The sequence below is a fragment of the Cupriavidus oxalaticus genome (genome assembly GCF_004768545.1).
Taxonomy (GTDB): Bacteria; Pseudomonadota; Gammaproteobacteria; order Burkholderiales; family Burkholderiaceae; genus Cupriavidus; species Cupriavidus oxalaticus_A.
In genome coordinates this window covers 57,672-171,519 of sequence record NZ_CP038636.1, presented here as the reverse complement: position 1 = coordinate 171,519, position 113,848 = coordinate 57,672, and the positions used below count along the sequence as shown (strand labels likewise).

106 protein-coding genes and 4 pseudogenes (1 of these 110 running past the window's edge) are annotated in these 113,848 nt (G+C 63.9%); 42 read left to right on the top strand and 68 right to left on the bottom strand.

All coding sequences use genetic code 11. From position 1 onward, the window contains the following. From E0W60_RS28810 to E0W60_RS28800, 3 genes are all read left to right on the top strand, one after another. Positions 1-867, top strand: the 3' portion of a protein-coding gene (locus E0W60_RS28810) for a patatin-like phospholipase family protein (RefSeq protein ID WP_135706437.1). It extends 195 nt beyond the left edge of the window; only the last 867 of its 1,062 coding nucleotides appear in the window; the start codon falls outside the window, past its left edge; its stop codon occupies positions 865-867. Positions 868-1,090: 223 nt separating this feature from the next. Next, a complete protein-coding gene (locus E0W60_RS28805) occupies positions 1,091-1,375 on the top strand; it encodes a type II toxin-antitoxin system Phd/YefM family antitoxin (RefSeq protein WP_133098090.1) in 285 nt (94 codons plus the stop codon). Continuing rightward, positions 1,375-1,710, top strand: a complete 336-nt coding sequence (locus tag E0W60_RS28800) for a type II toxin-antitoxin system RelE/ParE family toxin (RefSeq protein ID WP_133098089.1) — start codon at positions 1,375-1,377, stop codon at positions 1,708-1,710. The genes E0W60_RS28805 and E0W60_RS28800 overlap by 1 nt, the downstream gene beginning before the upstream one ends. A 29-nt stretch (positions 1,711-1,739) precedes the next feature. Here the strand turns inward: E0W60_RS28800 and E0W60_RS28795 are convergent, their stop codons facing one another. The 8 genes from E0W60_RS28795 to E0W60_RS28760 form a co-directional block, all read right to left on the bottom strand. Next, entirely contained in the window at positions 1,740-2,243 is a 504-nt protein-coding gene (locus E0W60_RS28795) for a hypothetical protein (RefSeq protein WP_240746066.1), read from the bottom strand. 99 nt (positions 2,244-2,342) lie between these two features. Continuing rightward, the gene (locus E0W60_RS28790; RefSeq protein ID WP_135706436.1) at positions 2,343-2,912 is read right to left on the bottom strand and encodes an RBBP9/YdeN family alpha/beta hydrolase; all 570 of its coding nucleotides are present in this window, start codon (positions 2,910-2,912) and stop codon (positions 2,343-2,345) included. A 68-nt stretch (positions 2,913-2,980) separates the two neighbouring features. Further along, positions 2,981-4,138: a porin gene (locus E0W60_RS28785; RefSeq protein ID WP_135706435.1), complete on the bottom strand. Its 1,158-nt coding sequence runs from the start codon at positions 4,136-4,138 to the stop codon at positions 2,981-2,983. 172 nt (positions 4,139-4,310) lie between these two features. Then, complete coding sequence (locus tag E0W60_RS28780; protein ID WP_135706434.1) at positions 4,311-5,159, bottom strand: TauD/TfdA dioxygenase family protein; 849 nt, start codon at positions 5,157-5,159, stop codon at positions 4,311-4,313. A 12-nt stretch (positions 5,160-5,171) separates the two neighbouring features. Continuing rightward, entirely contained in the window at positions 5,172-6,152 is a 981-nt protein-coding gene (locus E0W60_RS28775) for a tripartite tricarboxylate transporter substrate binding protein (protein ID WP_135706433.1), read from the bottom strand. A 124-nt stretch (positions 6,153-6,276) separates the two neighbouring features. Further along, the gene (locus tag E0W60_RS28770) at positions 6,277-7,248 is read right to left on the bottom strand and encodes a quinone oxidoreductase family protein (protein WP_133098084.1); all 972 of its coding nucleotides are present in this window, start codon (positions 7,246-7,248) and stop codon (positions 6,277-6,279) included. Between the two features lie 76 nt (positions 7,249-7,324). After that, positions 7,325-8,071: an SDR family NAD(P)-dependent oxidoreductase gene (locus E0W60_RS28765; protein ID WP_133098083.1), complete on the bottom strand. Its 747-nt coding sequence runs from the start codon at positions 8,069-8,071 to the stop codon at positions 7,325-7,327. 110 nt (positions 8,072-8,181) lie between these two features. After that, positions 8,182-9,240 carry a 3-keto-5-aminohexanoate cleavage protein gene (locus E0W60_RS28760; RefSeq protein ID WP_133098082.1) on the bottom strand — a complete coding sequence of 353 codons (1,059 nt, stop codon included), beginning with the start codon at positions 9,238-9,240 and terminating at the stop codon, positions 8,182-8,184. 167 nt (positions 9,241-9,407) lie between these two features. Here E0W60_RS28760 and E0W60_RS28755 point away from each other — a divergent pair, with 167 nt between their 5' ends. The 5 genes from E0W60_RS28755 (at position 9,408) to E0W60_RS28735 (ending at position 15,169) form a co-directional block, all read left to right on the top strand. Continuing rightward, the gene (locus E0W60_RS28755; protein WP_135706432.1) at positions 9,408-10,418 is read left to right on the top strand and encodes an AraC family transcriptional regulator; all 1,011 of its coding nucleotides are present in this window, start codon (positions 9,408-9,410) and stop codon (positions 10,416-10,418) included. Positions 10,419-10,677: 259 nt separating this feature from the next. Next, entirely contained in the window at positions 10,678-11,655 is a 978-nt protein-coding gene (locus E0W60_RS28750; protein ID WP_135706431.1) for a tripartite tricarboxylate transporter substrate binding protein, read from the top strand. 273 nt (positions 11,656-11,928) lie between these two features. Beyond that, positions 11,929-13,176, top strand: coding sequence for a serine hydrolase domain-containing protein (locus tag E0W60_RS28745; protein ID WP_135706430.1), 1,248 nt, complete (start codon positions 11,929-11,931; stop codon positions 13,174-13,176). A gap of 77 nt (positions 13,177-13,253) precedes the next feature. Further along, entirely contained in the window at positions 13,254-14,273 is a 1,020-nt protein-coding gene (locus E0W60_RS28740; protein WP_135706429.1) for an NADP-dependent oxidoreductase, read from the top strand. Between the two features lie 35 nt (positions 14,274-14,308). Further along, positions 14,309-15,169 carry an SDR family NAD(P)-dependent oxidoreductase gene (locus E0W60_RS28735; protein WP_133098078.1) on the top strand — a complete coding sequence of 287 codons (861 nt, stop codon included), beginning with the start codon at positions 14,309-14,311 and terminating at the stop codon, positions 15,167-15,169. Between the two features lie 128 nt (positions 15,170-15,297). Here E0W60_RS28735 and E0W60_RS28730 read toward each other — a convergent pair whose 3' ends face one another. Next, entirely contained in the window at positions 15,298-16,311 is a 1,014-nt protein-coding gene (locus tag E0W60_RS28730) for an AraC family transcriptional regulator (protein WP_240746065.1), read from the bottom strand. Positions 16,312-16,450: 139 nt separating this feature from the next. After that, the gene (locus E0W60_RS28725) at positions 16,451-17,179 is read right to left on the bottom strand and encodes an SDR family NAD(P)-dependent oxidoreductase (RefSeq protein ID WP_135706428.1); all 729 of its coding nucleotides are present in this window, start codon (positions 17,177-17,179) and stop codon (positions 16,451-16,453) included. A gap of 126 nt (positions 17,180-17,305) precedes the next feature. On the opposite strand from E0W60_RS28725, the gene E0W60_RS28720 reads away from it, so the two are divergent. Further along, entirely contained in the window at positions 17,306-18,415 is a 1,110-nt protein-coding gene (locus E0W60_RS28720) for an AraC family transcriptional regulator (RefSeq protein ID WP_135706427.1), read from the top strand. A 199-nt stretch (positions 18,416-18,614) separates the two neighbouring features. Continuing rightward, entirely contained in the window at positions 18,615-19,373 is a 759-nt protein-coding gene (locus E0W60_RS28715) for an SDR family NAD(P)-dependent oxidoreductase (protein WP_135706426.1), read from the top strand. 69 nt (positions 19,374-19,442) lie between these two features. Here the strand turns inward: E0W60_RS28715 and E0W60_RS28710 are convergent, their stop codons facing one another. The 5 genes and pseudogenes from E0W60_RS28710 to E0W60_RS37660 form a co-directional block, all read right to left on the bottom strand. After that, the gene (locus E0W60_RS28710; protein ID WP_240746064.1) at positions 19,443-20,288 is read right to left on the bottom strand and encodes an SDR family NAD(P)-dependent oxidoreductase; all 846 of its coding nucleotides are present in this window, start codon (positions 20,286-20,288) and stop codon (positions 19,443-19,445) included. Positions 20,289-20,928: 640 nt separating this feature from the next. Continuing rightward, entirely contained in the window at positions 20,929-21,282 is a 354-nt protein-coding gene (locus E0W60_RS28705; RefSeq protein WP_135706425.1) for a hypothetical protein, read from the bottom strand. A gap of 226 nt (positions 21,283-21,508) precedes the next feature. Continuing rightward, positions 21,509-22,894 (bottom strand): FAD-binding oxidoreductase, encoded by a 1,386-nt coding sequence (locus E0W60_RS28700; RefSeq protein ID WP_135706424.1) that lies wholly within the window; start codon positions 22,892-22,894, stop codon positions 21,509-21,511. A 121-nt stretch (positions 22,895-23,015) separates the two neighbouring features. Beyond that, the gene (locus tag E0W60_RS28695) at positions 23,016-26,276 is read right to left on the bottom strand and encodes a BTAD domain-containing putative transcriptional regulator (RefSeq protein WP_135706423.1); all 3,261 of its coding nucleotides are present in this window, start codon (positions 26,274-26,276) and stop codon (positions 23,016-23,018) included. A gap of 188 nt (positions 26,277-26,464) precedes the next feature. Then, positions 26,465-26,581, bottom strand: a pseudogene (locus E0W60_RS37660) (transcriptional regulator); the annotation flags it as partial. A 404-nt stretch (positions 26,582-26,985) separates the two neighbouring features. Between E0W60_RS37660 and E0W60_RS28680 the strand changes: the two are divergent. Continuing rightward, the gene (locus E0W60_RS28680) at positions 26,986-27,435 is read left to right on the top strand and encodes an HU family DNA-binding protein (RefSeq protein ID WP_133098069.1); all 450 of its coding nucleotides are present in this window, start codon (positions 26,986-26,988) and stop codon (positions 27,433-27,435) included. A gap of 390 nt (positions 27,436-27,825) precedes the next feature. Here E0W60_RS28680 and E0W60_RS28675 read toward each other — a convergent pair whose 3' ends face one another. From E0W60_RS28675 to E0W60_RS28655, 5 genes are read right to left on the bottom strand one after another with little or no spacing between them, the layout of a single operon-like run. Further along, entirely contained in the window at positions 27,826-28,644 is an 819-nt protein-coding gene (locus E0W60_RS28675) for an enoyl-CoA hydratase (protein WP_135706421.1), read from the bottom strand. A gap of 31 nt (positions 28,645-28,675) precedes the next feature. Further along, positions 28,676-30,091: an aldehyde dehydrogenase family protein gene (locus tag E0W60_RS28670; RefSeq protein ID WP_135706420.1), complete on the bottom strand. Its 1,416-nt coding sequence runs from the start codon at positions 30,089-30,091 to the stop codon at positions 28,676-28,678. Next, positions 30,091-30,858 (bottom strand): enoyl-CoA hydratase/isomerase family protein, encoded by a 768-nt coding sequence (locus E0W60_RS28665; RefSeq protein ID WP_135706419.1) that lies wholly within the window; start codon positions 30,856-30,858, stop codon positions 30,091-30,093. Before E0W60_RS28665 ends, E0W60_RS28670 begins: the two co-directional genes overlap by 1 nt. Before the next feature lie 4 nt (positions 30,859-30,862). Further along, positions 30,863-32,992 (bottom strand): acetate--CoA ligase family protein, encoded by a 2,130-nt coding sequence (locus E0W60_RS28660; protein ID WP_135706418.1) that lies wholly within the window; start codon positions 32,990-32,992, stop codon positions 30,863-30,865. Further along, positions 32,937-33,941 carry a Bug family tripartite tricarboxylate transporter substrate binding protein gene (locus E0W60_RS28655; protein ID WP_135706417.1) on the bottom strand — a complete coding sequence of 335 codons (1,005 nt, stop codon included), beginning with the start codon at positions 33,939-33,941 and terminating at the stop codon, positions 32,937-32,939. Before E0W60_RS28655 ends, E0W60_RS28660 begins: the two co-directional genes overlap by 56 nt. A 128-nt stretch (positions 33,942-34,069) precedes the next feature. On the opposite strand from E0W60_RS28655, the gene E0W60_RS28650 reads away from it, so the two are divergent. Next, positions 34,070-34,978: a LysR family transcriptional regulator gene (locus E0W60_RS28650; protein WP_135706416.1), complete on the top strand. Its 909-nt coding sequence runs from the start codon at positions 34,070-34,072 to the stop codon at positions 34,976-34,978. Positions 34,979-35,007: 29 nt separating this feature from the next. Here the strand turns inward: E0W60_RS28650 and E0W60_RS28645 are convergent, their stop codons facing one another. From E0W60_RS28645 to E0W60_RS28600, 10 genes are all read right to left on the bottom strand, one after another. Then, complete coding sequence (locus E0W60_RS28645; RefSeq protein ID WP_133098062.1) at positions 35,008-35,316, bottom strand: EthD family reductase; 309 nt, start codon at positions 35,314-35,316, stop codon at positions 35,008-35,010. A 148-nt stretch (positions 35,317-35,464) separates the two neighbouring features. Next, positions 35,465-35,755: a hypothetical protein gene (locus E0W60_RS28640; RefSeq protein WP_135706415.1), complete on the bottom strand. Its 291-nt coding sequence runs from the start codon at positions 35,753-35,755 to the stop codon at positions 35,465-35,467. Positions 35,756-35,979: 224 nt separating this feature from the next. Then, positions 35,980-36,294, bottom strand: coding sequence for a Rieske (2Fe-2S) protein (locus E0W60_RS28635; RefSeq protein ID WP_133098060.1), 315 nt, complete (start codon positions 36,292-36,294; stop codon positions 35,980-35,982). A 1-nt stretch (position 36,295) separates the two neighbouring features. Then, positions 36,296-36,664, bottom strand: a complete 369-nt coding sequence (locus tag E0W60_RS28630) for an SUF system Fe-S cluster assembly protein (RefSeq protein ID WP_135706414.1) — start codon at positions 36,662-36,664, stop codon at positions 36,296-36,298. Positions 36,665-36,668: 4 nt separating this feature from the next. Beyond that, positions 36,669-37,115 carry a Fe-S cluster assembly sulfur transfer protein SufU gene (gene sufU, locus E0W60_RS28625; RefSeq protein WP_135706413.1) on the bottom strand — a complete coding sequence of 149 codons (447 nt, stop codon included), beginning with the start codon at positions 37,113-37,115 and terminating at the stop codon, positions 36,669-36,671. Continuing rightward, positions 37,115-38,383, bottom strand: a complete 1,269-nt coding sequence (locus E0W60_RS28620; protein WP_135706412.1) for a cysteine desulfurase — start codon at positions 38,381-38,383, stop codon at positions 37,115-37,117. The genes sufU and E0W60_RS28620 overlap by 1 nt, the downstream gene beginning before the upstream one ends. Next, complete coding sequence (sufD, locus tag E0W60_RS28615) at positions 38,380-39,711, bottom strand: Fe-S cluster assembly protein SufD (protein ID WP_135706411.1); 1,332 nt, start codon at positions 39,709-39,711, stop codon at positions 38,380-38,382. Before sufD ends, E0W60_RS28620 begins: the two co-directional genes overlap by 4 nt. After that, positions 39,708-40,478, bottom strand: a complete 771-nt coding sequence (gene sufC / locus E0W60_RS28610; protein ID WP_133098055.1) for a Fe-S cluster assembly ATPase SufC — start codon at positions 40,476-40,478, stop codon at positions 39,708-39,710. The genes sufD and sufC overlap by 4 nt, the downstream gene beginning before the upstream one ends. Positions 40,479-40,529: 51 nt before the next feature. After that, on the bottom strand, positions 40,530-41,978 hold the full coding sequence (gene sufB, locus E0W60_RS28605; protein WP_133098054.1) for a Fe-S cluster assembly protein SufB: 1,449 nt from the start codon (positions 41,976-41,978) through the stop codon (positions 40,530-40,532). A 30-nt stretch (positions 41,979-42,008) separates the two neighbouring features. Continuing rightward, entirely contained in the window at positions 42,009-42,479 is a 471-nt protein-coding gene (locus E0W60_RS28600; RefSeq protein ID WP_133098108.1) for an SUF system Fe-S cluster assembly regulator, read from the bottom strand. Between the two features lie 179 nt (positions 42,480-42,658). Between E0W60_RS28600 and E0W60_RS28595 the strand changes: the two genes are divergently transcribed. From E0W60_RS28595 to E0W60_RS28560, 8 genes are all read left to right on the top strand, one after another. Beyond that, a complete protein-coding gene (locus tag E0W60_RS28595) occupies positions 42,659-43,369 on the top strand; it encodes an SDR family oxidoreductase (protein ID WP_135706410.1) in 711 nt (236 codons plus the stop codon). Positions 43,370-43,690: 321 nt separating this feature from the next. Continuing rightward, on the top strand, positions 43,691-45,682 hold the full coding sequence (locus tag E0W60_RS28590) for a thioredoxin domain-containing protein (protein WP_135706409.1): 1,992 nt from the start codon (positions 43,691-43,693) through the stop codon (positions 45,680-45,682). 316 nt (positions 45,683-45,998) lie between these two features. Further along, complete coding sequence (locus E0W60_RS28585) at positions 45,999-46,778, top strand: ABC transporter ATP-binding protein (RefSeq protein ID WP_135706408.1); 780 nt, start codon at positions 45,999-46,001, stop codon at positions 46,776-46,778. Positions 46,779-46,780: 2 nt separating this feature from the next. Then, the gene (locus tag E0W60_RS28580; protein ID WP_133098049.1) at positions 46,781-47,485 is read left to right on the top strand and encodes an ABC transporter ATP-binding protein; all 705 of its coding nucleotides are present in this window, start codon (positions 46,781-46,783) and stop codon (positions 47,483-47,485) included. Between the two features lie 21 nt (positions 47,486-47,506). Next, complete coding sequence (locus E0W60_RS28575) at positions 47,507-48,394, top strand: branched-chain amino acid ABC transporter permease (RefSeq protein WP_135706407.1); 888 nt, start codon at positions 47,507-47,509, stop codon at positions 48,392-48,394. A gap of 14 nt (positions 48,395-48,408) precedes the next feature. Then, positions 48,409-49,437: a branched-chain amino acid ABC transporter permease gene (locus E0W60_RS28570; protein WP_135707068.1), complete on the top strand. Its 1,029-nt coding sequence runs from the start codon at positions 48,409-48,411 to the stop codon at positions 49,435-49,437. Between the two features lie 56 nt (positions 49,438-49,493). After that, positions 49,494-50,714: an ABC transporter substrate-binding protein gene (locus tag E0W60_RS28565; protein WP_135706406.1), complete on the top strand. Its 1,221-nt coding sequence runs from the start codon at positions 49,494-49,496 to the stop codon at positions 50,712-50,714. Further along, positions 50,711-50,944, top strand: coding sequence for a hypothetical protein (locus E0W60_RS28560; RefSeq protein WP_133098046.1), 234 nt, complete (start codon positions 50,711-50,713; stop codon positions 50,942-50,944). The genes E0W60_RS28565 and E0W60_RS28560 overlap by 4 nt, the downstream gene beginning before the upstream one ends. Before the next feature lie 32 nt (positions 50,945-50,976). On the opposite strand, the gene E0W60_RS28555 is transcribed toward E0W60_RS28560, so the two are convergent. Continuing rightward, a complete protein-coding gene (locus E0W60_RS28555; protein WP_133098045.1) occupies positions 50,977-51,873 on the bottom strand; it encodes a LysR family transcriptional regulator in 897 nt (298 codons plus the stop codon). 161 nt (positions 51,874-52,034) lie between these two features. Between E0W60_RS28555 and E0W60_RS28550 the strand changes: the two genes are divergently transcribed. Genes E0W60_RS28550 through E0W60_RS28525 form a run of 6 tightly spaced genes read left to right on the top strand, consistent with a single transcriptional unit; the run spans position 52,035 to position 59,225 of the window. After that, the gene (locus E0W60_RS28550) at positions 52,035-53,156 is read left to right on the top strand and encodes a glycoside hydrolase family 88 protein (protein ID WP_135706405.1); all 1,122 of its coding nucleotides are present in this window, start codon (positions 52,035-52,037) and stop codon (positions 53,154-53,156) included. A gap of 27 nt (positions 53,157-53,183) precedes the next feature. Beyond that, positions 53,184-53,624 carry a MaoC family dehydratase gene (locus tag E0W60_RS28545; RefSeq protein WP_022538176.1) on the top strand — a complete coding sequence of 147 codons (441 nt, stop codon included), beginning with the start codon at positions 53,184-53,186 and terminating at the stop codon, positions 53,622-53,624. Positions 53,625-53,661: 37 nt separating this feature from the next. Then, positions 53,662-55,230, top strand: a complete 1,569-nt coding sequence (locus E0W60_RS28540; RefSeq protein WP_135706404.1) for an acyl CoA:acetate/3-ketoacid CoA transferase — start codon at positions 53,662-53,664, stop codon at positions 55,228-55,230. A gap of 26 nt (positions 55,231-55,256) precedes the next feature. Then, the gene (locus E0W60_RS28535; RefSeq protein ID WP_135706403.1) at positions 55,257-56,387 is read left to right on the top strand and encodes an iron-containing alcohol dehydrogenase; all 1,131 of its coding nucleotides are present in this window, start codon (positions 55,257-55,259) and stop codon (positions 56,385-56,387) included. 11 nt (positions 56,388-56,398) lie between these two features. Further along, entirely contained in the window at positions 56,399-57,541 is a 1,143-nt protein-coding gene (locus tag E0W60_RS28530; RefSeq protein WP_135706402.1) for an acyl-CoA dehydrogenase family protein, read from the top strand. Positions 57,542-57,569: 28 nt separating this feature from the next. Further along, positions 57,570-59,225 carry an acyl-CoA synthetase gene (locus E0W60_RS28525; RefSeq protein WP_135706401.1) on the top strand — a complete coding sequence of 552 codons (1,656 nt, stop codon included), beginning with the start codon at positions 57,570-57,572 and terminating at the stop codon, positions 59,223-59,225. A gap of 288 nt (positions 59,226-59,513) precedes the next feature. Here the strand turns inward: E0W60_RS28525 and E0W60_RS28520 are convergent, their stop codons facing one another. After that, positions 59,514-61,061: a winged helix-turn-helix domain-containing protein gene (locus tag E0W60_RS28520; RefSeq protein WP_135706400.1), complete on the bottom strand. Its 1,548-nt coding sequence runs from the start codon at positions 61,059-61,061 to the stop codon at positions 59,514-59,516. A gap of 236 nt (positions 61,062-61,297) precedes the next feature. Here E0W60_RS28520 and E0W60_RS28515 point away from each other — a divergent pair. The 3 genes and pseudogenes from E0W60_RS28515 to E0W60_RS38390 form a co-directional block, all read left to right on the top strand. Continuing rightward, positions 61,298-62,056 (top strand): annotated as a pseudogene (locus tag E0W60_RS28515) (SDR family oxidoreductase); the annotation flags it as partial. A 15-nt stretch (positions 62,057-62,071) separates the two neighbouring features. Next, on the top strand, positions 62,072-63,070 hold the full coding sequence (locus E0W60_RS28510) for a LysR family transcriptional regulator (RefSeq protein ID WP_135707067.1): 999 nt from the start codon (positions 62,072-62,074) through the stop codon (positions 63,068-63,070). Between the two features lie 100 nt (positions 63,071-63,170). Then, on the top strand, positions 63,171-63,368 hold the full coding sequence (locus E0W60_RS38390) for an integrase core domain-containing protein (RefSeq protein ID WP_135706399.1): 198 nt from the start codon (positions 63,171-63,173) through the stop codon (positions 63,366-63,368). On the opposite strand, the gene E0W60_RS28500 is transcribed toward E0W60_RS38390, so the two are convergent. Continuing rightward, positions 63,299-64,162 (bottom strand): isochorismatase family cysteine hydrolase, encoded by an 864-nt coding sequence (locus E0W60_RS28500; protein WP_135706398.1) that lies wholly within the window; start codon positions 64,160-64,162, stop codon positions 63,299-63,301. The two genes, E0W60_RS38390 and E0W60_RS28500, sit on opposite strands and share 70 nt — an antisense overlap. Before the next feature lie 530 nt (positions 64,163-64,692). On the opposite strand from E0W60_RS28500, the gene E0W60_RS28495 reads away from it, so the two are divergent. Both E0W60_RS28495 and E0W60_RS28490 read left to right on the top strand, forming a co-directional pair. Then, positions 64,693-65,523: an alpha/beta fold hydrolase gene (locus E0W60_RS28495; RefSeq protein ID WP_135706397.1), complete on the top strand. Its 831-nt coding sequence runs from the start codon at positions 64,693-64,695 to the stop codon at positions 65,521-65,523. 135 nt (positions 65,524-65,658) lie between these two features. Next, a complete protein-coding gene (locus tag E0W60_RS28490) occupies positions 65,659-67,089 on the top strand; it encodes a catalase (RefSeq protein ID WP_135706396.1) in 1,431 nt (476 codons plus the stop codon). A 163-nt stretch (positions 67,090-67,252) separates the two neighbouring features. Here the strand turns inward: E0W60_RS28490 and E0W60_RS28485 are convergent, their stop codons facing one another. The 6 genes from E0W60_RS28485 to E0W60_RS28460 all read right to left on the bottom strand — a co-directional run bounded on the left by E0W60_RS28485 (position 67,253) and on the right by E0W60_RS28460 (position 71,467). After that, a complete protein-coding gene (locus E0W60_RS28485) occupies positions 67,253-68,188 on the bottom strand; it encodes an alpha/beta fold hydrolase (RefSeq protein WP_135706395.1) in 936 nt (311 codons plus the stop codon). Positions 68,189-68,219: 31 nt separating this feature from the next. After that, positions 68,220-68,522 carry a hypothetical protein gene (locus tag E0W60_RS28480; RefSeq protein WP_135706394.1) on the bottom strand — a complete coding sequence of 101 codons (303 nt, stop codon included), beginning with the start codon at positions 68,520-68,522 and terminating at the stop codon, positions 68,220-68,222. An 18-nt stretch (positions 68,523-68,540) separates the two neighbouring features. Beyond that, positions 68,541-69,038: a hypothetical protein gene (locus tag E0W60_RS28475; RefSeq protein ID WP_135706393.1), complete on the bottom strand. Its 498-nt coding sequence runs from the start codon at positions 69,036-69,038 to the stop codon at positions 68,541-68,543. Positions 69,039-69,118: 80 nt separating this feature from the next. Then, positions 69,119-69,943 carry an alpha/beta fold hydrolase gene (locus E0W60_RS28470; RefSeq protein WP_133098105.1) on the bottom strand — a complete coding sequence of 275 codons (825 nt, stop codon included), beginning with the start codon at positions 69,941-69,943 and terminating at the stop codon, positions 69,119-69,121. Between the two features lie 195 nt (positions 69,944-70,138). Continuing rightward, on the bottom strand, positions 70,139-70,699 hold the full coding sequence (locus tag E0W60_RS28465; protein WP_135706392.1) for a cysteine hydrolase family protein: 561 nt from the start codon (positions 70,697-70,699) through the stop codon (positions 70,139-70,141). A gap of 114 nt (positions 70,700-70,813) precedes the next feature. Continuing rightward, the gene (locus tag E0W60_RS28460; protein ID WP_135706391.1) at positions 70,814-71,467 is read right to left on the bottom strand and encodes a cysteine hydrolase; all 654 of its coding nucleotides are present in this window, start codon (positions 71,465-71,467) and stop codon (positions 70,814-70,816) included. 130 nt (positions 71,468-71,597) lie between these two features. Between E0W60_RS28460 and E0W60_RS28455 the strand changes: the two genes are divergently transcribed. After that, on the top strand, positions 71,598-72,539 hold the full coding sequence (locus E0W60_RS28455) for an AraC family transcriptional regulator (protein ID WP_133098030.1): 942 nt from the start codon (positions 71,598-71,600) through the stop codon (positions 72,537-72,539). A gap of 730 nt (positions 72,540-73,269) precedes the next feature. Here E0W60_RS28455 and E0W60_RS28445 read toward each other — a convergent pair. After that, complete coding sequence (locus E0W60_RS28445; protein WP_133098028.1) at positions 73,270-74,184, bottom strand: LysR substrate-binding domain-containing protein; 915 nt, start codon at positions 74,182-74,184, stop codon at positions 73,270-73,272. A gap of 173 nt (positions 74,185-74,357) precedes the next feature. On the opposite strand from E0W60_RS28445, the gene E0W60_RS28440 reads away from it, so the two are divergent. The 3 genes and pseudogenes from E0W60_RS28440 to E0W60_RS28430 form a co-directional block, all read left to right on the top strand. Continuing rightward, on the top strand, positions 74,358-75,371 hold the full coding sequence (locus tag E0W60_RS28440) for a Bug family tripartite tricarboxylate transporter substrate binding protein (protein WP_240746063.1): 1,014 nt from the start codon (positions 74,358-74,360) through the stop codon (positions 75,369-75,371). Positions 75,372-75,447: 76 nt separating this feature from the next. Then, positions 75,448-76,878 (top strand): amidase family protein, encoded by a 1,431-nt coding sequence (locus tag E0W60_RS28435; protein WP_135706389.1) that lies wholly within the window; start codon positions 75,448-75,450, stop codon positions 76,876-76,878. 74 nt (positions 76,879-76,952) lie between these two features. Beyond that, positions 76,953-77,316 (top strand): annotated as a pseudogene (locus E0W60_RS28430) (DUF308 domain-containing protein); the annotation flags it as partial. Positions 77,317-77,521: 205 nt separating this feature from the next. Here the strand turns inward: E0W60_RS28430 and E0W60_RS28425 are convergent. The 14 genes from E0W60_RS28425 to E0W60_RS28360 form a co-directional block, all read right to left on the bottom strand. Further along, positions 77,522-79,045, bottom strand: a complete 1,524-nt coding sequence (locus E0W60_RS28425) for a 3-hydroxyacyl-CoA dehydrogenase (RefSeq protein WP_135706388.1) — start codon at positions 79,043-79,045, stop codon at positions 77,522-77,524. Between the two features lie 366 nt (positions 79,046-79,411). Next, complete coding sequence (locus E0W60_RS28420; protein ID WP_133096980.1) at positions 79,412-80,215, bottom strand: IclR family transcriptional regulator; 804 nt, start codon at positions 80,213-80,215, stop codon at positions 79,412-79,414. Between the two features lie 78 nt (positions 80,216-80,293). Then, positions 80,294-81,238, bottom strand: a complete 945-nt coding sequence (locus E0W60_RS28415) for a tripartite tricarboxylate transporter substrate binding protein (RefSeq protein ID WP_167884628.1) — start codon at positions 81,236-81,238, stop codon at positions 80,294-80,296. 73 nt (positions 81,239-81,311) lie between these two features. Then, on the bottom strand, positions 81,312-82,646 hold the full coding sequence (locus tag E0W60_RS28410) for an MmgE/PrpD family protein (protein ID WP_135706386.1): 1,335 nt from the start codon (positions 82,644-82,646) through the stop codon (positions 81,312-81,314). A 12-nt stretch (positions 82,647-82,658) separates the two neighbouring features. Next, complete coding sequence (locus E0W60_RS28405; protein WP_240746062.1) at positions 82,659-83,462, bottom strand: alpha/beta fold hydrolase; 804 nt, start codon at positions 83,460-83,462, stop codon at positions 82,659-82,661. A gap of 68 nt (positions 83,463-83,530) precedes the next feature. Next, positions 83,531-85,633 (bottom strand): acetate--CoA ligase family protein, encoded by a 2,103-nt coding sequence (locus E0W60_RS28400; protein ID WP_135706385.1) that lies wholly within the window; start codon positions 85,631-85,633, stop codon positions 83,531-83,533. A 4-nt stretch (positions 85,634-85,637) separates the two neighbouring features. Continuing rightward, the gene (locus E0W60_RS28395) at positions 85,638-86,432 is read right to left on the bottom strand and encodes an enoyl-CoA hydratase/isomerase family protein (RefSeq protein ID WP_135706384.1); all 795 of its coding nucleotides are present in this window, start codon (positions 86,430-86,432) and stop codon (positions 85,638-85,640) included. Positions 86,433-86,489: 57 nt separating this feature from the next. After that, the gene (locus E0W60_RS28390) at positions 86,490-87,485 is read right to left on the bottom strand and encodes a tripartite tricarboxylate transporter substrate binding protein (protein WP_116348601.1); all 996 of its coding nucleotides are present in this window, start codon (positions 87,483-87,485) and stop codon (positions 86,490-86,492) included. 282 nt (positions 87,486-87,767) lie between these two features. Beyond that, positions 87,768-88,661, bottom strand: coding sequence for a Bug family tripartite tricarboxylate transporter substrate binding protein (locus tag E0W60_RS28385; protein ID WP_240746061.1), 894 nt, complete (start codon positions 88,659-88,661; stop codon positions 87,768-87,770). A gap of 98 nt (positions 88,662-88,759) precedes the next feature. Further along, positions 88,760-89,719: an SMP-30/gluconolactonase/LRE family protein gene (locus E0W60_RS28380; RefSeq protein ID WP_135706383.1), complete on the bottom strand. Its 960-nt coding sequence runs from the start codon at positions 89,717-89,719 to the stop codon at positions 88,760-88,762. Between the two features lie 29 nt (positions 89,720-89,748). Further along, positions 89,749-90,588: an amidohydrolase family protein gene (locus E0W60_RS28375; protein ID WP_135706382.1), complete on the bottom strand. Its 840-nt coding sequence runs from the start codon at positions 90,586-90,588 to the stop codon at positions 89,749-89,751. Next, entirely contained in the window at positions 90,588-91,580 is a 993-nt protein-coding gene (locus E0W60_RS28370; protein WP_135706381.1) for a Bug family tripartite tricarboxylate transporter substrate binding protein, read from the bottom strand. Before E0W60_RS28370 ends, E0W60_RS28375 begins: the two co-directional genes overlap by 1 nt. Positions 91,581-91,625: 45 nt before the next feature. Next, the gene (locus E0W60_RS28365; protein ID WP_135706380.1) at positions 91,626-92,426 is read right to left on the bottom strand and encodes an SDR family NAD(P)-dependent oxidoreductase; all 801 of its coding nucleotides are present in this window, start codon (positions 92,424-92,426) and stop codon (positions 91,626-91,628) included. Positions 92,427-92,468: 42 nt separating this feature from the next. Further along, positions 92,469-93,023, bottom strand: coding sequence for a carboxymuconolactone decarboxylase family protein (locus tag E0W60_RS28360; protein WP_116348611.1), 555 nt, complete (start codon positions 93,021-93,023; stop codon positions 92,469-92,471). A 222-nt stretch (positions 93,024-93,245) separates the two neighbouring features. Between E0W60_RS28360 and E0W60_RS28355 the strand changes: the two genes are divergently transcribed. Further along, complete coding sequence (locus E0W60_RS28355; protein ID WP_135706379.1) at positions 93,246-94,130, top strand: LysR substrate-binding domain-containing protein; 885 nt, start codon at positions 93,246-93,248, stop codon at positions 94,128-94,130. Between the two features lie 8 nt (positions 94,131-94,138). Here E0W60_RS28355 and E0W60_RS28350 read toward each other — a convergent pair whose 3' ends face one another. Next, positions 94,139-95,524 (bottom strand): MmgE/PrpD family protein, encoded by a 1,386-nt coding sequence (locus E0W60_RS28350; protein ID WP_135706378.1) that lies wholly within the window; start codon positions 95,522-95,524, stop codon positions 94,139-94,141. A 29-nt stretch (positions 95,525-95,553) separates the two neighbouring features. Continuing rightward, positions 95,554-96,549 (bottom strand): Bug family tripartite tricarboxylate transporter substrate binding protein, encoded by a 996-nt coding sequence (locus E0W60_RS28345; protein ID WP_135706377.1) that lies wholly within the window; start codon positions 96,547-96,549, stop codon positions 95,554-95,556. Between the two features lie 214 nt (positions 96,550-96,763). Here E0W60_RS28345 and E0W60_RS28340 point away from each other — a divergent pair, with 214 nt between their 5' ends. Further along, a complete protein-coding gene (locus E0W60_RS28340; protein ID WP_135706376.1) occupies positions 96,764-97,651 on the top strand; it encodes a LysR family transcriptional regulator in 888 nt (295 codons plus the stop codon). Positions 97,652-97,667: 16 nt separating this feature from the next. Here the strand turns inward: E0W60_RS28340 and E0W60_RS28335 are convergent, their stop codons facing one another. The 9 genes from E0W60_RS28335 to E0W60_RS28295 form a co-directional block, all read right to left on the bottom strand. Further along, positions 97,668-98,378 (bottom strand): alpha/beta fold hydrolase, encoded by a 711-nt coding sequence (locus tag E0W60_RS28335; RefSeq protein ID WP_240746060.1) that lies wholly within the window; start codon positions 98,376-98,378, stop codon positions 97,668-97,670. Between the two features lie 337 nt (positions 98,379-98,715). Further along, complete coding sequence (locus E0W60_RS28330) at positions 98,716-99,690, bottom strand: tripartite tricarboxylate transporter substrate binding protein (RefSeq protein WP_135706374.1); 975 nt, start codon at positions 99,688-99,690, stop codon at positions 98,716-98,718. A 686-nt stretch (positions 99,691-100,376) separates the two neighbouring features. Continuing rightward, the gene (locus E0W60_RS28325; protein WP_135706373.1) at positions 100,377-100,760 is read right to left on the bottom strand and encodes a c-type cytochrome; all 384 of its coding nucleotides are present in this window, start codon (positions 100,758-100,760) and stop codon (positions 100,377-100,379) included. A 260-nt stretch (positions 100,761-101,020) separates the two neighbouring features. Continuing rightward, positions 101,021-101,575, bottom strand: a complete 555-nt coding sequence (locus E0W60_RS28320; RefSeq protein WP_135706372.1) for a RidA family protein — start codon at positions 101,573-101,575, stop codon at positions 101,021-101,023. Positions 101,576-101,810: 235 nt separating this feature from the next. Further along, positions 101,811-103,274 carry an amidohydrolase family protein gene (locus tag E0W60_RS28315; RefSeq protein WP_167884626.1) on the bottom strand — a complete coding sequence of 488 codons (1,464 nt, stop codon included), beginning with the start codon at positions 103,272-103,274 and terminating at the stop codon, positions 101,811-101,813. 43 nt (positions 103,275-103,317) lie between these two features. Beyond that, positions 103,318-104,073: a sulfite exporter TauE/SafE family protein gene (locus E0W60_RS28310; RefSeq protein WP_135706371.1), complete on the bottom strand. Its 756-nt coding sequence runs from the start codon at positions 104,071-104,073 to the stop codon at positions 103,318-103,320. Then, a complete protein-coding gene (locus E0W60_RS28305; RefSeq protein WP_135706370.1) occupies positions 104,070-105,320 on the bottom strand; it encodes an MFS transporter in 1,251 nt (416 codons plus the stop codon). The genes E0W60_RS28310 and E0W60_RS28305 overlap by 4 nt, the downstream gene beginning before the upstream one ends. Positions 105,321-105,337: 17 nt before the next feature. Beyond that, complete coding sequence (locus tag E0W60_RS28300; protein ID WP_135706369.1) at positions 105,338-106,261, bottom strand: polysaccharide deacetylase family protein; 924 nt, start codon at positions 106,259-106,261, stop codon at positions 105,338-105,340. A 24-nt stretch (positions 106,262-106,285) separates the two neighbouring features. Continuing rightward, complete coding sequence (locus E0W60_RS28295) at positions 106,286-106,999, bottom strand: fumarylacetoacetate hydrolase family protein (RefSeq protein ID WP_205751683.1); 714 nt, start codon at positions 106,997-106,999, stop codon at positions 106,286-106,288. 89 nt (positions 107,000-107,088) lie between these two features. On the opposite strand from E0W60_RS28295, the gene E0W60_RS28290 reads away from it, so the two are divergent. Next, positions 107,089-108,111, top strand: a complete 1,023-nt coding sequence (locus E0W60_RS28290) for a helix-turn-helix transcriptional regulator (protein ID WP_240746059.1) — start codon at positions 107,089-107,091, stop codon at positions 108,109-108,111. Between the two features lie 124 nt (positions 108,112-108,235). Here the strand turns inward: E0W60_RS28290 and E0W60_RS28285 are convergent, their stop codons facing one another. Next, positions 108,236-108,631 carry a GFA family protein gene (locus E0W60_RS28285; protein WP_135706368.1) on the bottom strand — a complete coding sequence of 132 codons (396 nt, stop codon included), beginning with the start codon at positions 108,629-108,631 and terminating at the stop codon, positions 108,236-108,238. Positions 108,632-108,750: 119 nt separating this feature from the next. Here E0W60_RS28285 and E0W60_RS28280 point away from each other — a divergent pair, with 119 nt between their 5' ends. Beyond that, positions 108,751-109,659, top strand: coding sequence for a LysR family transcriptional regulator (locus E0W60_RS28280; RefSeq protein ID WP_240746058.1), 909 nt, complete (start codon positions 108,751-108,753; stop codon positions 109,657-109,659). On the opposite strand, the gene E0W60_RS28275 is transcribed toward E0W60_RS28280, so the two are convergent. Together E0W60_RS28275 and E0W60_RS28270 are read right to left on the bottom strand one after the other, a co-directional pair. Next, on the bottom strand, positions 109,642-109,869 hold the full coding sequence (locus tag E0W60_RS28275) for a hypothetical protein (RefSeq protein WP_135706367.1): 228 nt from the start codon (positions 109,867-109,869) through the stop codon (positions 109,642-109,644). The two genes, E0W60_RS28280 and E0W60_RS28275, sit on opposite strands and share 18 nt — an antisense overlap. Positions 109,870-109,926: 57 nt before the next feature. Then, positions 109,927-110,325 (bottom strand): VOC family protein, encoded by a 399-nt coding sequence (locus E0W60_RS28270; RefSeq protein WP_082818939.1) that lies wholly within the window; start codon positions 110,323-110,325, stop codon positions 109,927-109,929. A gap of 1,148 nt (positions 110,326-111,473) precedes the next feature. Here E0W60_RS28270 and E0W60_RS28260 point away from each other — a divergent pair. The 3 genes and pseudogenes from E0W60_RS28260 to E0W60_RS38385 all read left to right on the top strand — a co-directional run. Then, positions 111,474-111,806, top strand: coding sequence for a hydroxyquinol 1,2-dioxygenase (locus E0W60_RS28260; RefSeq protein ID WP_135706366.1), 333 nt, complete (start codon positions 111,474-111,476; stop codon positions 111,804-111,806). Positions 111,807-112,069: 263 nt separating this feature from the next. Continuing rightward, on the top strand, positions 112,070-113,404 hold the full coding sequence (locus E0W60_RS28255) for an acetamidase/formamidase family protein (RefSeq protein ID WP_135706365.1): 1,335 nt from the start codon (positions 112,070-112,072) through the stop codon (positions 113,402-113,404). Between the two features lie 39 nt (positions 113,405-113,443). Next, a pseudogene (locus E0W60_RS38385) lies at positions 113,444-113,541 on the top strand (LLM class flavin-dependent oxidoreductase); the annotation flags it as partial. Positions 113,542-113,848: the final 307 nt, after the last annotated feature.

Below are 113,848 nucleotides of genomic sequence, written 5' to 3'. Positions count from 1 at the left end.
GCGTACGGCCTGCTCCAGGGCGGGCCGCCCCGCGCCCGCACCGCCCTGCACGACTTCTGGCGCGATATTGCCAGCACCGCGCGCGTCCACAGCCCGTTCCGCAAGCTGCCATGGGAATACTGGCTGTCCAGTGGCTATGGGCTCGATTACTCGCCGATGTACTTGTTGACGGACATCACGCTGCGGGTGCTGTCGCCCTACCAGTTCAACCCGCTCAATTTCAACCCGCTGCGCGATGTACTAGCCCGCCATGTTGACTTTGACGCGCTGAACCAGCGCTGCCCGATCCAGCTCTACCTGTGCGCGACCAACATCGAGAACGGGAAGATACGCGTGTTCTCACGCGACGACATCTCACTGAAGGCGGTGCTGGCGTCGGCCTGCCTGCCGTTCCTGTTCCAGGCCGTCGAAATCGACGGCGAACACTACTGGGACGGTGGCTATGTCGGCAACCCGGCCATTTTCCCGCTGATATACAACTGCGGCGCACGTGACGTGGTGATCGTCCATATCAATCCCATCGTGCGCAAGGGTGTGCCGAAGACCGCCGCGGAGATCCTCAACCGCATCAACGAGGTCAGCTTCAATTCCTCGTTGATCCGCGAACTGCGCGCGATCAGCTTTGTCACCCGACTGATCCAGGATGGCAAGGTCCGCGGCGGGGACATGAAGGAAATGCTGATCCACTCGATCCGATCCGACCAGACCATGATGGCGCTCGGCGTCTCCAGCAAGCTCAACGCGGACTGGGACTTTCTTTGCTACCTGCGCGACCAGGGCCGGGACCAGGCGGGGCGCTGGTTGCAGCAGAACTATGACGCCATCGGTGAACGGTGCACCGTCGACCTGCAACAGGAATTTCTTTGATCCAACCACGCAGCGCTGCCGCAACGGACGGCGCCGATCTCTTCAATTACGCACCTAAAAGTGGCGGTTTCGCAATAATCCGAGGTGACCTCAACGCGGATAGTGATTTTCATTTTTGGGGAACCGCGCGGCCGCCCGAGTACGGCGTCGAGTCGGGCAAAGTTGACGAAAGACTGTTAACGGACTATATTCGGTCCAGTCATGTCATCCACAGGAGGGTGCGATGCGAATCGCCGATCACGTCAAGCCGATCAGCTATCTCAAGAGTGAAGCCGCGCAGATCGTCAAGGACCTCGCTGAATCCGGTGAACCATTAATCATCACCCAGAACGGCGAAGCCAAGCTCGTTGTCCAAGACGTGCGCAGCTACGAATCCGACCGGCAGACATTAGCCCTGCTAAAGATTCTGGCCCTGGGGCAGAAGCAGATCGAGCAGGAGAAGTTTTCCGACATCGATGAGGTGTTCGCAGAGCTGGACGAACTGGACCGGAAAGAGAAGCAGCGCTGATGGCCTCCAAATTGCTGAAGGCAAAGCTTCTCGACAGCGGTAAAACCGAACTGAAGCGGGTGCGCCGCTATGTGGTGGACGCATTTGGCATGGCCGCCTGGGAAGACTCATATGCTCAGATCCAGGCGTCCATGACTCGCATCCGGGAGTTTCCCGAATGCGGGCACATTGTCGATGAACTCAGTGGGCTAACCGCGAACAGGTTCCGCGAAGTGCATTGCGGAAAAAATCGCATTATTTATGAAGTCAGGGATGACACCATTTTTGTGCACTTGATCATAGATCAGCGTCGAGATCTGACTGCCCTGCTACAAAAAATCATCCTGCAGGTGTAAGAAGAGACGACCAGCGTCGCGAACCCTGGTCAATCCGGTTGTTCGTTGTCCGTCGACTGAAGCAGGTGGCCGTAGGCGTCAATTTCCTTTTGCGTTCGCACCTGGCTTTCCGCGATCTTCTCTGGTGTGACTTCGCCGTCGACAAATTCCACTGATACCCGGCTTACGCGTGGATCTCTGTCAACGATCCCCTGCAAGATCTTGTCCAATAGTTTTTCACCGGCTTGCAGACCGAGCGATCGTGGCACCAGTACCTTGACCAGCAGGATCTCATCGTCGGCGGCGCTTTGCGCCACACCCGCGAGTGCGGATTTCAGATAGCCCTTCAGTTTCAGGACGCTTAGGTCACCGGGTACGCCAACATGCGATACCCGAATGGATTTGTGAGCCATGCCGTCTGTCTTGCGCGTGTTCTCGAAGCTCTGAATATACCGCACCGTTAAGGTTCGCCACCGCGTTCGCCCCGGATCCTGCCGGGGGCAGTCCACCGCTTCGATCGCGACAGCCTGTTGAAAACAAAGAAGAGGTTCCACAGGCGTTGCCTGTGGAACCTCCGAAGCCCGGCTGCCGTGGAAAGTGTCATCAGGACCGGAGGTCGGCACCCGGAGTGGAGACGCAATGAATGATGAATGTCACAGCTCGCGGAGCAACTCCGCGGCTTTCGGCCAGTTGCCATATCCGTCGAGCGGCGAGAGGTGGCCGATGTCGCCGCCATCGACGAAGCGGCTACCCCAGGCTTGCCCAAGGGCGTGGACCTGCTCGAATCCTCCGATCGGGTCGTTGCGGCTGCCGACCACGATGCTCGGGAACGGCAGGCGCGCCCTGGGCAGCGGCGTCCAGCCGTTGGCAGCCAGCGTCTGCGGATCGGAGTAGCCGGCGGGCAGGGGCGTGTCGAGGTCGGCGGGGGCCGCGAGCAAAGCGCCCTGGACCTCGCGCGTCGTCTGCTGCGCCCAGTGCACGGCGATGCAGCATCCCATGCTATGGGCCACCAGGACGATCGGCCCTTCGATGCCGCTGACGACGCGCTCGAGGTTCGCCACCCTGGCGCTGCGCAGGGCCTTGTCTTGGTCGATCTGCGGCACGATCTGCACAGCCCTTCCCTGCGCTTGCAGTTGTTCGGCGAGCAGCGTTTGCCAGTGCTCCGGCATGTGGTCGCGAAGACCGGGAACAATCACGACCGTCGGCAGGTTGGTAGAAGTCATGGAAATCGATTTCCTCGGTTGAGATCCGGAGCGTGATCGCTCCCTGCCCTGCGGGATGTACGCAACGGTCAGAAGATATGGCGGATGCCCACGGCCGCAACGAACATGGACTTCTGCCCATTGGACAGCGAGTAGCTATTGCCCAGCGCCAGGCTGGTAGCGAAGCCGCTCGCTGCCGAGTCCATGGTCAGGCCTGCGTTGCGGGTATACGCAGTGGTCAGATACACGTCAGTCCGCTTCGAGAGCGCGTAGTCGGCGATCAGAGCGATCTGCCACGGATTTGCCGCGTGCGTGTTGCCGCCGACATTCTTCAGGTTCTGGTAGTCATACTCCAGCGTGAAGTCCAGCGCAGCCGACACGCGGTACTGGCCACCGATCCAGTAGAAGTCGTCGCGCAGGAACTCCCTGCCGGTCTGGTCCTTGTTCTGCCCCCAGCGGTAGCCGCCCATCAACTTACCCGCGCCAATCGCATAGCTGGCCATGACGGCCGCCTTCTTCAACGTGCCGTTGCTCGTGCCGATCGTCGGGTTCCACTGGTCGTAGGCAACGCCCAGCCCGAGCGGGCCGTTCATGTAGGTCACGCCCGCACCGTAGGCCGAATCCCGGCGGAACTGGCCCGGCACTTCGCCGTTGCCGCCCAACGTGGGAATACCGGGATTGATCTGCGGCAGCGTCGTACCGACGCCGAACGACCAGTGCGCCATGGCGGTCACGGGACCGAACGTGCCGGTGTACTGCGCCACGTTGTCCTCGCGGAAGTTCGCGCCGGCGATGACGCCCGCCGGTTCATACTGCGTGGCGAAGCGGGCCGGCATGAAGTTGGCCAACGACACGAACAGCGAAGTGTACTGGCGGCCGAAGGTGACCTGCCCGTAGTCCGACTTGAGGCCGGCAAAAGCCTGGCGGCCGAACATGCGCCCGCCCTGCTGCTGGGTGCCGGTATCGGCGTTGAAGCCGCTTTCCAGCACGTAGATGGACTTCAGCCCGCCACCGAGGTCTTCCGTGCCGCGCAGGCCCCAACGCGAGCCGGAGTAGCCGCCGGAGTTCTCGCGGAACACCGAATTGCCCGTACCGGGATTGAAGCCGTTGGCCGCCGACGGCACGACGCCGACCTTATTGACGTATTCGAGGTTGACGTCGATCACGCCGTACAACGTTACGCTGGACTGCGCCTGGACCGTACCACATGCCATCGCGGCGGCCAGGGCAAGAAATGCTCTTTTCATCTACTCCCATCCTCCATGGTTCATCGTTTTCATTTGATTGTTCTCAGGCTCAGTCACTACGACTTCCGGCGTCTGGTGCGCCGCTACTACAGGGGGGATGGGTCTTGCAATCCGCCCCCCAGTTCAACGATCGGCAGCCAGCACCCTCCCGGTATGCGGCGGCCTGCTGTGATCAGAAAGGACGGTCTCCGACGATGGTGGCGCGGTCCATCCTCCGGTGGCACGGCGGATAGTCCATGACGGCGTAATGCTGGGTCGAACGGTTGTCCCAGATGGCCACGCTGTTCTTCGTCCAGCGCCAGCGGACCTGGTGTTCGGGGATATAGGCCTGCGTGACCAGGTAGCGCAGCAGGTCGGCGCCGCCGGGGCTGTGGTCCTGCCCGAAGCGCACGCGCGCCGGCGTGTGGAAGTTGGTGAAGTGAGTGGTAAATCCGTTGACGAACAGCACCTTCTCGCCAGTCTCCGGGTGGGTCCGCACCACCGGGTGCTCGGCGTCAGGGAACTGGCTCTTCAGCGCCAGGCGCCGCTCGATTGGCATGGCGGCGCCAAAGCTCGCCTCGATGCTGTGACGCGCCCGCAGGTCGGCGATCTGCTCCTTGACGTGGCCGGGCAGGTTCTCGTACGCAAGCACCATGTTGGCCCACATGGTGTCGCCCCCGATTGGCGGGCACTCCCGGCACCGCAACACGGCGCCAAGCGGCGGCACTTCGCGCCAGGTCGCATCCGTATGCCAGGCGTTCTCGTAGCGATCCGGCGGGTTGGCCGGCGTCTTGTAGATCTGCACCAACCCCGGATTCTCCGGGTCGCTGCCCGTCACGGGGTGATCCTCCAACTCCCCGAAGCGGCGCGCAAAGGCCACGTGCTGGGCAGCCGTGATGTCCTGGTCGCGCAGGAACAGCACGCGGTGTTTGAGCAGCGCTTCGCGGATGCCGGCGAACAGGCCATCATCATGGATCGCATCGGCCAGGCTGACCCCAATGAGTTCCGCGCCGATCGCACAGGTAAGTTGTTCAACTCGCATGGTCGATGGATGTCATTGCGGCTGGAGGTTGAAGGTCTTCACGATGCGGGCGTTGCGATCGAAATCGGCGCGCAGATCGTGGCTGAGCTGGCCAAGGCTCTGCGGCTGCAGCGGCTCGAACCCGAGCGCGGCAATCCGTTCCTGCACGCCGGCCCTGGAGGCTGCCTTGTGGACCGCGGCCTGGATCTTCTCGGTCAGCTCTGCCGGCACCTTGGATGACACGAACACGCCGGTCCAGTTGCTGAAGTCAACCTCCGGATAGCCCAGTTCGGCGAAGGTCGGCACCTGCGGGAGCATCGGCAAGCGCTGCCTGGCGGCCACGGCATAGGCCTTGAGCTTGCCCGCCTTTAGGTATGGCAGCGATGTCACCATGCCGTCATACATCACGGCGATCTGCCCGCCCATCACCTGCGTCAGGGCCTGCGGCGATCCCGCGAACGGGATGTTCTGGAGATCCATCCCCGCCTTCTGGTTCATGATCATGCCGGCGTACTGCGAGGCCGTGCCCGGGCCGTAGGTGGCAAAGCTCAGGTTACCCGGATGCGCTTTCACGTAGCTGATCAGCCCCGGCAGGTCCTTGGCGGGCAGGCCGGGCGCGCTGACGAGCAGCAGGGTCGACCTGGCCGCGGCCGCAACCGGCTTCACGTCCTTCATCGGATCGTAGGGCACCTTCATCGCGTGCGGGATTTCCGCGAACACGTTGGTCGCCGACACCAGGATGGTCTGGCCATCGGGCGGCGCCGCCAGCAATGCGCCGACCGCGATGGCGCCGCCGGCACCCGGCTTGTTGTCGACAACCACGGGCTGGCCCAGGTCTGCCGTGAGTTGTTCGGACAGTATGCGGGCCATCACGTCCATCGTGCCGCCGGCAGGCGCTGGCACCAGTACGCGCACCGGCTTGTTGGTCCACGCCATGGCGGCGGGCATGGCAAGTGCAAGGATCGATGCGGCGACGACGCGGCGCACGCGCAGAACGGCAGGTCGGACTGACATCTTTGTCTCCATCTCGGTGTTTCCAGCAATGTGAACTTGCTTTCGAGGGCGCAGCCGTCCCCCAACCCTCGCCCCGGCGAGGGGGAAAATGCGACCGCTGCATGGGAGGGACTACGGGACGGCTTTACGGCACCAGTACGGTGGCACCGCTCGTCTGCCTGTTTTCCAGCGCGCGATGGGCCTGCGCGGCCTCTTCCAGCGCAAACTGCTGCTTCGGCTCGCTGGTGATCTTTCCGGCTATCACCATGTCGAACACCTCGCTGGCCATGGCGAGCATGTGCGAGCGCGGGGTGGCATAGTGGACCATGGCCGGACGCGTGACCCAGAGCGAGCCCTTCGCCGCGAGCGTGCGGCTGTCGATCTCGACGGGGCCAGAAGTCGTGCCGTTGCTGACCAGCGTGCCGCGCACCTGCAGGCAGGACAGCGAGGCGTCCAGCGTCGACTTGCCGACCGAATCGAACACCACCGGAACCTTCTTGCCGTCGGTAATTTCCATCACGCGATCGACGATGTTCTCGCGCGAGGTGACGATGACGTGCGAACAGCCGTTGGCCCTGGCAAGCTCCGCCTTCTCGTCGGTGCTGACCGTCCCGATCATGTTCACGCCAAGCGCGCGTGCCCACTGGCAGGCGATCAGGCCCACGCCGCCGGCTGCGGCGTGATAGAGGATGGTTTCGCCGCCCTTGAGCGGGTAGACCTGGCGGAACAGGTATTGCGCCGTCATGCCCTTCATGATGAGCGTCGAGGCGACGCGGTCGGAGACGCCGTCCGGCAGCGGGATCAGCCACTCGGCAGGCATGACCCGCACGTCCGAGTAGGCGCCCTGCGGGCCGAGCAGGTAGCCCACGCGGTCGCCCACGCGGATGTCGGTGACGCCGGGGCCCACTGCCTCGACCACACCCACGGCATCAGAGCCGAGGCCATTGGGCAGGTCCAGTGGGTAGTGGCCGGTGCGGAAATAGATATCGATGAAATTGACGGCGATGTAGCTGTGCCGCACGCGCGCCTGGCCGGGGCCGGGGTTGCCGACTTCCACGGTCTCGAGCTTGAGCACGTCTGCGCTGCCCGTCTCGTAGAACCGGATTGCTTTTGCCATGACTTGTCTCCTGAAATTCTTTGCTTATTGCCTCTGAGCGCGCCGGGGGCAATCCCACTGCCCAGCGCGTCAGCGACTACATCGCTGTCTTGCCGCCATTGACTGCGACAATCTGGCCCGTTATGTACCTGGACCGTGGGGAGGCCAGGAACACGATGGCGTCGGCGACCTCCTCCGGGGTCCCGATGCGACCCGCCGGGATACTCGCGGCAACTGCCGCAACTTTCTCGGCGCCTCCCGCGATGCGATCCAGCATCCCGGTCTCGATCGGTCCAGGGGCAACCGCATTCACTCGTACATTCGATCTGGCCGCATCGAGTGCTGCGGCCTTGGTCAAGCCTTCGATTGCGTGCTTGCTGGCCACATACATCGGATTCTGTGCGTTGCCGCGGCTTCCCATGGTGGAGGAGAGGTTGATCACAACGCCCTCCTTCTGCTCCAGCATGACGCGCAACTCGTACTTCATGCTCAGGAACGTCCCAAGGACATTGGCGTCGAAGGTCGCTGCATAGGATTCCACCGTCTGGTCAACGATCGACCCTGGCGTGCCTTCCGTCCCGGCACTGTTCACTGCGACATCGAGCCGTCCAAAGCGGGTGACGGTGTGCTCGACAAGTTGGCGGACCTGCTCCTCATTAGCTACGTCAGCGGGCACGAACTCGGCTTCGGCACCGAGCTCCCGGAGTTGTGACACAAGTGCGGCGCCTGCGGTGGCATTGCGGCCGGAGCAAACCACTTGTGCCCCATCACGGCCAAATGCAAGCGCGGTTGCGCGGCCGATTCCAGACGTGGCTCCCGTAACGAGAACGACGGTACGAGTCATGACATTCCCTATTTGAATCAAGTCAAAACAGATCGATCCAGTTGCACCAATTCAGGCTGGAGTGCACACATCAACCGGATCGATTCATTGTCTGCGCCGTAGCCGGCGGCTCAGGCTGCGTTGCGCAGCGGCACGTTCTTGACACCAGGCTTGCGGTTCGGGGTCATGCCGTTGGCGGCCAGGGTTTCATCGACATCGTCGTACCAGGTGCCGATGCGGTAGATTTCCCGCGCTTCCTTGCCATCGGCGATCTCGCGGCCCAACTCCTTGGCGATACGCACGGTCTGCTGGATCTGCTGCACCGAGGTGAAGCGATTGCCGTGCTGATCGATGAGGGTGTCCTCGATGCCGCAGCGCACGTGCATACCCATTGCCAGCGCCATCGTGTTCCACGGCAGTACGTTCTTGAACAATGACTCCGAGGTGATGGTGCAGCCGTCCGGCGCCCGCTGGATGAAGTCGAACAGGTTGTACGGATGCGGTCCGTGGTGGCCGCCACCGATGCCGATGCAGGTAAGGTTCAGCGGGCCCTTGTAGAGGCCCCTGCGCACCATGCGGTCCAGCGTTTCGAGCGCATGCATGCCCACCAGCTGAAAGTGCGGCTGGATGCCGGCTTCCTGCAGGCGGCGCAGGTGCTCTTCCGCCCAGGCCGGGCCGGCCGGAACGATCATTTCACGGTAGGCGTCGTAGACGGCCGGGTTGGCCATGTGCGTGTTCTCGTAGAACTCCGGGTAGATCAGCTCCATGATGTTCATCTGGATGGTGTTGAGTGCTACCGTCACCTGGTCCGGCTTGGGGTCGAGATCCGCCAGCGCGTGACGCGTGTCATCATCCAGCCACTTCGCGGCCTGGCCTTCATCTTCCGGTGCGAACGAGATCGAGCCGCCGACCTGGATGATCATGTCCGGCACCGCCTTACGCACGCCGGCGATCAGTTCGTTGAACATGGACAGGCGCTTGGATCCCTTGCCATCCGGCTCACGTACGTGCAGGTGCAGCACGCTGGCGCCGGCCTCATAGCAATCCACCGCTTTCTGGATCTGCTCTTCCATGGTCACGGGGATGTCTTCGGGGAAATCTTCCGGCATCCACTCCGGGCCGTACGGAGCCACGGTGATGACCACCTTGTCCATGTTCTCGGGGTGCAGCGAGTCATCCAGAAATTGCATTTCTATCTCCTTGTTCATCGTCGATTCACGGGATTAGTCTAGTAATCCCGGGTTGGGCGTTGTCTCTCATTTCACGACATTCATGTCTCATTTCGTGACAGAATGCCGAGGCATTCGGGTTTCCCCGGAACGAATGGATCCGGGCTACACCGGGTGAAGGAGAGGCAATGAGCACATTGATTCGCACTGGCGTGCTGACCCACTATTTCAAGGTTGCGAAGCAACTGGACCTTGAACCGCGGCCGTTGCTGCGCAAGCTGGGGTTGAGCAGCGAGATGCTTGCAGACCCGGAACACTGGATTTCCGGGAGTGCCGCCGTAACCTTGCTGGAAGAGTCAGCGCGACTCACGCAATGCCCGACGTTCGGGCTGCGTATGGCCGACCTGTGGCAGCTGTCCGACCTCGGCGTCGTCAGCGTATTGCTCACGCATCAAAGAACGCTGCGCGACGCGCTTGGAACCATGGTTCAGTATCGCCACCTGATGAATGAATTCCTGGTCATCCGTATTGAGGAGACCGGCAGGAAGGTCATCGTGCGCGAGGACGTCGTCGCGGATGAGGCCGGGCCGACCATGCAGTCCGTCGAGCTGGCACTGGGCACACTGTCACGCATGTGCAGCACACTGATCGGCACGTCCTGGCATCCCCTCAGCGTCCATTTCACTCATGACGCTCCCGATGATCTGCGGCTGCACCGCCGCATCTTCGGGGGGAAGCTGGAGTTTGCAAGCGCTTTCAATGGCTTGATCTGCCGCGCTGCCGACCTGGACTTGCCCAACCCGATTGCCGACCCGGTCATGGCACGCCATGCGCAACGCCTGCTTGCAGGCCTGCCGGGCGCCAACGAGCCGTCGATTGTGCTCGAGGTGCGCAAGGCCATCTATCTGATGCTTCCGGCAGGACGCGCGACGATCGAGCAGGTTGCTCAGGGCCTGGGGATGAACGTGCGTACACTGCAGCGCCAACTCGAAGGCGCTGGAAAGGTCTTCTCAGACATGGTCAATGGCGTAAGGCGCGATCTCGTTACCCACTATATGGACAACAGAACTTACTCGCTTGGACGCATTGCCGAATCGCTTGGCTACTCTGCTTATGGCTCGTTCGTCCGCTGGTTCACGGCGCAGTTCGGCATGACGCCGACGCAGTGGCGCAGCATGAAGCTGCGAAGCTTGAGATGAGCCGCGTGCCTATGCGGCTTTATTCGCCACTCCGACGCCGGTCTCTCAACTAACGGTGGCGATCATGTTCGCCGGCATCTTCTCGTGTTCCTGCACGCGGCCCGAAAGGCCCCCATTGGGCTTTCCCTAACTGTCCCGAAATGTCAAGTATTTGCCCCCGAATGTTAAGAGGCTTTGCATCGACCGCTCATACTTCTCGCACGACTTCCGTCGTCAATGGCACCCATTTCGAGCCCACACCCATAACGGGGAGACATCTATGCAAATCCGCCCTGCCCTGAACTGCGTGCGCCGCGCCGCCGTTTGCGCTGTCCTGGCCCTGTCCATGCCCGTCGCCATGGCATGGACCAACAAGCCGGTCCGGGTACTGATCCCTGCGCCTGCCGGCGGCACCATGGATGTGCTGGCACGCGTGCTGTCCGAAGCGCTCACGGCGGAACTGGGCCAGCCCGTGGTGGTCGATAACAAGCCGGGCGCCGGCGGCAGCATTGCGATCAACACCATGCTGGCGGCGCCGGCTGACGGGCAGACCATCCTGGTGTCGACCACCAACGTGCTCACGGAAATCCCGCATGTGATGAAGACGTCCTTCGATCCAATAAAGGACGTGAAGCCCGTGGCCGCAGTGGCCAGGTCGACCCTCGTGCTGGTCGGGTCGACGAGCCTGCCGCCCAAGGACCTGCCAGGCCTGGTCAGCTATGCGAAGGCCCATTCGGGCCAGCTCAGTTTTGCTTCCTACAGCGCAGGCACGGTCGCCCACTATGCCGGTCTGATCATGAACCAGAGAGCTGGCATGGATCTGCAGCACGTGCCTTTTGCCGGCTCTCCCCCGGCGCTGACACAGGTCATGGGCGGACAGATCGCCGTGATGTACGACGGGATGGTGACCTCGCTGCCGATGATCAAGGCCGGCAAGCTGCAGGCCTATGCCCTGGCCGCGAAACAGCGTTCGCCGCTACTGCCACAGGTCCCGACCTTTGCCGAGCTGGGCTATCCGGACATTGACTTCAACAACTGGGCGGGCGTGTTCGTATCGTCCAGGGTGCCGTCAGACGTGGTCCAGAAGATCCAGGCTGCCGTCTACAAGGCAGCCTCGACGTCCAAGGTGCAGGACCGGATTCTCGGGCTCGGCTTCGAGACCGTGCCAGCGCAAACCCTGGCTCAGCTTGGTCAGGCCTTGCGCGCCGAATACGATCGCAATGCCGCCATCGTGAAGGCCAATAACATCCAGCCCTGACTGTCAGCGGCTCCGGCGGCGTTGGCTGTTTCCTTCCTGCCGGAGCTTTAGGCCATCGCGACGATCGGCGCGATTCTTCAACCTTCGCCGATCGCTCCCTCCTCCCCGATCTCCATCGACACCCGCTTGCGCAATGTCCCCGGCGGTCACGGCAAAGACCCCTATCATCAATCGCCAGGCCGACCGTCTGCCTAGAATCGGCACACATACCTCACGGTACAGCGCACCGCGCACCGCCGCCCCTCAGTCCGCCGAACCTTGCAGGAGCTTGCTTTGCCTCTCACCCATGCCCTGGACTATGCCGACACCCCCGAAGAGGTGGGGCTGTCCGCGCGGCGGCTGCAGTCGATCTCGTTGGTGATCAATGCGGATGTCGACCGGCGCAAGATCCCGGGCGCTGTCGTGCTTGTTGCGCGCAAAGGCCGCATCGCCTGGTTCGATGCGTTTGGCTTCGAGCATGCGGATACCCCGTCGCGTCCGATGCAGCGCAATTCGGTCTTCCGCATTGCAGCGATGACGCGGCCCGTCGTCGGCGTGGCGGCGCTGATATTGATGGAAGAGGGCCGGCTGGCCCTGAACGACCCGGTCGAGCGCTACATCCCCGAGTTCGCCCGCCTACAGGTCGGCGTCGAGTCGGCCGATGCGAATACCGGGGAGCGCCGCCTTGCGCTCGAGCCCATGCGCCGCGCCATGAACGTTCACGACCTGTTCCGGCACACCTCCGGTCTGACATACGGGCAATTCGGCGATTCGCTGGTGCAGCGCCAGTATCGCGATAGCGGCCTGATGGATCCCGGACAGACCAATGCCGAGATGGTCGCGAAGCTGGCGGCCATCCCGCTGCAATGCCAGCCGGGCGAGGTGTTCGAATATGGCATGTCCACCGACGTGCTTGGCCGCATTGTCGAGATCGTCTCGGGCATGGACCTCGCTCGCTTCGTCGCGGAGCGCGTGGCGCGGCCACTGCGCATGCATGCAACAGGCTTCCGGTTGATCAGGCAGGACGGCGCGGGCCTGGCGCTGCCCTCCGGCGCATCCGGCAAATCCACCGCCCTGTTCGACTACGACGAGCAGGACCCGCCTCGCTGGCATTCCGGGGGCGCCGGCCTGCTGTCCACGGCCGGCGACTACGCGCGGTTCTGCCAGATGCTGCTCAACGGCGGTGTGCTCGATGGCGTGCGCCTGCTCTCCAGGAAAACCGTCGAATTGATGCTTGGCAACCACCTGCCCTGGTCCACGCGCTTTGGCAATTCGACAACAGGGCTCGGCATCAACGCACCATTGCCCGAACTCGGCCAGGGCCATGGCCTGACAGTGGGTGTGCGCACCGCGCGGGGGTTGAGCCCGGTGCCGGGTTCGGTCGGCGATTTCTACTGGGGCGGCGCGCTCGGGACCTATTTCTGGGCGGATCCGCAAGAGCAGCTGCTCGCCATCCTGATGCTTCAGGAAAACGACCTGGCGACGCGCGTCGGATACCGGTCCCTGTTACGCAACATCGTATACGGCGCGCTGGAAGACTGAGCAGCGAGCGCATTGCGGCGACCGGCAGTGCGGCCCGCGCACACACGGCGCCAGGCACGAATTACGGAGGAGCAAGCATGAAGACAATGAACCGGCGCTGGATCCTCAGGCAGCGCCCCGTCGGCGATATCGGCGACAACGATCTGCAGCTCGTGGAAGCGCCGCTGCCACAACCGCGGGACGGCGAGATCCTGGTGCGCAACATCTATCTCATGGTGGCGCCGACCAACCGTGTCTGGATGAGCGATATCGACCAGTACATGGCCCCGGTGGCGCTTGGCGAGGTGATGCGCGGCGTCACCATGGGCGTGGTCGTGGAGTCCCATCACCCGGACTTCAAGCCTGGCGACATTGTCGAAGGCGGCATGGCGTGGGAAGAGTATTCGGTAACAAGAACTGCCCGGCGCGTCCCGGTGGAGTACGGCCTGCCCCTGCATGCCTATGCGAGCGTGCTGGGCAGCTCCGGCATGACGGCCTATTTCGGCATGCTCGACATTGCCAGGCCCAAGGCTGGCGAAACCATTGTGGTGTCGGCCGCCGCAGGCGGCGTCGGCTCGATCGCCGGCCAGATCGGCAAGATACTCGGCTGCCGGGTGGTGGGCGTTGCGGGCGGCCAGGGCAAATGCCGGTTCGTCATGGATGAGTTTGGCCTGGATGCCTGTATCGACTACAAGGCGGGCAACGTGCTTGCCGACCTTCGCGCCGCCTGCCCGGACGGCATCGACATCGATTTCGAGAACGTGGGCGGGGACACCATGGACGCCGTGCTGGCACTGATCAACCCGGGTGCCCGTATCGCGCTATGCGGAATGATCTCGACTTACAACGCGAGCGGTGACTGGTGGAGCCCGAAGATGTTCCGCAACGTCATCATGAAACGCGCCCGCATCGAAGGGTTCCTCATTTCGGACTACCGGCCGAGGTTCCACGAAGCCGTGGAGGCCATGGCGAAATGGGTCAGGGACGGCCAGCTCAAGTACCGGGTCGACGTCATTGAGGGCATCGAGCAGGCGCCCGCCGCCCTGAACCGCCTGTTTACCGGCAAGAACATCGGCAAGCAGCTTGTCCGCCTTGCCCCCGAATCCGTCATCGGCTGAATGCCGCGGCCCCTCAGTCCTTACTTGCGACATCCATGATTCATCCTGACATCGACAGCTACGAATCCCTGCCGGACGCGCGACCCCGCCTTCAGGACTTTCAGGGCAAGACGGCAATCATCACGGGCGCCGCGTCCGGCATCGGCCTCGCGCTGGCCGATACACTGGCGGCGCGCGGTGCCGACCTTGCGCTGGCCGACATCGACGCGCACGGACTTGACGCTGCACGCGAGCGGCTCGCATCGACCGGCAGGCGCATCTGCACGCGCGTACTGGATGTTTCCTCCGACGCGGACGTGCGCGATGCGGCGGCGGAGTTCGCGGCAAAACTGGGGCGCATCCACCTGGTCTTCAACAATGCCGGCATCGATATGAGCGGCGAACTGGCATCGCTGTCCGAGCAGGACTGGACACGCGCGTTCGGCATCAACGTGTTTGGCGTGATTCACGGCATCCGTCACTTCCTGCCGCTGCTGCGGCGGCACGGCGAGCCAGCCCATTTCGTCGCAACGGCGTCAGGCGCTGGCTTCTGGGTGAACGGCAACTTTCCGATGGGAGCGTACGCAGCCACCAAATACAGCGTCGTGGCCCTCTGCGAGGCACTAGAGCAGGAGCTCGACGGCACCGGCATTGGCGTCTCGGTGCTTTGTCCGGGTCCGGTGAAGACCCTCATCGCCGCACGCTCAAGCCATGCCAGCGAATCGTTCAAGGCCAGTATTGCCGCTGGCACGGCGCCGGAACTGGTGGCCAGCCAGGCACTGGAGGCCATTCGCGCGGGCGAGTTCTATATCTTCACGCCGACACGCATGCGGCCGCGGCTGGAAGCGCGATTCGCGCGGATTCTCGGCGCACTGGAGCGCGCACCTGCCATCGCCACCGGAGCGCCCCCGGCATGATCCATCCAGCCGCGCTTCGACGGTGAGGCGCAGGTCTGGTCCGCGGAAGATGCGGCGCTGCAGGCAGCGGCGTGCTCGCCGCTCTTGCGCGAATCAGTCAAGGCACAGGTGGCCTGGGCAATTCGGTTCTAGACGCGCTGCTCCGTGCTTGCCGCCACCAGCACTTGCCGTGCAACGGGCCCGGCCGACTGCGCGCCATCGCTGCGCCATGCACTGGGGCTGCAGCCAAAATGATCGCGGAACCAGCGCGAGAACGCGCTCTGCATCGAAAACCCGAGCAACACGGCCACGTAGCTGACCGGGCGTTCCGCATGCCGGAGATACTGCACCGCCAGCGAGGCCCGGACCTCATCGAGAATGCTGCTGAAGGTCGAGCCTTCCTGCAGCAGCTTGCGGTGGACCGTGCGCCGGTCGACGCCAAGCTGGCTGGCGACGCGCTCCACACTGCAGTTTCCCGAAGGGAGCAAGGACAGCACCATGCGCCGGACTTTTTCGGTCATGGACAGGGCCGCACGCGCAGTCAGCGAGTCCAGATAGGCATGGGCGTACTGCGCCAGCTCCGGGCGCGCGGAGCACGGCACTGCCTCCATGTCCTTCAGATCGCAGACAATGCCGTTAAAGTCGCAACCGAAATCCACCGGCCGGCCGAACACGCGCGCGTGCGATGCCGGATTGCTTGGGGCGCCATGCGAAAGGCAGATACGGCGCGCGCGCCACCGTGGACCGATCAGTTCCTGGAGCATCCGGTAAAGCGAAAGCACTACCATTTCGTCGGCCTGGCGTGTCGGCCCGGAATGCTCGACCATCAGCGACACGCGGATGACAAGAGCGCCCTCCCGTTCCTCCACGCCGAGGAACAGAGCCTCGCTGTGCAGCGTGATGTAGCGCACCATCGCACCAAGCGCATCGCGCAGCGTCCGCGAATCACGCACGGCCATGCCGAGGGGCCCGAGAACCGATAGTTGACGGCCCTCCCCCATGCGCAGGCCGAAGTCTTCGGCATCGGAGGCTGCGGCGGTCATTTCGAGAAGCCGGCAGACTGCGCTGGCGCAGACCAGGTTGTCGCCGGCGTCCAGGCAGCCTGGCGGCAGCCCCACTTTTGCCAGGATTTGCAGTGGATCCACCCCAACCGAGCGGGCCACCTCGGTATAGCGCGTCAGCGTGGCACTGCGGACCAAACGGCTCATGGGCCTCCTTGCACGGGCAGCGGCTGCAAGGCCATTGCAGCCGGCGGTTGTCGCGGGAACTGTGTCTGCGCCGGGTCTGTCGCCCACCTTGGCGTCAGGCGCGGCGCATCAGGCTGTAGCTCTGCGCGCTGGGGCCGAAATCAGGCATGCCGGCCAGGAACAGGGCAAGCGGGACGACGTCCGCGGGATCCTTGAACCATTCGCCGGGCGGCGCGGCAACGTCGCGCGTCATGTCCGTCCTGACCGGCCCCGGTATCAGCTCATTGACGCTGATGTTGTCCTCCTGGAGCTCCAACGCCAGCGACTGGGTAAGCATCCACAGGCCGCTCTTGGAGCACGAGTAGGCCGAAAAGCCCGCGTTGGGCCGCTTGCGCTGGCCGGAACCGATCATGATGATCTTGCCGGTGCCGCGGCGCCGCAGGTGGGGAATGGCGGCATGGGCAGTGTGGTAGGCACCGGTCAGGTTGATATCGATGGTCTTGCGCCAGAGCGCGGGATCGCCGTCAGCGATCCTGCGCTGCTCGAGCGCGACACCGGCATTGGCCACGACGATATCGACACCGCCAAAGGTATCGCTGGCGCGCCGGAACAGGCTCGCGACGGTCTCGTAGTCCGCCACGTCTACGGTCTGGGCAATGGCCCGGCCACCCGCTTCGCGGATCAGCGCGGCTGTCTGCCCGATGTCGGCTTCGCTGCGGGCGCTGCATACCACCGCAGCACCGGCGCTGGCATAGGCCAGTGCAATGGTGCGTCCGATGCCGCGGCCCGCGCCGGTGATCACGGCAACTTTGTCCTTGAGCAGGTTGGGGTCGATCTGGCTCATTGTCAGTCTCTCGGTCTCGCTTTGCGGAAGCAGAAGGGTCGATGCAAGTATTGAAGAACCGGCGCGCGATGCATTGACATTCCGGGGCAGCGACTTTACATTTTGGGGCACCTTGGGGGAACTCCTATGTCGACGCTGCTGCAACACGTGAACCTGACGGAGTTTGTCGACGTGGCCCGCCAACTCGGCCTGGATCCCTACCGCCAACTCCGGCAGGCGGGTATCAGCCCGACGGCCCTGGTGGACCCGGAAATGCGGGTGCCGGCGAAGTCGGTCACGCAGTTGCTGGAAGATTCGGCGCAGCTTGCCGGCCTGGAAGATCTTGGGCTACGCGTGGCGGAAGCCCGTCAACTGACAACACAGGGCCCCCTGTGGACGGTGATGCGCGAGGGCGCCACGCTGCGCAATGCGCTGGATGCGATGGCGCGCTATCTGCATTTGCTCAACGAAGGTATCGATTTGCGCATCGAGACGGTCGGGGACGCCGCGCTTGTCAGGCTTGAACTCCTCGTGTACGTGGAAGGTTCTATGCGGCAATCGACGGAATTCGTCATTTGCCTCTGGTTCCGGTTGTTCAAGCTGCTTGCCGGGTCGGCATGGAAGCCACGCAGCGTCTGCTTCAGCCACGCCGCGCCAGCCAGCCTTGCCACGCATCGGCGCGTGTTCGGTGTACCGGTGCGATTCCGCCAGGATTTCGATGGCATCGTGCTGGCTGCCTCCGATCTCGACGTGGCTGGCGCAGCCTCGGATCCGGCGCTGGGCCGGCATGCGCGCGAATTCCTGGATATCAAGCTGGCGCAATCCGGCTCCACCATGCCCGACAAGGTACGGAAGCTGGTATTCGCGCTGTTGCCAGCCGGCGAGTGCGGGGCCGAACAGGTGGCCCGGCAGCTTGGCATCGACCGCAAGACGATGCATCGCCATCTGGCTGCCTATGGACAGAATTACCTGGCCGTCGTCGATGCAGTCAGGGTCGATCTCGTCACGAGGTACGTGAAAAACAGCGAACGACCGCTGTCGGAGGTTGCGATCCTGATGGGCTTTTCCTCGCTCAGTGCCTTCTCCCGGTGGTTCTCCATGCGCTTCGGCTGCAGCGTGTCGGCGTGGCGCCGTCAACCACCGGCACCGGAAAATACGCGCCAGCGCTGCGCAGTGGCATCAGGTGCGCCGCGGCTAGCATGCGTCCGGGTCGAAACGGAACACGAGGTGTATTCGATGCAAATCACGGACGCGTGAGCGCTGGAGCAAGGGCGTGTGCTGGTCGGGGTGCCGACATGAGCCACCTTTGTCCCGATGCCGACGTCGTCACGTGCCGCCACCTGCTGGTCCCGCTCGACGAAACGGATGGCCGTGTACGCGTTGACGCAAAGCGACCAGGGGGCGACGTGTTCATGGCACGATCGCCCCAAAGCCATTGAAGGAAATCGGAGAGATCATGGACCTGAAGTTAGAAGGCAAGCGTGCAATCGTGACCGGCGGCAGCCGCGGCATTGGCAAGACGATTGCCCTTCAGCTCGCGCAGGAAGGGGTGGACGTCGTGCTCGCCGCTCGCGCGAAAGAAGCGCTGGAAGCGACCGCCGCGGAACTTGCGGCGCTGACCGGCCGCCGCATTGTGCCGCTCACGGTCGACACCGCCGACAAGGCTTCTGTCGACGCCATGGTGGCGCGGGCCATTGAAGCCCTGGGCGGCATCGATATCCTGATCAATGCTGCGGCCATGCCGGGCGGCATTTCACCAGCCACGCAGCTCGACGAGATCGTCGATGCGCAAGCGCTCGAAGACATCGACATCAAGGTCATCGGCTACCTTCGCACCGCGCGGGCGCTGGCCCCGCATCTCGCCGCGAATGGCTGGGGCCGCATCATCAATATCGGTGGCCTGGCGATTTACCACACGGGCCGGCCCGTCGCCACGCTGCGCAACGTCGGCGTGGCGGCCATCACCAAGAACCTTGCTGACGAACTTGGCCCGAAGGGCATCAATGTCACGGCGGTCCATCCCGGGCCAACGCGCACCGAGAAGACCGACGCGGCAACCGAGGCATGGGCGGCGACCAGGAGTTCCCTTGGCCGCATGGTCGATGCCAGCGAGGTCGCTTGCGTGGTGACCTTCCTCGCCTCGCCATTGAGCGTGGCAATCAACGGTGAGGCCATCGCAGTCGGCGGCGGGACGCCGGGCATCATCCACTACTGACTTCGCCGCCATCGGCGGGTTGACCTGCGGGCCCCTGGACGAAGCGGGGCCCGCGGCTTGCTGCCGGCCTCAGTGGCTGTTGCCTTCCTGGAGCCGCTGGCGCAACACCGCACGCAGATCCTCGCCGTAGCCGGTAAGGGTGCCGCCGTCCACCGCCAGCATCTGGCCCGTGATCATGTCCGCGCGCTCGCTGGCGAGAAAGGACACCGCTTCACCGATCTCCGAGGGCTCGCAGAACCGGCCCAGCGGTACCGTGCGCCGGATCAGGGCCTCGCGCTTTTCGGGGCTTGCGTATGCTTCGATCGCAGGCGTCCGGATGCCGCCGGGACATACCGCATTGACGTTGATGCGCTGGTCGGCCAACTCCCATGCAAGATGCTGGGTCAGTCCCGTTACCGCATGCTTGGAGGCGGTGTAATCGACGCTGCTGAAGTACGCCATGCGAATGCCGGCGATCGAATCGATATTGACGATCTTGCCCTTTCCCTGCGCCCTCATTGCCGGGATGACCGCCTGGCAGCAGAACAGGATGCCCTTGGCATTCACCCCCATCACGCGGTCCCAGTTCTCCTCGGTCACGTCGCAGACCAGGGCGGAGGCCCCGCCCACGCCGGCATTGTTGACCAGGATGTCGATGGCACCGAACGCCTCGAGGGTCTGGGTGGCCATGGCTTGCGCTTCGGCCTTCTTGCTGACGTCGGCGCGGATGGCAATGGCACGCTTTCCCTCCGGATCGAGGCTGGAAGCGACACGCCGGGCCGCCTCAAGGTTCAGGTCAACCACGGCGATCCTGGCCCCTTCCCGCGCCAGCACGTGCGCGATGCCTTCGCCGCCACCCTGGCCAGCCCCGGTGATGATGGCTACTTTGTCCTTCAGTTCCAATGTCGTCTCCTTGCGAAGCTGCGCCGGATCCATGCCGTGCGCGTGCCGCGCGTGTTGTGGGTCGGGCCGCCGCTAGTGGCGGCCGGATACAGTTCGTGATGCCGCGGCATCACGTCCCGAAAGCCGCGAGATCCCAGTCCCGCCAGCGCAGCGACACGTTCGAAACTGGCAAGTACGTCGGCTCGCTGCTTGTCTTGCTCATGGGTCTCCTTCTGCGGATTCGGATGGGAAATTCCATGCCGGCCGGAAGATGGCTAGTCAGGCGGAGGGCGCAACGAGACGCGCCATCGCATGCAAGCCCAGCAAGTATCCGGGGATGACGACCACTTGAGTTGACAATCCGGGGCACAGGATTGACAGTTTGGGGCAGGGCAAGTGATGGGATGTGTCCCATGACCAGGACGTCGGCCCCCTGCTCCCCATATGCGGAAAAAGAAGCGCCGGTCGCCGCAACGGCGGACCGGCGATTCCAAGCAGGGTAGTTGTCACGGCGATAGAAGTCCAGACGACAAGATCTGATCCCTATGTGGTCAATAATGGCAAGACGCGCACGGTGTTTTCCGCCCTGGTCAGTGATGCATGCCGCCCCCTAAGGTGCTCCCTTAGGTAGGCAGATTGCCTCGCCAAAGCCCGACGGACATCGGGCTGAACGTTGCTCCATTGCCTTGCCCGCTCAGGTCAGGCACTCGCCGCTGTCGCGCGCCTCGCCGCGCGCGCCGTCGGTGAAGCCGTCGCGCGAGCTGATGCGGGCGCCATCGGTGTAAGGATCAGGCTTGCGCATGCCGTCCCGGTACGGATCAAAGCCACGGACCGCGCACACGAACCTGCCCTGATATGCGACGACGGGCAGCATGGTGGCCTCGCTGGCCAGACCGCGCGCGCCCTCGGTAAAGACGTCCCGCTGGCCGCTGTGTTCCGGCATGGCAACGATCAGTGCATCAGCGTATGAACCGGCGTGGGCGGTCTGGCTGAGCCCGGCGGCAAGTGCGGCAGTGGCAAGCAGGGTCTTGGCGAGTTTCTTATGCATTGCTATCTCCAACAGGGGTGCCGGCGGCGTTGCCGCGACGGCACTCTTCTACAGGCGATCACAGGGAACGTCGCGGGCCGCACGGGATCGCCTCTGCCGTGCAAGCCGTTGCCTGGCGCGGGCCGGCTGCCATCTCGTGGCAGCGGCGTTGCGCCGGAATCATGGATCAGTTAGTACGCATGCGCGGGGAAAGGCGGGCCCTTCCTCGGGGCGCTAGCTTGTTGTGTCAGGCAGGCCTGATGTTCTGGTTCACGCGGAACAGGTTGGCCGGGTCGTATTTGCGCTTGATCTGCGCCAGCCGCGCATAGTTGTCGCGATAGGACGCCCTCACGTTGTCATCGCCCTCATCCATCATCATGTTGATATAGCCGCCGCCAGCAGAGTACGGATGCAGCGCCAGCCAGTAGTCCTTCGCCCACTGCACGATGCGATCGTTGTTGGCCGGGTCGGGATCCACGCCGACAATCACGCTGGCAAAGTTGGCATCGCGGTAGCTGAAGGCCGTGTCGCCGCAACCGGCACGATGCGCGGCACCATTGATCGGATACAGGTGCATGGTCGAGTGCATCGACGGCAACTGCTGCGCGTACTTGATGTGCAGATCGATGGCTTTGTCGCTCAGGTCGCTGACGAAGTCGGCTTTCCAGTACCACTGCAAGCCAGCCGGATACAGTCCATCGAACAGGCTCTGCAGGACAGGCCAGGGGATTGGGCCGGCGAAGTCCACCGCTGGCGGCATGACCTCGCGAATCGCACGGAAATGCGTATCGGCCTGGTCGAGCGGCCCGGTGTAGCACCACACCACGGCACACATCTTCTGCAGGTGGACTTCCTCCGGGAAAGGCGCCGCCGGCGGCACGGTGACGAAACCGAACCAGCCGTTGATGTGCTGCGGCGCGCTCAGGATGAAGTCGCGCCACCATGTCATCAGCTCGCGTGCCTGCTCCATCGGCCACAGCATCGGGCCGCCATAGACCGTCGCAACGGGATGCGCCTTGAACTCGAACGATGTCACCGCGCCAAAGTTGCCACCGCCACCGCGCAACGCCCAGAACAGGTCGGCATTTTCCTCTTCGCTTGCGGTGACGACGCGCCCGTCGGCCAGCACAACCTCGGCGCTGAGCAGATTGTCGATCGTCAGGCCGTAGGCGCGGCTGAGGTAGCCGATGCCGCCACCGAGCGTCAGTCCACCTACACCGGTGGTCGAGATAAAACCACTCGGCGTTGCCAGCCCATAGGCACTGGCGGCGTGATCCACGTCGCCCCAGGTGCAGCCACCGCCAACCCGCAACGTCTTGCGTGCGGCGTCGACAAGCACGCCCTTCATTGGCGACAGGTCGATCACCAGTCCACCATCGCAGGTGCCCAGCCCGGCGCCATTGTGCGCGCCGCCACGCACGGCCAGCAGCATCCGGCCGTCGCGCGCGGCGTTGACCGCTGCGATGACGTCCGCCACATCGACGCAGCGCGCGATGATCGCGGGATGCTTGTCGATCATGCCGTTGTACACGGCGCGCGCCTGGTCGTAAGCCGCCTCACCCGGCTGAATCAGCTGTCCCCGGAAATGCGCCTTGAGTGCGGTTGCGACGGGTTCGCTCAATGAAGCTGCCATGGTTGCCTCCTGTCCGGCTGGTATGCAGGAGTTTTAGCAACCCGGGCGTTTCGAAAGCGTTAGGTGAGCCGTTACATGGGGGATCCTGCCGCTCCACCGGCGCGCGGTGGCCGAGCCGGAACTAACGCGCGAGTAACGCCCGCGCGCTGACGATGTCGGGCTGATCGAAGCCCTCGGTGCATCGCGCAAGCGGCGCCTCGACCACCTTATGCGGATCGACGCGCCCCTGCGAGGTTCGCAGCGTTGCCCACGACAGGGCTGCACGCAGTTCCAGCGGCAGCGCGCGTTGGGCTGTGGCGATCTCGATCGCCTGCATCAGCGAAGACTCGGCTGCGGCAAGATCGGCACTGCTGCGCAGCAACAATTCACCGCGCAGACGGTGCAGTTCGGCATCCATCCAGTGCTCGCCCGTGCGCCCGGCGCATTCGAGCGCCTGGTCAAGGGCCGCCAACGCAGCCTCGGTCTCGCCTGCGTCGCCCAGGCATTCAGCCAGCATGGCCAGGTAGAGCGGCAGGCGCAGGCGTGCACCCGTCGCGTGAAAATCCTCGATCGCCGCCTGCATCGACGCCACCGCGTCGGCGCCAGGAGACTGTTTCGCATTGGCCCAGGCGAGCAGCATGCCTGACCACGCGAGGTAGTAGCCAACGTGGTACTGGTCGGCAATCTCGTGCGCCTGGCGGGCATAGCGCAGCGTGAGACCGTGCTCACGTCGCAGCGCATGCTGCGTCGCGAGGTATGACAGCGCGAGCGCCTGGGAGAACGGGTGCGCTACCCGGTTCGCCGCCCCCAGCGCTTCGTGTCCACGCTGAAGGGCCTGATCGGCAAGCCCGCCGAACCACAATGCGTGCGCCGACCACGCTGCGGCCAGCACGCCGAAGTTACCGCCCATCAGGGACGTATGCTCCGCGTGCTGGGTTTCGTCATAAGCGCGGTGCGCACGTTGATATGCGGGCTCGGCGGCCATCCAGTCGCCTTGCTGGACCAGGCTACCCATGACGCTGGTCCATGCCATCACCGAGTAAGTATCGGAGCCCAGCGGCCCCAACCTCGCAATCAGTTCCTCGCTCAGGCTGCGTGCCTGGGCAAGTTCCGCCCTCACCGCCAGAAAAAATGAAAGACTGACCTGGGCGCGTGCCTGCTGGCTGGTGTCACCCGCCAGCCGGCTCAGTTCCACCGCGCGCCGCAGCGGCGCCTCCAGTTCGGGGGCGGCCCAGCCCCGGGCGATGCGAATCGGTGGCGCAAGGTCGAGTTGCAGGGCCAGCGACTGACTGGCGCGCTCCTGCGGATCGGCAATCCGGTCCGCTTGCACCAGGCCGCGCGTCAGCAATGCGATGGCATCGTCATAGGCATAAACACTTTGCGCAACGGCCGCCGCGCGCCGATAGAATGCCGCCGCCTCGGCTGGCAGGCCCGCCTGCGCATAGTGCCACGCGATCTGCGCGCTTGCCACGTCGGGCCCATCGCCCGGCGCCTGCTCGAGCGCTCGCGCCACGCGCAAATGCAGGCGGCGGCGCTGCAACGGGCTTACTTCGGCGTATGCCACGTCGCGGATCTTGTCATGGCTGAAGTCAAACGCCAGGCCGCTACCGTCGGTCTGGCGCACGATGCGCCGCTGCCACAGTTCGTCCAGGGCCCCTGCCAGGGCATCATCGCCGAGGTCGCTGGCCTGGGCGAGGATGTCGGTCGTAAATGCCCGTCCAATGATTGCGGCAACCCCGACGATATCGCGAGCGCCGGGGGGAAGCTGCGCCAGCCGGTTCGAGATAATGGTGTAAACCTTGGGCGGCAACTTCGACGCCATGCCGCCCTGTGCGTTCCCGACCGGCATCGTGTCGGAGCGAGCCCGCATCATTTCGATCGCAAACAGCGGGTTACCCTCGCTCTCCTTGAACAGCCGGGTTGCCTCCGCGTCGGCCAGCGGTCGGTTCAGGATCTGGGCTGCTACCTTTGCCGTTTCGGCGGCATCGAGTGTTGCCAATGAGATCTCGATGAGCTGATCGTCGCGGCGTAGTGCGTCCAGCAGCCGGTTCGAAGCGTGTCGCGGCATGATTTCCTCGGGGCGCGCCGTTGCGACCACCATCAGCTTTGCGGCCGCGTCGAAACGCATCAGGAAGCGCAGCCATTCGAGCGTCTCGCCGTCGCACCATTGCAGGTCGTCCAGCAGCAGCAACAACGGCCCGCAGGGTGCAAGCACCGCCCGTGCAAGCGCCTCGAAGAACCGCTGGCGCTGCCAGTATTCGGTAAGAGGCGACGGCGGCGACAGTCCGGATTGCTGCGTGAACAGTTCGGGCAACAGGCGCGTGACTTCGGTCAGCCACACCCTGTCGAGCTTGCCGATTGCGCCACTCAGGCCAGGACTGCGCAGCCAGCCGGTCACCGGCGCAAACGCGAGCTGGCCCTCGGCCGCATAGGCGCGCGCATGCGCCACAGTGATGCCTTGCTCGGCCAGGTGGACGAGCAATTCCTCCGCCAGGCGCGATTTGCCGATGCCGGCTTCGCCCAGGATCAGGACAAACTGCTTGTCCCCCAGCTGGGTGCGCTGCCAGACTTCAAGCAGCCGGCGCCATTCGTCATGCCGGCCGATCATTGGCAGCATCGCGTCCCGCGGGCGCTGGCGCTGCATTGAGGCGTCCTGCGCAGCCAGCCGTGCATAGGCCTCGCGCAGGGGCTCGCCCGGCAGGACGCTCAGTTCGCGAGCGAGCGTCTCCACACAGCTACGATAGGCGCGCATGGCCGATGCGTGATCGTGGTTCAGCGCATGCAGGCGCATCAGCGCCAGGCAGGTGGGTTCCCGGCACGGATCGAGCCGCTGCAACTGCTGTGTGTACTTCAACGCCTTGGCATAGTCTCGCCGCTCCTCACTCAGTTGACCGAGGCGCGCGAGCGCCGCGATGCACTGTTCGCGCAACCTTTCGCGCTCGGGATGGATCCACTCGTCATAGCAGTTGGCCAGCAGGTCACCGCGATAGAGATCCGCGGCATGCGTCAGCAGCGCTTCTTCAGCGCCTGCGTCGCCGTGCCTCAAGGCCCTTGCCGCAGCCGCAAGCGCGGACTGGAACTGCGCCACGTCGACGTCGAGCGCCGAATCGGGCAGCCATCGCACCGATTGCGCATCGGCATGGATAAACTGATCAGCCTCCGGCCAGGCCTTGCGCAGCTGAAACAGCAGTTGACGCAGGGCGTTGCGCGCCTGCGTCTGCGAGGAATCAGGCCAGAACAGTAAGGCGAGCTGCTGCCGCGTCAGCGGTGCGTCACGATGCAGGACAAGGCAGGCGAGCAGCGACTGCAAGCGGGGCGCGTTTGCGTTAAACCGGGGCGCGTCAGCGCCGTCGAGCTGGAACTCGCCAAACAAATGGACGGAGAAGCGGGCCTGGGCAGTCATGCTGGAGCGCAATGCGGCACATAGCGATGGGGAACTCCTGCAGGCGGCTTGCGGTGCGCACTGCGGTAGCGCTCGTGCGGAACTCTCCAACGCCCCCAGCCTGCGCGAGCGTCATTCGTGACTATACTCGCGTTGGTGCGTCCCATCCGGGCAACAGCGGGACAAGCAGTTCACTCCCTCCCCCCGCCGTTCAGCCCCTCTTCCCTGAAGAAATCGCGTATGGGGCCATCAGGCAGCCAGTCAAAATCGCGCATGACGCGCAGACGGATCCGATCACCTGGCAGGACAGTAATCAGGCACTGCCGGAGCATGCTGCCTTCAGCCGGGTCGTCGGAGCATAAGCAACCGGTTTCTACTGCTTAATTTTCTGGTGATCGGTAGTTCTGAACGAAGCGCCTAAACAAGCCTTGGGCGAATGGGGTCTCGCCCAGCTTTCTTGGTTCATCGTAGATGATTCATTACGCGGAACCGGTATTGGCCGGCAGCTCATGGCAAGCGCAATGCGATTCACCGCTCCACCGACAGTGGTGCCGGTCTCGTGCCAGGCGTTTCGCTTGCTTCGGAGCGCAACATGCGCCCACAGTTCCCAAGCGATTTCAACAAATTTCCGTCATCCCTCTTGCATACGCGGCCGCTTTTGCTATTCTTCGCCGGTGCGCCACATCCAAAAATTGCTGTCAGGCGCGCATAAATCTACCAAGACACGACTATGGCCACGAAAGCGAAACCCGTAGCAAAGACTGCAACGAAGACCGCAGCGAAAAAAGCTGCCCCGGCTAAGAAGGCTGCGACAGCAAAGCCGGCCGCTCCTGCCAAGAAGCCTGCTGCCGCGGCCCCGGTCGCAAAGCCGCTGAAGGACACCTTCAACAAGTCGAGCCTCCTTGCCCACCTGGTCGCCCAGACCGAACTGGACAAAAAGACCGTTCAAACCGTTCTGGCCCACCTGGAAAACACCATGGTGAGCGCGATCCACAAGAAGGGCGCCGGCGAATTCACCTTCCCCGGCCTGTTCAAGGTCTCGGCTATCCAGGTCCCGGCCACGAAGAAGCGCTTCGGCAAGAATCCGTTCACGGGCCAGGAGCAGTGGTTCGCCGCCAAGCCGGCCAGCGTGAAGGTGAAGGTTCGCGCAATGAAAAAGCTGAAGGACGCTGCAGCGTAATCGTGACGGCTCCACAAGCAGAAAAAAAGCCCCGATGGGGCTTTTTTTACTGAGAATGGCGTAAGAACGCCGCAGCGCGGGCACTGCTGCCCACAGCTACGGCCCTAAGCCGCGCGACCGCTTGTAGATGTCATAAGCAGTGATCGAACCTTCCCCGATATCAGTCTCGGCAATCCAGTTCGCCGGGAAGTCCAATCGTCACCGCTCGTCCGTCGGACATGGCGTCTATTCCTTGGCGATTGGCTACCACGTCAGTCTGTTCGCCTGCCTTCACGCGAAGTACGCCGGTAGCCCCAACGACGACACTACTTTGACTGATGCGGGAGAGGTATCGGCCACCTGACTAGCCGCCGGATCGCTTCGCGGACAGCACAGTTAGAAAGATCGCGTTCACCTTCCCGTGAATTTCGCTGGGCGACGCTCAATAAAATGTGCGACGCCCTCGGTGAAATCTTCGCTCTGGATGCTGTCGAACATTTCTGCGTTGGCCATGCGCGTGGCGTCGGCCAGCGACTGGAAGGGTTGCTCCCACAACTGCTGCTTCATCACCCGGATGGAACGTGGCGAGACGTTCTGGGCAAGATCGTCGGCATAGTGGAGCGTCTGCGCCATCAGCGCATCCGGATCAAACACACGGTCCACCAGCCCGATCCGCAAGGCTTCTTCCGCCAGCACCTTGCGCGCGGAATACAGCAGGTCGGCTGCATGGCCGGGGCCCACCACGCGCGGCAGCAGCCACGAGATACCGTGTTCGGCAATCAGGCCCCGGCGAGAGAAAGCGGTGCTGAACGCGGCGCTGCTGCTGGCAAAGCGCATGTCACTGTATAGGGCAAATACCAGGCCCAACCCGGCAGCTGCGCCATTAATGGCAGAAATCACCGGCTTTCGCATCGCAGGGAAATAACCATATCGGGTCTGGTAATCGGCTCGCCGGTTCATGTCAAACGGCCGCATCCATTGCTCGGCGCGGATGTCGCCCGGCGGGAGCACTTCAAGTTCATTGATGTCCATCCCTGCGCAGAAGCCCTTACCTGCGCCGGTCAGCACCACCACACGGACGTTATCGTCGCGGTCAGCAGCTTCCATCGTGTCGCGTAGTTCCGCCTCCATGACCTTGGTCAGCGCGTTGAGCTTGTCGGGGCGGTTCATCGTGACGACGGCAATGTGCTCGCTCTTGCCGGCGCGAGTAACGGTAATCTGGCTTTCCATGTCGTGTTCCTGTCAATACATTGCTTGTGGATTACGGAAGCTGAATCGATTTCGGCTCCAGGAACTCTTCGAGCCCATAGACGCCCCCTTCTCGCCCGACACCGGACATGCCAAAGCCCCCGAACGGCGCCGCTGGGTTAAACCGTGCACCATTGACGTCGACCTGCCCTGCCCGCAGGTCATTGGCCACAGTCATACCCGTGGCGTCGTCCGCGGCCCAGACCGCCGCCGCCAGTCCATAGGGTGTGGCGTTGGCTAAGGTGACGCCCTCGTCAACCGTCTCATAGGTCAATACCGCAAGCACCGGACCGAAGATCTCCTCGTTTGCCAGGCGGCTGTCGGGAGCAACGTTGCCGAAGATTGTCGGGGCAACGAAATAGCCTGCGTCCGGCACCGGTGCGTCAACTCCGCCAGCGATGAGATCGAACCCTGCTTGCTGTGCCTCCGCAATATGCGCCCGCACGCGGTCACGTTGCTGCGCCGACAACAAGGGGCCGATGCGCGTATCCGGATCGGCTGGATCACCAAGCCGCATCGCTGCCGCCGCATCGGCAAGCAACTGCCTGCAAAGCGCGTAGTCCTCACGCGCAACAATCAGCCGGGTCGTCGCACTGCAGGTCTGTCCCGAGTTGAGAAAGCAAGAACTGACAGTCGCCTTGACCGCCTTCGCCAGGTCAGCGCCAGGAAGCACCACGGCTGCGGACTTGCCGCCAAGTTCCATCGACAGGCGCTTCATATCACGGGCAGCCAGCGCGGCCACCTTGCGTCCCACCGCCGTGGAGCCTGTGAACGACACCATCTGGACATCGGGGTGCGACACCAGCGCCTCACCAGCAACCGCACCACCCGAAACAATGTTGAGGACGCCAGCCGGCAGCTTTGCCGCTTCGCAGGCGGCGATCAGTCGCCCGGTCACCGATGGTGCCAACTCCGACGGCTTGAGCACGACCGTGCAGCCAGCCAGTAATGCTGGTGCCAGCTTGGCAGTAATCTGGTGCAGGGGGTAGTTCCATGGCGTAATCGCCGCCACCACGCCGACAGGGGTCATCGTGACACGCGAATTGCCGACCGTGCTGACAAACGAAAACGTCTCCGCTAGCGCCGCCGTGGCGCGCCACGCGGCGATCGGCGCGTCGACCTGGATCCGCCGAGACAGCTTGAGCGGCATGCCGACTTCACGGGAGATGTCGTGCGCGAGCTCTGCGGCGGACGTTTCCAGTACGTCGGCCAGTGCTCGCAGATACGATGCCCGCAGTGTTGCACCGATGCCATGCCAAGCCGGCAGTGCCCTCCTGGCCGCCGCGACCGCCTCAGCAACGTCATCGGTATCGCCAAGACGAACCTCGACCAAGGGAGCTTCGGTCGCGGCATCGCAGACCAGAATCGTTTCGTTGCTGCGGATCGGGCTGCGCTCACCGCCAATATAGTGTTCGGACAACTGTTTCACTATGATTCCCTTGAGTTACGTTTGTCCAGGAATCCGGCCATCACGCGCTGCGGCTCACCATCGGCGTAGCACTCCAGCTGCGCCCGAATCCCGGCGATGCAAGCTTCGTCAAAACCCGGTTGCGTCATCGCCCGGAAACGTTGCTTGGACAGGCGCATGGCCGTCGGCGGCAATGCACCGAGCGACCGGGCGCGGGCAACGGCCGTCGCCATGAGGTCCGATTCACTGCTAAGTCCGGTCACCAGCCCGACATCGAAGGCTCGCTGGCCGCTGATCAATTCGCCGGACAGCGACATCTGTACGTTGTGGGTGTGCCCGACGTGCAGCGTCATCAGGTACGAACCGACGATGCTTGCCAGTCCTGCCTTCACTTCAGGCTGGCCCCAGCGGCTATCCGGCGTGGCCAAGCGCCAATCAGCGCACAGGGCGAGTTGAAAACCCGCTCCCGCGGCCACGCCGCGTACGGCGGCCACGCAGGGCTTATCGAGGTCGCGCACGGCCTGGTACATGGCCCGTTGCCGGTTCAGCCAGGGCACGATTTGCTGCCATGTCACGCCTGCCGCTTCTTCAAGATCCTGCCCGGCGCAGAATGCGCGCTCCCCGGCACCGTTCAGCACGATGGCGCGCACCGCGGGGTCCGCATTGAGGCGGCTTAGCGCGTCAATCAACTGGCCTCGCAGGACATCGTTGACCGCATTCATTCGCGCGGGGCGGTCAAGTGTGACGATGCTGATGTCGCGATCCTGTTCAATCCGTATGGCTTCCACGTCCTCAGGCTCCCTGCAGTTCCACGACGGCGTCGACGGCGCTGACCCCTTCGCCAGCAGCCATCACCATCAGCGGGTTGATGTCGACCGATTTCAGCGCCGTGCGATGACGCAACGCCCAGTTGCCGAGTGCGACGGCGGCAGACGCCAGTGCTTCGAGATCGAGCGCCGGGATATCGCGGTAGCCCTCGAACAACGGCGCCAGCCGCAACCGCGCACAGGCTGCCTTTACGTCATCGGCGCTAAAGGGCGCCAACAGCGTGACGATGTCCTTGCGCAGTTCGAGCAGCGTCCCCCCCTCGCCGATCATCACCAGCGGGCCGAACACGGGGTCGATCGATACGCCTAGCGCGAACTCATGGCGCCCCTTGACCATCGTCGCGACCACCACGCGCGGCGATGCCACGCCAAGCCGCTGCAGCTTGTCGAAACAGTCCTGCGCGGCGTGGGCGACGCCGGCGGCATCGGTCAGGCGAAGATGCACGAGGCCGTGCTCGCTCTTGTGCGGCACGGCTGCTGCGCAGCCCTTGACCACCACAGGCACGCCACCCAATGCGCTGAACGCCGTCACAGCCTCGTCGACGCTCGCGCAGAAGCGGTATGGCACCACCGGCACGCCTGCTTCGGCAAGCAGCGACAGGCTCCTTGCTTCATCCTGCATGCCGCGACCGTCGAGCGGACATGGCTCCAGGCGCGGCGATGTGAGGGCGACAGCGTTCAACTGATGGTGGGCGGCATACTGCGCCAGCGCCGCGATGGCGTCCGCTTCGGTGACAAACGCCGGTACGCCATGGCGTGCAAACACCTCGCGCACGGTCTGCTGCGGAGCGCTGGCGACAAGCGGCTTGCCGTAATGCCCGCTGAACGCGGCGGCATCGCGGGCCAACGCCTCAACGTCGTAACCTGGGCCCGCCACCGGAATGCCAACCATCACCATGTCTGCCTGCGGGTCGGCTGCCAGCGCATGCAGCACGCGCGGGAACATATCGCCCTTGCCCAGCAAGGCCGCCGTCATGTCGAGCGGATTGCTGGCGGTGCCGAATTCAGGGAGGATCGTGCCCAGTTCGCGCAGCGTTGCAGGCTGCAGGTCGGTGAGCGGCAGCGCTTGCTGTTCGGCCAAATCGGCCGCCATCACGCCAACGGCGCCGCTGTGGCTCATCACCACCGTGCGGCCCTGCCCTGGCGCCCGGCCCTGCAGATAAAGGGGGACGGCACGGACCAGTTCGCCGATATCGCCCGCGCGCCAGATACCGTGGCGGGCAAGGAATGCGTCGATGGCTGCGTCGTTACCAACCAGTGCGCCGGTATGGGAGGCCGCCGCCTGGGCACCACGCCGGCTGTTGCCGGCCTTGATCGCCACAATGCTGGCCCCGCGTGCTCGCGCTACGTCCGCAGCCCGAGCAAGCTGTGCGGGGTCCGAGATCGATTCCAGGTAGACGAGGATCAGCCGCACTTCGGGATCCTCCGCCACGGCTGCAGCCATTGCGCAGGCATCAAGGTCCGCGTCGTTGCCGGTGGCCACCAGATAGCGCACGCCGTAGCCGGCCTGCCGCAAAAGCGCATAGGGCATGACGCTCGCCGCGCCACTCTGGCTAATGATCGCTATCGGTCCATCCTTTGGCGCAACCTCCATGAACATCGTGGAGAAGTTCAGGACCGCCCCACTGGCGAAGTTCGCCGTGCCCTGTGCATTCGGGCCTACGAGCCGCATCCCGCTGGCGTTGGCTACGCTCACCAGTTCCTGCTGGCGCTCCCGGCCGGCCGTGCCGGTCTCGGCAAACCCCGACGCCATGATCACCGCCGCCTTGACACCGGCCGCGCCGCATTGCCGCACCTGCTCCAGCGTGGCATCGCCTGACACGGCAATGACGACTGCGTCCGGCGTCTTGCCAATGGCTCCGAGATCCGGATACGCGCGATAGCCCTGTATGGTGTCTCGCGCCGGATTCACAGGGAAGACTTCACCGGTGTAGCCAAACGTGCGCATGTAGTGCACCGGCCGGCCACCTACCTTGTTGGGATTGTCCGAGGCGCCGACGACGGCCACCGATGCGGGCGCGAACAATGCGTTGAAAGTTTCAGTCAAGGGTCGCTCCCGAGGCCTTAACCACCGGCGACCACTTGCCGGCGTCATGCTGGATCAGCGTGGAGAAATCAGCCGGCGTGCCAGGCAAGGGGCGCGCGCCAAGCGCGGCCAGCTGGCTCTGTACCTCGGCCTGTGCGAGCACAGTCTGCAGTTCGCTGTTGAGGCGGCGGATCACTTCTGGCGTGGTGCCTTTTGGCGCGGACAGCCCGAACCAAATCGTTACGTCGAAGCTGGGCAGGCCAGCTTCCGCAATCGTTGGCACCTTGGGCAGCGCATCCGAGCGCTTGGTGCCCGTGACGCCCAGCGCCTTGACCTTGCCGCTGCCGATGTACTGCACCTGGCTCGATACCGTATCGAACATCATCGAGATGCGACCGCCGAGCAGGTCGGTGAACGCCGCTGCCGACCCCTTGTATGGCACATGGACGATATCGATGCCGGCCATCGATTTGAAGAGCTCGCCCGACAGGTGATTGGAGCTGCCGTTGCCAGCCGAACCGAATGTCAGCGTGCCCGGCTTCTGCCTGGCTAACGCCATCAGGTCCTTGATGTTGCTGACCGGCAAGCTGTTCGGGACCACCAGCACGTTTACCGTCGAGGCTACCGAGCCCACGGCCTCGAACGACTTGAGCGGATCCACCTTCAGCGAGCGATAGAGCACCGGGTTGATCGCCATGGTGCCCGTGGTGGAAAAGAACAACGTGTAGCCGTCGGGCGCCGCCTGCGCGACCGCTTCGGTGGCGATGGTGCCGCCCGCCCCGCCGCGGTTGTCGATCACTACTGGCTGCCCAAGCTGCTGCGACAGGTGCTGGCCGATCAGCCGCGCCATGGCATCGGTGGGGCCGCCCGCCGGGAAGGGCACGACCAGGCGGATCGGCTTGGTGGGATACCCGGTGGCAGCACCGGCCAAGGCACCAAATGCGAGTGGGCCCGCGGCAAGCATCAGCGCGCACAGCGGTCGCCGGAATGCGCTGAGTAATGCGGAAAAATGGGGCATGTTGTCTCCATATCTGTCTGGCGCCCTCCTCCTGCGGGAAGGGCTGATTGCAGTGTATGGAGTCCAGAGCCAACGCAAAAGAGTAGAATCTGCGATACCTGATATCGACTTTATAGATGGGAAGCGCTGTGAACCTGAAGCAACTGGAGACCGTGGCGCTGGTGGCCGAAGTCGGGTCGCTGTCGCGTGCCGCGCGTGCGCTCGGAATCGCCCAGTCCCTGGTGAGCCGCACCATTGCTCAGATTGAGACGGAGTGGGGCGACAGGTTGTTCGATCGGACCGGTCGCGGGGTGGTGCTGTCAGAGTTCGGCAAGCGGATTTTCCCGCACATTGAGCTTCTGCTTGCTCAGTCGGCGCGACTCAATGATGAAGTCCGGAACGCGGCCGGTATTCCGTTCGGGGTGGTACGTATCGGCGTCCTCCCCTCTATGACGCGCCGGCTCGTTCCCGCCTTATTTGCCGACCTGCGCGCGAGCGCACCGGGCGTTCGCTTGCGCGTGACGGAAGGCTTCAGCGGCCAACTCGATGAGCAGCTGGAATCCGGCCACCTCGATATCGCAGTCATTAACCGCTATGGTCCTGGACCGCGGCAGGCCGAGGATATCCTGGCGACTGTTTCAACTTACCTGGTATGTCCGCCCCAGCATGCCTTGGCTGGCGAGCCGACTGTCGCCTTCCATCGACTGGATGGCGTACCACTGGTCCTGCCGCCTACGCCAAATGGCCTTCGCTCCATCCTTGACCAACATGCGCGCCAGCAAGGCATTGTCCTTGACGTCGCGCTTGAGGTGGAGTCGCTCAACACCATGAAGGAAGTCGCCTTGTGCGGGCATGCCATGACGATCCTGCCTTTGCTTGCCGTCGATGACGAAGTGGCTGAGGGCCGGCTGGCAGCGGTCGAGATCGTCGACCCCGACCTGCTCAGGTCAATCGCGCTCGGCGTCACGCAGCACCACCCGCTGTCCCGTGCGGCCCGGCTGGTTCTTTCCCGGCTTCGCGCATTGGTGCCACGTGTCGCAAGCGCGAAACCTGCATGACGCTGTAAACAGCGTCGCGTCTAGGCCGGCTAGACCGCTTTGGTGTCGAAGATCAAAAGGTCCACGCCTGCCCCGGCAAAATTGGCGAGATCGGCCGCTGTTGCGGCGCCTTCCGGCGACGCCAGCCCCTGTTGGATTGCCTCCAGAGAATCGAAGCTGAGCAACGCTACCAGATGGAACGGGGACTCTCCTAAAGGGGTTGCCACCGACCCGTCGCTCACCTCGTAAGCTCGCAAGCCGGGAATTTTCTTAGCCAGCGGAACGTGCTTCGAAAAGTAATACGAATCGAACGCTGCCTTGTCGTCCGGCTTTTTGTACAGTGCCACAAGCTTTGCCATCTTGTTCGTCCTGTCGCGCGCCTCTGAGTGCGGACCGCAGGGGTACGCCTCACGGCAGCGGTGCTTTCAGTAGATTGATAAGACGATCGGTTGCCTTGCAAGCAACCGATCGCTTAATTTTCGGTCTGGCGTGCTCGTTATCCCGCGACTATTTCACGTGCAGGATGACAGTTCCCTCGGATATCGACGGCGCATTGGCGGCCGTGCCAGCAGCGTTCGTGGCGATCCAGTCCTTCGCCACCTTGACGCTCTCATCCGCGCCGGCCTTGTCATTGCAGGTCGTGACGGAAAAGCCGCCATCGGCGGTTCGCGCCAGGGTGTAACTCACGAAACCCTGAACCGAGCGCATCAACGATTCGATCTCTGCTGTCCGTGTTTCAAGCAGCGCAAATAGCTCCTTAGCGCCGCTTCCGGAATAGGTTCTGATAACAGTGTGCATGATCCGCCCCTCCAGCGTATGGCCCCGGTTTTTGCGCAGCCAATCACGGAATGCTTTGACTGCATCAGTCTAGTTGGGATACGAGCCTTGCCAAAGCCCGTTTTGCGGCGCTGAACGCCAGGAAGGTCTGTGCAGCGTAGTAGGCTGCGTCAAGGCTCTGAACCACACTCATCTCGCGGACGTCCAGCCCCAATTCTTGCATCAGGGTTTCGAAGAGTCTCGTCTCAGCGCTCGTCCCTGACCTGCACCTTGCCGTCCTCCACCCGGACCGGAAAGGTCGCCACGGGCTCATAGGCAGGCGGGCACAGCGCCTCGCCCGTCAGCAGGGAAAAGTGCGAGCCGTGGCGCGGGCAGACGACCTCCTGGCCTTCCAGGTCGCCGCCGCAAAGCGGCTCGGCCTCGTGCGAGCAGAGGGCCTCGATGGCGTAGTAATTGCCATCCACATTGAATACCGCGACCTCTACGCCACCGACATCGACGTTGCGGCAGGTGCCCGGCGCGAAGTCCTCGGCGCGGGCGACATCGATCCACTCGCTCATCTCAGATCAGCCCCAGTTCCAGGCGGGCCGCCTCGCTCATTCGTTCTCTCGACCAGGGCGGCTCCCATACCAGTTCAACCTCGACTTCGTTCACCCCGCTGGCTTCCATCACGGCGTCCTGCACCACACTCGGGAAGGCCTGCGCCACCGGGCAGCCCGGTGCGGTCAGCGTCATCCGGATGCCCACCTTGCCGCTGGCTTCGTCCGCCGATAACTGGTAGACCAGGCCAAGGTCGTAGATGTTGACCGGGATCTCGGGGTCGTACACCGTACGCAAGGCCGCTATCACCCGCCCCTCGAGGCTGTCCGATTCGGGCTCGAGCCTGTCTTCGTGTTCCTCAGCCTTGCGCAGCCAATCGATCATGCTCATTGTTTCACTCCGTTGAGACCGGCCTGGTGGTGTTATCCAAAGCGGCTTGCATGGTATGCCAGGCCAGGGTCGCGCACTTCACGCGTGCCGGGAACTCACGCACGCCGGCCAGGACCTCCAGCTTGCCCATCGGCACACCGGCCTGCTCCGGCACGCCGGTCACCAGCGCGTGAAAGCCCGAGAACAGCGCCCGTGCCTCTGCCTCGGTCTTGCCCTTGAGCGCTTCTGTCATCAGCGAGGCCGAGGCGGTGGAGATGGCACAGCCCGAGCCCTCGAAGCTGGCGTCCTCGATCACCCCGTCGCGGATGCTCAGGTACAGCGTCAGCCGGTCGCCGCACAGCGGGTTAAAGCCCTCGGCGCTGCGGTTCGCTACCGCCAGCCGCCCGAAATTGCGCGGCGAGCGGCTGTGGTCGACCACCACTTCCTGGTAAAGGTTGCGCAGGTCGGACATCAGGCGAATACCTCCTGCGCCGCGCGCACCGCAGCAAACAGCGCATCCACTTCTTCACGCGTGTTATACAGCGCGAAGGAAGCGCGCACCGTGGCAGGCACGCCGAAACGCTCCATCACGGGCATGGCGCAATGGTGGCCGGCACGGACCGCCACGCCGTGCTGATCGAGGATGCTGCCGACATCGTGGGCATGGATGCCGTCCAGGGTGAACGAGAGGATGCTCGCCTTGTTGGCAGCCGTGCCGATCATGCGCAGCCCGGAGACCTTCCCCGCCCGCGCGCTGGCGTACGCGAGCAGCGCATGCTCGTGAGCGGCGATGGCCTCCAGGCCGACCGCGCGCACATACCCGATGGCCGCGCCAAGGCCGATGACGCCGGCGATATTGGGGGTGCCGGCCTCGAACTTGTAGGGAATATCGTTGTAAGTGGTTTTATGGAACGTGACCTCGCGGATCATGTCCCCGCCGCCCTGGTAAGGCGGCATGGCATCGAGCAGCGCAGCCTTGCCATAGAGCACGCCGACGCCGGTGGGGCCGTAGAGCTTGTGCCCGGAGAAGGCGTAGAAATCGCAATCGAGGTCCTGTACGTCGACCTTGAGGTGCGGCACCGCCTGGGCGCCATCGATCAGCACCGGGATGTCCCGGGCATGCGCCAGCTCGATGATGTCTCGCACCGGGTTGACCGTGCCGAGCGCATTTGAGAGGTGCGCCAACGCGACCAGCCTGGTGCGGGGGCCGAGCAATTGCGCGAACTGTTCCAGCATCAACTCGCCGGCATCGTTGATCGGCGCGACCTGCAGCAAGGCGCCGGTGCGCTGGCACGCCAGTTGCCACGGCACGATATTGGAGTGGTGCTCCATCGCGCTGATCAGGATCTCGTCGCCCGGGCGCAGGCGCTGGCCAAAGCTTGCCGCCACCAGGTTGATCGCCTCGGTGGTGCCGCGCACGAACACGATTTCCTCGCGCCGGGCCGCGTTGATCAGGTCTCGCACGGCGTCGCGCGCGGCTTCGTAGGCATCGGTGGCGCGCTGGCTCAGGGTGTGCAGGCCGCGGTGGATGTTGGCGTTGAGCGCGCTGTAGTAACGCGCTTCGCAATGGATCACGCTTTGCGGCTTCTGGGTGGTGGCGGCGTTGTCCAGATAGACCAGCGGCTTGCCGTTGACGGTCTGGCGCAGGATGGGGAAATCCTGGCGCAGCCGCTCTACCTCCAGGCCGGCGGGCGGCACCGCGCGCCCCACGGCCATCAATTCATGCGCTGCCGTGTTCATGGCAACTCCTTCACAGGCTCCGGCAGCTTGCCGCGCAGGAGCGCTTCCAGCCGCGTGCGCAATGGGGCAGAGCCGAGCCGCTTGACGACCTCTTCGGCAAAGGCAAAGGTCAGCAGGGCACGCGCCGCGGCATCGTCCATCCCACGCGAGCGCAGGTAGTAGATCTGCTCGGCATCGAGCTGGCCGACGGTGGCGCCGTGGCCGCATTTGACGTCGTCGGCATAGATCTCCAGCTGCGGCTTGGTGTCGACCTCGGCCTGCTCGGACAGCAGCAGGTTGCGGTTGGACTGGTGGGCATCGCTGTGCTGGGCATCGGCATGCACCACCACCTTGCCGTTGAAGACGGCGCGCGAGGCGCCCGCCAGCACGCCCTTATACAACTCGCGACTCTTGCTGTGCGGGCTGGCGTGGTCGATGCGGGTGTGGTGGTCGATATGCTGCCGCCCGGCGGTCATATACAGCCCGTCCAGCGAACACTCGGTATGCTCGGCATTCAGCCCGATTTCGATGTCAACACGCGCGAGGGCGCTGCCGAGAGCAAACGAACTGGAGTCGAAGCGGCTTCCCTGCTGCTGGTCGAGGTGCACCCCGGCAATATGGAAGGCTTTGAGGCTCTCCTGCTGCAGCTTGTGATGTCCGACCTGCGCATCGCGCTCGGCAACGATGTCAGTGATGGCATTGGTGCAATAGCCCAGGCCATCCAGGCCCGCGTGGTGCTCCACAATGCAGACCCGGCTGCCGGCTTGCGCCACCACCACATTGCGCGCATGGGTTGCCAGTTCGCCGGCGGTGGCGAGGAACAGCAAGTGGATCGGCTGTTCGAGGACGGTGCCGGCCGCCACGCGGATATAGGCACCGTCGGTCATGAACGCCATGTTCAGGGCGGCGAAACCGGACGGGTAGTCGCCTGCGCCGCGCAGCAGTAGCGCTTCCAGGCAGTCCGGTGCGCGCTCCAGCATGGCGGCGAGGCTGGCGAGCTCCATCCCCTCAGGCAGGGCAGCGATGCGCGACCATTGCGGCTGGTGCACACCATTGACGAACACCATCAGGTGCGCGCCGGCCAGGGCCAACGCCTCGATCTGCGCCGCCACTGCAGTGTCCAGGCCGTCTGCGGCCTGTGGCAGAGCCACGGCAAAACGGCTTCTCTCGAGTGCCGCCACGTTGGTGTATTTCCAGTCCTCCTGCCGCAGCGTGGGGAACCCCGTATGGGCGAAATGATCCAGCGCCTGCCGGCGCGCGTGCTCGAGCCAGCTCAGGCGACGGCCCGGCAGCGCGGCCTCGACGCGGTCGAACTCGGCGAGATAGTGCTCCAGTCCGCTTGCGCTCATGCTGAAGACTCCATCCCGGTGACGGCTTGCGCCTCCATCGCGGCATAGCCGGTGCGCTCCAGTTCGCGCGCCAGCTCGGGGCCGCCGGACCTGGCGATGCGGCCGTGCGCAAGCACGTGGACCTGGTCCGGCACGATGTAATCGAGCAGGCGCTGGTAGTGCGTGACCAGCACAATGGCGCGTTGCGGGCTGCGCATGGCCTCGATGCCCCTGGCGACGATCTTGAGCGCATCGATGTCGAGGCCGGAGTCGGTCTCGTCGAGAATGGCGAGCCGGGGCTCCAGCACCGCCATCTGCAGGATCTCGTTGCGCTTCTTCTCGCCGCCGGAGAAGCCCTCGTTCACCGAGCGGTAAAGCAGGTCCTGGTCCATCTCCATGAGCTGGAGCTTGTCCTTGACCAGGGCGAGAAAATCCATGGCGTCCAGCTCCTGCTCGCCGCGGTGCTTGCGGATCGCGTTGAGCCCCGCCTTGAGGAGGTAGATATTCGAGACGCCGGGGATTTCCACCGGATACTGGAAGGCGAGGAAGATGCCCGCGCGGGCGCGCTCTTCCGGTGGCATCCCAAGCAGGTTCGTGCCGTCGTAAAGGACTTCGCCCGCAGTCACGGTAAAGCGGTCGCGCCCGGCCAGTACATGGGCCAGGGTGCTCTTGCCCGAACCGTTGGGGCCCATGATGGCGTGCACCTCGCCGGCCTGCACGCTGAGGTCGATGCCGTGCAGGATGGGCTTGTCGTCTACGCTGACGTGCAGCTTGCGAATCTCAAGCATGGCTGGCTTCTTCCTCCGATGCGCCTGCAGCGCGCCTCGTGCGCGCCACCCTTACCCGATACTGCCTTCCAGGCTCACGCCCAGCAGCTTCTGGGCTTCCACCGCGAATTCCATCGGCAGCTCCTTGAATACTTCCTTGCAGAATCCATTCACGATCATCGACACCGCATCCTCGGCGCTGACACCGCGGCTCTGGCAATAGAACAGCTGGTCCTCGCCGATGCGCGAAGTCGATGCCTCGTGCTCAACCTGGCCGGTGGCGTTCTTCACCTCGATATAAGGGAAGGTGTGGGCAGCGCATTTGTCGCCAAGCAGCAGCGAATCGCACTGCGAGTAGTTGCGCGCGCCGACTGCGCTCCTGGCCATCCTCACCAGCCCGCGGTAGGCATTCTGGCCATGACCGGCCGAAATGCCCTTGGAAAGGATGGTGCTCCTCGTATTCCTGCCAAGGTGGGTCATCTTGGTGCCGGTGTCCGCCTGCTGGTAGTGATTGGTCAGCGCGACCGAATAGAACTCGCCGACCGAATCGTCGCCCTGCAGGATCACGCTTGGATACTTCCACGTAATGGCGGAGCCGGTCTCCACCTGGGTCCAGGAAATCTTCGAGCGCGCGCCGCGGCAATCGCCGCGCTTGGTGACGAAGTTGTAGATGCCGCCCTTGCCTTCCTTGTCGCCCGGATACCAGTTCTGCACGGTCGAGTATTTGATCTGTGCATCTTCCAGCGCGATCAGCTCCACCACCGCGGCATGCAGCTGGTTCTCGTCGCGCATCGGCGCGGTGCAACCCTCCAGATAGCTGACGTAAGCGCCCTGGTCGGCGATGATCAGGGTGCGCTCGAACTGGCCGGTGTTGCTGGCATTGATGCGGAAGTAGGTCGACAGCTCCATCGGGCAGCGTACCCCGGGCGGGATATAGCAGAACGAGCCGTCGCTGAACACGGCGGAGTTGAGCGAGGCGAAGAAGTTGTCGGTATAGGGCACGACCGAGCCGAGATACTGCTGCACCAGCGCCGGATGCTCCCGCACCGCCTCGGAAAACGAGCAGAAGATGATGCCGAGCTCGCCCAGTTTCTGCTTGAAGGTGGTGGCCACCGAGACGCTGTCGAATACCGCGTCCACCGCCACGCCTGCCAGCAGTTCACGTTCGTGCAGGGGCACGCCCAGCTTTTCGTAGGTACGCAACAACTCCGGATCGACTTCGTCCAGCGTCTTCGGTCCCGCTTTCTGGGAGCGCGGCGCGGCATAGTATGCGATCGCCTGGTAGTCGATGGGCGGGTGCTTGACCGTCGCCCAGTGCGGCTCGGACATCGTCAGCCAGTGGCGGAAGGCCTTGAGACGCCACTCCCGCATGAATTCCGGCTCGCCCTTGATGGCCGAGATCATGCGGATCACGTCCTCATTCAGCCCGCACGGCACCGTGTCCGTCTCCACGGGCGTGTAGAAGCCATGCTTATAGCCTTGGCTGATCAGTTCATCGAGCTTGCGTGCCGGGGTTGCCATGTTCTGCTTCGCTTGCCACTGTTATCGACGTCACGAAATGCCAGCTTGCGGCCCGTGTGCGCGTCGGGCGTGCAAGGCGCCAATATCTACCGCGTGCAATACCGGTTGTGCCATATCTGCCAGTGTCACGCCGTCAAGCACCATAAAGATCACTCTATTGATCGATTGCCAGTTGGCGCGGATGGCGCACAGCCCTTCCTGCGCACACAGGCCGGCAGCGACGCTGCACTCGGTCACGCCGGCCGGGCCTTCCATGGCGTCGATCACCTGTGCGATCGAAATCTGTTCCGGCGGTCGTGCCAGCAGATAGCCGCCATTGGCGCCGCGCAATGACTGCAGCAAGTGGTGCCTTGCCAGCGTCTTCAGGATCTTGCTTGCCGTCGGTACAGACACGCCGATTGCGGCGGCGAGTTCGGCGGCACTGTAAATCCGGCCCGGGTTTCGCGCCAGGTGCGTCATGATCACCGTGCCGTAGTCGGTCAGCTTGCTGAGTCTGAGCATCGTCGCCACCAGTATTTGTCAATTAGAACCAAATCAGTCCTCAATTGTTCCAGCATCCCTGTTTCGCGCCAGGCCAGGATCTTGGATCCGCTATCACCAGGTCACCGTCGACGGTGTATAGATGAGTAGCCGCAGCTATGGGGGCATGCGAGCCCCGAGAGCGGCGAGGAGACTCAGACATGGTCAACCAACCTGTTACCGTCATCACTGGCGCAAGCCGCGGCTTGGGCCGCGCGGCCGCGTGCCGGCTGGCCACCGTGGAAGGCCATCTGGTCGTCGCCACGGCGCGCAGGCCGACGGACCTCGAGTTGCTGGAGACAGAGCTCCGGCTTGAGGGTCATCCGATCGCTTGCCATCCCCTTGACGTTACGGAAGACAGTTCGGCGGCTGCGCTGGCCAGCTGGCTGACCGAACGCTTCGGTCGCGTGGACGCGCTGATCAACAACGCTGGTGTATCGCTCGACCACTACGACACCAGCCTGCTCGAAATGCCGCTCGAGACGCTGCGCCGTACCTTGGATATCAATCTTTTCGGCGTGCTCCGGATCACACAGGCGTTAGCGCCGCTGCTGCGCGCCAGCCGCGCCGGCCGGGTGGTCAACCTGGCTTCGGGCATGGGACAGCTGGCGGAAATGGGGAGCGGCGTGCCAGCCTACCGAATCTCGAAAACGGCGCTGAACGCCGTCACACGCATCCTGGCCGCCGAAATGACCGACAGCGGCGTCAAGGTCAACTCAGTGTGCCCCGGCTGGTGTCGCACCGACCTGGGCGGCCCCGATGCGCCGCGCTCGCCCGAGCAGGGCATCGACTCCGTGGTGTGGCTGGCAACGCTGCCCGACGATGGCCCCACCGGTGGCTTCTTCCGCGATCGCCAGTCGATTCCATGGTAGCCAGATTCGGATTGACCTGATTGTCTCCCGTCCTATAATTCAAGTGCTGACTGAGACACGCTTTGACAAAGCGAAGGTAGGTCAGCGAAACGATCGTGTTTCCTATATGAAGCGTGATCGTGCAGGCCTCACAAGCCTGCAGGTCCGAACCGGATCATGAGTTGCTGACCCGGTTCGGACGCAGACGCCCACGGTTGGAAGCACCGAGCACCTGTAGCAGGTGCTTTTTTGTATGGTTCATCGAGGTATGCCGGGGAGCCTCGCGCTTGCCGCGCGCCTTGTTCTGCGTCACAGCTGTCCCCACTGGCCTGCCTGAAGATCATGACGAGAAACCGGCTCGCCACAGAAACCTCGCCTTACCTCCGGCAACACGCGGAGAATCCGGTCGACTGGTATCCCTGGTGCGAAGAGGCGTTTCGCCGCGCGCGCGACGAGGACAAGCCGGTACTGCTTTCCGTCGGCTACGCCACATGCCATTGGTGCCATGTCATGGCGCACGAATCGTTCGAGAATCCCCGGATCGCCGGCCTGATGAACGAGCGTTTCATCAGCATCAAGGTTGACCGGCAGGAACGCCCCGACCTCGACGACGTTTACCAGAAAGTTCCCCAGATGATGGGACAGGGGGGCGGCTGGCCGCTCACGGTGTTCCTGACGCCGCAAGGAGAGCCGTTCTTTGGTGGCACCTACTTTCCGCCGGATGACCGCTACGGGCGCCCCGGCTTGGAACGTGTGCTGCTGAGCCTGAGCGAAGCCTGGACGCATCGGCGCGAGGAACTGCACGACACCATCGCGCGGTTTCAGCAGGGGTTCCGGCAGCTAGAAGACGCGGACCTCAGCCGTGAAGCCGCGGAAGTCGAGGATCTGCCCGCGCAGACAGCCCTCGCCCTCGCGCGAAATACGGATCCGATCCACGGCGGGTTAGGCGGAGCGCCCAAGTTTCCCAACGCAAGCGCCTACGACCTCGTGCTGCGCATCTATCAACGAACTCGTGAACCCGCGCTGCTTGAAGCGCTGGAGCGCACGCTCGACGGCATGGCGGCCGGCGGCATCCATGACCAGCTCGGTGGTGGGTTCGCCCGCTACAGTGTCGATGAACGCTGGGTCGTGCCCCACTTCGAAAAGATGCTTTACGACAACGGCCAGCTCGTCAAACTGTACGCGGACGCCTATCGCCTGACCGGCAAGCAAGCCTGGCGCCGCGTATTCGAGGGAACTATCGCATACATTCTGCGGGACATGACGCACCCCGATGGCGGCTTTTACGCTGGCGAAGATGCCGACAGCGAAGGCGAGGAAGGCCGCTTTTATGCCTGGACGCCGGCCGAGGTGAAAGCTGTCCTGGGCGAATCCGAGGGGGCCCAGGCATGTCGCGCCTATGGCGTGACCGACGGCGGGAACTTTGCACCCGGCAGATCGGTGCTCCACCGTGCGGTCACGCTGCCCGCCCTGGAGGAGGCGCGACTCGAAGGCTGGCGCAATCGGCTGTTGGCAGCACGCGCCCAGCGTGTGCGCCCCGGCCGTGACGAGAACATTCTCGCCGGCTGGAACGGTCTCATGATCCAGGGGCTCTGCGCGGCTTACCAGGCGACGGGCAACCCCGCACACCTCTGCGCCGCAAGGCGTGCCGCCAGCTTTATCGAGGATAAGCTCGCCATGCCGGACGGCGGCGTGTACCGGTACTGGAAGGACGGCACAGTCAAGGTACCAGGGTTCCTGGAGGACTATGCCTTCCTGGCCAGCGCTCTGATCGACCTCTACGAATCCTGCTTCGACAGGCGATACCTTGATCGCGCAGCCGAACTGGTGGCACTGATACTCGATAAGTTCTGGGAAGACGGGCTTTATTTCACGTCCCACGATGCCGAGCCATTGGTGCACAGGCCTCGCGCGCCGTACGACAGCGCCTGGCCGTCGGGCATTTCAGCCAGCGTGTTCTCCTTCCTGCGCTTGCATGAACTCACCGGCGAGGATCGCTATCGCGACTTCGCCGAGCAAGAGTTCCAGGGATATGGGGCTGCCGCCACCGCGGCCCCGGCCGGCTTCGTGCACCTCCTGGCCGCCAGGGACTTCGCGCAGCGCGGCGCGCTCGGGATCATATTTGCCGGCGATAAGGCGGCTGCCGCCCCATTGGTAAAAAGCGTTCACCGTGCCTACCTTCCGGCACGCGTCCTGGCATTCGCCGAAGACGTTCCGGTCGGCCAGGGGCGGCACCCGGTCGACGGCCGGCCGGCAGCCTACGTGTGCCGACATCGCACCTGTACCGCACCGGTAACCAGTGGCCAGGCGCTCCTTGAACGCTGCATGGCGTGACTGTCACGATGCGACTCGGCCTTTGCCGCGATTCCTGGGGGTCCGCAAACCAAATTGGGATTGCTCATGACGCCGCTTCGAGCGCGAGCGCCGGTTTCCTGCAGGCGGCCCTCCAGCAACCAGCCCTTCGATGCGCTCGGTCTCGAGCGCATAGCGCAGCGTGCAGCGGCGGATAGTGCGCAGGCACGCGACCCAGGTTGCGCGCCTCCGACATATATACACAAAAAGTGTCAATAACTAACCAATAATATATTGGACGTGATCTAGCTGCAGCCATATTCTCCAGCAGACCCCAACAACGGGCGCGGAAATGACCATGGCAAGCAATCTCATTCTTGAAACCGTCGGACTGAGGAAGGAGTTCAAGGGATTCGTCGCCGTAAACGACGTCAGCCTCAAGGTCAGGCGTGGACACATCCACGCACTGATCGGTCCGAACGGTGCAGGCAAGACCACCTGCTTCAACCTCCTTACCAAGTTCCTGGATCCCACGCGCGGCACCATCCGGTTCAACGGTGCCGAGATCACCGGCGATAAGCCGGCGCAGGTCGCGCGCCGGGGCGTGGTGCGCTCCTTCCAGATCTCGGCGGTGTTTCCGCACCTGACCGTGCTTGACAACGTGCGTATCCCGCTGCAGCGCAGGCTCGGGATTTCCTTCCAGTTCTGGCGCTCGCCGAAAGTCCTCGCATCGCTCGATGACAGGGCCATGGCATTGCTCGCCGACGTCGGACTGGAGGACTTCGCCGACATGACGACCGCCGAGATGCCGTACGGCCGCAAGCGGGCGCTGGAAATCGCCACCACGCTGGCCCTCGACCCCGAGCTGATGCTGCTCGACGAGCCTACGCAGGGCATGGGCCACGAAGACGTTGACCGCGTCATGCAGCTCATCAAGAAGGTCTCGGCCAATCGCAGCATCCTGATGGTGGAGCACAACATGAAAGTGGTGTCCGGCATCTGCGACGCCATCACGGTGCTGGCGCGCGGCAGCGTGCTGGCCGAGGGCACATACGCGGAAGTCTCCGCCAACCCGCAGGTCATCGAGGCCTATATGGGCAGCGCTGATGCCGCGCTTGTGGAGCCGGGAGGGCATTGATCATGGCGACGGAATACCTGCGGGTCACCGACCTCCATGCCTTCTACGGCGAATCGCACATCCTGCACGGCATCGACTTGCTGGTGAACGAGGGAGAGTGCGTGACCCTGCTCGGCCGCAACGGGGCAGGCCGTACCACCACCCTGCGCGCCATCATGGGCCTGACGGGGCGTCGCGCCGGCTCGGTCATGATCGACGGCCGCGAGGCAATCGGCATGCCGGCCCATCGCATCGCGCGTCTCGGCGTCGGCTTCTGCCCGGAGGAGCGGGCGATTTACTCCAGCCTCTCGTGCGAGGAGAACCTCCTGCTGCCGCCGCAGGTGGGCGGCGGCGGGATGAGCCTCGACGAGATCTACGCGATGTTCCCCAATCTCCACGAGCGGCGGCATAGCCAGGGCACGCGGCTCTCGGGCGGCGAGCAACAGATGCTGGCGATGGCGCGCATCCTGCGCACCGGAGCGCGGTTGCTGCTGCTGGACGAGATCTCCGAGGGACTGGCGCCGGTGATCGTGCAGAAGCTCGCGGAGGTCATCCGCGACCTCAAGGCAAAGGGCTACACGATCGTGCTGGTGGAGCAGAACTTCCGGTTCGCCGCGCCGCTGGCCGACCGCATGTACGTGGTGGAGCACGGCCAAATCGCCGCGGAGATCCACCAGCACGAGATTCACGAGAAGCAGCACCTGCTCCAGGAACTCCTGGGTGTCTGAGACCGCTGCGGAGGAGACAATATGACAACGATTCTGGGAGTCCCGCTACAGGGGCTGTTGGGGCAACTCGTGCTCGGGCTGGTAAACGGCTCGTTTTACGCGATTCTCAGCCTCGGGCTTGCCGTGATCTTCGGCATGCTCAACATCATCAACTTTGCCCACGGCGCGATGTTCATGGTGGGCGCATTTGTCGCCTGGGCGGGCCTGGAGTATCTCGGCGTCAGCTACTGGTGGTCGCTGCTGGCGGCGCCGGTGCTGGTAGGGCTGATGGGTATCGCCATCGAGCGCGGCCTGCTGCGGTGGCTGTACAAGCTCGACCACCTGTACGGGCTGCTGCTGACCTTCGGGCTGGCGCTCATTATCGAAGGTCTGTTCCGCTTCCAGTTCGGCGTCTCGGGGCAGCCGTATTCGATTCCCGACGAGGTGGCCGGCGCCTTCAACCTCGGCTTCATGATTCTGCCGAAATACCGCGCGTGGGTCATCGGCGGCTCGCTCACAGTGTGCCTGCTGACCTGGTTCACGATCGAGAAGACCCGCCTCGGCGCCTACCTGCGCGCCGCCACCGAGAACCCAAGCATTACCCAAGCCTTCGGCATCAATGTGCCGGTGATGGTGATGATGACCTATGCCTTCGGCGTGGGCCTGGCCGGGCTGGCCGGCGTGCTGGCAGCACCGACGGGGCAACTAAGTCCGCTGATGGGGTCGAACCTGATCATCGTCGTGTTCGCGGTGGTGGTGATCGGCGGCATGGGTTCCATCCTTGGCGCGATCGTCGCCGGGCTGGGGCTGGGCGTGGTCGAAGGACTGACCAAGGTGTTTTATCCAGAGGCGTCGGCCACGGTGGTTTTCGTGATCATGGTCATCGTGCTGATGGTTCGTCCGGCAGGCCTGTTTGGCAAGGAAAAGTGAGGTCGAGTATGAAAATGAGAAATCTTGGCTATGGTGTCCTGCTGCTGGGCGCGCTGGCGGCCCCGGCCGTGCTCTATCCGGTGATGCTGATGAAGGTGCTGTGCTTCGCCTTATTCGCCTGCGCCTTCAACTTGCTGCTCGGCTATGCCGGCCTGCTCTCGTTCGGCCATGCGGCGTTCCTCGGCACGGCGGCCTATATATCGGGCTACGGCATGAAGACCTGGGGGCTCACCCCGGAACTCGGCCTGCTGCTCGGCACGTTCGTCTCGGCTGCCGCGGGCTTTGTCGTCGGGGCGCTCGCTATTCGCCGGCAGGGCATCTACTTCGCGATGATCACGCTTGCCTTGGCACAGATGTTCTACTTCTTGTTCCTGCAGGCGCCGTTCACCGGCGGTGAGGATGGCATGCAGGCCATTCCGCGAGGCAGGCTGTTCGGCCTGATCGACCTGGCGTCGGACCAGCGCATGTACTACTTCGTGCTGGCGATCTTCCTGTTCACCTTCTGGCTGATCCATCGCATCATCCATTCGCCTTTCGGCCAGATTCTGAAGGCGATCCGCGAGAACGAGGCGCGCACCACTTCGCTGGGCTACGACGTCGCGCGCTACAAGCTGCTGGCCTTCGTCCTCTCGGCGGGCCTGGCCGGCCTTGCCGGGGCCACCAAGACCCTTGTCTTTCAGTTCGCCACACTGACCGACGCGCACTGGCACACCTCCGGCGAAGTCGTACTGATGACGCTGTTGGGCGGCCTTGGCACTGCCTTCGGCCCGGTGGTGGGCGCGGGCATCGTGGTCGCCATCCAGAACGCCTTGGCGGACAAGGTCGGTTCCATGATCACCGTGATCATGGGGAGCATCTTCGTCGTGTGCGTGCTTGCGTTCCGCCGCGGCATCGTCGGCGAGTTGAACGCGTTGTGCCAGAACATCGTGGGCAACCGCCGCGTCCGGCCCGCACCGCGCCGCGCTGCCGTGCCGGCACCAAGTCATGACGAAACGCCCGCCGGAGCGGGCGTGCATGCCCGGCGCGTGGAAGGAAAGGCATGAAATCAAGCGCTGAACGGAACACCCCATATATATCCCCACAGTAGAGGAGACACAGGATGAACAATCGCATCAAGCTGCTTTCGCTCGCCGCGCTGCTGGCGGCCTCGACGGCGCAGGCCGAGATCACGGGCGGCGTGGTCCGGATCGGCGTGCTCAACGATCAGACCGGAGTTTATGCCGGGCTGGCCGGTCCCGGTTCGGTCTGGGCCGCGAAGAAGGCGGTCCAGGACTTTGCGCCCGAGAAGCATGGTCTGAAGGTTGAGATCGTGGCCGCCGACCACCAGAATAAGCCGGACGTCGGGGCGAGCATCGCCCGCCGCTGGTTCGACGTGGACAAGGTGGACGCTATCGTCGACGTGCCGACCTCGTCGGTCGTCCTGGCGGTCAACCAGGTGGCCAAGGAGAAGAACAAGGTGATGATTGTCACCGGCGGCGGCACCTCCGACCTCACCGGCAAGGCCTGCACGCCCAACGCGATCCACTGGGCCTACGACACGTGGGCACTGGCGAATGGGACTGGTAAGGCGGTTGTCAAGTCGGGGGGCAAGAGTTGGTTCTTCGTGACTGCCGACTACGCCTTCGGCCACTCGCTCGAACGCGACACCGAGGCCGTTGTCGTCAAGAACGGTGGCAAGGTCCTCGGCAAGCTCCGGCATCCTTTCCCGGGCAACGATTTCTCCTCCTACCTGCTTCAGGCTCAGGCCTCGAAGGCGCAGGTAGTGGGCCTGGCCAACGCCGGGGGCGACACCATCGGCGCGGTCAAGCAGGCCGCCGAGTTCGGCGTGACCGCCGGCGGTCAGAAGCTGGCAGGCCTGCTCGTCTTCAGCAGCGACGTCCAGGCGCTCGGCCTCAAGGCTGCACAGGGCCTGTTGCTGAGCGAGACCTGGTATTGGGATATGACCGACGAGAACCGCAGGTTTGGCAAGGAATTCGCCGCCGCCAACAACGGCAAGTTCCCGACCATGGCGCAGGCGGGTACGTACTCGGCTGTGATCCACTACCTGAAGGCAGTAACGGCGATGAAGGCGGATGGCGACGGCGGCGCCGTGGTAGCGAAGATGAAGGCGATGCCCACCGACGACAAGCTGTTCGGCAAGGGCAGCATTCGCGAAGACGGCCGGAAGATCCACCCGCTCTATCTGTTCGAGGTGAAGAAGCCGTCGGAATCGAAGTATGCGGGCGACTTCTACAGGCTCATCGCCTCCATTCCCGCCAACGAGGCGTTCCGGCCGATGGAAGAAGGTAGCTGCCCGCTGGTTGGGAAGAAGACGTCATGAAGATCACCTGTCGCGAGACGACGCCCGAGGCGAGCGCCAGCTTCCGGGAGGCCATCGACCTCGGCATCGAAGGGCTGGGCTACGCCCTCACCGAGCGCAATGGCCGAGACCGCCCTGTTATCAGAACTTCCTCTCACGCCTGTTGCGGGCCGCCCTGGCCGACGGCAACTCGCTGGCGTTCGACCGCCACCTACGGCTGCCGCCTATTGCCGGCAGCCCGGCGCGACTGAACGGCCGCGCCATTCTCCGGGCCTCGCCAACGTTACAGCGGGCGAGGCCCGGGGAGCATGCTTTTCGCCGTCTCGATGAAAGCCGTCATCAGCGGCGTTGGGGTGCGCTGGCTATAGCCGAGCATGATCTCGACTGTTGGTTGCCGGCCTTTGATCGGCTTGTAGACGACGTGGTCGAACTTCATCTGCCGGACCGATGCCGGCACGAAGCCAATGCCCGCACCGGAGCTGACCAACCCGACCAGCGTGTAGACCTGCCCCACTTCAGACACGACCTTCGGCACGAAACCCGCCGACGCGCACATGCGCATGTTCATGGCGTGGAAGTCCGGCGCCGCCTCGGGCATGTACATGATGAAGGGCTCCTGCGCGCAATCCTTCAGCGAGATTGACTCCGCGTTCGCGAATGGGTGCCTTGCCGGCACAGCCAGCACGAACGGCTCTTCGAGGATGGTTTCCCACGTCACGTCCTCGAGGTCGGGCACGGGCCGCATGAAGGAGATATCCGCGTCACCCCGCCGCAGCGCTTCTGCCTGTTCAACGACCGGAAACCAGCGCAGCAGGATTTCCACGGAGGGAAAACGCTCCCGGTAGGCGCGCAGGATGGGCGGCAGCAGCGTATAGGACGTGTGCTCGAAGAAGCCGACCGTCAGCCGGCCAGTCTCACCGCGATGCGCGCGCTGCGTCTGGATGACCGCACTCTCGGTAGCGCGCAGGATCTGCCGCGCCTGCTCCAGGAAAATGCGACCCGCCTCGGTCAGCTCCACGTGCCGACGCGAGCGGTTCAGCAGTGTCACATCCATCTCCTCCTCGAGTTGGCGGATCTGCAGGCTCAGCGGCGGCTGGGCGATGTGCAGGCGCTCGGCCGCCCGCGTGAAGTTGAGTTCCTCGGCGACGGCGATGAAGTACCGGAGGTGGCGAAGATCCATCGCTATATCCTGTAAGTATAAAAGAGCGATTAATTATATATTGGACGCTAGTTTGCGCAATCCCTACGATTCCATGCATACCCCGCTCCGCGCTCCACGCCGAGGTCCGCAAGGCTGGCAGCGAAGACCGGACAAGCCAATGTATGCATGGAGACAAAACTATGGATTCCAGACTGATCGATGATGCGCTCGATCGCATCCTGCAACGCATCGATGCGACGATCGCGCAGGACGAGGCGGGCTTCCCGCACTATGGCAATCCGGCCGACGGCACCTGGACACGCTCCCCGGCCGGCGACTGGACCGGCGGCTTCTGGGTCGGGATGCTGTGGCTGGCTGCCTTGCGCACTGGCGAGCAGAAGTACCGCGACAGCGCCCGCATGTGGTCCGCACGGCTGGCGCCGCGGGTGGCGTCGAAGTCGGTGTTCAAAGGATTCCTCTTCTGGTACGGCGCGCAACTCGGCGGCTCGCTGCTGGCCGATCCGCAGGCCGCGGGGCTCGCCCTCGACGGCACCCGTGGCCTGGCGGAAATGTACAGCGAAGCGGCCCGCCTGATCCCGCTCGGCACCGAGGCCGAGGAGGCCTCCAGCGTGGGGACGAGCGAGGTCAACATCGATGCGATTCCGGGCACCGTGGCGCTGCTGCTGCGGCACGACGCCGCTCTAGGTACGGGCGAGATCGGCCGCCAGCACCTGCGCCAGCACATTGCCCTGTGCGTGCGGGAGGATGGCTCGGTTTGCCAGTCCGCCACATTCAACGCTGCCGATGGCTCGCTCGTGAAGCGCTACACGCACAAGGGCATCCATGACAGCAGCACGTGGGCCCGCGCCCAGGCGTGGGGCATGCTTGGCCTCGCACAGGCGCTGTCGTGCGGCGAGCAGGCGTTCAAATCCGACGCGATCCGCGTGGCAGATTGGTGGGTCGCGCACCTGCCCGCCGACCGCGTGGCCTTCTGGGATTTCGACGATCCCGCCATCCCGCACACTAACCGCGACACCTCGGCCACCGCCATCGCCGCCGCCAGCCTGCTCAAACTGGCCGCGCTTGTCCCGGAGCGCGCGGCGGTCTACCGCCAGGCTGCCGTCAACAGCATCGAGCAAGTCGTGACCCGCTTCCTGACCCCAATCGGTCCAGGCGATGAACGGCAGCCTGGCATCCTCACCGGCGGCTGCTTCAACAAGCGCAATAACGTCGCCGTAGACAACGAACTGGTTTGGGGCGACTACTTTCTCCTCGAATCCCTGCTCATCCTCGCGAGCAGGATCGACGCCACCCAGGTCTGAACCCCAATCCACTTCCGGAGAACCCACATGTCCGACATCAAGATCCCGCACGAAGGCAACGTATCCACCCTTATTGGCACGCACACCAGCTACACCCGCACCCTCGGCGAGTACGACATCTATGCCTTCGCCGGCATCAGCGGTGACAACCACCCCAACCACATGGACGACGAATACTGCAAGCGCATGGGCTTCGGCGGCCGCATCGCGCAGGGCGCCATGATGGTCGGTTTCATCGCCGGCGCCGTGACCAAGTATCTCGACATGATCCAGCGCCCGGCGGTCTCCTACGGCTACGACAACGTGCGCTTCACCAAGCCCGTTCGCATCGGAGACACCCTCACCGTGAACTACCGCATTGCCCGCGCCGACGACGAGAAGAAGCGCCTGTGGGCCGAGGCGACGCTACTCAACCAGCGGGGCGAGACGGTCTGCGTCGGTACCCACATCATCCATTTCCAGGCCTGAGCCCGGGTTGCGAGCGGCGAGAAAGGTGAGAGATCGCATGAGCAAGATCTGTACTGCGGCGCAGGCCGTTTCGGATATCCGGCCCGGTCAGAGCGTGGGCAGCGTCGGCGTGATCGGCTGGCTGACGCCGGACGCGTTGTTCCAGGCGCTGGCGCAACGCTTCCACGAGACTGGGTCGCCTCGTGACCTGACGTTCTTCTTCCCGGTCAGTGTCGGCGACGGCATTGGCATCCGCGGCATGGATCACGTAGCAGTCGAAGGGCTGATGAAGCGGATTGTGTCGGGCAACTTTACCAACGCGGTGAATCCGGCCACCGGCAAGCGCCCGGAGTTCATGCGCCTGATCCGCGAGAATCGGGTGGAAGCCTATTGCTGGCCGATCGGCGCCACCATGCACTGGCTGCGCGAAGTCGCCCGGCGCAGCCCAGGCTACCTGACCCGCATCGGCCTCGGCTCCTACATCGACCCGCGCCAGCAGGGCGGCAAGTATACGGCGCGCGCCACCGACGACCTGGTGCGGGTGCAGGAGCTGGACGGGAAGGAATACCTGTTCTATCCGAGCTGGCCGCTCGACGTGGGGTTCCTGCGTGCCACCAGTGCCGACGAGGACGGCAACCTGAGCTTCGAGGACGAGCCGATCACGTCGTGCGCGCTGGCCATGGCGCTGGCGGTGAAGGCGTCAGGCGGCACCGTGATCGCACAGGTGCGCAAGCTGGTGCCGCGCCACGCCCGGCCGGCGCACGCGGTGCGGATTCCCGGCGTGCTGGTGGATCGCGTCGTGGTGGAACCCGACGCCATGATGACCACCGACATCCGGTACGACGATGCCTATCTCGGCGGCCAGCTTTTCGACGGCCGCGCCTCGGACCGCCTGCCGCCCGGCGCCGACAAGGTGATCGCCCGGCGGGCGGCCCGGGAGGTCAGGCCCGGCGAGGTCAGCATCTTTGGCTTCGGTGCTTCGTCCGACGTGCCCACGGTGATGATGGAAGATGGCCTGTTCGCCGACGGCGGCCTGCGTCGCTACAGCTTTACCACCGAGCACGGCCCCTTCGGCGGCGTCGTGATGAGCGGCTGGCAATTCTCCGCCAACAAGTATCCGGAGGCCTTGATCGACGGCCCGTCGCAGTTCGACTTCATCGACGGCGGCAACTGCCCGATGGCGGCACTGGCATTTGCCCAGTTCGACCGGGCCGGGAACATCAACGTGAGCCGCTTCGGCGCGGCCAATCCGGGGCCGGGCGGCTTCATCGACATCGCCTACAACGCGCGCAAGCTGCTGTTCACCGGCACTTTCTCCACCGGTGGCCTCGTCGCCGACACTACCGCCGGCTTCCTGTCGGTCGGGCGTGAGGGGAGCGTGCGCAAGTTCGTCGAGCGCGTGGACGAGATCACCTATCCACTGGGGCGCAACGTGACCGAGCGCGGCCAGGAGGCCAAAGTCATCACCGAGCGCGCAGTTTTCTCAGTGGCGGCAGACGGACTGGTGCTGGAGGAGGTTGCGCCCGGTGTAGACGTCAGGTCCCAGGTACTAGACCTGATGGCCTTCCCTCCGGTGCGCGTGGCGGAGCCGCTTCCGCGCATGGACCCGACGCTATTCCGCGCCTGACGCATCGACCTATCTACGAGGAAAACATGGCTGTCATCAACTACCTGACTACCGTCCACATCGACTTCGGCGCCATCCGGATGCTGGGGGCCGAGCTGCAGCGCCTGGGCATCCAGCGACCGCTGATCGTCACCGATCGCGGCATCCGCGCCGCCGGTATCGCCGACAAGGTGCTCGACGCCCTGGGCCCGGATTGCACTCCCACCTTCTTCGAGGACACCCCTCCCAACCCGACGGAAGCCGCCGTGTCCGCCGCGACCGGCCTTTACCTGGGCAACGGCTGCGACGGCATCGTGGCCGTGGGCGGCGGATCGCCCATGGACCTGGGCAAGGCCACCGCGCTGCTGGCGACCCACCCGGCACCGCTGCAGACCTACGCGGCGGTGGAGGGCGGCGCGAGCCGGATCACTAGCCGGGTCGCCCCGCTGGTGGCCATCCCGACAACTGCGGGTACCGGCAGCGAAGTGGGCCGGGGCGCGGTCATCGTCATGGAGTCCGGCCGCAAGCTCGGCCTCCTTAGTCCGTTCCTGCTGCCGAAGCTCGCCATCTGCGACCCGGAACTGACGCTGGGCCTGCCACCGGCCCTGACCGCCGCGACCGGCATGGACGCCATCGCCCACTGCATCGAGACCTTCCTGTCGCCGGCCATCAACCCGCCAGCCGAAGCGATCGCCCTGGACGGCCTGCGCCGCGGCATAGCCAATATCGGCAAGGCCACCGCCGACGGCTGCGACCGCGACGCGCGCTGGAACATGATGATGGCCGCCATGGAAGGCGCGCTGGCCTTCCAGAAGGGGCTGGGCGCGGTGCATGCACTGTCGCACCCGCTGGGCGCGGTGCCCGGCGTCTCGTTGCACCACGGCACGCTGAATGCCGTGCTGCTGCCGGCCGTGCTGCGCTTCAACAAGCCGGCGACCGAAGCCAAGCAGGCCGCACTTGTCCAGGCCATGGGCCTGCCCGCCGGCGGGGACCCGGCTCAGGCCATCAGCGAACTCAACGCCCGTCTCGGCTTGCCGGCTGGTCTCGGCGCCATGGGCGTGCCGCGTGACGTGTTGGAGGACATCGCGGTCGCCGCCACGAAGGACCACTGCCACGCCACCAATCCCCGCACTGCCACGGTCGACGACTACCTGGCGATGCTGCAGGAATCGTATTGAGGAGAAAGACGATGTCATACATCGCAGAACACCACGAGATTATCCGGCAGGCGGTGCGCCGTTTCGCCGAGGAAGAGATCGCACCGGTCGCCCACCGGTTGTGGGAGGAGGAGAGTTTTCCCTACGAGATCTGGCGCCGGGCCGGCGAACTGGGCTATATCGGGCTGCCGTACCCCGAAGCCTGGGGAGGCAGCGGCGGCGACTGGCTTGGCTTCGCCATTGCGCTGGAAGAGATCGCCCGCGTCGATTGCGCCGTGGCGGTAGCCATCATGGCCAACTCCACGGCGGCCAGCCTGCTTAACAACTACGGCACCGACGGCCAGAAGGCGCGCTTCCTGCGGCCGATCCTGGCGGGCACGCAGGTCGGCTGCATCGGCCTGACAGAGCCGAACGCCGGCTCCGATGCCGCCAATATCCAGACCCGCGCCGTGCTGAAGGATGGCTGCTGGGTTATCAATGGCGCCAAGACCTTCATCAGCAACTCGGGTTCCGAGATCACCGGCCCGATCGTCATTGCGGCGGTGACGGGAACCCGGCCCGACGGCCGCAAGGAGATTTCGAACTTCATCGTGCCGAACGGTACGCCCGGCTTCAGCCATGGCAAGAAGCTGCACAAGATCGGCTGGCGCGGATCGACCACATTCGAGCTGTTCTTCGAGGACTGCGCCATTCCTGCCGGGCACCTGCTCGGCGAGGTCGGGGCCGGCCTCCGGCAGACCCTGTCACAGGTGAGCACCGGCCGCATCCTGATCGGAACGCTGGGCCTGGGCATCCTGCAGGGCTCGCTGGAACGTTCTGTCCGCTACATGAGCGAGCGCACAGCGTTCGGCAAGACGCTCGACCAGTTCCAGTCGCTGCAGTTCAAGCTGGCCGACATGGCGACCCACGCGCACGCTGCCCGCCTGATGCTCTACGACGCCGCGGTGGCCAAGGACGAGGGCCGGCCCTACGATCGGCAGGCCTCGATGGCAAAGCTCTTCGCAACCGAGAAGGCCATGGAGGCGGCCCACCAGGCCGTGCAGATCCACGGCGGCAACGGGATCATGACGGAGTACGCGGTATCGCGCGCGTTCGGGGATGCCAAGGTGCTCGAGATCGTTGAGGGGACCTCCGAGATCCAGCGGATGATCATCTCCCGCGACGTAATGCGCTGACGCACGGCTGCAGCCAGTGAGGCAATCCATGGAACACGTCGAACACAGCGCGGATGGGCTGGAGCGCAGCCCGGTCAACTTCGTGCCCCTGACGCCGATCTCCTTCCTGCGCAGGACGGCCGAGGTCTACCCTGAGCGTACAGCCATCGTCTACGGCGAGCGCCGCACGAGCTGGCGGGCAATGCTGGAGCGCAGCCGCCGCCTCGCGTCGGCGCTGGTGGCCGCCGGCGTCAGGACTGGCGATACGGTAGCCGTGATGGCCGCCAACACGCCAGAGATGCTGGAGATGCATTTCGGCGTGCCCATGAGTGGCGCCATGCTGAACACGTTAAACGTGCGCCTGGACGCGGCCGCCATCGCCTTCATGCTCAGGCACGCGGATGCAAAGGTGCTGGTCACCGACACGGAGTACGCTGACGTAGTCGAAGCCGCACTGACGCTGCTCGACGACAAGCCGCTGGTGATTGACATCATCGATCCCGCCGTCGAAGGGGGCCGCAGGCTGGCGGAGATCGAATACGAGGGCTTCCTGGCCGGGGGCGATCCGCACTGGGAGGGCGGCGAGCCTGCCGATGAATGGCAGGCCATCGCCCTCAACTATACCTCCGGCACCACAGGCAACCCAAAGGGCGTGGTCTACCACCATCGCGGCGCCTATCTGGCTGCGCTGTCGAACATGCTCGACTGGGGCATGCCCCGGCACGCCGTTTTCCTGTGGACGCTGCCGCTGTTCCACTGCAATGGCTGGTGCTTCGCCTGGACGCTGGCTGCCAACGCCGGTACCAGCGTCTGCCTGCGGCGGGTGGAGGCTGCCGCCGTGCTCGATGCGATTCGCGCGTGCCAGGTCACGCATTACTGCGGGGCGCCGATCGTGCATGCGATGCTTGCCCACGCACCCGAAGCGTGGAAGGCGGGCATCGACCATCCGGTCCACGGACTCATCGGCGGCGCCCCCCCGCCGATCCCGGTGATCGAAGGCCTGATGCGCATGGGGATCAGGATCACCCAGATCTACGGGCTGACCGAGGTCTACGGCCCCGCGGCGGTTTGCGTGGAGCAGCCCGAATGGGAGGAACTCGGCATCGGTGCGCTGGCGGAACGAAAAGGACGGCAAGGCGTCCGCTACACCGCACAGGAAGGCATGGCCGTGCTGCATCCCGAAACCCTTGTGCCGGTGCCGTGGGACGGGAAGACCATCGGCGAAGTCATGTTCCGCGGCAACATGACGATGAAGGGCTACCTGAAGAACCCCGAGGCCACGGCGGAAGCCTTTGCCGGCGGCTGGTTCCACTCGGGTGACCTCGCAGTCGTCTGCCCGGATGGCTATGTACAGATCCGGGACCGTTCCAAGGACGTCATCATTTCGGGCGGAGAGAATATCAACTCACTGGAGGTTGAAGAGGTGCTCTACCGGCACCCTGCGGTGCGCGTGGCAGCCGTCGTCGCCCAGCCCGACGAGCGTTGGGGGGAGACGCCATGCGCATTTGTCGAAGTCGTCGATGGCGCCAGGGTTGGCGAGCGCGAACTGATCGAACATTGCCGCGCCCATTTGGCACACTTCAAGGCGCCGAAGAAAGTAGTCATCGGCCACCTTCCCAGGACGTCGACCGGCAAGATCCAGAAGTTCCTCCTCAGGCAACGAGCAAGCTCCGGCGCTCCCTGGCCCGGCCACGTACCGGCGTGACGTGCCCCGTGAATGTGTTTCGGTGGCCGGCCGAGCCTGCTCTCCACATTCGGGATATCCGAGAGCGCCCGGTCGTGGCGGAGCAGAAGACTCCTGTCCGGCATCGCATTGGGAGCGAAGACCGGTTGATCGACCGCCTTGGCGACATCTTGCGCGAGATGCGTGACTGGCGCGGTACTACAGCACGGCAGGCACGGTCGGTATATCGTTCAGACTTGCGGCACGCTCCTTGTCGAGGGCTCTGCTCGGCCCGGTACGCGCCATCGGCGAGGAGCAATCGTGCCGTAGTCATTCGGGCAATCCGGCCAGCCGCAGCCCCTCCGCAAACTGGGTCAGGTCTTCTGGGCGACGGATCGGAAGCCAGTCCTTGAGATTGGAGACGCGGAGTGACGGATCGAGCGTGCGCAGGCGCTGCATCGCCTCCTTCGCTTTGTCCATGCGGCCAGCGAGCGCATGACTCGCCGCCAGAATGCCGGCCGGGGCAAGGAAACTCGGTAGATTGCATTTGGCCCTTTCGGCCCAATCCGAAGCGGCGTCGAAGCGTCCCGCGAAGAAATGCGCCAGCGCCATCCCAGCCTGCATCCTGAACATTTCCGGATCCAATGGACTCAAGCGAACGGCACGCGCCAAATACTTAATCGCAGCGTCTGTTTCACCGCGACAAGCGTGCAGGCACCCACACAGGGACCATGCAGGTGCGTGGTTCGGATTAAGCAGCAAAGCTCTGTCGAACAGCGCGATACCGCCGTCGAGGTCGCCGGTCAGATGCCCAAGTGCATGAGCTCCTCTCGTGAGCGCCACAGCATCGTCCCGGCCGAGCTCCACCGCCAGTCGGGCCAGGCGAGTGCCCTCGGCAATCTCCCGGGGCTGATCGGTCATCCAGCCATTCATCTTGCGCCAGATATAACACCAGGCCGCCATGCCATAGGCCGATGCGAAATCCGGATCGAGCTCGGTGGCCTTGTAGAACAAGGGCAGCGCCGCCTCGATTGATTCGCGCGTTCCGCTGTGCACCTGCGCGGTGCCGCGAAGGTAATAGTCGTAGGCGCACAGGTTCTCCGTCGGCTTGCGCTTGGCACGCTCGATCTCCGCCCGCTCGAGCTGCGGCGCGATGGCGCCGACCACGCTTTCCGCAACCTGGTCCTGCAGTTCGAAGATGTCGTCCAGCGTGCCTTCGAAGCGCTCCGCCCAGAGATGTGTCCCGGTCCTGGCATCGATGAGCTGCCCTGTGATGCGCACCTTGTTGCCGGTCTTGCGCATGCTGCCTTCCAGCACGTAGCGCACGCCAAGCTCGCGACCAACGTCCTTCACCTCGACTGCGCGGCCCTTGTAGGTGAAGCTTGAGTCGCTCGCGATGACGAACAGCCAGCGTATGCGCGACAACGCAGCGATGATGTCCTCCACCACGCCGTCGGCGAAATACTCCTGCTCGGGATCGCCGCTCAGGTTCTGGAAGGGCAATACAGTAATGGAAGGTTTACCCGGAAGGAGGAGCGCGGACGGCGGCTCCCTCGATTCTCTGGAGATGTGTTCGCCGATCTCGCCGACGAAGCGGAAACCTTTGCGGGCGACAGTCCTGACCAAGCGCTGTTCCCCGCCGGTGTCGCCAATGGCCTTGCGAACCGCATTGATGTGACTGGTGATCGTCGATTCCGAGACGATTCGGCCGCGCCATACCGCCTGCAGCAGGTCGTCCTTGCTGACGACACGGTCGCGGTTCCTGACGAGATGCAGCAGCAGATCGAAGACCTGCGGCCCGACAGGTACGACTTTCGCGCGATGCGAAAGCTCCCGGCGTTCCGGGTCGATCACGTAGTCTCCAAACACGAACTGCACTTGACATCCCCTGGCCGATTCGCCTCCCAGGTGGGGGCAACTGGCGAATTCCGTCCATGGATGATACTGCAACCCGTGGTGAGAGCATCTCATCCCGATCGGGCAACCCTTGGACGAAGAACCAAGCTCTCCTGCAGAGAAATTCAAGGTGAAGGCAAGGACCTCTCCGGAGCGCGCGGGCAATCTCCACGCACATCGACGGCAACGGCTTGCGGTCGAGAAACGGAGAGAAAAACATGAAGATTGTCGTCATCGGGTGCACCGGCCTCATCGTAACGAAGCTTGTGGAGGACCTTCGCAAGCGTGGCCATGACGTGCTCGCACCCGCCCCTGACACCGGCGTCAACACCATCACCCGCGAGGGTTTGGCCAAAGCGCTCGACGGCGCCGAGGTCGTCGTCGATGTGGCGAATGCGCCAGTATGGGAAGACGAGACGGCCCTCGAGTTTCTCGAGCGATCGGGCCGCAACCTGCTGGCTGCGGGCGCTGCCGCCGGCGTACGCCACCATGTGGCCCTGTCGATCGTTGGTAGCGAACGGCTTCCCGACTGCGGCTATTTCCGGGCGAAGGTCGCGCAGGAGAGCCTCATCAAGGCGTCCGGCATTCCCTACACCATCGTGCGTGCGACTCAGTTCTACGAGTTTGTCGGCGACATTGCCCAGTCGGCTGCCCCGTTGGACACCTTAGGCAAGGAGATTCGCTTGTCGCCGGCGCTGATCCAACCGATCGCCTCAGCGGACGTGGCAGCGGCGCTCGCCGAGGTTGCAGTCGCGCCGCCAGTCAACGGCACGGTCGAAGTCGCCGGTCCGGAGGCGATGCCGCTGGACGAACTGGTCAGGCGCTTCCTGCGGGCGACGCAGGATACGCGCAAGGTCGTTCCGGACGTCCACGCGCGCTACTTTGGTGGCCTCCTCTCCGATCGGACGCTCACACCCGGGGAGAACCCCCGCATCGGCGCGATCCGGTTCGAGGACTGGCTCGGTCGCTACCAGGCTAAGTCCTGCTTCGCCATGCAGTCCCCTCTTCTGGCGACTGCCGGTGCGGACAACTCGGAGGCGCTTGCATCGAGCTTCGCGACGAGCTATCCCGGAGTCGTCGCCTTCATCACCGTCGTGGCCGAAGGCGGCTTTTCCAAGGCCGCTGACCGGCTCGGGATCACTCGTTCCGCGGTCAGCCGCTGCATCCAGAAGCTGGAGGCGCAGGTCGGCTTGCGTCTGCTGAGTCGGACGACGCGCAGCATTTCGCTCACGCGCGAAGGCGAGATCCTTCATGCCCGCTGCCAGCCCAGCGTCGCTCTCATCACGGAGGCGATGGAGGACCTGCGCGATCTGCGCGACGGTCCGCCGCGAGGACGCCTGCGGGTCTCCGCTTCCGTGGGTTTCGGCCGCAAGGTGGTTGCGCCGCTGCTGTGGGCCTTCCAGGAAAAGTACCCCGACATCGAGATCGAGCTGCACCTGGGCTGCGTCGCGAGCGACTTCACGTCGGACCGCATCGACGTCTCGTTTCTCAACGGACGCCTGGCCGACTCCCGGATCGTCGCGAAACGGATCGTCCCGATGCAGACTTTGGTGTGCGCCTCGCCCGCGTATGCGGTAAGGCGCGGTATGCCCGAGTCGCCGGACGCGTTGATGCTGCACGACTGCATCAACGTCCGTCTGCCGTCGGGCCGCGTCTACGAATGGGAGTTCAAGGTGGAGGGGGGATTGCGAAAGCTGACGCCGCCATCGCGCATCATGTTCAACGATGACGGGCTCGTACTGGAGGCCGTCCTCCAAGGCAAAGGCATCGCTCAGTTGGGCGGGTACCTGATCTGCGATCTGCTGCGCGAGGGGAAACTGCTTCACTCCATGCCACAGTACGCACCCGATGACCAGGGCCACTACATCTGCTACCTGAGCCGTCAGCACCTGCCGTCGCGTATCCGCGTGTTCGTCGACCACATGACGGCAGCGATCCGGGCGCTGGACCTTCAATGCGCGGGTGCTTTCTCACTACCGCCTGAGGATTGACAGGTCGCCTTGGCACCATTGGTGCCCCTGCGGGATCAATAGCCTTGGCAAGACGACTGACAACGCGCGCGAAGAGCTTCAATGAGCGGCTGCGCCAGGAGTGGACGACGCCAGGGCCAAGATCTCTGCCTGGCGGACCCACCACAACGAGAGTCGACCCCACTCTGCGCCGGACTGGGCCACCCCCACCGGATTCGCCCGCCGATGCGAGGGCGAGGCAATCACAGGTCACCGCGCGGTGGGCTTCGCGAGCCGGGCGACGACCTCGTCGGTCGTCCACAGCGCGTTGGCGATGTAGCGGAAATTGATCAGTGCGCTGAGATTGCCGTCGCCCTCAGGCAGCTTCGGGGCGGCGACCGCATCACGCACGATGGCCACCTCGAAGCCCTGCTCCGCAAACTCACGCAAGTGGGACTCCACGCACAGGTTGGCCAGCATCCCGGCGAGGACGATCTTGGTGACCCCCTGCTTGCGAAGCTGGAACGCGAGATCGTTGGTCTGCGGGCTGTAGAGCTTGTGGGGCGAAGCGACGATCGTCTTGCCGTCCTCGATGTAGCGCTTGAACTCGGGCATGAAGTCCGCGCCCGAGCCGCGGAACCCATCCAGGCTCAGTGCGCTGGGCCTGTCGAAGATCTTGATCTTGTGCTGGAAGAGCTCGGCGGGGGCCTGGAACTTCCATTGGTGGTCGTGCGGGTAGTAGTAGTGAGGCGAGATCGCGACGACGATGCCCGCCCTCTTCGAGGACTCGAACAGGCGCAGCAGGTTCGGCACGAGCCGTTGCTCGGTGACGGCTTCACCCACAGCGGACCAGGCGGCGCCCTTCGGGCTCATGAAGTCGATCTGGGGATCGATCACAACCAGGGCGGTGCGTTCCAGATCGAGTGTCATCGTGGGAACGGGCATGGCGCGCTCGGTCGGGTCGGTGTACTGCGCCGGTTGTACCGGATGTGGATGTGCCGTGGCGGTTGCGATGCTTGCAACGGCCATCGCAAGCGCGGCCGTCAACCGAAGCGTGGCGCGAGCAACGCATCGGTGGTCACGGTTCTTGAAAGGCTCCGACGACTGCTGTTGGTAGTTACTGCGTTGGGTCATGTTGGTTCCTCGGACTGGGGTGGACAACGAACACGCCGCGAGGGTCTCGATCCGATGCATCGATGCTGACGTGATGCGTTGAAATCTAGAAGCAAATGCCCGCCTGCACTAGGGGCTGGGTATGGACAAATCTGTTGATCGCGAAGTACCAATCGCGCTCAGCCAGAGTCCGTCAAGAATGAGCCGGCGCATTTGAAGATCCTGTCGCGCGGATGGCTAAGCTCGGTGAACGACCCAGCGGCACGCGCCGGATGCGTTGCCGCGACATTGGTGAAGATCCGGCAACATCGAATTGCCCGTGATGCATATCGCATGGCGAGGAGACCATGGCTAGACTGATCGCGTCTCCACTCAGATCTATACCCATGAAAATTGATCCCGCGCCAACACGGCCTGGCTTCGCTCGAGTCACGCGCCGTCAGTTGTTGGTCCTTGGGGCAGGCACTGCAGCAGCAGCGGCTTTGCCATTCGCAGCGTCCGCTGCTCCTACTGCGCCGAACGGCGCTGAAACTCCGGAAGGAAATCCACCCATGAGCTATGTCACCACCAAAGACGGGGTCCAGATCTTCTACAAGGATTTGGGTCCCCCCAATGGCACCCCGATCGTCTTCTCGCACGGATGGCCTCTGAGCTCCGACGATTGGGACGCGCAGATGATGTTCTTCCTCTCCAAGGGCTATCGCGTCGTCGCGCACGATCGGCGCGGGCATGGCCGCTCGGCGCAAGTCTGGAACGGCCACGACATGGATCACTACGCCGACGACCTCGCCGCGGTCGTGAACCATCTCGACCTCAAGGGCGCGATCCACATCGGCCACTCCACCGGCGGCGGCGAGGTCGTGCGCTATCTGGCTCGCCACGGCGAGAAGCGGGCCGCGAAGGCCTGCCTCATTAACGCCGTGCCGCCGCTGATGGTCAAGACCGCGTCGAATCCCGGCGGCCTGCCGAAGGACGTGTTTGACGGCCTGCAAGTGCAGACGGCCACGAACCGGGCGCAGTTCTACCGCGATATTCCCGCCGGGCCGTTCTACGGCTTCAACCGGCCGGGCGTGAAGCCGCAGGAAGGCATCATCCAGAACTGGTGGCGACAAGGGATGATGGGCAGCGCCAAGGCGCACTACGACGGCGTCGTCGCGTTCTCCCAGACCGACTTCACCGACGACCTGAAGAAGATCGGACTGCCGGTGCTGGTGATGCACGGCGACGACGACCAGATCGTCCCCTACGCCGATTCCGCGCCGCTGTCGGTCAAGCTGCTGAAGAACGGCAAGTTGAAGACCTACAAGGGCTTCCCGCACGGCATGCCAACAACGCACGCGGACCTCATCAACGCGGACCTGCTGGCTTTTATCAAGGCCTGATTGCGTCGAATCAGTCGGCACCGTCGATGGCCGGTCCACCTTTAAGTGGGGGCCATCGACGCGACTCCCACTCTGCACGTCCAGTCCTCCCTCCAGAAGTGGCTCCGCTGAATCCCTCTTTTTGCCCAAATTGCCATGACCAAACTGACTCATGCCAACGGCGCCCCCGTTGTCGACAACTTCAACATCGAGACCGCCGGTGCGCGCGGCCCCGCGCTGCTGCAGGACATCTGGCTGCTCGAGAAGCTCGCCCACTTCGACCGCGAGGTGATCCCCGAGCGGCGCATGCACGCCAAGGGCTCCGGCGCTTTCGGCCACTTCACGGTGACGCACGACATCACGGCGTACTCGAAGGCCAGGCTCTTTTCCGGCGTCGGCAAGAAGACCGACGTCTTCGTGCGCTTCTCCACGGTGGCCGGCGAGCGAGGCGCGGCGGATGCCGAGCGAGACATCCGCGGCTTCGCGGTGAAGTTCTATACCGAGGAAGGAAATTGGGACCTGGTGGGCAACAACACGCCCGTGTTCTTCCTGCGCGACCCACTGCGATTTCCCGACCTGAACCACGCAGTCAAGCGCGACCCGCGCAGCAACCTGCGCAGCGCCCAGAACAACTGGGACTTCTGGACGCTGCTACCCGAGGCGCTGCACCAGGTGACCATCGTGATGAGCGATCGCGGCCTGCCCGATGGCTATCGCCACATGCACGGTTTCGGCAGCCACACGTTCAGCCTCATCAACGCGGACAACGAGCGGCGCTGGGTCAAGTTTCACCTGCGCAGCCGGCAAGGCATCCGTAACCTCACCGACGCACAGGCCGCCGCGATCGTCGCCAACGACCGCGAGAGCGCGCAGCGCGACCTGCTCGAGGCGATCGACGGCGGCGACTTCCCGCGCTGGACGTTGTGCATCCAGGTGATGAGCGAGCAGCAGGCGCAGGTCTGCCCGTTCAATCCCTTCGACCTCACCAAGGTCTGGCCGCACGGCGACTACCCGCTAATCGAGGTGGGTGTGCTGGAGCTCAACCGGAACCCCGACAACTACTTCGCCGATGTGGAGCAGGCGGCGTTCTCGCCCGCCAACATCGTGCCGGGCATTGGCTTCTCGCCGGACAAGATGCTGCAGGGGCGGCTGTTCAGCTACGGCGATGCGGTCCGCTACCGGCTAGGCGTGAACGCGCACCAGATTCCGGTGAACGCCCCGCGCTGCCCGGTGCACAGCTATCACCGCGACGGCGCGATGCGCGTGGACGGCAACCAGGGCGGGCTGCCCGGCATCGTGCCCAACAGCCGCGGCGAGTGGGCCGACAGCCCGCGGCTGGCGGAGCCGCCACTGCCGCTCTCGGGCGCAGCCGCGCACTGGGACCATCGCGCGGACGAGGACTACTACTCGCAGCCGGGGGCGCTGTTCCGACTGATGTCGCCCGAGCAGAAGCTGCAGCTCTTCGACAACACGGCGCGCGCGCTCGGCGGCGCGAGCGAGGACGTGCAGCAACGGCATATCCGCAATTGCACGATGGCCGATCGCGCCTATGGCGCAGGGGTTGCCGAGGCGCTGAAGAACCGCTAGTCAGGGACCGGAACCTCCAACACCCCTTCAAACTGGAACTGAGCCTCCTACCGCGCGAGCGGCTTCGTCCGATCGGCCGCTACGGCCGACCTGACACTGACAGTTGACCTCACGTCAGCCATGGTCGACGACTGTCGCGGAAGAAGGCCGCCCGGCGCAGAGTTCATCTCTCGCCGTCGCGAGAGGTCCTAACGAGAAAATCGTGAATGTAGTCGGAAATAAGTTCGGGGTGTTGGTGCTGTGGTGCGTGCCCCGCTTCGGAGAAGAAGATGAATTGTGCTTGTCGCATCTTCCCGATCAAAGGAAACCAGTTCTGCCCAGCGGTGCTCGTATCGTGGTCTCCTGCGATTACCAGGATCGGCACATTCACCTGCCCCATGCGATCGCGCCGGTGCTCCTCATCCTTGCGGAAGCCCTCTGCCGCCGTAAAGTACGGCGCCAACTCGTCGGGCCTGGAGGGTATCCTGGAGGTAACGTCAGCCCTTGCGTAGATGCGTTCGTGAGATGCCTTGGCCTGCGCACGGCTTGCCTGGGAGGCGGGCTCGAAAAACAAAACCTCCTCATCCGCCAGATCGTTCACAGGCTTGAATGCACGATCGAGAAACACCTGCTGCAGTGGGATATCGTTATGTCCGGGTGGGTTGGTTCCGATGAGGATCGCCTGAGTAACGCGTTGCGCGTGGTCCAGAAGATAGGTCTGAGCCACAAGTCCTCCCCACGACCAGCCGAGGATGACGAAACGATCGGCCTCGATTGCGTTGGCGAACTCATCGATGAACTTCGACGCCGATGCCATGGAGTCGGGCAGTTTGCCAGTCGAGTAACCGATGCCGGGATAATCGACGGTGACGACGGTGTACCGCGACGCTAGTCCGTCAAGAAACAACGGATCCCATGTATCGAGCGTCCCGCGTAAGCGGTTGGCGAGAATGATCGTCGGTCCCTGCCCTATCTTGCGGTAGGCAATGCTGTCGCCCTCGACCGTCACGTAGGAGGTCGGGGCGGTCCCCGCGGAGACCGCGGCATCGGCGGCAGCCGCGTGGCCCGCAGTGGGGAGAACACCGAAGGCCGGCATGCGTTGGGCGAACAAACGCTTCATGACTGCATCTCCTGGAAAGTTGGTGGCTATCTCACCACCGGATCATTGGGAGTGGCTTGAGCGGGTGCAGGACGGCGTGCCGGCATGTCAGTCGAAGAAGACAGCGGTGGAAACCGGCGTTGGGAAACAGCGCGAATACGTCGGCCAGAAATCCTTTCGGAATCGACGCGGTGATGACTCCGCCGGTCACGTCTACCCAGTCGGCCTGCCGGAACATATCGACCAAGTCGCCTTCGGTGCCGGCGCCGAGTTGCACCCTATGCTGTTCAAGAATGCCGTCGAGCAGCGGCAGTTGGGCAGATAGCCCCGGCTGTCCTTCTTCTGGCTGGCTCATCACAAGGGCAACAGAGATTCAGGGGGTGACCGTCTGTCGGTGGGCGCGGCGGATACGCATCGCCTGGACCGTCGCGCCAGTCAGATAGACGAGGAAGCCGATGCCAACCATCGCCTTCAGTGTCGGATCTTCCGGACCGCTGAAGGCCGGATTGCCGAGCGGGATGCGCGTGCCGGTCTCCGTCAATCCTGGGATCAGATGGAAGAACAGCGTAAGCGAGTAGCCCAGTACGGCCAGGTAGCGTGCTACGCCCGCTTCCCTATGTCGCTCGCAGGCACTGGCAATGGCGAGCACTGCCAACGTCAGGATTGACAGTGCATGGGGCGGCCCGAATCCGCCATGGCGGAAAATAAAGAGCCCGGTGAATGCCGTCGCTGCCGTCAGCCATATATAGAGCCGGCCGGATCGCGTCCTCATCTCGATCTCGCCGTGCTTAAACAACGCCACCAGACCACACGCCACTGCCACCAGGGCAATCGAGGTGTGGAGTATTCCGAGCGGACTGAGGTTGAGCATGATGGCACTCCGGGATTCGCCTGCTTAGACGCCGTGGAGGATCCGTATCGGCAGCACGTCTGCGCGAGCGGGGGGAATAATCAGGAGCGAACGAAAGCCAACAGGTCGGCGTTAATCGTCTCGGCATGCGTGGTAGGCATGCCATGTGGGAATCCCTTGTATGTCTTCAGGATGCCATTGCGCAACAGCTTTGCCGAAAGGGGTGCGGAGTCGGCATAGGGCACAATCTGGTCGTCGTCGCCATGCATTACCAGCGTCGGCACAGTGATCTTCTTCAGGTCCTCCGTGAAATCGGTCTGTGAAAAGGCGACGATGCCGTCGTAGTGCGCCTTGGCGCCACCCTGCATGCCCTGGCGCCACCAGTTTCCAATCACCCCTTCGTCCGGCTTGATGCCCGGCCGGTTGAAGCCATAGAAGGGACCAGCAGGGATATCGCGGTAGAACTGTGCCCGGTTGTTTGCAACCTGCGCCTGGAAGCCGTCGAAGACTTCCTTTGGCAATCCGCCCGGATTGGCTTGCGTCTTCACCATCAATGGCGGCACAGCGGCGATCAGGACTGCCTTCGCCACGCGGCTATCGCCGTGTCGCGCTAGATAGCGCACGACTTCACCGCCGCCGGTGGAGTGGCCAATGTGGATGGCGTTTTTCAGGTCCAGATGGGCAGTCAGCATTGCCAGGTCGTCGGCATAGTGATTCATGTCGTGGCCGCTGGCGATCTGCGTGGACCGGCCGTGGCCACGCCGGTCATGCGCAATTACACGGAATCCATGGTTCAGGAAAAACATCATCTGCGCGTCCCAGTCGTCCGCGCTCAGCGGCCATCCGTGGGAAAAGACGATGGGCTGGCCACTGCCCCAGTCCTTGTAAAAGATGTCGACACCATCCTTCGTCCTGACTGTTTGCATGGCATTCCCTCCTTGTTGTTTGCCCCTGCTCGCCGGGGCGGTCGCGTTGGTGGCGGCGTCCGCCGCGCGAGACATCGTGAACAATGCCGCCACTGACGCGACGGCCTTCAGGACGCCACGGCGCGTCGCTGTCATCACCGACCCATTTTCGTCGTTCATTTTGCGCTTCCCCTTGCGTCCGGTCAGTACGGTCCCCTATCGAGGGTGCTGCTCATCCAGCCATTCCCTTGTCGAGATGACACGAGCATAGGCAAACCTGAGCGCGGCCATGAACGCCGCGTGGGCCTGCGCGGCGGGCACCTCGACGCCTTCGAACTCCAGATCGCGCGACGCGCATGCGTCATGGACGACGGTGCATTGGTAGCCGAAGTCATTCGACGCACGTGTCGCGGCATCCACGCACATATGACTCATGGCGCCGCAGATGACGACTTCATTGACGCCGCGTTCGTCCAGGATTTGCTTTAGATGCGTATCCCGATAGGAATTGATGTGATGCTTGAGGACGATCGCCTCGCCTTCCTTTGGACTGGCCTTGGCATGGATCTCGGCGCCAGCCGAGCCTGGCGTAAAGAACGGCGCATCGGAAGTGGGAAATTCATGGCGGATATGGATCACCGTTTCGCCGGCTTCGCGCATCGCCGCGATCAGTGCAGCCGCGTTGTCGGCCGCCCGATCCATTTGCGAGAGCGTCCACCGGCCACCCGGGAAGTAGTCGTTCTGAATATCGATGACGATAAGTGCGCGCCTGGACATAGTATTCCTCGCTATGAACGTCTTCTGTCGCTCCGGCGATCGGTGCAAGTGGCACCTGCCCGTAGGTTAGGGAGAAAATCACCGCTCCCCCGCAAGCGGCGATCTCAGGATTGCTTACCGTGGCACGCCGCCCGCGTCACCCAGCGCCGAACACAACTCCGCGGTCGTGACGATGGCGTGGGCGAACGTTGGTCCGTTGATCTCATGCGCGGCATGCATGGCCTCCGCCGAGAACGCTGCCGTGGCATCGCGCACCAGCGTCACGTGATAGCCGAGTTCCGTCGCAAAGCGTCCTGTCGCCTCGATGCAGGTATTGGCCAGCATCCCGACCAGAATGACCTTCTGGATACCATGCTGCTTAAGTTGCAAGTCAAGGTCGGTGTTGGCAAAGCCGCTGCCGCCCCAATGTTCGTGAATCATGATGTCTCCGGGAAGCGGCTCGAAATCCGGATGCCACTGGCCTCCCCAGCTTCCCGCGGCAAAAACCTGCGCACGGCTGGCGCCCAACTGGTACGGGCTGGGATGCCTCCACGTGGAGAAGTCACCAGACCTCGCGCGATGATGTGGCACATAGAACACCTGGATGCCCCTTGCGCGTACGATGGTTACCGTCCTTTTCAGGTTGGCCAGTGTACCGACCTGGTCGGCTACCGGCTTTGCCCGGCCGTTGAGCTTGCCGCCCTCACTGAGGAAATCGTTGTAGGGATCCACAAGCAGCAATCCTGTGGACGCCGCGGGATACGTCCCCGGTTGGCTTGATTCCGTCATGGTCTCCCCTTCGCATCCATTTGCTGCTAATCATTTCTTGAAACCTTGGTCCCCGGCTACGTAAAATCGGCAAATGTCGCCTGGACTTGCATGGCAACCCGCCGTGAAGGGCCGCCCAGGGAGCAATCCATTGACGAAGCTGGTCTGCCCGGAGTTCGACGAATTCGAGGCGGCGCTTTACGGCGTCCAGGGAAGGTATGTCTTGCGGTCCCGGCCGCAGCGAGACTGGCAGCTCAAGGTGATCGACCTCGATGGCGTGGCGATCATGATGGGCCGGGAGGGCGCCTCCACGGCCTATTCGGGTATCGGCATGCCCGACTACTTCAATATCTTCGTGCCGTTGAGTGCACAACAATGCACCATTGTCGATGGCCATGCCTTCGACGAGCGCACGGTCGGCTGGATGGCGCCCGACCAGATGTTCCACATCGTTGCGGAGCGGGCGGCAAGCTGGCTGACGGTGGCGATATCGGCGCCATTGGTCCTGCACTGGGTCCACACGCACGTCGACGAGTTTGACGCCACGCTGCTCTCCAACAATCTGGTCTGCACCGGTCGAAACGGCGTGCCGCAACTGCTGGCAACGATTCGGCGCATCTTGCGCGTCGAGCGCGACGACCCTGACCAATTGCGCCATCCGGCCGCCACGCTCACGGCTCGCGCCGAACTGATCAACCTCGTGTTTCGCGCCGTGCTGACGGTCGACGATGGCGCGACCCATCTCCGGCTCAAGCCACGTCATCGTCAGATCCTGAGCAGGGCGCTGGGCTACCTCAAGTGCGTTGGGGAAACGACGGTCCTTGTGGACGACCTCTGCGCGGCTGCCGATGCATCCGAACGCACGGTTCGCAACGTGTTTCATCGATACCTGGGCATGGGACCGCATCGCTACCTAGCGCTGTACCGCATGCATGCCATTCGCGCAGCCCTCTGCAATGCGAGGCCGGGCGATACGGTATCCGCGATCTGCGGACGATTTGGCGTCTGGGACTTTGGCCGGTTCGCCGCGCTCTATCGCGCCCACTTTGGCGTTCTCCCATCGCAGACGCTTCGACAGCGCCGGCGTGGATGAGGGGGAGAATGTGGATAGGTTGGGGGCACCAGCGGACGGGCGACTGCAATGCGAGATAGCAGGCGCAAACGTCTCCAATACGCCGTGGTATATGGCGAACCTGACATAGAGCGGACCGTGGGCCTGGACAACGGCGATCTCTTTATCATGCTCTGGATTGGCTATGCGGAGCAGCCGTCGACAAGCGATCGCCCGCGTCGGCCGATCAACTGCCAAAGCGACAGTGGAAGCGGATGACTGTTGGACTCGGATAGCCGCCACCGAGTTGTGGAGGAGTCGAACGGCTCAGAAGGGTCGCAAGCCGCCATATGCCAATTCTTCGCGAATGATTGCCATACGGCTCTTCGTGGCGCTCTACAGTCACCATTCTCTGGCGATAAGCCGGTCTTGCGCCCGGAAGCTATCAAGATCCGCTAGCGGAGAGGTGCGCCTTCCACTCTTGGGACTTCATTCGCAAATTGCACAGTGCGAAACATCCTATCGACGCCCTCCATCAGCCCTGCACCACCTCAGCGCCAGCCTCTCCGGCATCCTCTTCCTCCTGGAATCCCAAAGCGATCACTCGGAAGAAATCCACGGCACCCACTGCCTGCTGGTAATGGTCAAATCCCAGCTCGATCAGCTCTCAGCCAAAGTTTGCTTCGCTGACTGATTTGGCAGCTCGAACCGTCGGCACAATCCGCACTGCCGATGGTTCGCTCGATGCTGTTGCAGCCGAGTCCTGAACCCGTCATCCCGTCGCCAGCTTCTCTCCATTCACCGCAATTTCCCTCCTGAACAATTCCGCCATAGTCTCCGCCGCCAACGACAGCGGCGTATCCCGCAGCGTCAGAATCCCCAGCGTGATCGGCGGCAACGGCATCCGCAACGGGACCCGGCTAACCTGCTGCGCATACGGTTCCACGCCGAGCAGCCCGGCCGGACATGAAAGCAGCGCATCGCTGCGCGTCATCAGGTTCCAGCTCACGCCAAAGGTATTGGCCTTGATGATCCGTGCCGGCACGGGAATACCAGCCTCCCGCAACTGGTCGAGCATATAGGTGTGGTGACTGCCTGGCGACAGATGCATCAGCCATTCGCATTCAAGCAGTTGTTCCCACTCGGTCGCGTGTTCCAGCGGATGGCCACGGCGGCAGGCGACCATGATCTCCAGCGTCTGCAGCGGCTCGAAGACGAACTCGCTGCCAATGGCCTGCTGTCCCGGCGCGGCGACGGCAAAGTCGACGGTGCCGTCGCGCAGTGCGGGCAGCACCAGCGGCATCATGCCTTCTTCCAGCGTGAGCTCGGCCAGCGGCATGCGCTTGCGGAAGGCGCGGATTACGTCGGGCAGCAGGCTCAGGAAGACCATCGGCGTGACCGCTACCGATACGTGCGCCTGCTTGCCGCCCTGCAACTGGCGGATGTCCTGCCGTGCCAGTGCAAGCTGCGCCTGCGCCAGCCGCGCCCGCAGGGTGAGCTGGTGGCCGCATTCGGTCAGCGTCACGCCGCGCGAGCTGCGCACGATCAGCGGCGCATCCAGGTCCTGTTCCAGTTCGCGGATGGCCTTGGTAATGGCGGCTTGACTCAGGTGCAGGCCGCGTGCCGCGCCGCGGATGCTGCCGGTCTCCACCAGGCTCAGCCAGGCCTTCAGGTGATGGTCCTTCACGTTGTCTCCCTCGCTTCCCGGTCCATGGGCCGGGATGTCTTGCGCTTGCTGGCGATAATGACGACAACCCTGAGTTGTCATCACAAAGAATTTAGCGTCTTTTGGCTTTCATTCTATCTGCGTAGCCTTGTTGCGAACCCCATGCCAATGCAAAGAAAACAGCGAGGAGACACATGGAGAAGACGCGCACCCCGACAGAACGACCGGTCGTCACCCGTTTCGCCGTGCGGGCAATGGCCGCCCTGGCGATAACAGCCCTATGCACCGCGCCACTGCTGGCGCGGGCCGAGTGGCCGGAGCGGCCACTCAAGATGGTGGTGCCCTATGCGGCCGGTGCGGGCGTGGACGTGGCGCTGCGCCCGATCGCAGAGGCGATGGGCCGCGAACTGGGCAAGCCGGTGGTGATCGACAACCGGCCCAGCGCCGGCGGCATCGTCGGGACCCAACTGGTGGCCACCTCCGCCGCCGACGGCTACACCATCGGCTACGGCAATATGGTCACGCTGGCCGTCAACCGCACCTTCTACACCAGGCTGCCCTACGACCCGGAAAAGGATCTCGCGCCGATTGGTCTGGCAATTGGCAACGCCTATGTGCTGGTGGCGCGCAAGGACCTGCCGGCCAACAACCTTGCCGAGCTGGTCGCGTACGCGAAGCAGCACCCCGGCAAGGTGGTGATGGGGTCGCTGGGCATCGGCTCGGGCGCTCACCTGGCGGGTGAGCTGGTACAGGGCAGCACCGGCATCAGGATGCTGCATGTGCCCTACAAGAGCGGCGCGCAGGCGCTGGGCGACATGGTCAACGGCCAGGTCGATGTGATGTTCGACAACGTCTCGGGCATCCAGCAGTTCATTGCCGGCAAGCAGATCAAGGCGCTGGCCGTGACCAGCCTGCAGCGCGTGCCGGTGCTGCCGCAGGTGCCCACCGTGGACGAGAGCGGCATCAAGGGCTTCGAGGTGGTGGCCTGGGGCGGGCTGGTAGCGCCGGCGGGTACGCCCATGCCCGTCATCCGCAAACTCAACGCTGCGCTCAACAAGGCCCTGGCAGATCCCGCCGTGGTCAAGGCGAATGCCGCGCTGTCGATCGAGGCCATGCCCTCCACGCCCGAGGCGTTTGCCAGCCTGATCCGCAGCGAGGTGCCCCGCTGGGGCGCCACCGTCAGGCGCGCCGGCATCAAGGCCGACTGATCGCGCGCTTGCCGCCGCGCCGGGCAGCCGTGCGCATCACCGATTGCATCGCATCCACAACCACAACGGACCATCCATGAGCAACGAACTGTGGCGCCTGAGCGCCGTCGATCTCGCGCGGCATATCGCCTCCCGGGAAATCTCGTGCCGCGAGGCGGCGGCAAGCTGCCTGGCCCGGCTGGACGACGTCAACCCCCGCCTCAACGCGGTGGTCGAGGTGCTGGCCGACGAGGCCCTGCACACTGCCGCCGAAGCCGATGCCATGCTGGCACGCGGCGAGCCGGTGGGCCCGCTACACGGCGTGCCCGTGACGATCAAGGTGAACGTGGACCAGGCGGGGCGCGCCACTACCAATGGCGTAGCGGCCTACCGCAGCACCGTGGCCACTGCCGACAGCCCAGCGGTCGCCAACCTGCGCAAGGCGGGCGCCATCATCATCGGCCGCAACAATACGCCGGCGTTCTCGATGCGCTGGTTCACCGACAACGCCCCGCACGGCCGCACGCTCAATCCCTACGACGCCACGCGTACACCCGGTGGCTCCAGCGGCGGCGCGGCGGCAGCGGTTGCGGCCGGCATCGGCCCGCTGGCGCACGGCAACGACCAGGGCGGGTCGATCCGCTATCCGGCCTATGCCTGCGGCGTGGCAGGCCTGCGGCCGAGCTTCGGTCGGGTGCCGGCGTTCAATCCGTCCCAGTCGCGGGAGCGCACCATCGGCATGCACATGACCTCGGTGCAGGGGCCGCTCGCGCGCAGCGTGGCGGACCTGCGCCTGGCGCTGGCGGCGATGTCCGCGGCCGATGCCAGGGATCCGTGGTGGACGCCCGCGCCGCTGGATGCTGCCCAGCCGGCCAATGCCTACAAGCCTGGTACAAGAGTGGCCGTATGTACCTCGCTGCCGGGCTACCGCGCCGACCCCGAGGTTGTCGCTGCGGTCGCGCAGGCGGCACGATGGTTGGAACAGGCCGGCTATACGGTCGAGGAAGCCGCACCGCCGCGCTTCACCGAGGCAGCGGAGCTGTGGCTGGCACTCACCATGAACGAGACCAAAGCCAGCGTACGGCAAGCCGTAGAGACCGACGGCGATGACGCAATCCGCCGCGCCTTCGGCAGCATGTACCGGCTGGCCCCGGATCTGGATCTCGTGGGCTATATGGACGCCCTGGCCCTGCGCTCCAACCTGCTGCGCGACTGGCAGCTCTTTCTTGCGCAATATCCGCTGCTGCTGATGCCGGTTTCATGGCAGCGCCCGTTTGCGGTCGACGCGGACCAGCAGGGCGATGCCGCCATGCGCGAGATCCTGGACGCGCAAAGCCCGCTGCTGGCGCCGGCCATGCTCGGCCTGCCGGGCTTGTCGGTGCCGACCGGCATGGCAGGCAGCACGCCGATGGGTGTGCAATTGGTGGCGGGGCGCTTCCAGGAGGCGCTTTGCCTGGCGGCTGGCGAGGCCATCGAACGGTGCGCCGGCTGGTCGGGGCTGGCCGAGATGCGGGCTAACCGGTCCTGACTGAGGGAGCGCCCCGTGTTCGAGCCGCATCGGAAGCTTATGGGCATGCGGCGCAGCGGTGACCGGGCGCTTGGCCCTGCCGTGAGCGTGCATTCTGGGACGAGTGTCGCCAGAATGCCACCTACAACCTCATGCACCGCAACTGCTCCAGCACTGTGGCGCACGCGCTCGACGCCGCGCTGGAAGGCGGCGCCGCGCGCGTGTGGGCATGCCTCATCGGCTGGTGGCCACTGTTCCGCCTGCTGGACGACTGACCTCTGGGTAGCTGCGCACTTACGCAAGCGTGCGGCGACGATGGCGTGGACGCCGGGGCTGATGCTCGACTACGCGCGGGCAATGAGCACGTTGGTCGATCCGAGGCCGTTTGCGTGGGGGTGGGTGTTTCACGGCAGGGATGGGCGTGGGTCTTCGCAGGGGTCGGCGCAGGAGTCGCGCTAAGGAGCCGTGGCCGGCTGGGGGCGGCCCGATTTGCTTGGACGGCAGTTGTCGGCCATTTTGCGACATTCGGCGTGCGCCAACGGATGTCCGTCCTCCTACCGCGAACGGTCTTTCGTCATCGGCTTGCGACGGCCCGTGATGCGGCTCGACGAAATACTTACGAGTACGGGCCTATCCTTGATGTGCTCGTCGAGATCACCTGAAATCACGCCTCGACAGTCAGTAGGGAGAGGCCCAGGCCACCACGGCGCCACAGCCACGGGCTCGGGCGATAGCGCATGTCGCCGGTCACCGCTTCCATGTTGCGCAGCGTTTCCAGCACCAGTTGCGGACCGACCGCGTCGCCGAGCGCCAGCGGGCCCTTGGGGTAACCCAGGCCGAGGTTCACGGCCAGGTCGATGTCGGCCGGCGTGGCGATGCGCTGCTGCGCGATATCGCTGGCGATGTTGATGATGCAGCAGAGCACGCGCTGGGCAACGAAGCCGGCGGAGTCGCGGATCACCGTGACCGGCACGCCGTCGCTGGCGAACAGGCCATGCGCGGCGTCGCGCGCGGCGGCGCTGGTGGCCGGCGTGGTCATCAGCGTGCGGCGCCTGGTGGCCTCGAACGGCAGCAGCGTGTCGATGGCAACGGTGCGGGCCGGGTCCAGGCCCTGCTGCAGCGCGCTGGTGGTGGCGTCCAGGCCCAGCGGCGTGACGATGATCAGCGCGTCGGCCGAGGGCTGGTTGCCGCCTTCCGGGGTCACGCCGAGCGCGCCCAGCAGCTTGGTGACCATGGCGTGGCCGCGCTCGCTGGCGTGGCTGACCCACACGCTCGACGGGCGCGCGCTTGGCACCGCGGCGGCGGCCGGCACCTGCTTCTGGCCATCGGCATAGGCATAGAAACCGGCGCCGGCCTTGCGCCCGATCAGCCCGCCGACCGCGCGGATCGCGGTGATCGGCGACGGACGGTAGCGCGGCTCCTGGTAGAACTGGTTGTAGATCGATTCCATCACCGGGTGCGACACGTCCAGCCCGGTCAGGTCCATCAGCTCGAACGGCCCCATGCGGAAACCGGCCTGCTCGCGCATGATGTTGTCGATGTCGGCGAATCCGGCCACGCCTTCCTGCGCCGCCTTCAGGCCCTCGATATTCATGCCGCGGCCGGCATGGTTGACGATAAAGCCCGGCATGTCCTTGCAGCGCACCGGCGTATGGCCCATGCGGCGCGACAGCGCCATCAGCGCGTCGCCCACCGCCGGGTTGCCCGACAGGCCATCGATGACCTCGACCACCTTCATCAGCGGCACCGGGTTGAAGAAGTGGTAGCCGGCGATGCGGCCGGGATGTTTCGAACCGACCGCGATCGCGGTGATCGACAGCGACGAGGTGTTCGAGGCGATGATGGCGTCTTCGCGCAGGATGGCTTCGAGCTTGGCCACCAGGTCACGCTTGACCTCCAGCTTCTCGACGATGGCTTCGAGCACCATGTCGCAGCCGGCTAGGTCTTCCAGCGCACCGCAGGGCTTGACGCGGGCCAGCGTGGCCTCGGCGTCGGCGGCGCTGAGCTTGCCCTTGTCCGCGAGCTTGGCCAGCGTGTCCTGCAGGTACTTGCGCGCGGCTTCCACCGCCTGCGGGTTGGCGTCGTACAGGTTGACGGTCAGGCCTGCCTGCGCGGCGATCTGCGCGATGCCCCGGCCCATGGCGCCGGTGCCGACGATGCCAAGGGTGTTGATGTCAGAAGAGTTCATAGAGACGCTCTGTTTGAGTCGGAGAGTGGCCGATGGCCGCACTAGAAGGGCAACCCAGGGCTGCAGTCTCCCATGATGGCGGAGAGTAACTCTCATGGAGCCGCCGCGCACCCGCTCAATTCCATCCATTGAAATTGGATCTGTGCCGAGCCACGTCAGGCCGGTGTGGTGACACTCACGGGCGGGAAGCCCTTCAATTCTGCAAGGTATCGAAACCAATTTGATGCGTTACCCTCTGCAACGCCAATCTCGTCGGGCAGCGTGAACGGCCCACTGCAATGGCGGTCTGACCCCATCCTTACCTCCCCTTTTAAAATTTGCTATAGGTATTAGCGAACGTGGCAATAAGGCGACCGCGTCGACGCCTTACTCTCCCCGAAGCATCCGCGCTTGTATCGCTGCCGCAAGTTCCATCAGTGGCTTGGCCAGCGCCGCCTCGATAGCGCCGGCATCCTGCTGCGTGGATACACTGACGTTCAATACATGGGCCGTATACTCGTCAAAGCGCATTGGTGTTGCCATGGCCACGACCTGAGGCTGCCATGACGCAACGCAGTAGCCCTTCTCATGCACGGAGCACACCGCAGCATCGATTTCCCGTCGCAGTGCGCCCCAGCCGCGGCCGCGGTACTTGTCGGCCATGACCCTCATCATCGCACTGAAAGCCTCCGGTGACAGCGTTGCCAGGTGCGCGCGGCCGAGAGAGGTCAGCGCCATCGGGATGCGCTGTCCGCTCACCACCGTACGCAGTGACTGGCGCCGGTTGTAGCGGAACGACTCCAGGTAAATCATCTCGTCGCCCTCCGCCACCGCCAGTCCGACATTGATCTTCTGACGCATGGCAACCTCGGCCATCATCGGCGCCGCGACCCTGAGAACCTGCGAGCCGTCGCGCATGGCATGCGCCATACTGAGGACCGGCACACCCAGCCGGTAGGCCCGGAACTGCGGGACATACTCGAGCATGCCGGTCTCTATCAGCGACTGCGTCAGGCGGCTGACTGTGGAGCGGGACAAGCCGGTGCGCTCGGCAATTTCACTGTTGCCGAGCATGGACGAGCCGGCGCGAAAGGCGCGTAGTACGGCAATGCCACGCTCTAGCGAGCGGTTGGGCGTCGCCTTGCCTTGGCCTGGTTTGATCCGTTCGATGTTGACGATGCTGCTCGGCATAGCAGGGAGTCACTGCGGGCCAGTGACCGTTCTGGAAGTCGGCGCCCGGCGCCTGCGTATGTTGGGCTGCGGGCAATGCTACTCGATGCGGATCTCCTTGTCCTTCACCACTTGCAGCCAACGACTGACCTCCTGCTCGGCAGTGGCGCAAAGATCCTGTGGCGAACCAATGCCGCCCACCACCCCTTCGCGCGCCAGCCTTTCGCGGAACGCGCCACCGGCAGATGCCTGGGCGATGGCTCGATGCAGCGCGGCGACCACCGTCGCCGGCGTTCCCTTCGGTACGAAGACGCCGTACCAGACCTCGGCGCTGTAACCTTTGACGCCAGCCTCCGCGACGGCAGGCACCTCCGGGAAAGCCGGGGACCGCGCGGGCGAGGTCACGGCCAGCGCCCGCACGCGCCCGTCGCGGATCAGCGTTGCGGCGCTGGCCATCGTCGCGAACGCGACATCGATATGGCCGGCCAGCAGGTCGGCGAACTGAGGTGCTGAGCCACGGTATGGCACGTGCACGAGCCGGATACCAGCCAAGGACTGGAAATACTCGGCTGCCAGGTGCACCGACGTCCCGTTACCTGCCGAGCCATAGGTCAGCTTGCCCGGATTGGCTTTGGCATCGCGCAGCAGATCTGCCGCCGAGCGGATTCGGCTATCGTTGCGAACCAGCACCACATTTGGCGCGCGGCCGAGCAGCGCCACCGGCTCGAAGGCTTGGATGCCGCCATACGGCAACTTGATGCCAATGCTGGCGACGATAGAAAAGGCACTGGTGGTAAGCAGCAGCGTATAGCCATCCGCCGAACTCTTGGCGACCAGGTCATTGCCCATGACCGAGCCGGCGCCGGGCTTGTTTTCAACGATGAAGGGCTTACCCATGCCGCGCGACAATTCATCGCCCAGCGAGCGGGCGATCACGTCAGTGCCCCCGCCTGCGGGGAATGGCACGATGATGCGCACCGGCCGCGCCGGGTAGGGCTGCGCGTGCGCGGCCAGGGGAATGATCGGCAACGCCGTCACCAGCATGGCGAACAGCAGTCGACCTATGGCAAGAATGCTAAGCATGATCCTGATCTCCTCGGCGCTGGGCCTCCATTAGTCAGCCAAACAGACTGACCTCCAGCTGCGTGTCGATGTGCCAGATCTTCTGCGCCAGCCGGCGCGCGCCATCGGTACCTATCACCGGCGATGCCAGTTCGATCAACTTGCCGTCAAGGTCGTCGTCGGTCAGCGGATCCTCCGGATCACCCTTGCGATTCGGCTGCAGGTAGTCTGCCGTGGCACCGTCCCGGGTTTCGATCTCCACCCTTGCGGCGCGCTTGCCAGGAAACCGGCCGTCGATCTCAGGGTCGACCTCGACCGTCATGCAGGCCATCAGCCGGCGCGTCTCGCTGTCCCACAGCCGTTCCGGCGTGTATGCCGACAGGCGCACGCTGCCATGCACCAGGGCGGCGGCGACGATGAACTTGAGGCTGAACTTGGCTTCGTTCTCGCTCTTGGGGTCGAGATAGCAGGCGATATCCAGCGCCGGACGATAGGTGGCGACGCGGAGGCGACGGATTTGGGCCGTTTCGATGCCCAGCTTCGCTTTCAGCGCCAGCGCACCGTCGATGGCGGCGAAGGTATGGCCGCAGCCAATGTGGTTCTTGAAGGTCAGCCGGCAAATATGGAAGTCTTTCCCAAGGGTCGATGCCAGCCCGTTCCAGTCAGGGCCGTCCGACATCGCGTGCCCCATGCCGGTCTCACCGTCGAGCACATCGAGCGAACCGGTGATGCCCGCGATGGCGGCGCGGGCGGCGAGCAATCCGCCCTCCGCAGCCCGGCCCGCGTGAAGGGGCTTGGACATCGAGTCCATGCGGAACGCCTGCTGCAGTCCGGCGGCGAAAGTGGCCGCAGTCGCCAGCGCGTGGGCAAGCTGCTCCTCGTTCGCGCCATAGATGAACGCCGCGGCGGCCGCCGCGCCAAAGGTGCCGACCGTGGCGGTGCTGTGCCAGAAACGATAGTGCGCCCGGCCCAGCACGACGCCGATACGCGTTGACACCTCATAGCCGACGACGACGCCCTTCAGCAACGTCTCGCCGCTGGCGCCCACGTCCTGTGCCGCAGCAATCGCGGCGGCGATGGTGGCGGCACCGGGGTGGTACATCGCATCACGGAAACTGTCGTCGATCTCCGCAGCGTGGGCGGCAGCGCCATTGAGTAGCGCCGCGGCGCGCGCCGTGGCACGTTGCCCCATTGGCAGCGTCGCGTTGCCGCGGCCAAGCTCCTCTTCCAGCACGCTTTGCAGGCGTTGGAACGCATCGGTGCCGATGCCCGGAAACAGCGCCGCATGCCAGTCGACCAGCGCGCGCTTCGCATGATGCAGCACCTCGGCGGGCAGCGGCCCTGCCTTGACTGTGCTGAAGAACGGCCCAAAGGCCTCGGTTGCGTTCAAGATGGGTTCTCCTCAGCCGGCCTGCGCCAGCATGTGGGGGGACTGCTGCACCCAATCCTGCAGCAGCCCGTTGACTTGTTGGTGGGCCTCGTACTGGACCCAATGCCCGGCGCCCGGCACCACGCGGACCCTGACTGCTGGCGCGCCGGCTGACGCGTCCCGCGAGTCGCGGGCGATCCCGGCAATCGATGCCGGCGACATGGTCACATCGGCTTCGCCCCAGATCATCAATACCGGGCCGGGAAAGTGTGCAAGCGCCTGCTGCAATCCGCCCGCGCGCGAGATCGACTTGCTATGGAAGCGCGTCGCGCGACAGGCACGCGTGTGGATGGCCACGGCTTCGCTGTCGATGGCGGCCGGATCGGCGATCATGAATGCCGCCAGGTTGTGACGCATCGCCGCGGCAAGCGCGTGCGGATCGAGGCAGCGGCGCCAGTCGACCAGCGCCTGCGTCATGCGGCGCGGACCGCCGTGGCCGGCCGGCCCGAGCAATGCCAGGCGGCCGACTTCGATTTCGCCAAGACCCTCATGGGTCGCAAGGTGCGCCGTCACCAGCGCGCCAAAGGAAAAACCCACCAAGTCAATACGGTTCAGCGACTGGTCCATCGATAAGCGGGCCAGCGAGCGGGCCAGGACATCGACGAGTCCCGGCAGGTCGGCGCGCGGCGCCGCACCGGAATCGCCAAGCCCGGCATGTCCGGCACCAGCAGCCGGCGGTTGCGGGACAACGGCCCGATATTGCGCGTCCAGTGCCGCCAGTTGCCATGGCCACCATGCAGCAGCACGGTCGCCGGGCCATCGCCAAAGCTTCGCCAAATGACCTCGCAGCCATCGACCGAAGTCACCAACGTACCGCCGCGCTCGCCGCACATGCCAGGGCCTCGTCAGGGCTTGTCGGCGCCCGCCAGTACCGCCACGCCATCGGCGGCCACCACACCCTGCCCTTCGGGCAGGACGAAGACGGGATTGATCTCGGCCTCGACCAGCCGATCGCCAAGCGTGGCGACCATGCGCGAGAAGGCGACGATCGCCTCGGCCAGCGCGTCCACATCCGCCTTCGGCCGGCCACGGAAGCCCTGCAGCAATGGGGCGGTCTTCAGGCGTCCGATCATCGCCAGCGCGGCGTCACGGGTCAGCCCCCCCTCGCCAGGCAGCAGACGCAGCGTGGTATCGCCGAACAGCTCCGCGGTCACGCCGCCCATGCCGAGCAGGATCGCGGTGCCGAGCGCGTCGCGGTGCATGCCGAGAATCACTTCGACGCCGCCCTTGACCATTTCCTGCACCAGGAAGCGTTGGGGCGCGATCCCCGTGGCCGACTGCACATCGCTCGCCATTCTTGCCAGCCGGCTTGCCACCTCTGCCGGCGGGACATTGACGGCCACGCCGCCGACATCGCTCTTGTGGGTAATCTCGGCCGACAGGATCTTCAGCACGACATTGCCGCTGAAGCCTTGCGCCGCCGCCGTGGCCTCGACGCCATCGGCAACCACCACCTCCTTTGCGACCGGTACGCCGAAACCGGCGAACAAGGTCTTGGCCGCGGCTTCGTCGATCGAACCGGTGCCATAGGCGCCGAGATCCGGCAACGGCAGCGTGGGGGTGCCCGCTTCGTCAACCGCGCGGAGCTTGCCGGCACGCAGCATCGCATCGATCGCCACCGTGCACGCCTCCGGCGCGGAAAACGCCGGCACGCCACGACGATTCAGCAGCGACGCGACTTCGGGCGCATGCGGGCTCACGTAAGCAATCACCGGTTTGTCGCTGTCGGGCAGGCAGTCGCGAATGGCATTGGCCATCAGGTCCGGCATCGCCAGGCTGGACGAGCCGACGATCACTGCCACCGCGTCATAGCTCGGGCTCTCGAGCAGGATGCGGATCGCGGCGCGGAGCAGGTCAGGCTGCAGCCCGGCCAGGGTGACGTCGATCGGGTTGCGGTCGAGCGCGGCGTGGTCGCCCTTCTGCAGCGCGCGCAGCTTCGTCGCGGTCGCCTCGTCCGGTGCCGGCGTCTCGAAGCCGGCCACGCCCAAGCTGTCGGAGACCAGCGTGCCTGCGCCCCCGGTCGAGGTCAGGATCGCAACGCGATTGCCGGTGAGTTTGCGGCCGGCAGCCAGGGCTGCGGGCATGTCAAGGAGGTCCGAGAACGTCTGCGCGCGAATCACGCCGACCTGTTCGAACAGCGCGTCGTACATCCGATCCGCACCGGCTAGCGCGCCCGTATGCGACACCGCTGCGCGCGCGCCGCTCTCGGAGCGGCCGATCTTGAACGCCACCACCGGCTTGCCAGCGCGCGCGGCCTTCAGGGCAGCACGGCGGAACGTTTCCGGGTTGCGCACGCTCTCAACATACAGCGCGATCACGCGGGTGGCCTCGTCATCGGCCAGGTAATCGATAAAGTCGGCCAGGTCGAGGTCGACTTCATTACTGGTGGAAACCAGTTTGGACAGGCCAATGCCCCGCGCCGCGGCGCGCGACAGCAAGGCCCCGAGGATGCCGCCGCTTTGCGACACCACGCCGATGCTGCCGGCCGGGAACTGGTCCATTTCCAGCGCGCCGCTCGCCGACAGCGGGATGTTGTCGGTCAGGTTGACCAGGCCGATGGTATTGGGCCCGAGCAGGCGCATGCTGCCGGCCGCATCGATCAGTTCGGCCTGGCGCCGCGCGCCTTCGGCACCGGTCTCGGTATAGCCGCTCGCCAGCACGATGGCCGCGCCCGCGCCGCGCGCCGCCAGGTCGCGCACCGCCAGGTGCGCACGCTCGGCGCCCAGCAGCACGATGCCGACGTCGGGCACTTCGGGTAGCGAGGCAATGTCGGGATAGCAGCGCAGCCCGTCGATCGATTCGACCTTGGGGTTGACCGGGTAGATCGCCCCGCTGAAGCCATGCTTGCGCAGGTAGGAAACTGGGCGGCCGGCGGTCTTTGCAGGATCGGCGGAAGCGCCGATCACGGCAACGCTGCGCGGCGTGACAAGTCGTTGGATCGCATTCATGGTGTCAGGCCTTGGTGGCAGTCTTGTTCAGAAAAGCCAGCACGGACTCGCGATGCTCGCTGCTGGTGTAGCAGATACCTTGCGCCTGGCTGCCTTGGGCAAAGACCTGGTCGGCGGGCAACTCAAAGGACTGGTTCATGATGCTCTTGCCCAGCGCGATCGCGGTGGTGGAGCCCTGGCTCAGTTCTGCCGCCCACGTCAGCGCATCGCCAATCAGCGCTTCTGGCTTGCTCAGGCGGTCGGCGATGCCAAGCGCCTTGGCCTCCTGTGCCTCGACCTTGCGGCCCGTAAAGACCAGTTCCTTAGCCGCCGACAGCCCCACGCGGCGCGGCAGGAAATACATGCCGCCCCCGTCCGGGATCAGGCCCCGGTTGATATAGGACCACGAGAACGATGCCGCTTCGGAGGCCAGCACGAAATCGCAGCACAGCGCGGTATCGGCACCCAGCCCAGCCGCGGCACCGTTGACCGCGGCGATGGTGGGCTTGGGCATGGTGTGCAGCAGCTTGACGGTGTGATGGACCCGCTGCTGGCGGCTCCAGCCGTTGAAGCCCACCTCGCCCTGCGGCGCTTCCATGCGGCGCTGCATGCCGGCCACGTCGCCGCCGGCGCAAAAGCCCTTGCCGTTGCCGGTGAGCACCAGGGCGCGGATCGCCTTGTCCGCCGCCACGCGTTCCAGCGCATCGATGAATTCCGAGCGCATGTCGTCGCTCATGGCATTGCGCTTGTCGGGGCGGTTAAAGGCGAGCAGCGCGATACTGGATTCAATCTTCAGTTCAATCAGGGAATAGTTGTCCATGGCCTGTCCAGTTCTGCGGGTGCGATCAGTGCGATTTGTTCGGTACGTATGCCGAGCTCAGTCGGCCGTGATGTTGGCGTCCTTGATGACCTTGCTCCAGCGCTGGCTCTCGGCCTTGACGTAGCGGCCGAACTCGTCTGGCGTGCCACCACTGATGGCCAGCCCTTCCTGCTCGGCTCGCTTGCGGAACGCGTCGGTGTGCACGGCCTTCTTGGCCGCGGCATTCAACCGCGTGATCACCGCCGGTGGCGTGCCGGCCGGCACGAACAAGCCATACCAGCTATCTGCTACATAGTTGGGCACGCCGCTTTCCGCGATCGTGGGCACCTTGCTCAGCGCCGGCGCTTGCGAGCGCTGTGCGGTCGTGACCGCCACCGCCCGCAGCTTGCCGCTCTCCAGGTGCGGAGCGACCGCGGCTGCCGTGGCAAACATCACATCGACCTGCCCGCCGAGCAGGTCCGTGATCGCCGGGCCGGCACCGCGATAAGGAATGTGGTTCATGTCGACCTTGGCCATCTTCTTGAACAACTCGCCAGCCAGGTGCGCCGAAGTGCCGGCGCCTTGCGAGGCGTAGTTGAGCTTGCCCGGCTTGGCCCTGGCGGCCGCGATCAGGTCCTGCACGGTCTTGATGGGGCTGTCCGGCTTTACCACCAGCACATTGGGTGAGCGGCCCACCAGCATCACCGGCGCGAACGCCTTCTCCGTATCGAACGGAAGTTTCTTGTGCAGGCTCGGGTTAACCGCGTGGGCCATCGTCGCCATCACCAGCGTGTACCCGTCGGGCGCGCTCTTGGCCACCGCATCGGTGCCGATGATGGTGCTGCCACCCGGCTTGTTATCGACGATGACGGGCTGGCCCAGGTCCTCGCCCATGGTAATGCCCATCGCACGCGCCACCAGGTCCGTGCCACCGCCGGGGGCGAACGGCACCACCATGCGGATCGGCTTGTCGGGGAAGGCTGCGAGCGCGGGCAAGGGCGCTGCCGCGGCCATGAGGAACGGGATGGCTGCCTTGGCAAGCCGGCGGAAGAAGCCGGTACAGAACGGATGCATGCTTTGTCTCCTGGAACAAGTCGGAACGCCGCGGCCATCAGACTGCGTGCACCGGGCGCGTTTCTTTGTTAGAGACAGCTTAGGGCTTGCCGGGCGATTCCACACCCCCACAATTCCATTGCATGGAATTATAGGTTCGGCGGACAGTTATCAGAAAAAAAGAGGCCCTGCAGAGCGCACAAACGCTGCAGGGCCAACCCTATTCCCCAAACCAGTCCCAGATCGCCAGCCCGGGGAATGTAGGACTGCAAACAGACGCCGGACCCGAACCCGGCGAGTACATTACTCAGGCTTAACGTTCCGCTCCGCAATCAACTTCGACCACTTGTCCCCGTCCGCACGGATCCGACCTGCAAATTCCGAAGCAGTAGACGGTGCCGGTGTCAGGCCCATCTTTGCCAGATTGGCCTTGACGTCCTTGTTCTCCAACGTCTTGCGAATGGCCTCATTCAACGTCTGCACAACCTTTGGCGGCGTGCCGGCGGGCACCATCATGCCGTACCAGTTCTCCGCATGGACGCCCTTGATGCCGCTTTCATCCAGCGTCGGCACGTCCGGCAGGTATGGCAGGCGTTTGGCCGTGGTCACGGCGACAGGCTTCAGTTTTTTTCCCTCGATGAACGGCAGGAGGCCCGAGGCATCGCCGAAGAACGCATCCACCTGTCCGCCGATCGTATCGGTGATCGCTGGTGCCGCGCCCTTGTACGCCACGTGCAGGAACTCCGCCGAGGTCGAGGCTTTGAACAGCTCGATCGCCATGTGCGGCATGCTGCCGATGCCGGATGACGCCAGCGACACCGGACGGCCGGCCCGGCGCTGCGCCACCAGGTCCTTCGCCGAGCCGATCTTCGACTGCAGCGGTACCACCAGGACCTGCGGCGTGGTGACCACCAGCGAAACCGGCATCAACTCTCGGTCAGGGCGGTACGACAGGTTCTTGTACAGGGACGGATTGATGACAATGGCCCCGGCACTGGTCAGGAAGAAGACGGAACCATCCGCCGGTCCCTTGGTGACAGCGCTGACGGCAATGGCGCCGTTGGCCCCGGGCCGGTTGTCGATGATGACGGTGCGCTTGAGTTCCGTCTCCAGTTGCTTGGACATCGCGCGCGCCAGCGCGTCCGCCGGCCCGCCCGCGGGGAACGCCACCACCATCCGCACCACGTCGCCGGCCATGGCCGCCTGGCCGAATGACACCGCCAGTATCGTGGCCAGCGAACCCTTCAGGAAAGTCCTTCTCATGTTGCAATGCCTCCTTCTGTGGGTGCTGGCGGTCAGCCGCCGGCCGCACCTTGCGTATTGACATAGAGCGTATAGATCGAAGTGCAGGACGCCATGAACAGCCGGTTGCGATGGCGTCCGCCAAAACACAGGTTGGCACAGCGCTCTGGCAGGCTGATATGCCCGAGGGGTTCGCCATCCGGGGCAAAGATCCGCACGCCGTCGAGTTCGGGCGTGCCCATGCCCCAGCCGCACCACAGGTTGCCGTCAATATCGACGCGAAAGCCATCGGGGGTGCCAGGTCCGGCGTCAACCAGTACTCGGCTGTCGCCCAGCGCCTGGCCACCTTCGCTGACCCGGAAAGCGCGGATGCGGCGCGGCCGCGTGCGCGACTCGATCACATACAGCACTTCCTCGTCAGGCGAGAATGCCAGGCCATTGGGCCCGCTGACGTCATCGGCGACAATCTCAAGGCGGCCGCTGACCGGATCGATACGGTAAATGCGCTCCGGCAGTTCCGAAGTCGCCTTCTCGCCCTGGTAGTAGCCGGCGATGCCGAACGGCGGATCGGTGAACCAGATCGAGCCGTCCGACTTCACCACCACGTCATTGGGCGAATTCAGCGGTTTCCCGTCATAGCGGTCCGCCAGCACGGTGATGCTGCCGTCATACTCGGTGCGCGTGACGCGCCGGCCGACATGTTCGCAGGTCACCAGCCGCCCCTGTCGGTCGCGGGTGTTGCCGTTGGCATGGTTTGACGGGCTACGGAAGACGCTGGTGTTACCGGTCTCCTCATCCCAGCGCAGGATCCGGTCGTTCGGGACATCGCTCCACAGCAGGTAGCGGCCATCCCCGAACCAGACCGGGCCTTCGGCCCAGCGGCACCGGGTGGCAATGCGATCGATCGCTGCAAGGGGCAGGTGGTATTTCTCGAAGCGCGGGCTCAGTGCCTGGACGCGCGCATCCGGATAGCGCACCGGCTCGGTCGGCGCAAGAAAAGAGTGCATGGTCATCGTTCAGACCGGAGGATCCGGAAAGAGGGTTATCCGTAGAGACGGGACGGGTTCTCCGACAACACGGCGCGCAGCAGTGAGTCATCGCCGGCCGCAGCTTGCAGCCAGGCGAGCAGCGCACGGTCGTCCGGCACCGGATAGGAAAGGTTCGGATGCGGCCAGTCCGTGCCCCAGATTGCGCGGGTGGGTGCCGCCGCCAACAAGTGCTCCAGTACGCTGCGCGCCTGCGGTGCCCCGAGGTCACCCGCAGTGATGCGGTCGACGCCCGAGACCTTGATCCAGACCGATTCATTGCGCAGCAACGCACAGACATTCTCGAGCTGGCGCGCCAGCCCGCCTTCGGAGACCGCAACCCGCGCCATATGGTCGATGACGAGTGAGGTGCCGAGATGGCCCACGGCTTCGACCGCCCGGACCACATCTTCCGGCGTGCCATGGACCAGCGCGTGCCAGCCATACGGCCGGATGCGCTCGACCATCGCGCGCACGCGCCCCGCGTCAAAGGCATTGCCGAGATGGCTCATCAGGCCAATGCGCACACCCTTGACGCCCCGAGCCGCCATCTGCGCCAGCAGCGCCTCGTCCATCTCCGGCGCAATCACGGCGATGCCGCGATACGCTCCCTCTCCCGCATCGAGGGCGGCCAACAGCGCGCTATGGTCGCTGCCATAGCAGGCCGCCTGCACAATCACGCCGTGCGTGATGCCGAGCGATCGGTGCATGGCGCGCAAGGCACCGAACGGTGCTGCCTGCGGCGCATAGACGGCGCCGTCGGGCAGCGGGTGCCGGTCATAGGGTCCGTAGATATGCGTGTGGCAGTCCCACACCGCCGGCGCGGCGCGCATCTTGGCTTCGTCGCTGGATGTCATCAGTTCGCCGTCGCGCCGGTGTCTTTCACCACCTTGGTCCAGCGGGCGTACTCGCCGTGGATCAGGTCACGGTACTGGGTGGGCGTCCCGCCGGTAGGCTCGGCGCCTTGCGCCTGCAGCGCCTTGACCACCTCGGGCGCCTTGAGCGTGGCGTTCAGCTCGCGGTTGAGCCGTTCGACCACCGGCGTGGGCGTGCCCTTTGGCGCCACAATGCCTTGCCAGGTGCCGGAATCGAATCCCGGCAGGACCGACTCGGCCAGCGTTGGCACATCCGGCAGCACCGAAACTCGTTTGGCCGTAGTGGCCGCGACCGCGCGCAGCTTGCCTTCCTTGATGAACGGCAGCACCGCGTTCAGGCTTCCCGACATCATGAAATCGATGCGTCCGGCAAGCAGGTCCGGCAGTGCCGCGGCATTGCCTTTGTAGGGGACGTGGTTGAACCTGGTCTTGGTCTTGTCGGCAAACACCACACTGGTCAGGTGATCGATGGTGCCGTTGCCGGACGAGCCGAAGTTGAGCTGCCCCGGCCTGGCCTTCAGCAGCTTGATGAAATCGGCCGGCGTCTTCACCGGGGATTCGGCGTTGACGATCAACACCAGCGGCACAGTGGCCGCGTAGCCAACGGGCGCGAAGATCTGATCCGGATTGAGTTTGGTGTTGTTGAACAGCGCCGGCGAAATCGCGATCGACGAACTGTTGTACAGCAGCGTGTAGCCATCGGCCGGCGCTTTCGCCACGAACTCTGCGGCAATATTGCCACCGGCGCCGGGACGGTTGTCGACGATGATCTGCTGACCCAGCCGCGTGCTCATATCGCGAGCGATCACGCGGGCGAGGATGTCGGTCGGTCCGCCCGCCGAGAATGCCACCACCAGACGGATTGGCTTGTCCGGGAACGTCGCGGCGTGCGCGCCGGATGCCAGCGTGCCCAGCATGACGCCGGCGATCAGGCCCAGCGCCTGGCGGCGCCCGATGCCAAGGGAAGACTCCATTTTCAACTCCAAAGCTCTGCCTACAAATTCTGCGCTTGATGCTGCTCAGTCGCAGCGTACGCTCATGCCACCGTCGACCACGATCTCCGTACCGGTGACAAAGCGCGCTTCATCGGATGCCAGGAACAGCGCCGCATTGGCGGTATCGCGGCCATCGCCCATGAAGCCGAGCGGAATACGTGCCTGGCGCTGGGCGAGCAGCGCGTCCACGTCACCACCCGCGCGTTGCCCGGCAAGGCGCACCTCGACCATCGGCGTATGCATCTGGCCAGGGACCACCGTGTTGACGCGAATATTTTTCTTGGCGTACTCGACCGCGACCACGCGCGAGAGCTGGATGATCGCCGCCTTGGCCGAGGCGTAGCCGACCTGGGCCGAACCGGTCCAGCGGATGCCCGAAGTCGAAGCTGTATTGACGATGGCGCCGCCGCCCTGCTGCTCCATGTGCGGCAGCACGTGCTTGCAGGTCAGGAAGACACTCTTCAGGTTGAAGTTGAGCTGGCGGTCCCAGTCTTCTTCGCTGAGCTGCACCGGGCCGCCCTTGGCCGAACCGCCGACGTTGTTGACCAGCACATTCACGCGCCCGAAGCGCGCCACACAGGCATCAACCATGGCCTTGACCGCCGCGGTGTCGGTCACGTCGCACAGGTGCGAGTCGAACTCTGCGCCCGCGGTCTCTAGCCGCTCCAGCGTTTCACGCATCGCATCAGCGCTCTTGTCGACGGCAAAAATCTTTGCGCCTTCCTGTGCAAAGCGCACTGCAACGGCGCGGCCGTTGCCCCAACCGGGGCCGACGCAACCCGCGCCGGTGACGATGACAACCTTTCCTTCGAGACGGCCAGACATACGGAAATCCTTTGTGTTTCGGGGTAACGGTTTGAACTCAAATCAAGCGCGTACCAGTTGGGGCGCGCTGCCGTCCGGGGGTACGACACCAAAGACATTGATGGTCATCGAGATCAGCGTGTAGTAGCCAGCCAGGCCAACCAAGTCGACCACCTGGTCCTTGCCCAGCACTGCCATCGCGCGCCGGTACAGTTCGTCCGGCACATTGCGCGTGGCATGCAACTCAGTGAGGAACTCATGAATCACGCGCTCATCCTCCTTGACGAAGGCCGGCGCACGCCCGGTGCGGATCGCTTCGACCACGTCTTCGGCTACGCCTGCCTTCAGCGCGATGGGCTTGTGTGCCCACCATTCGAACTCCGACATCCAGGTGCGGGCCATCACCAGGATCGCCAGCTCCGACAGCCGCGGCGACAACGACGAGTCATAGCGGCAGTACTGGCCCAGCGCCTGCGCGCGGTTGGCCAGGCCGGGGCGGTGTAGCCACATTGCAAGCGGCCCGCGAACCTGCCCCCGCGGACCGGCGGCAATCGCCGCGTGAACTTCCATCTGCTCGGGCGTCAGTTCTTCGGGTTTCAGTGGCTTGAGGCGTTCCATTCGCTAGCGCTCCGTGTCGACAGTTGGAAACGGAACGCAGGCCGTGGCGCTGATGGGGCGCCGGCCGCACAGGATCGGCCTGGCTGTCTCCGCTTCGTTGTTGGTTTGATGGAAGCTATTCTGGTCGCCGACGACGATAGCGTCCAATACAGTTTTAGGAAGAGACTAATTCAGTTCTAGAATAAGTCGACTTCGTTCACCGGCCTCTTCAGCCCACACGCCATGCTCGAACTCCGCACCCTCCGACTCTTCCTCGTGCTCGCCGAGGAGCTTCACTTCGGCCGCGCGGCCCAGCGCCTGCTGATCTCGCAGCCGCCGCTGACCAAGCACATCCAGCAGCTCGAAGAAGACCTCGGCGTGCTGCTTTTCGATCGCAACCGGCGCACGGTGCGGCTGACGCCGGCCGGCTCGGCGCTGGTACGTGAAGCGCGCCGCATGCTCAACCAGCTCGACGCCACCGTCGAGGCGGTGCGCAAAGCCGAGCACGGCGAGACCGGCCACCTGCGCATCGGCTTCGTCGCGGCAGTGCTGTACATGAACGTCGAGCGCATCGTGCAAAAGTTCGAGCAGGATATCGGCGAGATCGATATCACCTGGGAGGAGACCAGCACCGCCGAGCAGGTCGATGCGCTGCAGCGCGACCGCATCGACCTGGGGTTCGCGCAGATCGGCACGCCCCCAGGCGAGCTTCGCGCCCATGTCATCCACAAGGAGCGGCTGGTGGTGGCCTTGCCCGCATCGCACCCGTACGCCAAACGCAAGCGCATCGACCTGGTGCGGCTGGCCGAGATGCCCTTTGTCACGATCCCGCGCGACAGTGCGCCGGCGTACTTCGACCTGGTGACCTCCACCTGCGTCCAGGCCGGCTTCAGCCCGCATATCCGGCATTACGCCAAACATCTGCTGTCAGTGGTCAGCCTGGTAGGGCTGGGCCGCGGCATCGCGCTGGTACCGGCCACGCTCGCCAAGGCTTCGCTGCCCGGCGTGGCCTTGCGCGATCTCACCGGCGAGCCCGCCATTGCCGAGTATTCAGCGATCTGGAATCCCGACAACCGCTCGCCAGTGCTGCAGCGCGCGCTGCGTTCGCTCGGCGTGCCGCAGGCGTAGCCCTGGCTTCAGGCGACGGAATCGGCGGCGGCCAGGATGTGGCACACTGGCGTCGTCGTCAGCTTGCCAAATGCGTCGATCAGCACCTCCGCCTGCGCGGGCGCCAGCACGTCCGCCGTCAAGGCGCGAAACTTGTCCCGGATGGCTGCCATGCGCGCCGGATTCTCCGCGGAGCCCGAGGGGTTGGCCTGGTACGCGCGCAGCGCCTCGCCGTTCGTCGACATCATTTCCACCCAGCCACAGAAACTGGCCGGGTATAGCGTGTCGAGTTCGGGGTCGCGTACGATCTCGATCGTGTTGGCCAGCGCGACGATCTGCGGGTCGGCCAGGCGGGTCTGCTCGAACTGCGCCGGCAGTACCTCGCCATCCAAGAGCGCAACCGCCAGCGCGTAGCGAGCGCTCATCTGCGCGTTCAGCACACTGCCCGGCGCGTAGTGGTAACCGCATTGCACATCGACAACGGTCGGCATGCCGACGCGAATCGGTCCCTGCCCCGCCCAGTCGGCGCGCAGCCGCAGCGCACAATCGACATGCGCATGTGCACTGCCGCAGCACGCATAAGGCTTGAAGTTGGTCCGGGCCATATGCCAGTCGCTGCCCAGCCCGTCCAGCAGCCTTTCCGGTTTGGGCGACTCCGAGAACGCCTTGAGCCAGCCGCCGTCCCCGGTCTCGAACAACTGCGTCGGGCCTGTCAGGCCGCGCGCAGCGAGTTCGGCTGCCATCACGCCGGCTTGCGCGCCGCGCCCCGGATGGAAGCGCTTGGAATCCGTGCCGTCACTAGCGAACGCAAACAGCCCGCCCGACTGGGTGCCAGCAAGACCCAGCGCCCACGCGGTGCGCTCGGCGTCGAGCCCCAGCATGACCGCCGATGCCGCTGCCGCGCCCAGCGGCGCGCACACGGCGGTCATATGCCATCCCTTCATCCTGGCCAGCTCCGGCTGCAACGCTAGTGAGCAGCGGATCATGGTTTCGTAGCCAACGGCAATAGCGGTTTCGACCCGCTCGGGCGGTACCTCGAGCGTCTCCGCCAACGCGAAAACCGCCGGCAGTACGACCGCGCCCAGGTGGACCTTTGCATTGTGGAAGTCGTCCAGCTCGTAGGCGTGTGCAGCGGCGCCATTGACCAGCGCGGCATCGGCGGCCCGGTACGACCGGCCCGGTCGGCCCCATGCGCGTGCCCCGCCACTGCGCGGAGCGAGGTAACCATCGTCCGCCCAGTCACGGATGGCGCGCGACCAGGGCTCGTCATGCCCGGTCAGGCCGGCGCCGAATGTGTCCAGTGAGAGTCCACCGACCGCCTGCCGCACACCGTCCGGCAAGTCGGCATTGCGGATGCCGGCGATCCATCCGGCAAGTTCCCGGGTGATGGCCATCGATTGCATTTGCTGATGCATGCTTGCTTGTCCTTATCCCTGTCCATCGCTCAATCGATACGGATGCTGGCTGCCTTGACAATGCCCGCGACCTTGTCGATCTCATCCTTGATCACCACCTTGAACTGCTCCGGGGTGGACTGCACGGTTTCAAAGGCCAGTTCCTCGAAGCGCGCCTTCAGGCTGGCTTCGCGCACGGCCTTGTTGACCTCCTGCGACAGCTTTCGGGTGATGTCCGCAGGCAGGTTGGCGGGACCCCAGAGCCCGTACCACGACAACAGCTCAAAGCCAGGCAGGCCACTCTCGGCAACGGTCGGCACGGCTGGAAGCTGCGGGATACGCTTGCTACTGGTGACCGCCAGAACTTTTAGCCGCCCCGCCTTGACGAACGGATACGCGCCTGGCATCGGCGACACCGCCGCCGACACGTGCCCGCCCATCACGTCATTCAACTGCGGCACGGCGCCCTTGTAGGACACGATATCCATCTCCAGCTTGAACGCGTGGCGAATCATCTCCTCGGCCAGATGGCTGGTGGTGCCTAGCCCGGAGGTGGCCCAGGTGTAGGTCCGCGGCTTGGCTTTCGCCAGCTTGACCAAGTCGCGCAGCGAACTGGTTGGGAGGCTGGTGTTGGCGACCACGATCAGCGGCACGTGCCCTACCTGTGCGATCGGGGTGAAATCCCTGATGGCGTCGTACGAGGCGTTCTTCGCGACGAGCGGCAGGTACACCTGGCTGGAGGCATTGAAGAGCAGCGTATAGCCGTCCGCCGAGGCCTTTGCCACCGCCTCTGACCCGATCATGCCCGACGCACCCGGTCGGTTCTCGATAACGATCGCTTGCCCAAGCTGACGCTGCAGTTGTGCAGCCACCAGGCGCCCCACTGTATCGATCGAGCCGCCCGGGGTGTAAGGGATGATCATCTTGATCGGGCGATTGGGATACGCCTCACTCGCGAGCGCCACCGGCTGCGATCCGATCATCATCGCCATCGCGCCGATCACACCCAGCGCCGCACGCCGCCCTGTCCTGCCAGTCCTGTTCATGGCTGTCTCCTTGGTTTTTACGCGCTTGCAAAGGCGTCCGGACCTTTTCCATCCGCATGGCACCGCGCTATGCAGGCCACTGTAGGGACGGGCCGGCAGACCGTCCAATACTGTTTCGCTCCATGAGTTATAGGACTGGCATATGACACGGCACTGCGCTACCTGCGTTGGTTGCGGCTATCCTAGTGCCCTGTCTCGCAAGGAAATCAGCACCATGGAACTCCGGCAACTGCTCTATTTCGTGACCGTCGCGGATGAGTTGAACTTCAGCAAGGCCGCGGTGCGGCTGCACATGTCGCAGCCACCGCTCTCCCAGCAAATCAAGGCACTGGAAGACGAGATGGGAGTGGAACTGTTGGTGCGCAATCGCCGGGAAGTCCGCCTGACCGACGCGGGCCGTGCCTTCCAGGCGGACTGCCGCACCGTGCTCGACCAAGTGCGCGTAGCCGTGACTACCGCGCGGCGCACGGCGGCCGGCGACATCGGCACGCTGCAGATCGGCATGGTGACGTCAGGCATCTTCCATGTGCTCCCCACCATCCTGACCCGCATGGCAGAGCGTTTCCCCGGGCTGCATATCGCCGTGACCGACATGGGCTCGGCCGACCAGGCGCATGCCGTGATGCAGGGCAAGCTCGATATCGGCATCGTGCATTCGATCCCGACGCGCAGCGGCCTCGGCAAAGCCCCGATCTTCACCGAGTATTTCACTATCGTCGTGCCCCAAGGCCACGAACTCGCCGCCAGGCCTGCGCTGGCGCTCCGCGACCTCGAAGGTGTGCCACTGGTGGCATTCTCGCGTGAGCACGCGCCGGCGTTGTTCGACGGCATGATCGCCTCATGCCTGCATGCCGGCTTCAGTCCCGTCATCGCACATACGGCGCGCAATCCACTGACCACCTTCCAGATGGTCAAGCTCGGCCTGGGCGCGGCGCTGGTGCCGCGCTCTTACGCCCGCGCCGGGCTGCCAGGCGTGGTGTTTCGTGAGATCGGCCAGACCGCTGGTCACATCCAGCTCTATGCAATCTGGCGTGAGCAGGCGGCCAGCGATCTGGTCATGCGGGTCGTGAGCGAAGTGATGAGCGAACCGATCGCCTACTAAACTGCATCACGCGCCTTCATGCCACCGCGCTTTGCCCCGCAGACAGCGCAGCCACATAGTCGATGATCGCCGCCACAACCTCGTCCAGCCGCTCCGGCAGCAAGGCATGCGCGGCATCGCGGATGGTGAGGTTGGTCACGCGATCGCCGAGGTAGTCACGCAGCACATTGGCATAGCGCTGCGGTGCAATCACATCGTATTCTGCCTGCACATTAAGGATCGGCACGTTGCCGCCAGCGAAGAAGTCATCTACAGGTGTGCGCTTCTGCGCCAGCGTCTGCATCGTCATCAACTCCGTGTTCCAGCCCTGCAGCCAGGGAGCAGGATCATTGCACGGCGCGAAGAATACCGCGCGCAGGCTTTCCAGACGCACCGCGTCCGGCAGGTTGGTATCGCCGCAACGCTCGATCTGGGCGCGTACCTCAGGCGGAATCGGCACGGCATCGACGTCCTTCGGCACCTTGCCCGCCGAACCGGCCAGCAGGACCAGCGCGCGCACCAAATCAGGCCGGTCGCTGGCCACGGTGCGGGCGATCCAGTTGCCATGGGCATGCCCGACGATAACGACCGGCGTCTGGCCGCCATGCTCGATCACGGCTGCGATATCGCCTGCCCAGTCGTGCAACGTCTTGTCGGCAAGGGGGCCGACGCTGCGGCCATTGCCGCGCGGCTCCGGGCAGAAGACGCGATAGCCGGCAGCAGCAAGCGGCTCGGCCAGTTCCAGCATGTCAGTTGCGCCGCGGCCGAGCGACGGCAGCAAGACGATGGCCGGTCCGGCACCCAGTTCATAGACCTCGATGGAGATCGCCGCCGAGCGCGGTACTTCGTAGCGCAGAATTGCGCTTTGGTTGTCGCCAGCGCGCGATGTTGCCTTCGCTTGCTGCTCCGTGTTGCCTCGCATGGTCTAGTCTCCCTCGGTGTACCGGTCAGGACAAAGGCGTCCTGGACCTTGTCCGGCCTACTGTACCGAGGCCACCCTGTAAATTCCAATATGGAATCTGACTGACAGTTATAGGGCTGGCGGGGAACACGGTCAGCCTTCCTGCCGGCTTAGGCTGGCTAGCTTAGTCAGGCTTGATCCCGAGTTTCGTCACGATCTCCGACCAGTTCTTCACTTCGCGGCCGATTAGCGAGGCAAACTGCTGTGGCGTGCCGCCGGCCGGGGCGGCGCCATCGATAGCGAACTTTGTCGCCGTCTCGGGCTGTGCCAGGATGCGATTCACCTCACCATTGACGCGCTTGACTATATCGGCCGGCATCCCCTTGGGACCGACAATGCCGTACCAGAGCGTAACGTCATAGCCCGGAACACCGCTTTCAGCTACCGTCGGTACCGCGGGCAGCGCTGGCAGCCGCTCGGAAGACGTCACCGCATAGGCCTTCAGCTTGCCGGCCTTGATCAATGGCAGCGCGCTGGCGCTGGCGGCAAAGTACAAGTCGACCTGCTTGGAAACCACGTCGTTCAGTGCCGCGCCGCCGCCTTTGTAGGGAATATGGCGCAACTCAACCTTTGCATTGGCACTGAAGCGCTCGCCCGCAAGATGGATTACGCTGCCGGCTCCGGAGGAGGCGAAGGTCAGCAAACCGGGCTTGGCGCGCGCTAGCGAAATGATCTCCGCGACATTGCGCGGCGCGAAATCCGCATGCGAGACCAGGATCAGCGGCCCCTTCGATACTTGGACGATAGGAGTCACGTCTGCCACAGGATCGTACTTAAGGCTGTACAGGCCGGGATTGACGGTATAGCTGGAGGAAACCAGGGTCAGCGTATATCCGTCAGGGGCCGAGCCCCTGCCGGCATTGACACCGATCTGTCCGCCGGCCCCGGGCCGGTTCTCGACAATGACCGGCTGGCCTAGGGAGCGCGATAGCTTGTCGGCGATGTAACGCCCGACGATATCTGCGCCGCCACCGGGTACAAAGGTGACGATCAGCCGGATAGGCTTGTCAGGGTATGGTGCCGCAAGCGCGGCAAGCGGCACAACGGCAAGCGTAAGGCCTGCGAGAAAAGTAGTTACCGGGCCTCGGCATCCTGCCATGGTGTGTCTCCTGTTTACTTAAGTCGGTAATGCAGGAGAGAATGATCGCAAGGTTGGAGACTCAAGGCCAATACCGATTCGGAAAGACAATGATTCCGCTGCGCTATTGATGACGCAGCCGAGAAGCGGAAGGCGTTCGACCATCACGATATGAGCGATCTCCAACCGGCCGTGCAACACTCATCCTCTCATCTACAGAGTGCGGGCGCTTAAGCACACAATCATGTGTGCAGCAGATTAGCTGCTTGCTGTCCGTGATTCGTCTTCGCGGAATATTGGTGTTCCGAGGGAGCCATCGACGACACCCAATCCGGCATGCTGTTGAGTGTCCGTTTCATGAACCATCTCGGTCACCCCGGATCGGAAACTGACTGGCTCAAACGGGTCGGAAGCGGCCCTGTTACCACGCCCCTTGCACCTGACCCGCCCGATGGCTAAGTCCCGCCATTCTCGGCCGCCCAACCTTCCGGCGACCGACCGCTGAGTTGGCCCCTTGCAGACAGTCAGTCAACGCGCAATCCATAGTTGAACTGCCTACGAACCGGCGCAGACGACGGTTCAAATCCAGAGCAGTCACTTTGAATCTGGCTGCCCTTCACGCCAGACGAATGTCGTCTGGCTAACGGCCGGCCCCAAGGATAAGTGGCCGCGATCATCGAACTTTCGTATCGGCTTGTACCTCAAGATCATCGGCTATTTGAAATCACACCACTCATGTATTCATTTAAATCTCGAAAATCTTTAACAGTCCAAGAGTGCGGCGCCAGTCTTACACCATTCTCTTGCAAAGTTCTTGGAATCAAGTCTCCATTTGGACGAAGTATCACCGATGAAACAATAACACCAGGATAATCATTGAGTCGTCTTTTGAAAGCGGCGGTTGTCAGATCAGGTGTGGGAGGAGTGCTTTTCTTTGCCAATGGCCCTGTGCCTTTGAGGTCTGCTCCATGGCACATGGCACATCTCTGCGTAAAGAGATTTTTCCCATTAAAACTTTGCGCCCAGGATAGTGATGTTTGAGTTAGCACTACAACTCCTAGCGAAGCGATACATAACTCTCTTACTTTCATTTAGCCTTATTGTATAAATCAGATCATAATCGAGAGCAAATACCGGGGAGCACCACTGCAACACATGAGGGCCACGACACGCGACAGCTCGTCGGGCCGCCAAGCCGATTCCTGGGCAACCCGCCTCGCAGGCGGCGGCTCGGCGCACTCAGTCATGTTCCACCGAGAGTTAGGTGCGCTGTCCCACTATCTGCGCCCGGCCACTCAAGCTCCGCCCTCCCGGTTGCGGCGCACCCGCACCGCTAGTTAGCCTATGTCTTCTACCGTGCCCGCCGCGACGGCACACGGCTCGCCATGACGGTGACTTCGACTAGCCATCCTGGCGGCACCAGCCGCAAGACTTCGGCTCGCGTGCGCACCGGCACGTTGGGCTGCTTGTCTGTTCCGAAGTATTGCTTATAGGCGCTCGAGAAGCCGGTAAAGTCTGGCTTGCCCGTGGCCGGGTCTGCCACAATCAACGCCTGCATGGAGACGATGTCGCCCATGCGATAGCCGCGATCCTGGAGGATGCGCTCGATCTGGCCAAGCACGCTGCGGGTCTGGGTTGCGGTGTCGCCATAGGAGGCCGCCGTATCGGGCGGCGCCGAGGCATTCGCCACCGTGGGCCCCACGCCGCTGAGCACAAGCAGCTGCGCATTGGCGGGAATCTCGATCACCTCCGCGAACTCACGCGCCCACGGTTCGGTCATGTGCGCCGGGTTGCGATGCCTGACGATCTGCTCGGCGGCGTTGGCATTGGCGATGCAGAGCGCCGGCACAACGAGGGTGGCAAGGGCCGCGATAGAACTACATGATAGCAAGCGTGCTGTGCGCATGGGCAGGGCCTGGGAAGTAAAGGATGAAGGTCCGGACAACGCGGCGTTGCCTTGCCGGACCGTACAAAACGAAGAACGCATATGCGAAGAACGTATTCGCGTTCGTCTCGACTAAATCGAGTGGTCGCCCCTTGGGCGGACAAATGACTCCCGCTGTCTGGTCCACGGAGGGAGTTCGGTGTGCATTTCATCTCGAACAGAAGGCGGCGTTGGGTCCACTCACTCTTTAGAATACTCATAACTTCATCATCTCATCAGCCGCATTGAGAATTCGGTTGGAGGACTGCTGAGCACCGCGAACAATGCTGTCCACGTTGTAGGCTAGCAAGCGACCGCTTCTCTTTATTATTCGGCCATCGACTAACACCGTGTCGACGTTGCTAGCGCTGCCGCTCTGCACAATCGCCGTTTCGATATTGCCTATTGGCCAGATGTTCAGATCCTTGGCCCGCACCAGAATGATGTCTGCGCGCTTGCCTTCAGTGATCGATCCAGTGATGTCGCCGATCCCCATCGCGATGGCTCCATTGATCGTCGCCATCTCGATCACCTCTTGCACGCTGACCGCCCTTGCCCGCTCGCTGGGGGTGCCAACCCAGGGCACCCCGAGGTTCCAGGTGAAACGCATCATTTCGAACATGTCCGGTGGGGCAATGGACGTCGCGTCGCTCGACAATGAGATAGTCAGCCCCGCGGCACGCATCGCGAACAGCGCAGCCCGGGCATCGCCCGTGCTGCTGAGCCGGAGCTCGGAATGTGTCGCAAAGGAGAGCGGTGTCTTCGTGCGCGCCATCGCCATCAAGTCCTCGGTCGTCGCCGGGACGTAATGCGCGATCATAAAATCGGGGCCGAGGTAACCGCGCCTCTCGTAGTCGACAGCATCGACATTGTTGGGCGACTCCTGCGGCGCGTGGATCGCTACGGGAAGCCCACTCTTCTTGACGAACTTCATTTCCTCGTGAAAGACAGCATCGGTGCTCTGTTGCGGACCACGCAGATTCAGTCCCAGGTGCACCAAACCTTCGAATGGGGAGTTTGCACCGAACCATTTGCGCTGGACGCGCGCAAGGTCGCCGAACCTGTTCACCTCGTCTACCGGGAGCTTGTCAATGTGGCCATACGAGTAACGGGCCCTCAGCAGAGAGTGCTGGTGCGCGCGAAGTTCGGCATCCGCATGGGCCGCGGAGCGGGTGTTATGCGACCAGTTGTGCACGGTAGTGGTCCCGCCGTTCGCTAGTTCGGCGCACGCAAGGAGCACGCTGTTGTAGAAGTCCTCCGGCGTGTACAAGGCGGATGTGGCGCTCTTGGCCGGGTAGTAAGAGAAGCCGCCGTTCCGCGCGGTGAAGCTGCGTCCGATCGCGCTCCACATATGGTAGTGAGAGTTGACGAAGCCGGGCATGACGATCATGTCCGCGGCATCGATCGTCTGCGCGCCGGACGTGCTCAGACCCCGACCGATCTTCTCGATCACGCCGTTTCGAATCAAGATGTCGGCGCGTGGCATGACGCCATTCTTCCGGTCGACCGTGATGACCATGCCGTTCTTGATCAGGTAGGTGCCTCGACGGGCTCCGGACGCTGCGGATGGCATGCCGCCTCCCGCCGAAGCCGATGCCGAAGCGACAAGCGAGGGGATCCCGGTTGCCGCGACCATCATTGCGCCGGCGACCTTGGTGAATTCTCTTCTGGTTGTTCTCATGTTCCTTTCCGATGCGATTTGGATTGCAGGAAGACGGTTGTGGTCAACTCGTCTCGAGAAAGAATGCTGCGGTCATTGCCAGCCCTGTCAGGACGACGAAGCCACGCACCAGGGCCGGTTTAAGTCGCCGAGCCATGACGCCGCCGAAATACCCGCCGGCTGTGGCGCCGATCGCCATCCATAGTGCATGCGTCCAGGCGATGGCGCCGCTTGCCGCATAAATGACGACAGCTATCACCGTCAGGATCACGGAGACGAAGTTCTTGATGCCGTTCATCCGGCTCATGTCGGTGTGCCCAAGCGCCCCGAGAACCGCCAGCAGCAAGATGCCGAGACCGCCGTTGAAATAGCCACCGTAGAGCGCGACCGCAGCGATGCTGATGTCCGTGATCCATTCACTGGGGGACTGCGACGCGACGGCTCCTTTGCGCAGAAGCCTTGGCCCACAGGCAAAGAGAAGGGTCGCGGCTAACAGCAACCATGGCACAATGCGCCCGAAGTCGGTGTTCGAGGTCGACAGCAGCAACGTAGCGCCTGCCGCACCGCCCAGCACCGACAGTACGCTTAGCCGAAGAAGCGAGGGTGCCATCGGCCCCGACAGATCCTTGCGCTGTGCCCAGGCACCTGCCATATAGCCAGGCAGGAGCGCGGCGGTCCCGGTGGCGTTGGCAGATACCAGCGGCACGCCCACCATCGCCAAGGCCGGCAGTGTCAGGAAACTACCGCCGCCTGCCACCGCATTCAGCGTCCCGGCGAAAGTCGCAGCGCCACCGAGCAGCACCCATTCGGCCGGCGTCATGGCTTACGCACAGGCAAGGACATCCGGTCGGTCCGCAGTAGCAGGGTGAGTACTATTCCGAAGACCGATAACGAAGTGATCTGCGCAAAGCCGGCGGTGCTCCAGCCAAAGCGCGCCGCGATGCCGCCGATGATGTAGCCCGCGAAAGCGCCCGCGCCGTAGAGCGTCGTGACAAAGACACCCGTGGCCCGATTCGTGAGCGAAGAGCGCACGGACTTGATATGGTAGCCGGCCAGGTTCACGTACAGCACGCCACTCACCACCAGCCCCCACACGAATGACAGCACCGATTGGACCAACATGCCCGTCGGCCCCGAGAACAGAAGGAAGCCGAGCAGCCCGGTCCCCGCAAAGCTCAGCGACAACACAAGCTTGGGGTGGAAGCGGTCGCCAAGCCAGCCGCCAAAGATGGAGGCGAACACGCCGCACCCGAAGATACTCATGACGCGGCCAGTGTCCGACGGCGTGTAGTGCAGATGCTCGCGCAGGAACGTGGGGTACATGCCGAGGTAGCCATAGATGCACAACCCGCCAATGATGCTCATCACAGTCAAGAGAGCCGTGTTGCGGTTCCACATCGTGGTTGCACCGCGCGTGTCGATGTGCGTGGCGATCGCGCTGGCCTTTTCGGTCATGCGCTTGCTCACGGTAGCCGCGATCAGCGCCATTGCGACAAATCCGGTCAGGCCGAACACCACCAGCGGCAAGCGCCAGTTTCGCTCAATGCCGATCAGGTGCCCACCGAGCAGCGGTCCCACGATGGCGCCGACACCGAAGGAGAAGTTGATGGCCCCAACGGCCGTCGCGCGGAAGCGAGCGAAATAGCTCGCCGCGATGGCGATCACCACAGTCAGCTGCATCGCTTCGCCGATGCCAGTAGCGGCGCGGTAGAGGATCATGTCGGCAAAGCCGCTCGAGTAGGCAGTCAACAGCGTGCCAAGCGAGAAGATCGCGATGCCGATCTGGAGCACGGCCTTGCGCGACCACCGCGCCAGCAGGTAGCCTGTGGGCACCCCGGCTAGTGCCATGCCGAGCGTAAAGATGGTCGAAAGCAGGCCGGTGTCGGCGAGGCCGAACCCAAACTCCCTTCGCACATCTGCGGCGATCAGCGGAAAGATCTGCCGGTCCATCGCGTTGAGCGCATAGGAGGCAAGCAGCACAAGAAACATGCCGATCTCCAATGCCGTGACGGGCGCATCGCTGCGCACGTCTCCGGTCAGCGGGCCGGCCGAAGTCGAGGAATTCACGTGTTGTCTCCTTCTCGTCAAGCGAGAGATTTGTTCGAGTTCCTGGCGATGCACGGATCCGGCGATGAGCCCGCGCGCGCTGCCTTATACCAATCGAGGATCTGCTCTCCCGTCAGGAAGGCAACGTCGTCGTGTGCCCGAATGTGCGCCAGCGCCTCCCGGAAATAGCGCAGGCGGTGTGGCGCGCCCATGATGTACGGATGCACGACCAGCGCCATCACCCGGGCTGAGTCCTTCGCATCGGCGTAGAGCTGCTCGAACTGGTCGATAGCGCGGTCGCGATACTCGCTGGCCTTGTGATGCTGGATCAGCATCATCGCTACATCGTTGCACTCCTGTGTGTAGGGCACGTTCACGATACGGCCGCCATCTCGCGTCCTCAGTTCCACGGGCTGATCGTCGAGCACCCAGTCGCACACGTACTCGTAGCCTTGCTCCGCGAGGATGTCGGGCGTGTTCCAGGTCTCGGTGAGCCCCGGTCCAAGCCAGCCGCGGGGGCGCTTCCCGGTGTAGGCGCGAATCGCCTCGGTGGTCTTTGCGATGTCGACCGCTTCGTCGGGCACCTTCTGCATGTTGCGCTGCCCAAAGCCATGGCCGATGAACTCCCAGTTACGCGCCATTGCTGCCTTGGCGATAGGCTCGTAAGCATCGATGGCGGAGCCGTTTATGGCGAGCGTTGCACTGATCCCGAGTTCGTCGATGACGTCCAGCATGCGCCAAAAGCCGACGCGGTTGCCATACTCGTGCCAAGCCCAGTTCGGGATGTCTGGCATAGGTGAACCGCCCGCCGGAGGCGTGAGAACCGTGCGCGGCATGGTCTCGTTGATATCCCATTCCTCAACATTGACGATGACCCAAACGGCCAGGCGCTTGCCAGCCGGCAGCGTCAGGGCGGGACGCTCGGAAATCGCCGAAAATGAGATGCGTTCGAGTGGTTTCATGGCGTGTTTCCTTTGACCCGGGACTCAGACGATCTCGACCTGCAAGGGGTCGAGTCCTTCAATACGGCCGATCAACCTGTCACCGCGCTGCACCGGCCCAACGCCTTCTGGCGTGCCGGTAAAGATCAAGTCCCCAGGAAGCAGGCGGTACTGTCTGGAAAGCTCGCTGACGATTTCATGGACGTTCCAGATCATCTTCTCCAGGACCGAGTGCTGTCGTACGTCACCGTTTACCGCCAGGCTCAGTGCGCCCGAACGGAGATGGCCGACCTTCGCCACGGGATGGATGGGACCGCATGGCGCTGAATGGTCGAAAGACTTGCCCAGTTCCCACGGCAGGCCGCGCTTGTTGCACTCTCGTTGGCGGTCCCGCCGAGTCATGTCAAGCCCTGCGGCATAGCCGAAGACATGATCCAGTGCCGTGTCCGGCGGCACGTCCGCCGCTTCGCTGCCGATGGCAACGACGAGTTCAAACTCGAACTGAAAGTCGTCGGTAAACGTCGGATAGGGTACGCGCCCATCGGTCACGATGGCATCGGCCGGCTTCTGGAAGAAGAATGGCGGGTCGCGTTCGTCACCCTCCCCCATTTCCCGGATATGGGCAAGATAGTTACGCCCCACGCAATAGACGCGCCGTACCGGGAAGCGTTGAGCGCTGTCAACGATATCAATGACGGCGGGGGTAACGCTCAGGACCTTGGTCGATTGCACGACGCTGTCCGCACTGTCTCTAGGCATAAGGATTGTCTCTGTGTAAGATTATTGAAAGGAGTGGCTAGAGTTTAGAGACGCGGCCGTTCGGCCTCAACGCACAGGCTTGCGAAAAGATGCGCAATCCTTACGATCCTTTGCTCCTCACCGTTTCCATGCACAGAGCGAATCCCTCGAACGCCCCACTGACGCCCCTCGACTACGAGGGCAAAAAGGGCGCTGTCATCCGGAACTACACCATGGCGGCCCGGGCGCAGAGCGCCTACTTTGGCATCCACGATCAGAGCAACTGTCTGCCGAACCCGGTGCCGCACCGTCACGAGTACTTCCAGATTTACGTCAACACACTAGGCGAAACCACTCACTACATTGGGGGCCAGCAGCGGCCTATTCGCCCCGGCACCGTAAGCTTCGTCCTGCCGTTTCTGGTTCACTACATTCCGAACGTAGCGGACGGCAAGTTCCACGTAATCAACATCAGCAAAGAGTATCTGCTACCGTCGCTTAACCTTGATGTCTTCGAGTTGTCGGAAGTGCCGCTCGCGCGCGCGCCAGAGCTTGGTCCCTTCCGCTTTCAGCATTGTCTGGATTTTCAGTTCGATGAACTGGACACCGAGTACCTTCAGGAGCTATGCGAGCGCATGGCGCAAGAATCCCAGCAATCGCCCAGTGACGATACGGCCAGCAACTTGCTGATCCGCAGCCACTTGCTAAACCTGATTGGCATGGTGTGGCGACGCCACGGTGACAAGATCCGTCTTTGCGAGAGCAACGGGATGTTGCTGCAGTCGTACAAGCAGTCCGTGCTGCGCTGCATTCGGTATATCACCCAAAACCTTTCGCGGGAACTGACCTTGGGCGACGCTGCGCAGGCCAGTCATGTATCAGCAACACACCTGGCCCACCTGCTGAAAAGTGAAACCGGAAAGACCTTTCTGGAGATCGTGACTGAAAGGCGGATCGAGCGGGCAAAGACTTTGCTGGCTTTCACATCCGCCTCGGCCGCAGAAATCGGGCAAAGCACGGGATTCGGTGAACCAAATAACTTTGCTAGGCGGTTTCGGCAGATCGTGGGCTCGACACCTTTGGCATATCGACGCCAATTCCAGGACGTGGGCGCGCGAACTTGGGTTGAGTAAGACCACGGTGGTGAGCTGAGGGCTAGCCGATGAGACTGGCATTGTTGGGGCTTTCCACTATTCTTTATTTCAAGCTTCTTATTCGTGATATTTACCTTGTATGTGTACTGCCCTCCGACTGGCCTCAGTATTCCTTGTGCTGCGGAAGCGTATCGGTGATGTCATACCACGACGCCTTGCTGCCGACAAAAACATGACGCTCGGCCTTCACGCCGGGATCGCTATCAAGCGTACCGAGGGGGAATCCGAATACCTCGGGATTGCAGTCAAATCGCGTCAATATGCTTGAGCCACATTCGCTGCAAAATCCCTTGTGCTCGCCAGGCGAGGACTCGTAAAACTTGACGGTGTTCTGCCCCGATACCCATTCCCAATCCCTAATCGCCACCTTGGCTCTCGTGCGGAAGGCCGAGGCATGGAGCTTTCGGCACATCGAACAATGACAATTCAGGACGTCGGTTAGCGGGCCGTGGACTCGGTATTTGATGCGTCCGCAGAGACAACTGCCGTGCTGGGTCATGGGCTTCTCCAGGAAGTGTTGCGATGAATGCCAAATTGGAGAAGATCGTAGGGTGTGCGGAAATTTTGATAAAGTAGCCGCCCATGAATGGATTCTTCATGATTTACGAATAATGGACGATGGATCAGCTGTTCAGCATGCAGGTGTTCTGCCAGATCGTGGACTCGGGGAGCATGGCGCAGGCAGCCCGGGTCCTCGGACTCGCGCCTGCGACGGTGACCGGCGCACTAGCTCGAATAGAAAAACGGCTTGGCGCGCGCCTGCTCGACCGGACGACGCGTCGCATCGCCGTGACCGAGGCAGGCAGGCTCTGGTACAAACACGCGAAGCGCATCATTGAACAGTCGCACGAAGCTGAAGATGCGGTCCGGCGCCTTGCGTCGGAACCAAGGGGTGAGCTGCGCGTGACATTACCGTTGGGCGTGGCGCTGACCTTTGTGTACCCGCATCTCCATGAGTTCACGGCACGCTTCCCGAGAATCAGCCTCGATCTCCAGGTTAGCGACCGGATTGTCGACCTTGTCGCCAACGGCTTCGATCTCGCCCTGCGGGCGGGGCGACCGGGGGATTCCGATTTCTCCGCTCGATGCCTCAGCACGTACCGCCGCGTAACATGCGCCAGCCCCGCCTATCTGGCATCTCATGGCGCCCCCCGGCATCCGGCCGAACTGGCACGACATCAGTGCCTGATTTACCGCCATGAACCGCATTCCTCATCTTGGCAGTACCAGGTGGACGGCACAACTATGGCAATTCCGGTAGATGGGCCATTTTCGAGTAACGAATCGCATGCGCTGATTGCATGGGCCAAGGCAGGCAAGGGAATCACCCGGCAGCCCGACTGGCTTGTCGCGCAGGACTTGCTCAGCGGTAGCTTGATTCGGCTGCTGGAAGAGTACGACGAGATTGGTGCGTCTAAGCAGCCGGGAATATATGCGGTGTTTCCGAAACCTCGCAATCACCCGAGGAAGGTCGAGGCTTTCGTGAAGTTTTTTTCTCAAAAGATCGCCTCAGCATCCCACCAGTAGCGTCACAAACGGGGCGAGGGTCGTGCGCCATATATCGAGTGTCTTGCTGGGATCGCAGGCGCCCATCGTTTCCTTGACCGGACGGATGGCTCGGATGACAGCTATCGTCGGCGGTGGCAAGTGGTTTCCTTCGACAAGGATGGCGTTCAACGCCGTATATGCGCCGTCCGCTTCGGCTTCCGTTGCCCGCGCCAGCGCGTCGACGGCCATCTGAGGCGCTGGCCGTGTCGACAGGCGTAGAGGCAGGTCAGTGCTAAATCGATAACGCTAAACCGACACCGGGTGATGACAGCATACGCAAAGCTTGTTTCCATCAGCATCTCGGAAGTATGCGCCGTAGAAGTGAGGGTGATACTGGGTTCTTAGGCCAGGAGCGCCTTCGCAATTTGCTCCGTTTGCGAGCGCACGGGCGTATGCCTGGTCAACGGTCTGCCGGTCACGCGCAAGCAATGCCACCATTTGACCATTCCCACCTCGCGCAGCATTGCCGTCATATGGCTTGCCAATAAGGAACAGCGGCCGCGGTGCGTCCGTTGCCATCCACCCAGCCCATGGCGTGTCGCGCTCGCAGAATTTGAGGTTGTGTCCTAGTTCATGCATCAACGCCGAATAAAACTCAAAAGCACGATCGAAGTCGTTAACGCCAAGAAAAATGTGCGAAATCACTTTGCGTCTCCCAGGAAGGTGGCGGCGACGAACAATATCACGGCTGTGAGGTGGCATCGCTCCTAGCCTCCCCACGAAGCGTCAGCCTCGCCGGTCCGATACCGAGACGCAAAATCGGGGCTAATTAAGCGGCAAGGCGATGTTGTTCTTCTGCGGCAATAGATGGAAACCGTCGCTCAACGTGCGATCGCAACTGGTCATTGAGCACGACCGTCCGGACTGCCTTCCTCCCCGATCCAGGATTTCCGCACCCTTGAGCCAATTGAAATGCCAACGATGGAGAGCATCGCAACGGCCGCAGCCGGCCATGTACCGCCGCTCGCCGCTCCTCTCGCTCGGACACCCCAACGTCGGCTCTACCCAGACAACAGACCTTCGTCGGCCGATCTATCCGGCTAGTGATCGGCCGTCTCTGCTCGTCCAACCCAGCATGCACGCGGGCGCATCGCGCAAGCTCACGATAGACGGACTGTCGTCGGGCAAGAAAGGGCCGCTCATGGAAGCGACCATTTCCGCGCCCTGAAGCTAAACGCCGGCAAGCACTCCTTCGAGCCCCTGTAGCCGAGGCGCTTCGAAACCGCCTGCGCGCAAGCATCCAGCGCTTTGGCAACCGGGCCGTCCCAATCGGTATCGACCGTGCTGGACGGGCCCATGATGGTGATCGTCAGCGCAATATTTCCCGACTAGTCGAATACCGGTGCGGAGAAGGCAACGATCCCCGGCGTCGGATGGTTAATGCTGCGGGACATGTGGCGCGCCCGCGCCTCCTTGATCATCTCCTTCACCCTTGCCGTCTTCGAAGACCTCAGGGGAGCAGACAGTTATGTGCGCAAGGTACAAGTCCGGCGCGTTCGATCGAGAAGGTCTGGCATTGGGTGGCAAGGTATCGCTTTCCACTGGCGCAGCCTGCACACCACATTCGACTAAGCCGGTAAGCCATGGCATTCCCGTACGGCGGCGAGCTCCCCCCTTTGTATGCGCTTGTATCAAGCCGACGGGACGATACAAGCCCTGACAGAAAAGGTTCCCGCACGCTACACGCGCGATACGTCAGCTTCCTTAAATACGTTCCGTAGTACGGCGGCGAAGAATAACGAAGCGATTCGCAGCTGCTCAATTCTCAAAGCAACGTCCCAAGGAAATCGATCATGCGTACCAACCTCGTCAATCGTCTGGTCTTCGCCGTCACCCTGGCGGCCTCCGCAGTTGGCGCTCAGGCGGCTGGGCTGTCCTATGCCGGAGGAAGTGCGCCGTACACCGCCGGCGCCCACTCAGTGCAGGAGGCGCGCAACCCGTACATCGATGGCGCCCGCACGGCGCAGGAATCCCGCAACCCGTACACAGACGGTGCCCGCACGCTGCAAGAGCCGCGCGACCGCTACACCGACGGCGCCCGCACCCTGGCCGGCACGGACCGCAGCGGTGTCTCTGTGTCGCCGGCGCGCACGGTCGATGCGTATCTGGACGGCTCCTACGCCTGAAGCCCCAGCATTGCCGCATGAGCAGAATCACTCAGAACAAGCTCGTGGACGGGACCGCGGATGAGTTGGTCCCGGCTCCCGACGGCAACGCGTAGGCCGCCCGCATCATCAACCCGCGCGTCCATCGCCAGGTCCGTGGCGTTGGCCACAACCTTCCGCAGGAAGCCCCGAAGCCTTCGCCGATGCCGTGACCGAACAGGTGCACGGCAATAGTGCCGCACCTGATGCGGTGCGCCAACCTTAGTCAAGGAGACAACGAAGTTATGACATCCCATTCAATTCAACCCATCGACGACGCCCATGCCGCGGACTGGATCCGCGTCCAGCGCTATACGCACGGAGTGATCGGCCCGAGCCAGCCGATGCTGGGACCGCTGGCCGATGGCGGTACGCTGGTCGCCGGCACGCCGCCGGGCTGCTGGGGCCCGATGATCACGCCGGCCTTCGAGGGCGGGCATGAAGTCACGCAGCCGGTGGCAATTGCCGGCGCCGAGGTCGGCGACGCGGTGGCGCTGAGGATCCGCCGGATGACGGTCACCTCGTCGGCCACGTCGTCTGGGGTCATGCAGTTCGTCGAAGGGCGCTATCACGGCGACCCCTTCGTGGCCAAGTTCTGCGGTCAGTGCGGCACCGAGCATCCCGCCAGCCACGTAGAGGGCATCGGCGACGATGCCATACGCTGCAGCCACTGCGGTGCCGAGGTCAGCGCTTTCCGCTTCAGCCACGGCTACGTGATCGTGCTGGATCAGGAAAACCAGATCAGCCTGACGGTCAATCAGGCGGTGGCGGACCGGCTTGCGGGCAAGGCATCGGAAATGTCCGCACTGCCCGAACTGGCTGCGCAGCATTCGATCCTGTCGCTGGCGCGTGCCGACATGCCTGGTGTGGCGTCGCGCATGCGGCCGTTCCTGGGCAATATCGGCACGATGCCGGCGTGGGACCTGCCTGATTCGCACAACTGCGCGGACTTCGGGCAGTACCTGGTCGGCGCGCCGCACCGCTTTGCACTGACCAGCGACGAACTCCAGCTGGCCAAGACCGATGGCCACATGGATACCAACTCGGTCCGCGAGGGCTGCATCCTGATTAGCCCGGTCAAGGTGCCGGGCGCCGGCGTGTATCTGGGCGACATGCATGCCCAGCAGGGCAATGGCGAGATCGCCGGCCATGCGACCGATGTATCCGGCGAGACGGAGCTGACTGTCGAGGTCATCAAGGGCCTGACGATCGACGGACCGATCCTGCTGCAGAATGTGGAAGACCTGCCGCCGCTGGCCCGGCCGCTGTCCGCCGCCGAGCGGAAGAAGGCTCGGGAGCTTGGCGCGCGATGGGGCCAGCTTGAAATCGAGGAATCCGGACCCGTGACATTCCTCGGCAGCGGCGTCGATCTCAACGCAGCAACGAAGAACGGGCTGCAGCGTGCGGCTGACGTGACCGGGCTGCCGTACGACGAGGTGCTCAATCGCGCGACGATCACCGGTTCCATCGACATCAGCAGGTTGCCCGGCACCGTCCGCGTCACCTTCCTGTGCCCATTGGCCGTGCTCGACCGCATGGGGATCGGCAAGCTGGTGCGGGAGAAGTACCAGCTGGTCTGACCATGAATGGCGCGGGCCTGGGGTCCCCGCGCCATCCTGCAGCCGCCGCGGCATCCCCTGCACACCGCGAAGGCCGCGGCCAGCGTTGACCGCTGACGGGAGGCAGGCTGGTGCTGGGCATCGCGTCCGGAGAGCGTTCGGCATCGAGCATGAAGCGCGCACGCGCTCGGCCCGGCGCTGGGCCGCCGCGAGCCGATCGGCCAGCGCGGCGGCCTGCGCTTCCAACGTTCGGATAAGTACCGGTGCGTTTCCCTCCTTGCAATACACGATCTTTGACTTCTCCGGATGCCATGATCAACCGGCAGATCCCGGCTGCTTGCGGGCGCTATATCCGATGCGTTGCCCGCAGGGCAACAAGGTGTGGACATAGTTGCTGTTGGAGATTGTCCTTGTCGCTGCCACTATCCGCTCAACGCGGTACCCGCATCAAAGAGACATTGGAGA

Bases quoted from the DNA above. Each gene is read 5' to 3' on its own strand.
- E0W60_RS28805 (WP_133098090.1), top strand. From the start codon at position 1,091: ATGCGAATCGCCGATCACGTCAAGCCGATCAGCTATCTCAAGAGTGAA.
- E0W60_RS28800 (WP_133098089.1), top strand. From the start codon at position 1,375: ATGGCCTCCAAATTGCTGAAGGCAAAGCTTCTCGACAGCGGTAAAACC.
- E0W60_RS28790 (WP_135706436.1), bottom strand. From the start codon at position 2,912: ATGACTTCTACCAACCTGCCGACGGTCGTGATTGTTCCCGGTCTTCGC.
- E0W60_RS28785 (WP_135706435.1), bottom strand. From the start codon at position 4,138: ATGAAAAGAGCATTTCTTGCCCTGGCCGCCGCGATGGCATGTGGTACG.
- E0W60_RS28780 (WP_135706434.1), bottom strand. From the start codon at position 5,159: ATGCGAGTTGAACAACTTACCTGTGCGATCGGCGCGGAACTCATTGGG.
- E0W60_RS28775 (WP_135706433.1), bottom strand. From the start codon at position 6,152: ATGTCAGTCCGACCTGCCGTTCTGCGCGTGCGCCGCGTCGTCGCCGCA.
- E0W60_RS28770 (WP_133098084.1), bottom strand. From the start codon at position 7,248: ATGGCAAAAGCAATCCGGTTCTACGAGACGGGCAGCGCAGACGTGCTC.
- E0W60_RS28765 (WP_133098083.1), bottom strand. From the start codon at position 8,071: ATGACTCGTACCGTCGTTCTCGTTACGGGAGCCACGTCTGGAATCGGC.
- E0W60_RS28760 (WP_133098082.1), bottom strand. From the start codon at position 9,240: ATGCAATTTCTGGATGACTCGCTGCACCCCGAGAACATGGACAAGGTG.
- E0W60_RS28755 (WP_135706432.1), top strand. From the start codon at position 9,408: ATGAGCACATTGATTCGCACTGGCGTGCTGACCCACTATTTCAAGGTT.
- E0W60_RS28750 (WP_135706431.1), top strand. From the start codon at position 10,678: ATGCAAATCCGCCCTGCCCTGAACTGCGTGCGCCGCGCCGCCGTTTGC.
- E0W60_RS28740 (WP_135706429.1), top strand. From the start codon at position 13,254: ATGAAGACAATGAACCGGCGCTGGATCCTCAGGCAGCGCCCCGTCGGC.
- E0W60_RS28735 (WP_133098078.1), top strand. From the start codon at position 14,309: ATGATTCATCCTGACATCGACAGCTACGAATCCCTGCCGGACGCGCGA.
- E0W60_RS28725 (WP_135706428.1), bottom strand. From the start codon at position 17,179: ATGAGCCAGATCGACCCCAACCTGCTCAAGGACAAAGTTGCCGTGATC.
- E0W60_RS28720 (WP_135706427.1), top strand. From the start codon at position 17,306: ATGTCGACGCTGCTGCAACACGTGAACCTGACGGAGTTTGTCGACGTG.
- E0W60_RS28715 (WP_135706426.1), top strand. From the start codon at position 18,615: ATGGACCTGAAGTTAGAAGGCAAGCGTGCAATCGTGACCGGCGGCAGC.
- E0W60_RS28710 (WP_240746064.1), bottom strand. From the start codon at position 20,288: ATGGATCCGGCGCAGCTTCGCAAGGAGACGACATTGGAACTGAAGGAC.
- E0W60_RS28705 (WP_135706425.1), bottom strand. From the start codon at position 21,282: ATGCATAAGAAACTCGCCAAGACCCTGCTTGCCACTGCCGCACTTGCC.
- E0W60_RS28700 (WP_135706424.1), bottom strand. From the start codon at position 22,894: ATGGCAGCTTCATTGAGCGAACCCGTCGCAACCGCACTCAAGGCGCAT.
- E0W60_RS28695 (WP_135706423.1), bottom strand. From the start codon at position 26,276: ATGACTGCCCAGGCCCGCTTCTCCGTCCATTTGTTTGGCGAGTTCCAG.
- E0W60_RS28680 (WP_133098069.1), top strand. From the start codon at position 26,986: ATGGCCACGAAAGCGAAACCCGTAGCAAAGACTGCAACGAAGACCGCA.
- E0W60_RS28675 (WP_135706421.1), bottom strand. From the start codon at position 28,644: ATGGAAAGCCAGATTACCGTTACTCGCGCCGGCAAGAGCGAGCACATT.
- E0W60_RS28660 (WP_135706418.1), bottom strand. From the start codon at position 32,992: ATGACGCCGGCAAGTGGTCGCCGGTGGTTAAGGCCTCGGGAGCGACCC.
- E0W60_RS28655 (WP_135706417.1), bottom strand. From the start codon at position 33,941: ATGCCCCATTTTTCCGCATTACTCAGCGCATTCCGGCGACCGCTGTGC.
- E0W60_RS28645 (WP_133098062.1), bottom strand. From the start codon at position 35,316: ATGGCAAAGCTTGTGGCACTGTACAAAAAGCCGGACGACAAGGCAGCG.
- E0W60_RS28640 (WP_135706415.1), bottom strand. From the start codon at position 35,755: ATGCACACTGTTATCAGAACCTATTCCGGAAGCGGCGCTAAGGAGCTA.
- E0W60_RS28635 (WP_133098060.1), bottom strand. From the start codon at position 36,294: ATGAGCGAGTGGATCGATGTCGCCCGCGCCGAGGACTTCGCGCCGGGC.
- E0W60_RS28630 (WP_135706414.1), bottom strand. From the start codon at position 36,664: ATGAGCATGATCGATTGGCTGCGCAAGGCTGAGGAACACGAAGACAGG.
- sufU (WP_135706413.1), bottom strand. From the start codon at position 37,115: ATGTCCGACCTGCGCAACCTTTACCAGGAAGTGGTGGTCGACCACAGC.
- E0W60_RS28620 (WP_135706412.1), bottom strand. From the start codon at position 38,383: ATGAACACGGCAGCGCATGAATTGATGGCCGTGGGGCGCGCGGTGCCG.
- sufD (WP_135706411.1), bottom strand. From the start codon at position 39,711: ATGAGCGCAAGCGGACTGGAGCACTATCTCGCCGAGTTCGACCGCGTC.
- sufC (WP_133098055.1), bottom strand. From the start codon at position 40,478: ATGCTTGAGATTCGCAAGCTGCACGTCAGCGTAGACGACAAGCCCATC.
- sufB (WP_133098054.1), bottom strand. From the start codon at position 41,978: ATGGCAACCCCGGCACGCAAGCTCGATGAACTGATCAGCCAAGGCTAT.
- E0W60_RS28600 (WP_133098108.1), bottom strand. From the start codon at position 42,479: ATGCTCAGACTCAGCAAGCTGACCGACTACGGCACGGTGATCATGACG.
- E0W60_RS28595 (WP_135706410.1), top strand. From the start codon at position 42,659: ATGGTCAACCAACCTGTTACCGTCATCACTGGCGCAAGCCGCGGCTTG.
- E0W60_RS28590 (WP_135706409.1), top strand. From the start codon at position 43,691: ATGACGAGAAACCGGCTCGCCACAGAAACCTCGCCTTACCTCCGGCAA.
- E0W60_RS28585 (WP_135706408.1), top strand. From the start codon at position 45,999: ATGGCAAGCAATCTCATTCTTGAAACCGTCGGACTGAGGAAGGAGTTC.
- E0W60_RS28580 (WP_133098049.1), top strand. From the start codon at position 46,781: ATGGCGACGGAATACCTGCGGGTCACCGACCTCCATGCCTTCTACGGC.
- E0W60_RS28575 (WP_135706407.1), top strand. From the start codon at position 47,507: ATGACAACGATTCTGGGAGTCCCGCTACAGGGGCTGTTGGGGCAACTC.
- E0W60_RS28570 (WP_135707068.1), top strand. From the start codon at position 48,409: ATGAGAAATCTTGGCTATGGTGTCCTGCTGCTGGGCGCGCTGGCGGCC.
- E0W60_RS28565 (WP_135706406.1), top strand. From the start codon at position 49,494: ATGAACAATCGCATCAAGCTGCTTTCGCTCGCCGCGCTGCTGGCGGCC.
- E0W60_RS28560 (WP_133098046.1), top strand. From the start codon at position 50,711: ATGAAGATCACCTGTCGCGAGACGACGCCCGAGGCGAGCGCCAGCTTC.
- E0W60_RS28555 (WP_133098045.1), bottom strand. From the start codon at position 51,873: ATGGATCTTCGCCACCTCCGGTACTTCATCGCCGTCGCCGAGGAACTC.
- E0W60_RS28550 (WP_135706405.1), top strand. From the start codon at position 52,035: ATGGATTCCAGACTGATCGATGATGCGCTCGATCGCATCCTGCAACGC.
- E0W60_RS28545 (WP_022538176.1), top strand. From the start codon at position 53,184: ATGTCCGACATCAAGATCCCGCACGAAGGCAACGTATCCACCCTTATT.
- E0W60_RS28540 (WP_135706404.1), top strand. From the start codon at position 53,662: ATGAGCAAGATCTGTACTGCGGCGCAGGCCGTTTCGGATATCCGGCCC.
- E0W60_RS28535 (WP_135706403.1), top strand. From the start codon at position 55,257: ATGGCTGTCATCAACTACCTGACTACCGTCCACATCGACTTCGGCGCC.
- E0W60_RS28530 (WP_135706402.1), top strand. From the start codon at position 56,399: ATGTCATACATCGCAGAACACCACGAGATTATCCGGCAGGCGGTGCGC.
- E0W60_RS28525 (WP_135706401.1), top strand. From the start codon at position 57,570: ATGGAACACGTCGAACACAGCGCGGATGGGCTGGAGCGCAGCCCGGTC.
- E0W60_RS28510 (WP_135707067.1), top strand. From the start codon at position 62,072: ATGCAGTCCCCTCTTCTGGCGACTGCCGGTGCGGACAACTCGGAGGCG.
- E0W60_RS28500 (WP_135706398.1), bottom strand. From the start codon at position 64,162: ATGACCCAACGCAGTAACTACCAACAGCAGTCGTCGGAGCCTTTCAAG.
- E0W60_RS28495 (WP_135706397.1), top strand. From the start codon at position 64,693: ATGAGCTATGTCACCACCAAAGACGGGGTCCAGATCTTCTACAAGGAT.
- E0W60_RS28490 (WP_135706396.1), top strand. From the start codon at position 65,659: ATGACCAAACTGACTCATGCCAACGGCGCCCCCGTTGTCGACAACTTC.
- E0W60_RS28485 (WP_135706395.1), bottom strand. From the start codon at position 68,188: ATGAAGCGTTTGTTCGCCCAACGCATGCCGGCCTTCGGTGTTCTCCCC.
- E0W60_RS28480 (WP_135706394.1), bottom strand. From the start codon at position 68,522: ATGAGCCAGCCAGAAGAAGGACAGCCGGGGCTATCTGCCCAACTGCCG.
- E0W60_RS28475 (WP_135706393.1), bottom strand. From the start codon at position 69,038: ATGCTCAACCTCAGTCCGCTCGGAATACTCCACACCTCGATTGCCCTG.
- E0W60_RS28470 (WP_133098105.1), bottom strand. From the start codon at position 69,943: ATGCAAACAGTCAGGACGAAGGATGGTGTCGACATCTTTTACAAGGAC.
- E0W60_RS28465 (WP_135706392.1), bottom strand. From the start codon at position 70,699: ATGTCCAGGCGCGCACTTATCGTCATCGATATTCAGAACGACTACTTC.
- E0W60_RS28460 (WP_135706391.1), bottom strand. From the start codon at position 71,467: ATGACGGAATCAAGCCAACCGGGGACGTATCCCGCGGCGTCCACAGGA.
- E0W60_RS28440 (WP_240746063.1), top strand. From the start codon at position 74,358: ATGGAGAAGACGCGCACCCCGACAGAACGACCGGTCGTCACCCGTTTC.
- E0W60_RS28435 (WP_135706389.1), top strand. From the start codon at position 75,448: ATGAGCAACGAACTGTGGCGCCTGAGCGCCGTCGATCTCGCGCGGCAT.
- E0W60_RS28425 (WP_135706388.1), bottom strand. From the start codon at position 79,045: ATGAACTCTTCTGACATCAACACCCTTGGCATCGTCGGCACCGGCGCC.
- E0W60_RS28420 (WP_133096980.1), bottom strand. From the start codon at position 80,215: ATGCCGAGCAGCATCGTCAACATCGAACGGATCAAACCAGGCCAAGGC.
- E0W60_RS28415 (WP_167884628.1), bottom strand. From the start codon at position 81,238: ATGCTGGTGACGGCGTTGCCGATCATTCCCCTGGCCGCGCACGCGCAG.
- E0W60_RS28400 (WP_135706385.1), bottom strand. From the start codon at position 85,633: ATGAATGCGATCCAACGACTTGTCACGCCGCGCAGCGTTGCCGTGATC.
- E0W60_RS28395 (WP_135706384.1), bottom strand. From the start codon at position 86,432: ATGGACAACTATTCCCTGATTGAACTGAAGATTGAATCCAGTATCGCG.
- E0W60_RS28390 (WP_116348601.1), bottom strand. From the start codon at position 87,485: ATGCATCCGTTCTGTACCGGCTTCTTCCGCCGGCTTGCCAAGGCAGCC.
- E0W60_RS28385 (WP_240746061.1), bottom strand. From the start codon at position 88,661: ATGGCCGGCGACGTGGTGCGGATGGTGGTGGCGTTCCCCGCGGGCGGG.
- E0W60_RS28380 (WP_135706383.1), bottom strand. From the start codon at position 89,719: ATGACCATGCACTCTTTTCTTGCGCCGACCGAGCCGGTGCGCTATCCG.
- E0W60_RS28375 (WP_135706382.1), bottom strand. From the start codon at position 90,588: ATGACATCCAGCGACGAAGCCAAGATGCGCGCCGCGCCGGCGGTGTGG.
- E0W60_RS28370 (WP_135706381.1), bottom strand. From the start codon at position 91,580: ATGGAGTCTTCCCTTGGCATCGGGCGCCGCCAGGCGCTGGGCCTGATC.
- E0W60_RS28365 (WP_135706380.1), bottom strand. From the start codon at position 92,426: ATGTCTGGCCGTCTCGAAGGAAAGGTTGTCATCGTCACCGGCGCGGGT.
- E0W60_RS28360 (WP_116348611.1), bottom strand. From the start codon at position 93,023: ATGGAACGCCTCAAGCCACTGAAACCCGAAGAACTGACGCCCGAGCAG.
- E0W60_RS28355 (WP_135706379.1), top strand. From the start codon at position 93,246: ATGCTCGAACTCCGCACCCTCCGACTCTTCCTCGTGCTCGCCGAGGAG.
- E0W60_RS28350 (WP_135706378.1), bottom strand. From the start codon at position 95,524: ATGCATCAGCAAATGCAATCGATGGCCATCACCCGGGAACTTGCCGGA.
- E0W60_RS28345 (WP_135706377.1), bottom strand. From the start codon at position 96,549: ATGAACAGGACTGGCAGGACAGGGCGGCGTGCGGCGCTGGGTGTGATC.
- E0W60_RS28340 (WP_135706376.1), top strand. From the start codon at position 96,764: ATGGAACTCCGGCAACTGCTCTATTTCGTGACCGTCGCGGATGAGTTG.
- E0W60_RS28335 (WP_240746060.1), bottom strand. From the start codon at position 98,378: ATGCTGGAACTGGCCGAGCCGCTTGCTGCTGCCGGCTATCGCGTCTTC.
- E0W60_RS28330 (WP_135706374.1), bottom strand. From the start codon at position 99,690: ATGGCAGGATGCCGAGGCCCGGTAACTACTTTTCTCGCAGGCCTTACG.
- E0W60_RS28325 (WP_135706373.1), bottom strand. From the start codon at position 100,760: ATGAAAGTAAGAGAGTTATGTATCGCTTCGCTAGGAGTTGTAGTGCTA.
- E0W60_RS28320 (WP_135706372.1), bottom strand. From the start codon at position 101,575: ATGCGCACAGCACGCTTGCTATCATGTAGTTCTATCGCGGCCCTTGCC.
- E0W60_RS28315 (WP_167884626.1), bottom strand. From the start codon at position 103,274: ATGAGAACAACCAGAAGAGAATTCACCAAGGTCGCCGGCGCAATGATG.
- E0W60_RS28310 (WP_135706371.1), bottom strand. From the start codon at position 104,073: ATGACGCCGGCCGAATGGGTGCTGCTCGGTGGCGCTGCGACTTTCGCC.
- E0W60_RS28300 (WP_135706369.1), bottom strand. From the start codon at position 106,261: ATGAAACCACTCGAACGCATCTCATTTTCGGCGATTTCCGAGCGTCCC.
- E0W60_RS28295 (WP_205751683.1), bottom strand. From the start codon at position 106,999: ATGCCTAGAGACAGTGCGGACAGCGTCGTGCAATCGACCAAGGTCCTG.
- E0W60_RS28290 (WP_240746059.1), top strand. From the start codon at position 107,089: ATGCGCAATCCTTACGATCCTTTGCTCCTCACCGTTTCCATGCACAGA.
- E0W60_RS28285 (WP_135706368.1), bottom strand. From the start codon at position 108,631: ATGACCCAGCACGGCAGTTGTCTCTGCGGACGCATCAAATACCGAGTC.
- E0W60_RS28280 (WP_240746058.1), top strand. From the start codon at position 108,751: ATGGATCAGCTGTTCAGCATGCAGGTGTTCTGCCAGATCGTGGACTCG.
- E0W60_RS28275 (WP_135706367.1), bottom strand. From the start codon at position 109,869: ATGGCCGTCGACGCGCTGGCGCGGGCAACGGAAGCCGAAGCGGACGGC.
- E0W60_RS28260 (WP_135706366.1), top strand. From the start codon at position 111,474: ATGCGTACCAACCTCGTCAATCGTCTGGTCTTCGCCGTCACCCTGGCG.
- E0W60_RS28255 (WP_135706365.1), top strand. From the start codon at position 112,070: ATGACATCCCATTCAATTCAACCCATCGACGACGCCCATGCCGCGGAC.